Raw genomic sequence first — 115,343 nt, forward strand, 5'->3', positions numbered from 1 at the left:
GCGTTCCACGCGAGGGAGAAGCTGGTGTTGGTGGTCGCGGTGACCTGGAGGTTGCCCGGCACGCCCGGCGTGCCCGCGGGGGTCGTCGGCGTGGTGCCGCCGCCGCAGGAGGCGCCGTTGAGCGTGCAGTTGGTGGGGGTGCCGCTACCGGCGGCGATGAATCCGAAGCTGGCCGTGCCACCGGGGGCGATCGTGCCGTTCCAGGTGCTGGCGAAGCTCACGTGCCCGGAGTTGCCGGTGCGGGCCGAGTCCCACGACGAGCTGATCGAGGTGCCGCTGGGCAGGTCGAACGCGACCGTCCAGCCGTTGATCGTGCTGGTTGTGCCGTTGGTGATCGTGTACTTGGCCTCGTAACCGGAACCCCAGGTGGAGGTTTGGACGAAGGCCGCGGTGGCGGGCGCGGCCATAGCCGGCGTCGCGGCGACGATGACGGTGGCCGCGGCCGTTGCCAGGGCAGCCGCGATCACCCCGATTCGCAGTCTCATTGCAGACCTGCCTCGGACTCGAACGAGATGGGGGATGTAGGGCGCCCTAGCGCTGGACACTACGCGAAGGTTTGTTAACAGTAAAGATGTCGGTCGATTGGGTGGTTTTACCTCGCAGTTGATCAGTGCGGAGTGTCGTACCCGGCCACTACGCTCGGCACCGTGAACGGACAGACGCGGGCGACGCTCGTGCAGGAAGCCTCAAGACGGTGGCGCTCCCAGCTCATCGACCTGGGCGGGCGCAACACGCTGCTGTATTACAAGGACCTGCGCTCAGGCACGCTGGACCTGTCCGCGGCCGACCCGGTCGCGGTGGCGGCGCTGCTCGGCGGGCGCACCATGTCGCTCAGCCAGCTGTTCACCCGCTCCTCCGCGAAACGCGCCGGTGCGGTGCCCGTGCCTGCGGAGATTGCGCCGGATCTACCGGGCGTTGCGGAGCCCGACCCGACCGCGTCACGCCTGGTGGACTCGGGGCAGCCTGCCATCGGGCGGGCGAAGGTGCCCACAACCCCGGTCGAGCCGATCGAAGCAGCGGCCGAGCCGGCCGGCGAAGTGGTGGAGAGTGCCGAAGCCGCCGAGGTCCCTGAGCCTGACGAGGGGCCGGCGCTCACGCACGCCGCTGCCGTCAAGCGGGCGCGCACGATCCGGAACAAGGCGCGCGAGCTGGCCGAGGAGCGCGGCATCGAGACGTGCTTCGTGGCGATCGGCAGCGCGACCTGGACCCCGGCCGCCGGCAGCGGCGTGCCCGCCGCCCCGGTCCTGCTGCGCTCCGCCCAGCTGAGGGCCCGCGGCGCCGCCGAGGACGACTTCGAGCTGAGCGTCCACGGCGACACCGAGGTCAACCCGACGTTGCTGCAGCTGCTCGAGGAGGAGTTCGGCGTCCAGGTCGACGCCGACGAGCTCGAGGAGCTGATCGACTACACCGCCGGGTTCGACCCGCAGCCGCTGTATGAGCGCCTGGTCAAGGAGGCGTCCGGCCGGGTCCGCGGCTTCACCGTCGGCCCGCGGTGCGTCCTCGGCACGTTCTCCTACGCGAAGCTGCCGATGGTCAACGACCTGCGGGTCGCCGCCACCGCGCTGGAGGGCCACGAGATCATCGCCGCGATCGCCGGTGACGGCGAGGCACAGCAGCGGCTGCACGCGACCGGCGCGGTCCAGCCCGACGACCCCGACCTGATCGCCCCGGTCGACGAGTTCCTGGTGCTGGACGCGGACTCCTCGCAGAACTACGCGATCAACGCGGTCCTCTCCGGGCAGCACAGCGTGATCAAGGGTCCGCCCGGCACCGGCAAGAGCCAGACCATCGCCAACCTCATCGCATCGCTGGTCGCCCGCGGCAAGCGGGTCCTGTTCGTGGCGGAGAAGCGGGCCGCGATCACCGCCGTCACCGACCGGCTCGCCCGGCGCGGTCTCGGCAGCCTGGTCATGGACGTCCACGACGGCACCACCTCGCGGCGCCGGGTCGCCGCCGACCTCAAGGCCGCGTTCGACTCCGCCGCCAGGATCGCCCAGCCCGACCTCAGCGTCCTGCACGAGACCCTGACCACGAAGCGGGCCCAGCTCAACGGGCACGACGAGGCGCTGCACCAGGTCCGCGAGCCGTGGGGCGTCACGGCGTATCAGTCGCAGTGCGCCCTCGTCGCCCTGTCCGAGACGGTGCGGCCGATGACGCCGGTGCGGCTGCGCGGGCAGACCCTCGCCGCCCTCGACGCCGGCACCACCCGCCGGGTCCGCGAGCAGCTGCGTGACTTCGCCGCGCTCGGCGGGTTCACGCTGACCGCTCAGCAGTCGGGTTGGGTGGGCGCCGCTGTGCGTACCCCCGCCGACGCCGAAGCCGCATTCGACCTCGCCGAACGGCTCGCGGAGCGGACCCTGCCCGCGGCCCGTCCGGGGCTGCGGCACGTCCAGGAGCGGACCGGCCTGCGTGCCCCCGCCGACCTGGCCGGCTGGCGCAACCTGTTCGGCTTCCTCGACGGCGTCGCGGCGACACTGACCCAGTTCCACGAGGACGTGTTCCGGGTCGACCTCGCGACCCACATCGCCTCCGCCGCCGATGCCGCGTGGCGCAAGGAGCACGCCGGGCAGCCCGGCACCGACGCGGGCTGGCTCACCCGCCGCCGCATGCGCAAGCAGGCCGCCCAGCTGTGGCGCGGCCCCGGCAAGCCCAGCCGGCAGCAACTGTTCACCGGGCTGACGACCGCGCTCACCCAGCGGTCGCAGTGGACCCGCGCCACCGCTGACGGCGGTCCGCCCCGCCTGCCGGCCGAGCTCGGCCGGGCCAAGGCCGCCTTCGAGCAGCTGGACGGGCAGGTCGCGCAGCTGCAGCGGCACGTGCCGCACATCGCCCTTGCCGGCCTGGACCTCGACCGGCTGGCCGCGGTCCTGTCGGGCCTGGCCGCCGACGAGCGCACCCTGCGCAAGATCCCGCGGCTCAACGAACTCGGCGCCACGTTCACCGGCCTCGGCCTCGACCAGCTCGTCGCCGACCTGGCCGGCCGCCGCCCCGACGCCGACCTGGCCGCCGCCGTCTTCGACGCGTGCTGGCACGCCTCGATCCTGCAGCACCTCAACTTCACCGACCCCCGCATCGGCGCGTTCGACGGGCCGCTGCACACCCGCACCGTCGAGGAGTTCCGCGCAGCGGACCGGGCGCACATCGACGCGACCGCCAGCCGCGTCCTGCGGGCCGTCGCCGAGCACATCACCCGCACCCGCGACCAGTACCCGGACGAGAGCCGCCTGGTCGAGCACCAGGCCAACCTCAAGCGCCGGCACCTGCCGATCCGCCAGCTCTTCGCGACCGCCCCGCACATGCTGACCGCCCTGCGTCCCTGCTGGGCGATGAGCCCGCTGATCGTGTCGCAGCTGCTGCCCGCCGAGGCGGACCTGTTCGACGTCGTCGTCTTCGACGAGGCCAGCCAGGTCACGCCCGCCGACGCGGTCCCGGCGCTGCTGCGGGCCCGGCAGGTCGTCGTCGCCGGTGACGAGCACCAGCTGCCGCCGACGTCGTTCTTCACCGCCGCGGAGGACGGCGGGGGCGCCGACCCGCTCGGCGTCCGGGCCGACGGCTCGATCGACCTGTCGCTCACCTCCGGCTACGAGTCGGTGCTGGATGTGCTGACGGCGCTGTTGCCGGCGTACCTGCTGCGCTGGCACTACCGCAGCCAGGACGACCGCCTCATCGGCTTCTCCAACGCCCACATCTACGAGCGCTCGCTGGTCACGTTCCCGGGCACGGCCGGTGCCGGCTCGGTGCAGCACGTCCACGTCGCGCACGATCCCGCCAACACCGACACGGACAGCGTGACCGCGGAGGTCGACCGGGTCGTCGAGCTCGCGCTGCGGCACGCCCAGCTGCGTCCGAGCGAGTCCCTCGGCGTCATCACCATGGGCATCGTCCACGCCGACCGCGTCGACCTCGCCCTGCGCAAGGCGCTGTCGGCCCGCCCCGAGCTGCACGCGTTCTTCTCCGAGTCCGCCACCGAGCCGTTCTTCGTGAAGAACCTCGAACGCGTCCAGGGCGACGAGCGCGACGCGATCATCCTGTCCATCGGCTACGGCAAGAACGCCGCCGGCCAGCTGCCCTACCGCTTCGGCCCGCTCCTGCTGCCCGGCGGCGAGCGGCGGCTCAACGTCGCCGTCACCCGAGCCCGCCGCCGGATGACCCTGGTCAGCTCGTTCACCGCGGCCGACATGGACCCGGCCCGCAGCACGTCGGAAGGCGTGCGGCTGCTGCGCGCGTACCTCGAATACACGGAGTCCGGCGGCACCTCCCTCAGCGGCGCCGCGGCCGACCGCGTCCAGCCCGACGCCTTCGAGGCAGACGTCCTCGCCCGCCTCACCGCCGCTGGCATCCCCGTCACGGCCCGCTTCGGCGTCGCCGGCGCCTTCATCGACTTCGCCTGCGCCCACCCGTCCGACCCCGACGAGCTGGTCCTCGCCATCGAGACCGACGGCGCCACGTATCACTCCGCGAGCACCGCCCGCGACCGCGACCGCCTCCGGCAGGAGCAGCTCGAACGCCTCGGCTGGCGCTACCACCGCATCTGGTCCACCGACTGGTTCGCCGACCCGGCCGCGGAGACCGCCCGCACCCGCGCCGCCTATGACGAGGCGGTCGCCGCCGTCGACGCCCGCCGCACCAACGAGCCGACCATCGTGCTGCATGTGCCGCCGCCGTCCCCGCCGGCTGTTTCGTCGGACCGCGCCCTGCCCCGCCCCGACTTCACCCCGGGCCGGCCGATCGCCGAGTATCCGGCCGCGGTGCTGGTCGACCTGATCCGCTGGATCGAGTCGGACACGCTGCTGCGGACGGAGGAGCAGGTGCTGGAGGAAGCTCGGCGGGAGCTCGGCTTCAAGCGCGGCGGCGCTCGGATCAACGCGGCGCTTGCCGAGGCTCTCCGGTCGTCCCGTGCTTCTGCTGCTCCCGCTCCGGCCGCTGCTGCTCCCGCTCCGGCCGCTGCTCCGGCCGGCTCGCCGGATGCTGATCGGACGATGATGCTGGAGTTGCCGGCGGAGGAAGAGACCCGGTTCCTGCCGCAGCGGCCTGAGACGGATTGAGGGCTTCCGCTGGTTGCGGTTCGCGGTCCTTTGTCGTCCAGACCTTCAAATATTCGCCCAAATGGCGCGGGGACTTGATGGCACCGCCCGGCCTTCGGCCGTGCGACAGGGTTGCGTGGTCACCCTGGTAGCCGTCTTGCGGTGATGCCAAGCCAGGTCCGCACTCACATGAACCACCGCCGTCGAGGTCATCATTCGGTGCTACAACACCGTCTTCAGGCAAAAAACGAAAACCATCGATTGCTGGACTGGGTAGTACCAGCGCGTTTCTCATGATCCGGTAGAGCTTGTGCACTCCTGGGTGTCCAAGCTTTACCGGATCATGGGGAAGTTGCCTGAGTCGATAGACCAGGCGGTCTGTGGCCGGACGGCGATCTTGCGAAGGTTGTTGATCCCGGCGGCGGTGTGGCACCACCGAATGATGACCTCGACGGCGGTGGATCTTGCGAGGGCGGGCCTGGCATGGGATCACCGCACGACGGCACGGACCGGGACCACGCCACCCTGTCGCACGGACGCGCCAGCGGCCGGGCGGTGCCATGAAGTCCCCGCAACGTTGGGCGAATATTTGAAGGGCATGAGGACCGGAAAGGGCGGGCCCAAGTCGGGCCCGCCCTTCGCGGTGGAGCTGAAAACCAGGCCGACTACACCGGAGCAGTGAACGTGTAGGAGCCCGCCGGCACCAGGAACGTCGCCGACCCCGACGGCACGGCCTGGCCGGGAGCGGTGATCGAGCCGGGCTGCGAGGTGGGCACCTTCACCGTCGCCGAGGCGCCGGCCGGCACCGTCACCCGCAGTGTCAGCGTGCCGCCAGAGATCGACCAGTCGCTGACCGCGAGCCCGTACGGCGTCTCGTACGACGACTTCGCCGAGGTCAGGCCGCCGCCCGGCTGCGGCGCGACGAGCAGCGACGCGTAGCCGGGGGAGGCCGGGCCGAGACCGCCGACCTGGCGGTACAGGAAGTCGCCGACGGAGCCGAGCCCGTAGTGGTTGAAGGAGTTCATACCGGCGTCCTGGAAGGAACCGTCGGTGCGGATGCCGTCCCAGCGCTCCCAGATCGTGGTCGCGCCGCGGCTGTTCATGTACCCCCAGCCGGGGTAGCCGGGCTGGAGCAGGATCTGATAGGCCGTGTCCGCGTGGCCGGTGTTGGCGAGGACCGGCAGGAGGTTCTCGACGCCGAGGAAGCCGACGGACAGGTGCCCGCTGGTGGCGGCGACCTTGGCGACCAGCTTGTCCGCCAGTTGCGCATTGCGCGACGACGGCACGAGACCGAAGGCCAGGGCCAGGACGTAGCCGGTCTGGGTGTTGCCGGACACGGTCCCGTCGGCGGCGACGAAGCGCGCGGTGAACGCCGCGCCCACCTGGTCGGCGAGGGTGCCGTAGGAGGCGGCCTGGGCGGTGCGGCCGGTGGCCGCGGCCATGCGGGACACCAGGCGGGCCGACCAGGCGAAGAACGCCGTGGAGATGACGTCCTGCGCGGTGTTGTCGTTGACGTTGAGCCAGTCGCCGTAGGTGGGCTGGTTGCGGATCAGGTCGCTGCCCGAGGTGGCGCGCAGGTAGTCGACCCAGCGGGCCATCGCGTCGAAGTGCTCGTCGACGACGCGGATGTCGCCGTGGCGCTGCCAGAGGGTGTACGGGACGATGACGCCCGCGTCACCCCAGCCGGCGGTGCCGGCGCCGCAGCAGACGGCGGGTGCGACGTCGGTGAAGGCACCGTCGGCGCGCTGGGCGTCGACGAGGTCGTCGGCGAACTTGTCGAGGAAGCCCTGGACGTCGACGTTGAAGGTGGAGGTGCCGGCGAAGATCGCGATGTCGCCGGTCCAGCCGAGCCGCTCGTCGCGTTGCGGGCAGTCGGTGGGGATGGACAGCATGTTGGAGCGTTCGCCCCACAGGATGTTGTGCTGCAGCTGGTTGACCAGGGCGTTCGAGGTGGTGAGGGTGCCGAGCTGGGAGCCGGAGGTCCAGGCGGCCCGGCCGGTGACGGTGTCCGCGGTCGGGGTGAAGCCGGCCGGGAGACCGGTGAGCTCGACGTAGCGGTACCCGTGCACCGTGAAGCGTGGCTCGTAGGTCTCGGCGCTGCCGGTGCCCGCGAGCGTGAAGCGATCCGTGGCCTGGGCCGCGCGCAGGTTGGTCGTGTAGAGCTGCCCGCCGGTCAGGACCTCGGCGTGGCGGATCTGGACGGTGGTGCCGGCCGGGCCGGTGACCGAGATCCGGTTCCAGCCGGTGAAGTTCTGGCCCATGTCGAAGATCCACACGCCGGGCGAGGGCTGCGTGACCGACACGGGACGGAACTGCTGCTGGACGGAGACGCCGTTGTCGACCTGCGAGACCAGGTTGGGCTTGGCGCCGGTCTTCAGAGCGACGCCGGCCCAGGAGCTGTCGTCGAAGGCGGGGTCGTCCCAGTTGGCAATGGCCAGCCGGGCATCGTAGGTCTCGCCGTGGTAGAGGTCGTCGGCGCGGATCGGCCCGCTGGTGACCTTCCAGGTGTTGTCGGTGCGCACGGTCGAGGTGGTGCCGTCGGTGTAGACCAGCACCAGTTGCGCGGAGTACCACGGCTGGGTGCCGTACTTCTGGCTGCCGGCGAACCCGAGGCTGCCGGAGTACCAGCCGTTGCCCAGCCAGGCGCCCAGCGCGTTGGCGCCCTGGCGGATCTGGCCGGTGACGTCGTACACCTTGTACTGGACGCGCTTGTTGTAGTCGGTCCACCCGGGCGCGAGGACGTCGGTGCCGACGCGGGCGCCGTTGAGCCGGGTCTCGTGCAGGCCCAGCGCGGTGGTCAGCAGGCGCGCGGAGGCGACCGGCTTGCTCACCGTGAAGCCCTTGCGCAGCAGCGGCGCGGCCTTGGCGATGGAGACGTTGGCGCCCCAGGGGCCGGTGCCGTAGGTGGCCACGGCGCGGGCCGCGGGCCAGGAGGCGTCGTTGAAGCCGCCGGTGTTCCAGCCGGCGGGCGCGGTGGTGGAGGCCTTCCACGACGTGTCGGTCACCAGCGACGCGCCGGTCAGCTTGGCGATCATCCCGGCCGGGGACTGCGTGGTGTTCTCGGAGGCGATGGCGATGGTGTTGGCACCGGCAACGAGCCGGCTCCGGATGTCGATCGCGGTCGCCTGCTGCCATGACTGGTACACCCGCGGCGACGTGCTGACCTGGGTGCCGTTGACCCACACGTCGGCGGTGTCGTCGCCGGTGACGACCAGGGTCGCGGTGGCGGGCACGGAGGCGAGGGTGAACGTGCGGCGGAAGTACCGGGTCGCCGCCGGCACGCCCGCGGCGGGGTCGCCCTCCGGGTACCAGATCCAGGTGGCGCCGGACAGGTCGGCGGTGACGGTGGCCTGCCCGATGAAGTCGCCGGTCCACTCGGTCGCCGGCGCGCGCAGGCCGGTCTCGAAGGACCAGGTGGGGCTCCACGCGCTGACCCGGCCCTGGGTGTCCCAGACGCGGACCTTCCACGTGTACCGCTTCATGGACTGCAGCGCCGGGCCGGTGTAGACGACGTCGACCTGCTGCCCGGACGGGACCCGGCCGCTGTTCCAGACGCCGTCGACGGACAGCTCGTAGGCCGCCTGCCGCTGCTGGTCGACGGTCGAGGCGAGCTTCCAGCCGAAGCGGGGCTGGGCGGCGTCGACGCCGAGGGGGTTGGCGCGGTGCTCGACGGTGCCGCTCGCCACGCTCAGCGGCGACGGCGCGTTCGGGTCGGGCGCGACGACGCCTGCGTTCCACGGGCCGACGCCGTAGGCGCCGAGATCGGCGGCGGCGGGCCAGCCGCTGTCGGCGAACCCGGGCTGCTCCCAGCCGGACGGCACGGTCTGGAACGCCTTCCAGCTGCCGTCGGTGTTCATGTCGGTGGTGCCGCCGGCCGTGACGACGTGCACCTTGCCGATCAGGCCGGCCGGGCCGGCGGCCGTGTTGCGGGCCGCGATGGCCAGCGTGTTGGTGCCGCTGACCAGGGCGGACTGCAGGTCGACATAGACGGCGTTCTTCCAGGAGTCGGTGACCCGCGGGGACGCCGCGACGGGCTTGCCGTTGAGCCACACGTCGACGCTGTCGTCGCCGGTGACGACCAGCTGCGCCTCGGTGACTGCGCCGGCGGCGACGGTGAAGTTCTTGCGGAAGTATCGGTACGCCGCGGGCGCGCTGTTGGCCGGGTTGCCCTCCGGGTACCAGACCCAGTGCGCCCCGGAGAGGCTGACGGGCGTCGCGGCGGCGGCCGGCGTGGACGGTGCGGCGAGGAGTGCGGCAAGCAGAACGAGCGCGGTGGCGCCCGCGCGGCGTCTCTTCAGGCGCATGGCGGTGCTCCTGTCGGTATGTGTGAAACGTTTCATTAAAACGTTTCATTGAGTGGTGATGCACTGACTGTACGTAGACCCTGGTCCATAAGCAACGCCCTGTCCCGCGACGAACCGCAAGATGAGGGGAGTATGGAGGTGGGATGCCGGGAAAGCTGCTCGTCATCGGTGGTGCGGAGAGCCACGACGCTGGTGATGACGCCATCCTCGAACGGTTCGTGCTGCTCGCCGGCGGTGCCGAGGCGCACCTCGTGGTGATCGCGACCGCGAGCGAGAGCCCCGCGCAGCGCGAGAAGGAATACGCCGAGGTCTTCCACCGCCTCGGCGCCGGCCGCGTCACCCCGCTGCGCCTCGAGGACCGCGAGGACAGCAACAACGACCTGGCCGTCACCGCGATCGAGCACGCCACCGGGGTCTTCTTCACCGGCGGCGACCAGTTGCGCATCACCACCGTCGTCGGCGGCTCCAAGGTCGACACCGCGCTGCACGCCCGGCTCGCCGAGGGCATGATCCTCGCCGGCACCAGCGCCGGCGCCGCGATGATGTCCAGCACGATGATCCTCGGCGGCAGCATCGCGTCGGTGTCCACCGACAGCGTCCGCACCGGCCCTGGCATGGAGTTTCTGCCCGGCGTGCTCATCGACATGCACTTCGCCCAGCGCGGGCGGCTCAACCGGCTGCTCAGCGCCATCGCGATGTTTCCGCACGAGCTCGGGCTCGGCATCGACGAGAACACCGCGATCCTCGTCGACGGCGACGTGTTCGAGGTCCTCGGCGCCGGCACCGTCACCGTCATCGACGCCGGGCAGGCCCGCACGATCAGCGCCACGCTGTCCGACGTCGGCGGGCCGATCGCGCTGTGCGGCGCCCAGTTGCACGTGCTCCCGGCGGGCTGGCGGTTCAACCTCACCGAGCGGGCTGCCATCAAGAGATCGGAACGAGACCATGCGCATTGAGAGCAGTCGCCGGTTGCGCGGACCCAACCGGTACGTCGCCCGCCCGGTTCAGGTCACCCGGGTGCTGCTCGACGGGCTGACCGGACGCGAGAGCAGCGACTACCCCGGCTTCGCCGAACGGCTCGTGGCCGCGTTCCCCGGCCTCACCGAGCACCACTGCGCCTTCGGCGAGCCCGGCGGTTTCGTCAGGCGGCTCGTCGGCGGCACCTACTTCGGCCACACCGCCGAACACGTCGCCATCGAGCTGTCCCAGCGCATCGGCCGCCACGTCAACTTCGGCCGCACGGAGGGCACCGGCGTGCCCGGCGAATACGACGTCGTCACCGAGTGCCCGCTCGACGAGCCACCGGACTCCCGCCTCGCCGAGGCGCTGCTTTCCTTGGCGATCACCGGTGTACTGGCGGCGCTGCGCGGCGAACCGGTGCGCTGCGAGGATGAGCTTGCGGTCCTGCGCGGCACCTATGAGCGGGAGAAGAGCGGACCGAGCACGGCGGCCATCGCCGACGCCGCCCGCGAGCGCGGCATCCCGGTCGAGCGGGTCGGCGAGCTCAGCCTGCTGCGCCTCGGCTACGGCCGGCACCGCAGGCTGGTGTGGGCCGCGCTCACCGACCAGACCTCCGCCATCGGCGTCGACATCGCCTCCGACAAGGAACTCACCCGGCGCCTTCTCGACGAGGCCGGCGTCCCCGTGCCCAGCGGCGGCGCGGCGACCTCCCTCGCCGAGGCCCTGACCCTGTTCGGCGAGCTCGGCCCGCCCGTCGTGGTCAAACCGCGGCAGGGCCGCCAGGGGATGCACGTGTTCCTCGGCGTCGACACCCCCGACGCGCTGCGCGCCGCCTTCGAGGCCGCCACCGCCGGCGGGGACGACGCCGTCGTCGAACGCGAACTGACCGGTCGCGACTACCGCGTGCTCGTGGTCGGCGGCCAGGTCGTCGCCGCCGCCGAACGGGTCGCCGCGCACGTCGTCGGCGACGGCGCCACCGACGTGGCCGGCCTGATCGCCCGGGCCAACGAGGACCCGCGCCGCGGCGTCGGCCACGCCCGCGCGCTGACCCGGCTCACCGTCGACGACGTCGCGCGCACCCTGCTGCTGCGCCAGGGCCTCGACGTCGACGGCGTGCCCGCCGACGGCCAGGTGGTGCGGCTGCGCGAGAACGCCAACCTCTCCACCGGCGGCACCAGCGTCGACGTCACCGACCGCGTCCACCCGTCGGTCGCCGACCTGTGCCGGCGGGTCGCGGCGATCGTCGGCCTCGACATCGCCGGGCTCGATCTGCGCCTGCCGTCGATCGACGAGCCGCTGCCCCCGACCGGGCTCGCCACCGGCGGCGGGGTCATCGAGGTCAACGCCGCCCCGGGGCTGCGCATGCACCTCGACCCGAGCGACGGCACCGCCCGCGACGTCGGCGCGGCGGTCGTGGAGGCGCTGTACCCGGCCGGCACCCCGTCGCGGATCCCGATCGTCGCGATCACCGGCACCAACGGCAAGACCACCGTCGCCCGCCTCACCGCGCACCTGCTCGACGGCGCGGGCCTGCGGGTCGGCGTCACCACCACCGACGGCATCGCCATCGGCGGCCGGCTCGTCCAGCGCGCCGACGCCACCGGGCCGCGTTCGGCCCGCGTCGTGCTCAGCGACCCCACCGTCGACGCCGCGGTGCTCGAGACCGCCCGCGGCGGCCTGCTCCGCCAGGGGCTCGGCTACGACTGGAGCGACGTCGGGATCATCACCAACCTGACCGGCGACCACCTCGGCCAGGACGGCATCGAGAGCGTCGAGGACCTGGTCGCCCTCAAGTGCCTCATCGGCGAACGCGTCCGCGAGGGCGGCGCCGTCGTCCTCAACGCCGACGACCCACGCAGCCGCAGCCTCGCCGCGTACCCGGACGGCCGGTTCGCCAAGCGCGAGATCATCTGGTGCGGCCTCGACCCCCGCAACCCGCTCATCCGGCGGCACTGGGACACGGGCGGCCGGGCCTACCTGCTCGCCGACGGCTGGCTCGTCGAGCTCGCCGACCGCCGCTGGATCCCGCTGCTCGCCGTGCACGAGCTCGGCGGCGGCTTCGGCGGCGCCGCCCGGCACCTGGTCGCCAACGCCCTCGCCGCGACCGCCGCCGCCCGCGTCCTCGGCGTCGCCACCGCCCGCGTCGCCGAGCGCCTCCGCAGCTTCACCGACAACCCGGACGACAATCCGGGCAGGGGCATGCTGCTGCGCCTCGGCGGGACCGACATCCTCGTCGACTACGCGCACAACCCCGCCGCCATCGGCGCCGTCGGTGACCTCGTCGAACGCCTCTGGGGCGCGGCCCGCGCCGTCGCCGCCGTCACCCTGCCCGGCGACCGCCGCGACGACCTGCTGCGCGAGTCGGCCCGGGAGATCGGGCTGCGCTTCGACCGGGTCGTCCTCTACGAGGACAGCGACCGCCGGGGCCGCTCACCCGGCGAGGTGCCGGCCCTCCTGCACGAGGAGCTGCTCGCCACCTCCCCGTCGACGAAGTGTGCCGTGGTGCGCACCGTCGACGAGGCCGTCCCCGCCGCCCTGGCCATGGCCCGCCCCGGCGACGTGGTGCTGCTGCTGTACGAGAAGATCGAGCCCGTCCTGGCGCTGCTGCACACCCTCGGCGCCGAGGTCGTCCCCGATCAACGCGTGTCGTTTCCGCTCATCGGGGCAACTGTATGAGATGGAGCGCTACCGGCTGATCGAGCAACTGGGTGTGGGCGGCATGTCCGTCGTCTGGCGGGCCCACGACGAGGTGCTGGGCCGGCCCGTCGCCGTCAAACAGCTCGCGGCCGCCGCCGACCCGGCGTCCCACCGCCGCATCCAGGCCGAGGCCCGCGCCGCGGCCCTGCTCAGCCACCCCCACATCGCCGCCGTGTTCGACTTCGGCCACACCGCCGGCGGTGCGCCGTTCGTCGTCATGGAGCTGGTCGAGGGCGAGTCCCTCGAGGAGCGGCTGGACCGGTCCGGCGGGCCGCTGCAGGTCACCGAGGCGCTGCGGATCGCGGCCCAGCTCGGCTCCGCGCTCGCCGCCGTGCACGCCCGTGGCCTCGTGCACCACGACGTCAAACCCGCCAACGTCATGCTGACCGACGGCGGGGCGAAGCTCGTCGACTTCGGCATCTCCGCGATCGCCGGCAACGACACCGACCAGCTGCTCGGCACGCCGGCCTACCTCGCGCCGGAACGCGTCCGTGGCATCCCGCCCTCGGCCGCCACCGACGTGTACGCGCTCGGCGTCGTCCTCCACCGGATGCTCGCCGGCGCGCTGCCGTGGCCGGGCACCACCACCGAGGAACTGCTGCACGCGCACCGGAAGCTGGCCCCGGCGCCGCTGCCCGCGCCCGTGTCGGCGGCGTTGCCCGAGGGGGTGGCCGACGCGTTGCGCCGCTGCCTCGCCAAGGCACCCGGGAACCGGCCCTCGGCCGCGGACCTGGCGACGCTGTTCGCCGCGCTGCCCGCCACCCGGCGGATCGCCGTGCGGCTCGGATCACCGGCGCGGCGGCTCCGGGACGCCACCCTCGGCGGTTCGGCCAAGCGGCGGGGGACCGTCGCCGCGGCGGCGGTCCTCGTGCTCGGGCTGGGTGCCGCGGGTGCCGCCGCGCAGGACCGGGACCCGGTCGCCGCCTGGACCCCCGCCTCGACGCCCGCCTCGACGCCCGCCTCGTCGCCGGCCGGCCCGCAGACCGTGGCAGACCCCACGGACCCGGCCACCCAGGCGGTCACGGCACCGGCCGACGACCCGGCCGGGAACGCCGGCGGCCCGAAAAAGGGCAAGGGTAAAGGCAAGAGCAAGAAAAGTGGTGGCTGAACCTTTTCGTTGCTTATGGCGTGCAACCTTCCCGACTGGTACACAAGTCTGATCTCGGTGATGCCCTATGGTGTCCGGGTCGAGGGATCGGAGGGGCCGTGCGGTTCGAAGTCAGCCGGGTCATGGACACCATCGAGCAACGGCTGACGACGGACGTCACGCTGGCCCAGGCCGTGGTCGACCTGGCCGACGTCGCCCGGTTCGTGGCCCTCGACGGCGGCCGCCCGATCAACCTGCTGCGCCTCGGCATGGTCGTGGACGCGCTCAGCCGCTACCTCATCGACGCCGGCGCGATGCTGTATCCCGTGGTCGGCCGGGAGGCCCTGTCGGAGGCGGCGCTCACGTCGAAGGAGCGCATGGTGCTCGGCCGGTGGGCCGACGACGGCCTCATCGAGGTCACGCCGGTCGTCGCGGACCGGCCCGTCGAGATCGCCGACTTCACCGGCCTGCCGCTGATCGTCGTGCGGGACCAGCCGCAGTTCGCCGCCCGCTTCCCGTGGCTCGTCGACAGCCCCGAGCGGGTCCTGCGCCTCACGCCCCGCGCGGGCGGCGCCGTCCTGACTCCGGGCGGCGAGCCGACCCCGCCGAAGGACGGCAAGGAACGCCTGGTCGTGAAGGGCACCGCGACCCTGCCGATCATCCCCCTCGAACCCGCCGATGCCGACGCTCCCGCCGCGGAGGAGGCTTCCGAGCCCGCCGCTTCATCGGCCGCTCCGACCTCCGGCGCCCCGAGCGTCTCGGCCGCTCCTGCGTCCGGCGCCGCGGGCTCCTCGCCCGCTTCCTCGGGTTCTTCCACCTCCTCGGCTTCCACCGACTCCGCGGACATTTCCGAAATTTCGGAATCGTCGGAAAAGGCGGAAACCGAGGCGGCGCCCAAACCGTCGCCCCGCCCCTCTCCGGCGGCGTCCAAGCCTGCCGCCCCTGCCGCCGCGTCGCAGGGCGGGCGGCCCGACGGGGTGCAGACGTTCACCGCGCGGGGCTCGCAGCGGGCCGGCCGGACCCGCGTGATGCGGCGCCGGTTCACCCGGGCGGACCCCAGCGGCGTCGGCTCGGCCCTGATGGCCCGCGAGTGGCGCTGCAAGGAGCCCGACTGCCCCGCGTTCGGCCGCTTCCGGCGGATCGGCCAGCCGGTCCCACGGATGCGTGCAGGCGTCCCCGCCTGCCCCCGGCACGGCGAGGCGCTCAAGGACATCGGTCTGCGCCCGCCCGCGTTCGCCGTGTCCGTGGTCGTCGAGGACCTGGCCCGCCGCCGGTTCGTGGTCGGCGCCGATCGCGCCATGGTGGTCGGCCGCGAGCCCGCCGACCCCGACGACATCGCCGTCGGTCAGTGGCTGCACGAGGCCGCGGCCGCCTGGATCGCCAAGGAACACCTGAAGCTCGAGGTCCGCGACGGCCGGCCGGTCGTCACCGACACGAGTGAGAACGGCACGCTGATCTGGAAACGCTCGGCACCTGAAATCAAGGAGGAGACCGAGCGGATCTACCACAAGTCCTACCAGCTGACCGGCTGGGACTCCGTCGAGCTCTACACCGGCGTCGAGCTGATCGTGGGCGATCATCGCCTGCAGACGATCGTCGGCTCCGAACCCGCCTCGGTCCTGCTCGACGCGCCGACGGTCGCGCTCCGACTGGTCGACTGAGCGTGGCGCGCCATTGAGAGGATCTCCGGGTGGTGCCGGGTCCGTATATTGACGCTGTGGACGCGCGAGGTTACCGGCTAGGCATCGACTTCGGCACCTCGAACACCGCGGCGATGCTGGCCTGGCCTGACGGCCACGTCCGCCCACTGCTCTTCGACGGGTCGCCGACACTTCCGTCGTCGGTCTATGCCGACCCGCAGGCGGGCCTGCTCGTCGGCCGCGACGCGATGCACGCCGCCCGGGTCAGCCCGGAGCGGTTCGAGCCCAACCCCAAGCGCCGCATCGACGAGCCCGCCGTCCTGCTCGGCGATCACGAGATCGCGACCGTCGACCTGTTCGCGGCCGTGCTCGCCCGGGTCAACGGCGAGGCGCAGCGGGTCGCCGGTGGCCGGATCGGCCAGGTCACCATCACCTGCCCCGCCGCCTGGGCGCACACCCGGCGCGGGGTCCTCCTCGCCGCCGCCGAGCGGGCCGGCCTCGGGACCGTGAGCCTGGTGCCCGAGCCGGTCGCCGCCGCCGAGGTGTTCCGGGCCCTGGAGGGCACCGACAGCCGCCCCGGCTCGGCCTTCGTCGTCTACGACCTGGGCGCCGGCACCTTCGACGCCTCCGTCGTCCGCCACGGCCCGGGCACCTTCGAGGTGCTCGCCGCGGAGGGCCTCAGCACCAGCGGCGGCCTCGACATCGACGCCGCGATCGTCGGGTACCTCGGCGCGAGCCAGTCCTCCCGCGACCCGGCCTCGTGGAACCGGCTCGTCCACCCGACGACCAGCGCCGAACGCCGCGCCAACCGGCTGCTCTGGGACGACGTCCGCGCCGCCAAGGAGATGCTGTCCCGCACCTCCTCGACGATGATCCACATCCCGATGTACGACGAGGACGTCCCCCTCGGCCGCGACCAGTTCGAGCAGCTGGCCCGCCCGATCCTGGCCGCGACGGTCACCGCGACCCGGGCGGCCATCGCCGCGGCCCGGCTCACCCCGGCCGACATCGCCGGCGTGTTCCTCGTCGGCGGCGGCAGCCGGATCCCGCTCGTCGCAACGCTGCTGCACCAGGCTCTCGGCAAGGCGCCGACCGCGGTCGAGCAGCCCGAGATGGTCGTGGCGCAGGGCAGCCTCGGCGCGCCCACCCAGCCCGGCCCCGCCGGGCAGGTGGCGCCTCCGGTCTCGGGTCCGCCCGTGTCGGGTGTGCCGGTGTCGGGCCCGGTCTTCCCGACGTCGGCACCGCCGGCCTCGACGCCGAGGACGGTCTCCGGCTCGGTCTCCATGCCGGTCTCCGGAGTGCCCGCCTCAGGGGCGCCCGGCCCAGGGATTCCCGCGTCGGGAGTGCCGATCTCGGGCGTGCCGATGTCGGCGGCCCCGGTGTCACCCGGGTTCTCCGCGGCGCCGGTCTCCGGTCAGCCGTCGTCGCAGTTCGCCCAGGACGCCGGCTACACCCCGCCGTCCGGTTACGCGACCCCGCCGGCGCCGGCGCCGCAGTCACCCGCCCAGCCGTTCCCGGCCACGCCGCCGGTGAGCTACCCGCCGCAGGCCGCGCACCCCACGCCCGCCCCGTCGTCGCCCGCGTCCCCGCTGCCCCCTGGCCGGGCGTCCGTGCCGCCGGCCACGTACGGCGCCGCACCCGGCCCGCAAGCGACCACGCCGGCAGCGGGCGGGCAGCGCCGCACCGGGGTCCTGGCCGCGGTCGCCGTGGTCCTGCTCCTGGTCGTCGGCCTCGGCATCTACGGGCTGACCAAGCTCGGCGGCGACGACGACGGTGGCAGCGACAACTCCGCGAGCCAGACCCAGGACCCGGACGGCAGCGGCGAGACCACCGGCGACACCGAGACCAGCGAGGCGGCCGTCCAGGTCGACGTCGAGCGGGACGACAGCAACTGGAGCACCACCGCCAAGGAGTACGAGGGCTACGAGGGGAAGCTGGTCGCCTACACGTGCCCGAAGAACGGCAAGGCGGCCGACGTCTGGGGCGACGGGCCGTACACGACCGACTCGTCGGTCTGCACGGCCGCCGTGCACGCGGGGTACATCAACCTCGATACCGGCGGCCGGGTCGTCATCCAGATCCGTAAAGGCTCCGACTCGTACAAGAGCAGCACCCAGTTCGAGATCACGACCAAGAGCTGGGACGCCTACGACTGGGAGTTCACGATCGCCGGCTAGGCCGTCAGCGCAGGGCTCTGATCGCGGTCAGGGTCGTGTGCACGTTGAACTGCGCGCCGTCGTCGCTCTCCCAGCCGCCGTCGCTGCGCTGCGTCTCGTTGAGGCGCTTGCGGGCGGCGGTGAGCAGCCAGTCGTCCGGTGACATGCCGATCCGCCGCAGCGCCGCGAACAGCGACGCGGTGTCCGCCGGGGTCATCTGCGGCACCCGGTCGGCGAGCGCGACCTGGATCTGGGCCGACTCGTAGAACCAGCCGAGGTGGTAGAGCACAGCGCAGCCGAGCCAGCCCGCGACCAGGAACGACGGCCAGCTGCCGTCGGGACGCAGCGACGCCCGGAACGCCTCGGCGGCGCGGGCGACCCGGGTCGCGTGCTGGTCGTCGCCGTTGTTGGGACCGCCGACGACCATCCAGTAGGCGGCGTTGGTGGTCAGGTACAGCTTCGCCTCGTCGTCGCCGGGCTGCGCCCACGGCGGGGCGATCCCGGCCAGGGAGGCGTCCTCTTCCCACATGCCGTCGGGGAGCTGGCTGCGACCGAGCCACGCCAGGGCCCGGCGGGCCGCGGGCCGGTCGATCGCGCCGAGGTCGTCGAGCTCGCTCAGCCGGAAACAGGTCGCGTCGACGGAGGCCACGTCGGCGCCCCACAGCGCCGGCCAGCCGCCGTCGGGCGACTGGCCGATCTCGGCCTTCTCCAGCACGTCTGCCGGTGGAAACTGGCCCGTGCGCAGCCAGGCGAGGCGGGCGCGATCAACGGCGTCGCCGTGTGCGACGACATAGCCGATCGCGGCATCAAGGTCGACCATGGGCCGTACGCTACCGCCCGCCCGCTCCCTCCGTGTGGGTGACTAGTACACCGGCAGTGACGGATCGACGGTCTTCACCCACGAAACCACACCACCCTGCACGTGGACCGCGTCCTTGAAGCCGGCCGCCTTGACGGCTGCCAATGCCTCGGCGGAGCGGACGCCGCTCTTGCAGTACAGGACGATCTGGCGGTCCTGCGGCAGGTCGGCGAGGGCGTTGCCGTTGAGGAACTCGCCCTTGGGCACGAGCCGCGCCCCGGGGACCCGCACGATCTCCCACTCGGCCGGCTCGCGCACGTCGATCAGCTCGATCGGCTTGCCCGAGTCCTGCCAATCCTTGAGCTCGGTCGCGGTGATCGTCGAGCCGAGCGCCGCCGCCTGGGCCTCGTCGGAGACGGCGCCGCAGAAGTCGTCGTAGTCGATCAGGCCGGTGACCGTGGGGTTCTCGCCGCAGATGGCGCAGTTCGGGTCCTTGCGGAGCCGGATCTTGCGGTAGGACATCTCCAGCGCGTCGTAGACCATGAGGCTGCCCAGCAGCGAGTCGCCGACGCCGGTGAGCAGCTTGATCGCCTCGGTGACCTGGATCGCGCCGATCGACGCGCACAGCACGCCGAGGACGCCGCCCTCGGCGCAGGAGGGGACCATGCCGGGCGGCGGGGGCTCCGGGTAGAGGCAGCGGTAGCAGGGGCCGTGCTCGGCCCAGAACACCGACGCCTGACCGTCGAACCGGTAGATCGAGCCCCAGATGTAGGGCTTGCCGAGCAGCACCGCCGCGTCGTTGACCATGTAGCGGGTGGCGAAGTTGTCCGTGCCGTCCACGATCAGGTCATACTGCGCGAAGATCTCCATCACGTTGTCGTTGTCGAGGGCCTCGTTGTGCACCACGACGTTGACATACGGGTTGATCTCGCGGACCGAGTCGCGGGCCGACTCCGCCTTCGGGCGGCCGATGTCCGACTGGCCGTGGATGATCTGGCGCTGCAGGTTGGACTCGTCGACGGTGTCGAACTCGACGATGCCGAGCGTGCCGACGCCGGCCGCGGCCAGATACATCAGCGCCGGCGAACCGAGCCCTCCCGCGCCCACACACAGCACGCGCGCGTTCTTCAGGCGCTTCTGCCCGGCGGTGGCCACATCCGGGATGATCAGGTGCCGGGAGTAGCGGCGGACCTCGTCAATGGAGAGGTCGGCGGCGGGCTCGACCAGTGGAGGCAACGACATGGTTTTCATTCTGCCGCGCCCGACCGGCAAACCCACGTGACCTACGGCACTTTGGCTCCGCTGTACCGCTGACCGTCGACGAACGGCCAGGCATTGGCGACGCAGCCCTTCAGCCCGTAGGTCTGCTGCTGCATCACCGGCGCCGGTTTCCCGGGCCCCGGGCAGGCCTCGTGGCCGTTGCCGAGCTCGTGGCCGACCTCATGGTTGATGACGTAGCTCTGGTAGTCCGCGACCGGCGCGCCGTAGTCCGGCACCCCCGTCAGCCAGCGCGCCAGGTTGATGACGACCTTGCCGGTGATCCGGCACGAGCTGTAGCCGGCGGTGTGCAGGCCGGCCGTCGCGCAGATCTGCTCCGACGTGACCGGCGTGGCAAGGAAGATCGTGAAGTCCGCGGTGCCCTGCCCGGCGACCCGTTGCAGGCGCAGCTGCCCGGTCGCGGTCCAGCCCCGGGGGTCGGCGAACACCTGCTCGACCGCGGTGGCGAACGCGTCGACCTGCTGCCCGCTGCCGTTCTCCACCGCGACCCGGTACTTCTTGACCGCACCTGCCCCACCGGCGACCGGCCCGGCGCTGCCGGCGTAGGCGAACGTCCCGGCGGCGCTGGACGGCCCGGCCTCGGGCGGCTGGCTTGCGGGCAGGCTCGGCGGGTCGAGCATCGGGGCCGGCCCGCGGGTCGCGGCGACCGTCACCGGCGCCTCGTCCGAGCCGGCGAAGAACAGTTGCCGGCCCAGGCCGGCGGCGGCGATCACGAACGCGGCGAGCATCACGCCGATGACCACATGGCGGCGCCGGCGCAGCTGCTCATGCCGGCGACGCTGCTCAGCCCGGACGACCTCACGGGCCTGCCGCGGGTCACTCGGCAGTGGCACCGGCAGCTGCCGGCGGTCGCTGCTCAGCCGGCTCGCCATCGATTGGTCAGCTTGCCATGCGCACCTGCGGCGCGCGCTGCCGCACCCCGTCCCGCACCTGAGTTGCAACCTGCCGGGTGTCGTGCTGGTGCACGGCCTGCAGCTCGTCCAGCAGGCCCAGCACCGCCCGGGCCACGGTGCGTGGCACCTCCATCTGTGCCACGTGACCGACCCCCTCCAGCATCATCAGCCGGCTGTCCGGGACGAGGCGGGCGACCTGGGGCGCGGTGCGGATGTCCACCAGCTTGTCCTGCCGCCCGGCGATCACCAGCGTCGGCGCAGTGATCTTCGTGGCCAACCGCCACATCGAGCCTTCGCCCGGCAGGTACGCCCGCAGGAAGCTGCTCACCAGCCCGCGCAGGCTGCCCACGTACGCCTCGGCGTACCACGGCACCGAGTGCCGCAGGCGCGCCTCCTCGATCGCTTCGAGGCGCCGCTGCTCCGGGTAGCGGCTCGGGTCGGCGTAGCAGGACTCGATCACCATGGCGGCCAGGGCCTCCGGGTCCATCGAGGACATCCGCCGCGCCGCGAGCTTCGCCGCGTTGGGCAGGAGCAGCAGCGGCACGATCGGCCCCTGCAGCGAGCGGCGCGGGTCGAGGAACGGCATCGCCGGCGAGATCAGGGTCAGGCTGCGCACCAGGTCGGGCCGCAGTGCCGCGGCCACGACCGCCGCCGCGCCGCCCATCGAGTTGCCGAACAGGTGCACCGGGCCGCGGTCGCTGTGCTCGACCCACCGGATGATGTGCGCGGCCATCGCGGTCAGCGAGTAGCTGCGGGCCGGGGCGCTGTGCCCGAATCCGGGCAGGTCGATCGCCTGGCCGTCGAGCCGCCCGGAGAGCACACCCGCCAGGTCGGTCCAGTTGGTCGACGAGCCGCCGAGCCCGTGCACGTAGACCGCCGGCTCCGCGCCAGGTGCCGTGGCGGGCGTGTCCCGCACATACGCCTTCAGCCCATCGAGCTCCACCTCGCGCCCCGGCCACCGCTCCGGCAGCTTCTCAGGTGACGGAACGGTGAACTCCGGGACAAGGGAAGCTCTCTTCATGCTTACCAGTGTGCCCCAACGGGCCTACGGCAGCAGGGCCTCCAGGCGCCGGTTGACGGCCGCCAAGGTGGCCCGCACCACAGCCTGGCGTGGATCGCCGGCATTCACCGACGAGCCCGTCAGCTGCTCGACCCACCCGTCGTACAGCAGCAACAGCACCACCACGGCGACCTCGCACCCGCCGAGCTGCACCACCGCGGCGTGCTCGATGTAGCACCGGGCCCGCGCTGTCGCATCCACGTCGACCAGCAGCTGGTCCACGGCGGAGGCGGCGGCGGCCGCGGAGAGCCGCAGGATGTAGCCGTCGACCGCGGGGCCGCTGGCCACGCCGACCGCGGGGTGCCCGTCGGCGATCAGCCGCACCTCCACGACCGCGTCGACGCCCTGCGTGCTGACCTCGACCTGGTCGATGATGACGCGCGGCGACACGATCGAGCTGGACTGCGGCACCAGGGCCGGCGGCGAATCCCGGTTGACCGGGACCGGCGGCTGCGGGCCGAACACCGGGCCGGACGTCGCTGCGGGTGCCTGCCCGGGCAGCTGACCCGTCACCACGCCGGTCAGCGGGCCACCGGGCGGTTTCGGACCGGTTCCGGGCTCGACGGCCGGCGCGATCGAGGACGCCTGTGCCCCCGGTGCCGGCTCGGGGCTGGGGACGAGGCCCGGCCGGAGCTCGTCGAGGCCGGGACGGGAGGCCTCGGCCGGGCGGCGCACGCCGCTCACCGGGCGCCGGCGGCGGGCCTCGCGGCCGTAGCCGGGCAGCGCGCTGTGCGGTGCGTTGCCCCGGGCCGGCGGGCCGGCCGGGCGCTGCGACGGCGGGGTCAGGTCGGTGAGGTTCGGCTCGGCGGCCAGGCCCATCCGCTCGTTGAGCAGCCGCGCCACGGCCCGGCTGACCCGGCCCGGGTCGGCCTCGTCGAGCAGCTCGAGGCGGAGCGTGTGCAGGCCGTCGGCGTTCTTGCGCAGGGTCGCCTCGCGCACCCCGGCGACCCCCTGCACCGCGCGCAGCACCGCCGGGATGTCGAACCCGTCGGGGCGGTCGTCGAGGCTGGGCTCCTCGTCCTCGTCCTCGCGGTCCTCGCGCAGGAACGTCGCGATCCTTGCCAGCTCCGCCCCGCCGGCCGGCCCGGCCTCCGCGACGAGCGGCTCGACCTCCACCTCCGGCACCTGCGGCACGTCGGGGTGCGACGGCACGCGCTGCGGCAGCTCGGGGGCGTTGTAGTCGGCCTCCGTGGCGCCGAACTCCGGGTATGCGGGTGCCGCGAAGGCGGGCTGCGGGTAGGCCGGCTCAGCGTAAGCCGGCTCAGGGTAGGCCGGCTCGGCATACGCGGCTGCCGCCGGCACGTCCTGCGCGTAGGGCGGCTCGGACGCGAATGTCGGCATCGTCGGCTCGGCCGCGGACAGCGGGGTGGCGTTGCCGAGCAGCTCGGTGGGCAGCGGCCCGACGAGCGGGTCGTCCTCCGGCATCCGCTGGGTCGGCAGTTGCGGCACGGCCTGCGGGGCCGCGGCGGCCTGCGCCGGGTCGTGCTGCGGGACGGCGGCCCAGTCGAACTCGGGTCCGGCCGGCTGCTGCTCATAGGGCTGGTAGCCGTTGTCGGGCTGGGCATACGCCCCGTAGCCGTCCTGCGGGCGGTATGCGGTCTGGCCCTGATGCCCGTCCTGCTGCGGCTGGTATCCCTGGTGCCCGTCCTGCTGCGCCTGGTATCCCTGCTGTGGGTATTCCTGCGACGGGTAGGGCTGCGCCTGGTATCCCTGCTGCGGGTACTGCTCCTGCTGCGGGTACTGGCTGTCCTGGGCCGGGTACTGCTCCTGCGCCGGGTACTGGTCCTGGGCGGGGTACTGCTCCTGGGCCGGGTACTGCTCCTGGTAGCCGTCGGCGGGCGCGTCGAGGCGGGCCGCGCCGTTGCCCTGCTCCTGGTAGGCCCCGCTGCGCGGCCGGGTGTCGTAGCCCCAGGCGGAATCGGGGAAGGCGCCATACGGGGGCTGACCGCTGTCGCCGTGCACCCGGACGTTGGGGTCGACGGGCGCGGGCTGGGCACTGAGGCGGTCCAACGCCGAGGGCGGCGGGCCATAGCCGCCGGACGTGGGCTGCACCGCGTCGTCGCGTCCCTGCGCGGAGGCGGCGGCGCCGTAGACCGTGCCGCCGGAGGGCGCCGCGGGCTGGGCGCCGTTGATCAAGCCGCTGACCTGGCCACCGCTGACCTGGCCACCGCTGACCTGGCCGCCGTTGAACTGGCCACCGCTGACCTGGCCGCCGTTGATCGCGCCGCTGTCGTGCGGTGCGAGGGGCCCGGCGCCGAACCCTGCGCCGGTTCCGGCGCTGGTCCCGGTCGCGGGGAAGGACTGGCTGGTCTCGGGCTGGTTGACGGAGCTCGGCCAGCCCTGGCCGTCGGGCCCGTAGTGCCCGTAGTGCAGCGACGTGGTCGGCGGCTGCGCCGGTGGCGGGGCGGAGACCGGCGGGCTCATCGGGGCGAGCATGTCGGAATAGGCGTTGCGGACCTCAGCGCGGCCGCGCGGGCTGCCGTTGACCGATGCGCGCCCGGCGACGGCGCCGGTGGCAGGCTCGCGCCACGCGGAGACGATCGCCTCGAGCGCGTCATCGCTCGGCGTCGAACCGTCGCCGTGGGTGCCGTCCGGTGTCCTCTGCGGATCCGTGTGTCCTCCTCCGCGATATGGGCCTGCCCCGTGCGGGCTTCCGGCTTGCCCCGTTTCGTCCACCGCGCGCTCCTCCGTCGCCCCTAGGTGAGGCTACCGTGTGGGCGGAAAGGGGGTAAGTTGCAATCCCGACCCAAATCCGGATGGTGAACATGACCTCGGCGATGAGCGGCACCCAGTCGGCCGGACGGCCGGTGCGGCTGCCCCGGTCGGCGCGCCGCAAGCAACTGCTCGCCGCGGCGCAGCAGGTTTTCGTGGCGCAGGGTTATCACGCCGCCGCGATGGACGACATCGCCGAGCGGGCGGGCGTCTCCAAGCCGGTGCTCTATCAGCACTTCCCCGGCAAGCTCGAGCTCTATCTGGCGCTGCTCGACACGCACTGTGACGCGATGGTGTCCCGGATGCGTGCCGCGATGGAGGCGACCACGGACAACAAGGAGCGCGTCCGGGGCGCCATCCAGGCGTATTTCGACTTCATCGACCACGAGAGCGAGGCGTTCCGCCTGGTCTTCGAGTCGGACCTGCGCAACGACCCCGCGGTGCGTGAGCGGGTCGACCGGGTCGAGAGCGGCTGCATCGCCGCGATCACCGACACGATCATGGCGGACACCGACCTGAGCCGGGAACGTGCGGAGCTGCTCGCCTCCGGCCTGGTCGGCGCGGCGGAGGTCGCGGCCCGCTTCTGGGTCGCGGGTGGCCGCAAGGTCGCGAAGCCCGAAGCGGAGGCGCTGCTGACCGCGCTGTCGTGGCGCGGCATCGCGAGCTTCCCCCTGCACGGGGAACACGCCTGATCGCGTTAGTCTTCAACCACACTGGGTGTGCGCGCCGAGGCACGGACGCGCCGCAGCCCGATCAAGGAGGAAGACGTGGAGGTCAAGATCGGCGTGCAGTATGCGCCTCGGGAGCTGGTGCTGGAGAGCAACCAGTCATCCGCCGAGGTTGAAGCTGCGGTCACCGACGCGATCGACGGTGGCGATAAGGGTGTGCTGTCTCTCGTCGACGAGAAGGGTCGCCGGGTCATCGTCCCGGTCGGCAAGATCGCCTACGTGGAGATCGCCGAGTCGTCGCCGCGGCCGGTTGGATTCTCTTCCGCGCGTTGACGAAGCGTTGACGGGTAACGATCAGGCCCTGCCCCGTCCGGGTCAGGGCCTGAGTCAGTTGTTGAGTCCGACCGCGCCCATGCGGGTGGTATGTGCCGAGGTGAGGCGTTTGAGCAGCGCCTGGAAGTCGGTGCCGCCGCCGGCGAGCAGCTCGGCGAGCGACGGCCGCTCGGCCGCGACCCGCAGTGCCTGGGAGATGCCCTCGCCGACCAGCCGGCGCGACCACATCGACAGCCGGTTGGCGACCTTCGGGTCGGCGGCGATCGCGGCCCGCAGCTCGTCCGCGGCGAAGTCGGCGTGCCGGGAGTCGTGCAGGACGTCCAGGATCAGGTCCCGGTCCGGCCCGGTGAGCACCGCCGCGACCTCGCGGGTGAAGTCGTCGGCGATGCCGTCGCCGACATAGGCCTTGGCCAGGCCCTCCAGCCAGTCGGCCGGCTCGGTCTGCGTGTGGTAGTCCGACACCGCCTGCACGTAGGGCCGCATGGCCTGCTCGGGGTCGGCCCCCAGCTCGGTCAGGCGGTCGGCGAGGCGGCAGTAGTTGGTGATCTCGCGGCCGGCCATCTCGCTGAGCACCGCCCGGCGGCGCAGGTCGGGTGCGAGCCGCGCGTCGGCCGCCATCCGGTCGAAGGCGACCAGCTCGCCATACGCCAGCATGCCGAGCAGGTCGACCACTGCCGAGGCGGGCGGAGTGAGATCGGACACGACGGCACACTACATCGCCGGATCGCCCGGTGCGGTGTCACATCGCGATGCGGTGCGCGGAATGGCCCGCAAGCCGGTACAATGGCTCCAATAGCCGTGGACGGACCCTAGTCCCGGCGCTGGCGCTTGTAGCCCGCGACCTTGATCATTTCGGTTGCGTGTGGCCCGCGCCCTACCCATTTGAGCGCACCCGGCTTCACCAGGGGCGCTCCCGCGAGAGAGACACCCTGAGCACAACATGACGATCGACAACACTGAGGCCGCCGAAGCAGTGGCCCCGCGCGCACCCGTGCGCCCAGACGCACCCACCTTCGCCGACCTGGGCGCCCGGCCCGAGACCGTGGCCGCCCTCGAAGCCGTCGGCATCATTCACGCGTTCGCCATCCAGGAATACGCCGTGCCGATCGCCCTGCGCGGCACCGACCTCATCGGCCAGGCGCCGACCGGCACCGGCAAGACGCTGGGCTTCGGCGTCCCGCTGCTGGACCGGGTCACCGCCCCCGCCGAGGGCGCCGACGGCCTGCCACAAGCGCTCGTCGTGGTCCCGACCCGCGAGCTGGGCCTGCAGGTGGCCCGCGACATCGCCGCCGCCGGCAAGACCCGTGGCATCCGGGTCCTCCCGCTCTACGGCGGCGTCGCCTACGAGCCGCAGGTCGACGCCCTGCAGAAGGGCGTCGAGATCGTCGTCGGCACCCCGGGCCGGCTGCTGGACATGGCCAAGAGCAAGCACCTGCGCCTGCACGCCGTGCGGGCCCTGGTGCTCGACGAGGCCGACCGCATGCTGGACCTCGGGTTCCTCGACGACGTCGAGCGGATCCTGACCCTGCTGCCGGAGGACCGGCAGACGATGCTGTTCTCCGCGACGATGCCCGACCCGATCGTGACCCTGGCGCGGCGGTTCCTGCGCCACCCGATGACGATCCACGCGCACCACGACGCCAGCACCGGCGCGTCCCCGCTGACCAAGCAGGTCATCTACCGCACGCACCCGATGAACAAGATCGAGATCGTGGCGCGGATCCTGCAGTCGACCGACCGCGGCCTGACCATGATCTTCACGCGGACCAAGCGGGCCGCCGACCGGGTCGCCGAGGACCTCGACTTCCGTGGCTTCGCCGCCGCCGCCGTTCACGGCGACCTCGGTCAGGGTGCCCGGGAGCGGGCCCTGCGGGCGTTCCGGGCCGGCAAGATCGACGTGCTGGTCGCCACCGACGTCGCGGCCCGCGGGCTGGACGTCTCCGGCGTCACGCACGTCATCAACTACGACTGCCCGGAGGACCCGGACACCTACACCCACCGCATCGGCCGGACCGGCCGCGCGGGCGCGACGGGCGTCGCGGTGACGTTCGTCGACTGGGAGGACATGCCCCGCTGGCGGATCATCGACAAGACGCTGGGCATGGAGCTGCCGGAGCCGCCGGAGACCTACCACACCTCCGCGCACCTGCTGACCGACATCGGCATCCCCGAGGGCATCACCGGGTCCCTGCCGACCGCCGACCGCAAGCGGGCCGGCCTCGCCGCCGAGCAGCTCGAGGACATCGAGGGCAAGCCGCGTGGCCGGGGTGGCCGCACTCCGCGGGGTCGCGGCCGCGGTGAGCCGGCACCGTCGCCGGCCGCCGACCCGACCGGCGAGGCACGCCGCCCGCGGCGCCGCCGCCGGCGCGGCGAGGTCGACCCGGCCGAGCTGGCGCCCGCCGATGGCGCGGCCGTCGACGACGGCGGCATCGCCGGTGAGGGCGAGCTGCGCCCGGCCCGCACCCGCAACCGCCGGCGCCGGGTCGAGGGGGCGGACGCCCTGGAGACCGTGGACAGCGGTCCGGTCGTCACGGCCGAGGCCGGCGAGGAGGGCGAGGCCCGCACGGCCCGCGCCCGCACCCGCCGGCGCCGCCGGGGCGGTCGTGGCCGCGGTGGCAGCGACGCCGGCGAGGCCACCGAGGCCCCGGCCGAAGACTAAGGCGTGTTCGGTAGGTGGATGCCGGGCTGCGGCGGACCCAACGCCTCGCCCGGCCCAGCCCAGGCGCTGGACCCACGCCGGTCACACCCGGATACAACACCGGTATCCGGGCGCGCCCGGCGCGGCCCCGGCGACTCGCCCAGCCCGGCGCTGGACCTCGCCTCGCACCGACCCCACCTACCAGAAGCGCCTCAAGTCAGCGCACGTCGACGGTGAATTCAGCGCGGTGGACCTGTCCACCGCGCTGAAACTCGAAGTACAGGCGGTAGCGGCCGACGCTGGGCGCCGACAGCCAGAACTTGACCGCCCCGCCGACCAGCTGGTCCTCCGGGTGGACGTGCAGGTAGCCCAGGTCGCCGTCGCGCAGGACGACCAGGTGGCCGTATGCGCCGAGGTAGCGCTCCAGGTCGGTCACCGGCGTGCCGGACGCCAGGACCCGCAGTGACAGCGGCTGGGTGGCGTTGACCGCGGGCGTGCCCTCCAGGGCCACCGTCATCCCGCTCGTCTCGGCGGTCCTCACCGGCTCCGGCAGCGTGAGCGGCCGGTAGTCCCCGGCGACCGTGGCGTCGACGGCGAGCGTGATCGGCGCCTGCGCGCCCGCCGGGTCGAACGTGACGAAATCCGTGTAGATCCGCCAGATGCCGGGCGACGGGAGCGTCAGCGGCACCGACCAGGTGCCGTCCGGCGCCATCTGCGGGTGCAGGTGCTGGAAGCCGGACAGGTCGTGCCGCGCGACCACCAGGTGCATGAGCTTCTCGTGGTTGAGCACGAAACGGGTGACGGCCTTGCCGTCCGGGCCGAGCACGCGGAACGTGAACTGCTGACCCGTTCCGGCGCCGAACGTCGTGGTCGACGGGGCCAGGGTGAACCCGCCGGCGCTGAGTGACAGCCCGCCGAGGTCGCCCGCGACGGCGCCGCCGTGCGAGTGCGACGGGACGACAGTCGGGGCGGTGGCGGCCGGGGGAGCCGCCGGGTCAGCGGTCGACCTGGCGATCACGAAGCCCAGGAGCAGCGCCAACACGAGTCCACCGGCAACGAGCGGGCCCTTCATGCCCAAGACCGTAGCCGTCGCCTGGTCGTACCACTCCACCGGGGGACTTTTGGTGACTTTTGTCCAAAATGTGGCGTTAGTGAACCGTGGGGTCAATCCGGAACTCATGTTGCGCCGTTCTCGCCGCACTCGTTGCCGGCGTCCTTGCAGTGCCCGGGGCCGGGCACGCGGACCCGGTCACCGACCGGCAGCACCAGCTGGCGACCGCGTGGCAGGAACTCGAAGGTGTCATCGAACGGTTCAACGCCGTCCGGGACGACCTGCGCACCACCGACGCCCAGCTCGAACGGGTGACTGCCCGCACCGGCCCGCTGCAGGCCCGGGTCGACGCCGCGCAGCGCGACACCGACGAGGTCGCCGCCGCGCTCTACCGCAGCGGCGCCGTCACCAGCACCGCGGTGCTCATCAGTGCGCCGTCGCCCGCGTCGTTCATGGACCAGCTGGCCACGCTCGACCACCTGCAGCGCCGCCGCACCGACGCGCTGCGCCGGCTCAAGGCCGACCGGGACACGCTGACGAAGGAGCACGACGAGCTCGACGGGCTGAAGATCCGGCAGCGCACCCAGCAGCAGGAGCTCGGGCAGCGCAAGGCGACGATCGAGGCGCAGATCAAGCGGCTCGGCGGGGACCGGGCGGCGCGCGGCGCCCGGTCCCCCTCCGGTGCGCTGCACGACGGTTACGTGCCGGTCTTCACCGACGACGCCGCGGGTCGCGCGGTGCGCTATGCCTTCTCCCAGCTCGGCAAGGTGTACCGGTGGGGCGCCGACGGGCCCGACACGTTCGACTGCTCCGGGCTGACGATGGCCGCGTGGAAGGCGGCCGGCGTGGTCCTGCCGCACAACGCGGCCAGGCAGAAGAAGACCGTCACCCCGATCAAGCGCGAAGACCTGCGCCCGGGCGATCTCGTCTTCTATTACAAGGACGTCAGTCACGTCGGCATGTACATCGGCGACGGCCGCGTGGTCGAGGCGCCACGGGCCGGCGAACGCATCTCGATGCGGCTGCTCGACTACGCCCCGATCGTGGGGTACGGCCGCCCGGACTACGCCGCTGCATGAGCCCGTGGGGGAGCTGTCGGCACGGCACGTGATGGTCTGAACGCGAATTGCTGATCATCACCGTGCGGACAGGCTACGACGGTCATGTTTGTGTCCTAATGGACGAGGCGCGCCAGTCGGCTTGGCGACAGCATCGACCAGACAGTGGACATCTACTGACTGTTCCCCTAGCGCGTCCGTATTCAGGAGTGCTCCCATGAGGCGTCGTCGCCGCTCTCGTTTAACCCTGGGCCTCGTGCTCGCGCTCTGCGTCCCTGCCTCGGCGGCCTTCACTGTTCCACAGGCGGCCGGTGCGGCGACGACGCTGCCGAGCGGCTTCTCCGAACAGATCGTGCTGTCCGGCCTGAACCACCCGACCAAGCTGGTGTTCTCGCCCGACGGCCGGGTCTTCGTCGCGGAGAAGGGCGGCACGATCCAGGTTTACGACAGCCTGTCCGACCCGACGCCGACCCTGTTCGCCGACCTCAGCAGCCGGGTGCACGACAACGAGGACAAGGGCCTGCTCGGCCTGGCGCTGCCGCCGAACTTCCCGTCCAACCCGTCGGTGTACGTCACGTACACCGCGACCACCCCGATCGGTGGTGGCCTCGACATCGGCGACACCTGCCCGACCCCCGGCACCGGGTGCATCGTCAGCGGGCGGCTGTCGAAGCTCACCGCGAGCGGCAACACGTGGACCGGCACCGAACAGGTGCTCATCAACGACTGGTGCCAGCAGTTCGAGACCCACTCGATGGGCGACGTGCGGTTCGGCCCCGACGGCGCGCTCTACGTCAGCGGCGGCGAGGGCGCCAGCCCGGTCTTCACCGACTGGGGCCAGCAGGGCAACCCGGTCAACCCGTGCGGCGACCCGCCCGGCGGCGCCGGCGCGGCGCTGAGCCCGCCCAGCTCCGAGGGCGGCGCCCTGCGCTCCCAGGACGTGCGGACGCTGAGCGACCCGACCGGGCTGAGCGGCACCATCATCCGGGTCGACCCGGTGACCGGCGCGGCCAAGACCGACAACCCGCTCTACAACGCGACCACCGACCCCAACGCGCGGCGGATCGTGGCGTACGGCCTGCGCAACCCCTTCCGCTGGACCTTCAAGCCCGGCACCAGCGAGATCTGGATCGGCGACGTCGGCTGGCGGACCTGGGAGGAGATCAACCGGCTGCCCAACCCCCTGGCCACGCCCGTCACCAACTTCGGCTGGCCGTGCATGGAGGGCAACACGCAGCAGCCCGGCTACCGTGACGCGAACCTGAGCCTGTGCACGTCGCTGTACAACACCAACATCGCGACCGGGCCGGTGTACACGTACGGACACCACCAGCAGGTCAACGACAACGACGGCTGCCCGACCGGCGGCTCCAGCCCGACCGGTGTCGCGTTCTACCCGACGTCCGGCGGCAGCTACCCCGCCCAGTACCAGGGCGCGCTCTTCTGGGGCGACTACGCCCGCCGGTGCATCTACGCGATGCTGCCGACCAACGGCACCCCGGACCCGAGCAAGATCCAGACGTTCGCACCCGGCGCGGCCGGCCCCGTCGACCTGGAGATCGGCCCCGGCGGCGACCTGTACTACGTCGACATCGACGGCGGCACGGTGCGGCGGATCAACTACAGCGCCGGCAACCAGCCCCCGGCGGCCGTGATCGGCGCCAACCAGACCTCCGGTGCGCCGCCGCTGGCGGTGCAGTTCAACTCCGCCGGCACCAGCGACCCGAACGCCGGTGACGTCCTCACGTACCAGTGGGACTTCACCAACAACGGCACCTACGACGCGACCGGCCCGACGGCGAGCTACACGTACACCACCGCCGGGAACTACACAGCCAAGCTGCGCGTCACGGACGCGGGCGGGCTGTCCGACACCAAGACACTGCAGATCCTCGTCGGCTCCGACGCGCCGGTGCCGGTGATCGACACGCCCGCGGCCGGGTTCACCTGGGCCACGAACGACACGGTCAACTTCACCGGCCACGCCACCGACGCCCAGGACGGCACGATCCCGGCGGCGAACCTGCACTGGCAGCTGATCCTGCAGCACTGCGCCACCCCCGACAACTGCCACCAGCACTACATCAGTGAGGTCGACGGCGCGTCCGGCTCGTTCATCGGGCCCGACCACGAGTACCCGTCCTATGTGGAGCTGCGGCTCACCGCGACGGACAGCAGCGGGCTCAGCACGACGGTCAGCCGGCGCCTGGACCCGAAGACCGTGACCATGACGTTCAACTCGGTCCCGAGCGGCCTCGGCATCACCGTCGGCTCGGTCTCCGGGGTCACCCCGTTCACCTCGACCGTCATCCAGAAGTCGACGCAGACCGTGTCCGCGCCGACGCCGCAGACGCTCAACGGCACCCAGTACACGTTCGGGTCGTGGAGCCAGGGCGGCGCCGCCACGCAGATGATCACCGCACCGACCACGGCCGCGACCTACACCGCCACCTACGCGGCGACCGGCGGCGGCACGTGCTCCGACAGCTTCGGCTACGTCTGCTCCACCGCGACCAGGGCGTTCGTCAACGCCGACACGACGGTGCTGGCCCTGACCGGCGACGACGCCGTGCAGCAGATCACGCTGCCGTTCGCCGTCAAGCTGTACGGCCAGACGTACACCACCGCCTGGGTCGACACGAACGGCCTGGTGAGCATGGTCAACCCCAACGGGTTCAAGTGGGACAACACGACCCTGCCGAACCCGGCGCTGGCCAACGCGGCCGTCTACGCCTTCCACGACGACCTCGTCATGGACTCCAGCGCGTCGGTGCGCACGACCACGGTCGGCAGCGCACCCAACCGGCAGTTCGTCGTGGAGTGGCGCAACGGCTACATCTACGGCAGCACCAGCCGGCGCATCACGTTCGAGGCGATCCTGTCCGAGAACGGCGACGTGATCACCAACTACGCGAGCCTCGACAGCGACATCGAGAAGGGCAACGCGGCGACCGTCGGCATCGAGAACGCCGACGGCTCGGTGGGCCTCGCCTACTCGGTCAACACCCCGAAGCTCCAGTCCGGCCGGGCGGTCATCTTCACCGCACCCGGCGGGACGACCCCGCCGCCTCCGCCGCCGCCCCCGTCCACCGGGACGGTCAGCGGCACGGTGACGGTCGCGGGTGGTGGCGCCGTCGCCGGGGCCACCGTGACCCTCACGGCCGGCGTGACGACCACCACGAACGCCTCGGGCGGCTACAGCTTCTCCGACGTGGCTTTCGGGTCATACACCGTGAACGCCACCGCGAACGGCCAGTCGACGTCCGCCGCGGTGACCGTCGACGGCGCCGAGACGGTGAACCTCACGCTGCCGGCACCGCCGCCGCCCGCCGGGAACTACGGGATCACGACGGTCGCCGCGCCGCTCGTCCCCGCCGACGCGACGGTGCTCACCCTCACCGGGGACGACAACATCCAGCAGGTCACGCTGCCGGCACCGGTGACGTTGTACGGCGTCACGTATTCGACCGCCTGGGTCGACACCAACGGCAAGGTCTCGTTCGTCAACCCGGGCGGCGCCTACGTGGAGCACTCCGCGCTGCCGTCGACCGCGGCGCCGAACGCGACGGTCTATGCCTTCTGGGACGACCTCGTTGTCGACGGTTCCGCGTCGGTACGGACGGCGCTGGTCAACGGCTCGGTGGTGATCGAGTGGCGTAACCCGTACATCTACGGCAACGGGGTGCACAACCGGGTGACGTTCTCGGTGGCGTTCGCTCCTGACGGTGTCATCACCTGTTACTACTCCGGGCTGGACAACGACGTGGAGAAGGGCAACGGCGCCACGGTCGGGGTCGAGAACGCGGCCGGCACGGTGGCGGCGCAGTACCTGTTCAACCAGCCGCTGCTGGTCTCCGGCACCTCCGTTCGGTTCACGCCCTGATTTGTGTCATACCTGGTTGCTAGGTTCGTGAGGTGCTGACCGAGGCAACCGCTGTTCTGAAGAAGCTCGCTGGTCCTTCCGCCGAACTGCGGGAGGACCAGTGGGCCGCCATCTCCGCGCTCGTCGCCGAGCACCGCCGGGTGCTGTGCGTGCAGCGCACCGGCTGGGGCAAGTCCGCGGTCTACTTCATCGCCACGGCGCTGCTGCGCGCCCGCGGCGCCGGCCCGACGGTCATCGTGTCGCCGCTGCTCGCCCTCATGCGCAACCAGGTCGATGCCGCCGCCCGCGCCGGCATCACCGCCCGCACGATCAACTCCGCCAACCTGGAGGAGTGGGACCAGATCACCGCCGAGATCGCCGCCGGCGGCGTCGACGTCCTGCTCGTCTCGCCCGAGCGGCTCAACAACCCCGACTTCCGCGACAACGTGCTGCCCAAGCTCGCCGCGACCACCGGCCTGCTCGTCGTCGACGAGGCGCACTGCGTCTCCGACTGGGGCCACGACTTCCGCCCCGACTACCGGCGGCTGCGCACCCTCCTGCTCGACCTCGCCCCCGACACCCCCGTCCTCGCGACCACCGCCACCGCGAACGCCCGCGTCACCGCTGACGTCGCCGAGCAGCTCGGCGACGCCCTCGTCCTGCGCGGGTCCCTGGACCGGGAGTCGCTGCGCCTCGGCTCGCTGACCCTGCCGTCGGCCCCGCACCGGCTGGCCTGGCTCGGCGAGCACCTCGGCACGTTCACCGGCTCCGGGATCATCTACACGCTGACCGTCGCCGCCGCCCACGAGACCGCGGCCTACCTGCGCGCCTGCGGCTACGAGGTCGCCGCCTACACCGGCCAGAGCGAGGGCGCCGACCGCCTCGCCGCGGAGGACGACCTCCTCGCCAACCGGATCAAGGCCCTCGTCGCCACGTCCGCGCTCGGCATGGGCTTCGACAAGCCCGACCTCGGCTTCGTCGTCCACCTCGGCGCGCCGTCCTCCCCGATCGCCTATTACCAGCAGGTCGGCCGCGCCGGCCGGGCCGTGGAGAAGGCCGACGTGCTGCTCCTGCCCGGCACCGAGGACCTCGCCATCTGGCGCTACTTCGCGTCCCTGGCCTTCCCGCCCGAGCCGCAGGTCCGCGCCGTCCTCGACACCCTCGCCTCGTCCGACCGCCCACTGTCCACCGCCACCCTCGAGACCCGCGTCGAGCTGCGCCGCACCCGGCTCGAGCTGATGCTCAAGGTCCTCGACGTCGACGGCGCCGTCCATCGCGTCCGCGGCGGCTGGGAGTCCACCGGCGTGCCGTGGCGCCACGACACCGAGCGCTATGACCGCATCGCCGCCGCCCGCGCCGCCGAGCAGGACTCGATGCGCGAATACGCGGGTCTGACGACGTGCCGCCTCGAGTTCCTGCGCCGGACCCTCGACGACCCTGGCGCCGCTCCCTGCGGACGCTGCGACAACTGCGCCAGCACCTGGTATCCCGAGGCCGTCTCGCCGGCCGCCCTCGCCTCGGCCCGCTCCCACCTCGGCCGCACCGGCGTCGAGATCACCCCACGCAAGATGTGGCCCACCGGCCTCCCCGCCATCGGCATCCCGCTCACCGGCAAGATCTCGCCCGCCGAGCAGACCCTCCCCGGCCGCGCCATCGGCCGCCTCAGCGACCTCGGCTGGGGCGACAAGCTCCGCAAGCTCCTCGCCGCCCCCGACGCACCGCTCCCCGACGACATCTTCACCGGCGTCGTGGCCACCCTCACCGAATGGGCGAAGGGCGACGACCCCTGGCCAACCCGCCCATCCGGCGTCGTCATCCTCGGCTCCCAGAGCACCCCCACCCTCCTGCACTCCCTCGGCACCCGCATCGCCGAGGTCGGCCGCTTGCCCCTGCTCGGCGCCATCGAGCCCACCCACGCCGCGGACGCCGCCTCGCGCACCAACAGCGCCCAGCGGGTCCGGGCCCTGCACGACGCCTTCACGGTCCCGCCGGCGCTCGCGGCCCAGCTCCCGACCCTGACCGGCCCCGTCCTCCTCGTCGACGACCTGGTGGACAGCGGGTGGACCATGGCGATCGCCGCACGGCTGCTGCGGCGCGCGGGCGCTTCGGGGGTGCTGCCGTTCGCATTGGCGCTGTCAGCCTGACCCGGCCCGGGCGGTCACTTCTTCGCCCTGCCTGCTGTCCCACCCTGCCTGCTGTCCCGCCCTGTCTGCCGTTTCGCCCTGTCTGCCGTTCCGCCGTGCCGCCGGTGTTGTCCGCTGGCCGCCTGTCGGTCGCGGGTGTCGTTCGGCGGCCCGCGTGTTTCGCCTGCCGCTCGCGTTCGCCCCGTTCGCCGCCGTTGCCACTCGCCTCGCTTGCCTGCGGCTTGTCGATCGTGTGGCTGGTTGTCGGCCCAGTTGCTCGACTTCCGTGATCACGAACCGCGCCGCGTGTTGCCCTCCTCGGTTGGCGGGCCGCGGGGTTGTGGTCGGCGGCGGTGATCCGGGTGATCGGCGGTCGCGTGCCTCGCCGCCCCGCTCCGGACGCCGCCAGGGGTGGCGTTGCGTCCCTTTTCGTCGGGCCTGTTCTGGTGCCGTGTCCCCGTGTCGTTGATCGAAGTCGCGGACGGCCAGCGACTTCGATCACCGGGGAGATCTCCTGGGGCAGCGAGGCTGATCCGAGCATCGGCAGTGCCGGATTGGGCGGCGGGCACGCGGCGTCGTTGCCGGGTTCCCCACAAGCCGGAGGATTCCCGGGGAGATCCGGTGCTGGAGCGGAAACGCGGCGGCTCGGGCTGATTGGCCCCGGTCGCCGGCACGATCAGGGCAACCGCGCGTCAGACGGGTCGAGAGGGGTGGGGTCGTCCTCGGGCCACCAGGCCGCTCTGCGCATGTCTACTTTATCCGACTTGAGCGGAGTGCCCTCCAGCCTGTGGCGGCGCAAGGCTTCCTGCTCGTGGCCTGGGACCAGGCGGCCGTTGGCGGCCACGACGCGGTGCCAGGGGACGCCGCCGCCGTAGTGGGACATCACCGCTCCCACCTGGCGGGGGCCGCCGCGGCCCAGGTACTCCGCGATCGCGCCGTAGGACATGACGCGCCCCGGAGGGATGCGTTCCACCACGGTGAGGACCAGTTCGGCATAGTCGTCGTCGGCCACGATATGGGAACCTACCGCGAGCGGACGGTGGCGACGCGGCAAGATAGGCGGCGTGCGGGAACAGGTCACCGAGGCTCGACGGATCGTGGTCAAGGTCGGGTCGTCGTCGTTGACCACCGCGGCCGGCGGGCTCGATGCGCAGCGGGTCGATGCGCTCGTCGATGCGCTCGCCAGATGCTCCGCGGAGGTCGTGCTCGTGTCGTCGGGGGCGATCGCGGCGGGGCTGGCGCCGCTGGGGTTGTCGCGGCGGCCGCGGGATCTCGCGACGCAGCAGGCCGCGGCGAGTGTCGGGCAGGGGCTGCTCATGCGGGCGTACAACGACGCGTTCGCACAGCACCAGCGGGTGGTGGGGCAGGTGCTGCTGACCGTCGACGACGTGACGCGGCGGGTGCACTACCGCAATGCGTACCGGACCCTGCGGCGGCTGCTGGACCTGCGGGCCATCCCGGTCGTCAACGAGAACGACACCGTCGCCACGGAGGAGATCCGGTTCGGTGACAACGACCGGCTGGCGGCGCTGGTCGCCTCGCTGGTGCACGCCGACCTGCTGGTGCTGCTGTCGGACGTCGACGGCCTGTACACCGGCGATCCCTCGCTGCCGACCTCGACCGCGGTGACGGACGTGCGGTCGCCGGACGACCTGCGGCACATCAACGTCAAACGGCCCGGCAAGGCCGGCGTCGGCACCGGTGGGATGGTGACGAAGGTCGAGGCGGCCAGGATCGCGACGACCAGCGGCATCCCGGTGGTGCTGACGTCAGCACCCAACGCGAAGGCCGCCCTGGCCGGCGAGCCGGTCGGCACGCTGTTCCACCGGCAGCGGGAGCGGCCGCAGGCGCGGCTGTTCTGGCTCGCGCACGCGACCAGCCCGCGCGGCCGGCTGCACCTGGACGCCGGGGCGGTGCAGGCCGTCATCCAGCGGCACGCGTCGCTGCTGCCGGCCGGGATCACGGCGGTCGACGGGCGGTTCGCCGCAGGGGATCCGGTGGACCTGGTCGACGTCGGCGGCGTGCCGGTGGCGCGGGGGCTCGTCAACTACGACGCCACGGAGCTGCCGCCGCTGCTGGGCCGGTCGACGGGGGAGCTGGCCAAGGCGCTGGGCCCCGCATACGAGCGGGAGGTCGTCCACCGCGACGACCTGGTCCTGCTCTGAGCAGAAGGCCGGCTGTGAGAAAAGGCCAGCAGTGAGAAAAAGGCTAGTCCTGTTGTGACAACAGGCGACCCACGCCGCCGCGGCGTGGATCGCCGCCCGCGCCGGCCAGCCCGACCGCGCTCACGCCGCCGAAGTAGTGGTCGAGGCGATCCCACTGCTGCACCGAATAGCCGGCGGCGGCGAACGGTGCCGGGTCGGCGCCGGGCTCCACGTGCACCAGGCGCCCGCCGTCCACCGACACCGGGTGGAAGCGGGGGCGCCGGATCGCGGTCGTGATGTCGTCGCCGTGGACCAGGACGTTGGTGAGCGTCTGGATCAGCGCGGTCCGGATTCGGGTCGCGCCGGCGGAGCCGATCGCCATGACGAGACGGCCGGTGGGATCCAGGACGACGGTCGGGCACATGCACGACGCCATCCGCTCGCCCGGCAATGTGCCCGGCCGGATGAGGTCGCCCTCGCCGAGCATCGAGTTCAGGTGGACGCCGAGGCCGGGCAGCCACACGCCGGCGCCGATACCCAGCGTCATGGTGATCACGCAGGCGTTGCCGGACTCGTCGACGACCGAGATGTTCGTGGTGTCACCGAGGCGTTGTGAGCCGTACACCAGGAGCGCGTCGGCCAGGTCCAGCGGAGCGAACCCGACTGGCAGCGCGGCAATTGTTCGAATTGTTTCGTTCAGGTCCGTTCGCGCAAGCACCCGATACGGTCCGAACGGGGCGGCGGTCACCGGCACCTGCAGCACCCGGTATGAGGCAAGGTCCCGCGCGTTCAGTACCCCACCGCCCGCCCGGACCTGCGAGAGCATCAGCTGACCCACCCGCCCGGTGTAGAAGGCGGCCGGGCCCTCCGCTGACAGGATCCCGAACGCGGCGTCCAACCCGGGGTGATGCAGCAGCTCGCCGCCCTCCAGGAGGCGGCCCTCCGGTGCGTACACCGCCGACCCGAACCCGGGCAGCATCGCCGGCGCCAGCGACACGAGGGTGCGCGCGTGCGGCCCCGGCAGCAGGACGCCGCTGCGGGCCAGGTTCAGCGCGGGGGCGACGACCCGCTGCCACGACAGGCGGCCCCACCGGCGGTGGATCTCACCGGCCCCGGCCGGGACGCCGGGCACCCCTACGCTCGACGCGCCGATCTCGTACCGCTGCGGAACACCGCCGAACGAGATCTTGATCGGAACCATCGGCGCCGCGGGGGTGGTGCTGCCCAGGCCGGGGACGGCGCAGAAGAAGTCGAGGCACGTGGTGGCGCCGGTGGCGGCGTCGAAGTAGGTGGCGAACCCGCCGCCGGCCAGACCGGTCAGGACGCTCTCCGCGGCGCAACCGGCGAGCATCGCGGCCACGGCGGCGTCGGCCGCGGACCCTCCGGCCGCAAGGACCCGCAACCCGACCTCGGTCGTGGCGGGGTGCCCGGCGGCGACCCCGGCCGGGACCGTTGACCGGGAGCGCGAGTGAGCCTGCAGCAGGGCGGTCGACAGCGGAGGTTCCTTTCCGAGACAGTGATCGCTAGCATTCGTGGACCATGGCCCCAGTCGTGCAAACCCAGGTCCTGCCGGGACGTGTGCGGGCGGGCTATGCGCTCGGTTCGCTGGTCACCGGCGCCTTCGGCACAGTGCCTGGCCTGCTCCTGCTGCCATACCTGACGGACACACTCGGCGTCGCTGCCGGGATCGCCGGGCTCCTGGTGCTGGCGCCGAAGGCGTGGGACGTGCTGATCAACCCGGTTGCCGGGCGGATCTCCGATCGTACCCGCACCTCGATGGGGGCCAGGCGGCCGTTTCTGCTCTTCGGCGGCCTTGCGCTCGCGGTGCTGTTCGCCGGGATCTTCGCCGCGCCGTTTGAGCGCAATGCCGCTTACGCAGCGGTGATGTTCCTGCTCGCGGCGACCGCGTTCGCGTTCTACCAGGTGCCCTACGTGGCGATGCCGGCCGAGATGACCGACGACTACGCCGAGCGGACCCGGCTGATGAGCTGGCGGGTCGCGATCCTCGCGGTCGCCATCCTGGTGTCCGGGGCGCTGTCGCCGATGGTGACGAAGCAGTTCGGCGGCGGCATTCCCGGGCACCGCGCGATGGGCGTCTTCGTCGCCGTGCTGATCCTCGTCGGCACGTTCGGCTCGTTCTTCGGCACCCGCAGCGCACCGGTCGGCAAGGTCCTGCCGAGCGAGCCGTCCTTCGCCGCGCAGCTGCGGGTCGTGCGGGCCAACCGGCCGTTCCGGCTGCTGCTGATCTGCTGGATCGTGCAGGCCGCGGGCATCGCCACCATGCTGGCCGGGGTCAGCTACTTCGCCACCCAGATCCTCGAGTCCCCGGACACCGGCGCGACGCTGCTGTTCGCGTGCTTCGTCGGCCCGGCGCTGCTGGTCATGCCGCTGTGGACCCGGGTCGGCCGGCGGGTCGGCAAGTTGCGCGCCTACGTGTACGCGTCGGTGCTGTTCGCGGCCGCCGCCGCGGCGCTGGCCCTCGCCCCGTTCCTGCCGGCCGCCGTCGTCTACGTCCTGACCGGGCTCGTCGGCAGCGGGTACGCCGGCCAGCAGGTCTTCGGCCTGGCCATGCTGCCGGACTGCATCGCCTTCGACGCCCAGCGCACCGGCCGCCGCCAGGCGGGCGTCTTCACCGGGCTGTGGACGGCGGGCGAGACGTTCGGCCTGGCGCTCGGCCCCGGCGTCTTCGCGGTGCTCCTGGCGATCTTCGGCTACGTGTCCAGCTCCTCCGGCGAGGCCGCGGCCCAGTCCGGCACCGCCAAGATCGGCGTCCTCATCGGGTTCACCCTCGTGCCCGCCCTCGTGGTCGCATCGGCGCTCATCGGTCTGCGAGGCTACGACCTGGACGAGCGGCGTCTCACCGAGGGGGTTTCGTGAAAGGCATTCCGGCGGAGCAGGTCCTGGCCGAGCTCGCCGAGCTGCGGAAAGGGGACCTGCCGACGCACGGCGGACGGTTGTTCGCCTACGTCTACGACCCCGCCGTGCCCGGCCTCGACGAGCTCGCGGCGGCGGCGTACGCGTCCTCGGCGCACGTCAACGGCCTCGACCCGACCGCGTTCCCGTCGCTGCTGCGGATGGAGAACGACCTCGTCGGCATGGCCGCGGCCGTCCTGGGCGGCGGACCGGACACGGTCGGCAGCGTCACCAGCGGTGGCACCGAGTCGCTGATCCTCGCCGTGAAGGCGGCCCGCGACGGCGCCCCGCACATCGCCGAGCCTCGCCTGGTGATGCCGGTGACCGCGCACGCGGCGCTTGCGAAGGCCGCGTCCTACCTGCGTGTCGCTTTGGATGTGGTGCCGGTGGGCGCCGACCTCCGGGTCGATCCTGCCGAGGTCGCCGCCGCGATCGGGCCGTCCACGGTCCTGGTGGCCTGTTCGGCGCCGTCCTACGCGCACGGCCTCATCGACCCCGTCGAGCCGATCGCGGCGGCGGCGCTCGCTGCCGGGGTCCGCTGCCACGTCGACGCCTGCTTCGGTGGGTGGACGCTGCCGTTCCTGCGCCGCCTCGGCGAGCCGGTCCCGGCGTTCGACCTGTCCGTCCCCGGGGTCACCAGCATCTCCGTCGACCTGCACAAGTACGCGTACGCGCCGAAGGGCGTCTCCGTCCTGCTGCACCGCGACGAGGCGCTGCGGCTGCCGCAGTACTTCGGCTACGCCGACTGGCCCGGGTACACGATGGTCAATCCCGTCATCTCCTCCACCCGCTCCGGCGGGCCGATCGCGGCGGCCTGGGCGACGCTGCGGCACCTCGGTGACGACGGCTACCTGGCTCTGGCCTCGACGACCCGCGCCGCGGTGCGTGGCCTCGCGGCCGCGGTCTCGGCCGTCGACGGTCTCGTGCTGCTGCCGGTCGAGTCGACGGTCGTGGCGTTCCAGTCCGCTGACGTCGACCTGTTCGTGCTGGCCGACGAGCTGACGGCCCGCGGGTGGCACACGCAGCCGCAGTTCCAGCACGGGGACATCGCGCCGTCGGTGCACCTGACCGTGACGGCAGCCGTCGAGCCCCGGGTCTCCGAGTTCGCCGCCGACCTGGCCGCGTCGGTGGCCGCTGCCCGTGCGCATGGTCCGGTTGAACTGCCGGCCGACATCTTCTCGCTGGTCGGGGACGTCTCGTCGCTGGCTGCGGCGCTCGGCGTCGGGTCCGGTTCGTCAGTGCTGCCCGCCCGCATGGCGGTGATCAACACCCTGTTGAACGCGGCGCCACCTGCCGTGCGCGAGCAGTTACTGGTGGCATTCCTCAGTCTGTTGCAGCGGCCGACAAGCGTAGGCTGACGCATATGGGGAGTGTCGTGGGCGACCCGATCAAGTTCGTGCTCAACTGGGGACGCCGCTATTCGTTGTGGGTGTTCAACTTCGGTCTCGCCTGCTGCGCGATCGAGTTCATCGCCACGTCCATGGGGCGGCACGACTTCATGCGCCTCGGCGTCATCCCGTTCGCCCACGGGCCGCGCCAGGCCGACCTCATGGTCGTCTCCGGCACCGTCACCGACAAGATGGCGCCCGCGGTCAAGCGGCTCTATGACCAGATGCCCGAGCCGAAGTACGTGATCAGCTTCGGTGCGTGCAGCAACTGCGGCGGGCCCTACTGGGACTCGTACTCGGTGACCAAGGGCGTCGACCAGCTCATCCCGGTCGACGTCTACATCCCCGGCTGCCCACCGCGGCCCGAGGCGCTGCTGCACGGCATCATGAAACTCCAGGACAAGATCGCGGGGGAGCAGTCCGGCCTCGGCGGGGTCAACCGCACCGACGTCAAGGCGCTGACCGCCCCGCCGGTGCGGAGGCCCTGACGTGGAGCTTGAGGAGCTCGGCGCGCTGTTCGGCGACGGCGCCACCGTCGGCGAGTCCGCCGGCGGCGGCCGCTTCGCCCGGCCGACGGTCGACGTGCCGCTCTCGTCGTGGCACGACGCGTTGCTGACCGCCCGTGATGACCTTGCCTGCGACTTCTTCGACTGGCTGTCAGCCGTCGACGAGCTGCCCGACGGCTTCACCGTGATCGCCCACGTCTACTCGACGTCGTTGCTGCACGGGTTGCTGCTGCGGGTGTCGTTGCCGCGGCTTTCGCCGGCGGTGTCCACGGTCGTTCCGGTGTATCCGGGCGCCGCCTGGCACGAGCGTGAGACGCACGAGATGTTCGGCATCGACTTCACCGGTAACGACGCGCTGACGCCGCTGCTGCTCCCGCCGGAGTTCGAGGGCCATCCGTTGCGCAAGGAGTTCGTTCTTGCCTCCCGGGTCGCGAAGCCGTGGCCGGGGGCGAAGGAGCCCGGCGAGAGCGAGCACACCGTGAGCAAGCGCGCCCCCATGCGGCCGCCGGGGGTACCCGATCCGAGCGAATGGCCGGGAGGCCGGGTCTGATGCCGATCTGGTTGGAGCTGGCGCTGCGGGTGCTCGTCGTCGTCGGCGCGTTCCTCACCCTGCCGCTCATCGTCGGTCAGGCCGAGCACAAGGTGATGGCGCACATGCAGGGCCGCCTCGGCCCCATGTATGCCGGCGCCTTCCACGGCTGGGCCCAGCTGGTCGCCGACGGGGTCAAGTTCGTGCAGAAGGAGGACATCACCCCGCGCGCCGCCGACCGGCAGGTCTTCCGGCTCGCTCCGGTCGTGGCGCTCCTGCCGTATCTGGCCGTCCTGCTGGTCATTCCCCTCGGGCCGCACGGCCTGGTCGCCCAGCCGCTCGACGTCGGGCTGTTCTTCGTCCTCGCGGTCGTCGGCATCGGCGTGATCGCCGTGCTCATGGCCGCCTGGTCGTCGGCCAACAAGTATTCGCTGCTCGGCGGGCTGCGGGCGGCCGCGCAGCTGCTCGGCTACGAGCTGCCCTTCGTGCTGTCGGCGGCGTCGGTGGCGATGGCCGCCGGCACGCTGTCGCTGTCCGGCATCGTCGAGGCGTGGCGCCCCTGGTGGCTGCTGTGGCAGCTGCCGGCGATGCTCATCTTCTTCACCGCCGGGCTCGCCGAGATCCGCCGCCCGCCGTTCGACATGCCGATCGCCGACTCGGAGCTGGTCTTCGGCTACCTGACCGAATACACGGGCCTGCGCTTCGCGTTCTTCCTGCTGGCCGAATACGTCGGCATCGTCGTCATCGCCGCCCTCACCACCGTGCTGTTCCTCGGCGGCTGGAAGGGCCCGTTCGACGATCAGCTCGGCTGGCTGTGGACGCTGGTGAAGGTCTTCGCCGTCGCGTTCGTGGTGATCTGGCTGCGGGTCGCGTATCCCCGCCTGCGCGAGGACCAGTTGCAACGGCTCTGCTGGCTGGTCCTCGTCCCGCTCGCGTTGTTGCAGCTCGTCCTGACCGCCGCGGTGAAGGTTCTGACATGAGGAGGGTGTTCGGTGGAAATCCCCGGTAAAGGGCTCGTCAAGGGCCTCGCCGTAACGCTCGGCACGCTGACCAACCGCTCCACCACCCAGCAGTATCCCGACGTCGAGCCGGACCTGCCGCCGCGCACCCGCGGCGTCATCGCGCTCATCGAGGAGAACTGCACGGTCTGCATGCTGTGCGCCCGGGAGTGCCCCGACTGGTGCATCTACATCGACTCCCACAAGGAGGAGGTCGTCGTCCCCGGCGCGGCGCGGGCCCGGCAGCGCAACGTGCTCGACCGGTTCGCGATCGACTTCTCGCTCTGCATGTACTGCGGGATCTGCATCGAGGTGTGCCCCTTCGACGCGCTGCACTGGACGCCGGAGTTCGAGTACGCCGAACACGACATCCGTGACCTGCTGCACGAGAAGGAGCGGCTCGAGGAGTGGGTCGCCACCGTCCCCGCGCCGCCCGCGCACGACCATCGGGGTGAACCGGCCAAAGAGCAGACCGCCGCCGCAAAACGCTCAGGTCAGAGCGCGGTCTGACCGATTCGAGTGGTGAGTCGCGCCCGCTGGTCGCGGCCGACTGCTCGGAGGTGGCGGCATGTCCCGGCTGGGAATCTCGCAGAAGCTCTTCATCGGCTTTCTGCTCGTCTCGGTGGTGACGGTGGTGGTCGGCGTCTATGGCATCACCCGGCTGAGGGTGCTCAACCAGCACACCAACGACGTCTACGCCACGGCCGGCGCGCCGGGGTACAACGCGCAGAAGATGCAGAACCACTGGACCGAGACGCAGCTGCTCATGTACGCCGCCGCCATGAGCCCGGCGGCGAACCTGGAGCAGATCGTCACCGGGTACATCAAGCCCGTCGACGCGAGCTTCGACGCGGCGTACGCCGCCTACCTCGGCAGCCGGCACACCGCCGAGGGCAAGAAGCTCGCCGACGAACTCGTCCGGCAGATGGCCACCGTCCGCAAGATCCGCGACGAGCAGGTCCTGACCGCCGCCCGCCAGGGCAACCTGCCCGCCGCCATGCAGGCCCTCTTCAACCCGGAGATGGGCGCGATCCTGGAGGCGCAGCAGAACGTCGGCAGCAAGATCGCCGACATCGAGCAGGCCAACGCGAAACAGATCTCCAACGACGCCGGCGACACCTACGACGCCGCCCGCACCAGCCTGATCGTCATGCTGGTGCTCGGCATCATCCTGTCGATGGGGCTCGCCGGGCTCGTCGCCCGGTCGATCGTGCGCTCGGTGCGCCGCGCCAAGTCCGTCCTGGACGAGGTCGCCGGCGGTGACCTGACCTCACGCATGGACGTGACCAGCGGCGACGAGGTCGGCCAGATGGGCCGGGCGCTCAACGAGAGCCTCGACCGGATCGCCGAGATGGTGCGCCTCGTCGGCACCTCGGCGACCTCCCTGGCCAGCTCCTCGACCCGGCTCACCGGCGTGGCCCGCACCATCGCCTCGGGCGTCGACGACGCCGCCGAGCAGGCCACCGCCGTCAGCGGCGCGGCCGGCGAGGTGTCCCGCAACGTGCAGACCGTCGCCGTCGGCACCGACGAGATGAACGAGAGCATCCGGGAGATCGCACAGAACGCCACGGAAGCGGTGCGGGTGGCGAACGAGGCCATGGAGGCCGCCAACGAGACGACCCGCACGATGGCGAAGCTGGGCGAGTCCAGCGCCGAGATCGGCAACGTCATCAACGTGATCACCGGCATCGCCGCGCAGACCAACCTGCTTGCGTTGAACGCGACGATCGAGGCCGCCCGCGCCGGCGAGGCCGGCAAGGGCTTCGCCGTCGTCGCGAACGAGGTGAAGGACCTCGCGCAGGAGACGGCGAAGGCGACCGAGGACATCAGCCAGCGGATCTCGGCGATCCAGGCCGACGCGGCGAGCGCCGTGGCCGCGATCAGCCGCATCAGCGACGTCATCGAGAGCGTCAACGGATACCAGACGACGATCGCCTCCGCGGTGGAGGAGCAGACCGCGACCACGAACGAGATGGGGCGCAACGCGGCGAACGCGGCAAACGGGAGCACCGAGATCGCGTCCAGTATCGACCGGGTGGCGCGGGCGGCGCAGTCCACGAGTGTCGGGGTGCAGGAGACGGAGTCGGCGGCGGCGGAGCTGGCCGGGATGTCGCAGGAGTTGAGCCGGGTCGTGGCGCGCTTCCGCGCGTAGTCCCCTTCTTTTGTTCCTCATTTGCCGCCCGGCGGTCGATTCCTGTCGGACCCTGATGGCAGGATGTCCGCCATGAGGGCATCGGGATGACTGCGGCGGACGTGCTGCTCGCCGCGCTCGGCGCCGTTGCGCTGGGTGCCGGCCTGCTGGTCGTGACGACCCGGCACGTGGTCCGGGCCGGGCTGTGGCTGGTCGTCACGCTGGGCGCGGTCGCCGGGCTCTATCTCGTGCTGTCCGCGGAGCTGCTCGCGTGGGTCCAGGTGCTGCTCTATGTCGGCGCCGTGGTGGTCCTGCTGCTCTTCGCCGTGATGCTGACCCGGGCGCCGATCGGCGCCAGCGACGACCTCGACCGGGTCCGCTGGCCCGGCGCACTCATCGGGGCCGGCGCCGGCGCCGGCCTGGTGGCACTCTTCGCCGACGCGTTCCACTGGAGCCGGGTCGGGCTGCCCGCGCCCGGCACCGCGGAGGCGATCGGCGGGGCCGTGTTCCGGACCTGGGTGCTGCCGTTCGAGCTGGTCTCGGTGCTGCTGCTGGCCGCGCTGGTCGGCGCGATCGTGGTGTCCCGCCCCGACGTCAGCGCCGGGCCCCGCACCGGCTCCCGCCCCGATCCGCGGGGGCGCTGATGCATCCGGTCCTGCCGTTCACGATCGCGGCGCTGCTGTTCGGCATCGGTGTCTACGGTGTCATCGTCCGGCGCAACGCGGTGCTGCTGCTGATGGCGGTCGAGCTGCTGCTCAACGCGGTGAACCTGGTCCTGGTCACCGCCGACGCGACGATCCGGTCGGCCGTGCCGCACAGCGGGCAGTCGTTCACCCTGTTCATCATCGTGCTCGCCGCCGCCGAGATCGGGGTGGGTCTCGCGCTGATCCTCCAGCTCTACCGGCTGCGCCGGTCCGTCGACGTCGAGGACCTCCCGCTCACCGAGTCCTCTCCCGACCGGGATGCGGAGGTCGCGCGGTGAAGGTCGACCTGCTCGGGCTCGCGCTGCCCCTGGTCCCGCTGGCCGCCGGCCTCGCCGGGCTGCTCCTGCGGTATCGGCGCCGCGGGATCGCCGCCGGGCTCGGCGTCGGCGCCGCGGCCGTCGCCCTGATCTGCGCGGTCGCTGTCGCCCTGCGAGGGGCACGGGAGGCCGACGCCGGGATCCTCGTCGCCGACTTCGGGCGGCTCTCCGTCACCTTCGGCACCTGGCTCGACGGCCCGGCCGGGCTCGTCGCGGTCGCCGTCGGCGTGGTCGCGCTGTGCGTGCAGATCTACTCCGTGGCCTATCTGCACGACGATGACCGCTACGCACCCTATGCCGCGCAGGTCAGCCTGTTCACCGGCGCGATGCTGCTGGTGGTGGTCTCCGGTGACCTGATCGCCCTGCTGGTCGGCTGGGAGGTCATGGGCATCTGCTCCTATCTGCTGATCGGCCACGACCGGCGGCTGCCGGAGGCGCCCCGCGCCGCGGTCAAGGCGTTCCTCGTGACCCGCGTCGGTGACGTCGGCTTCCTGATCGGCATCGTGCTGCTCGGGCTGCACGCCGGCACCTTCCGCATCGCCGACGTGGTCCACGCGGACCTGCCGGCCGGCACCGTCACCGCCGCCTGCGTGCTGCTGCTGGCCGGCGTGGCGGGCAAGAGCGCCCAGTTCCCGCTGCACACCTGGCTGCCCGACGCGATGGCCGGCCCGACCCCGATCTCCGCCCTGATCCACGCCGCGACGATGGTGGCCGCCGGTGTCTATGTGGTGGCCCGGCTCTACCCGCTGTTCGAGCGTTCCGGCGCGGCGCTCACCGTGCTCGCCGTGATGGCGTCGATCACGATGCTCCTGGGTGCCCTCGCCGCGCTCGGCCAGGACGACATCAAACGGGTGCTGGCCTGGTCGACGGTCAGCCAACTGGGGTACATGACCGGCGGCCTCGCCGTCGGCGCGCCCGACGCGGCACTGTTCCACCTGCTGACCCACGCCGCGTTCAAGGCGCTGCTGTTCCTCGCCGCGGGCGCGGTGATCCACGCCGTCGGCACCAACCTGATGGCCGCCATGGGCGGGCTGCGCAGCCGCATGCCGGTGACGTTCTGGACGATGACGGCCGGCCTCGCCGCCCTCGCCGGTGTCCCGCCGCTGGCCGGCTTCTTCAGCAAGGACTCGATCATCGAGGCCGCCTGGCACGCGGCGCGCGGCGAGTCGCTGTCCTTCCCCGGGAGTGTGCCCCTCGTCCCGATCGCGGTGCACCCGGCGGTGGCCTGGCTCGTGTTCCTCGCCACCACGCTCACCGTGCTGCTCACCGCGGCCTATGTCGTGCGCCTCTGGCGCCGCACGTTCCTCGGCGAGCCCCGCAGTGCCGCCGCCCGCGCAGGACACGAGCCGCCGTGGGCGATGCGCGGCCCGCTGCTCGTCCTCGCCGTGCCGACCGTCCTGCTCGGGTTCGTGGGCCTGTCGGCCGCATTCGCCAAGCGGCTCGGCGGCGTTCAGCCCATCGCGGAGATCGGCGCGTTCACGCTGGGGCCGCTGGTGCCGCTCGTGCTGCTGCTCGCCGGTGCCGGGCTGGCCTGGCGCCGCGACCCCGCCGCCGACCTGCCCGACACCGCGCTCACCCGGCTCCTCGCCAACGCGTTCTACCTCGATGCCGTCCAGGACGCGCTGGTCACCCGGCCCGTGACGGCCCTGGCGCGGCTCGCCCGGCGCGCCGACGAGACCGTCGTCGACGGCGCGGTCGACGCGACCGGCACCGGGGCCACCGGCGCCGGTGCGCTCCTCGCCCGCGCGCACACCGCCGGGTTGCCCCGCGCCACCGGCGCCGTCCTCGGCGGCGCGGTCGTCATCGCCGCCGCCATCGCACTGGTCGTGGGGGTGTCCTGGTGAGCACCGGTCAGACCCTGCTCCTCGCGCTGCTGATCCTGCCCGCGATCGGCGCGCTGTTCGCCGCCGCCATGCCGGCCCGGCTCGACCGCGCAGCCCGGGTCGGCGGCACCGCGTTCGCCGCCGCCACCTTCGGCACCGCCCTGTTCTTCCTGCCCGGCGCCACCACGTCCGGCACGGCCGCCATCATTCCGTGGGCGGAGATCGACGTGCCGTGGGCGCCCGACCTCAGCCTGCGCTTCCACCTCGGCGTCGACGGCATCTCCTATCCGCTCGTCGCGCTCACCAGTGCCCTGACGATGCTCTGTTGCGCGTATTGCCTCTGGCGGGTTCCGGACCCGGGCCGCGGCCGGCTCCTCGTGGCCCTGCTGCTCGTCCTCGAGGTCGGCATCATCGGCGTGTTCCTCGCCCTCGACCTGGTGCTGTTCTTCGTCTTCTTCGAGGTCGTCCTGCTGCCGATGTATGCGGTCATCGCGGTCTGGGGCGGCGCCGACCGCCGCCGCGCGGCCCGCAAGTTCGTGCTCTACACGCTCTTCGGCTCCGTGCTGCTCCTCGTCGGCGTCTTCACCGTCGTCTCCGCCGCCGGCACCGCCGACCTGGTCGCCCTCACCGACCCGGCGACCCGTCCGATGAGCAGCGGCCTGCAGCTGTTCGCGTTCGTGCTGCTCGCCGTCGCCTTCGCGGTCAAGAGCCCGCTCTGGCCGTTGCACACCTGGCTGCCCGCCGCGCACACGGAGGCCCCGACCGTCGGCTCCGTCATCCTGGCCGGCGTCCTGCTGAAGATGGGCACCTATGGTCTGCTCCGGGTCGCTGTCGGCGTCGCGCCCGAAGCCGCCGCCCGCAGCGCCCCGGTCCTCGGGATCCTGGCCACCGCGGCCATCATCGTCGGCGGCCTGGTCTGCCTCGCCCAGACGGAGCTCAAGCGCCTCATCGCCTATTCGTCCGTCGGCCACATGGGCTTCGTCCTGCTCGGCGTCGCCACGCTCACCACCACCGGCTTCCAGGCCGCCCTCATCGGCAACATCGCCCACGGCATCGTCACCGGCCTGCTGTTCTTCGTCGCGGGCGGGATCAAGGACCGCGCGCACACCGGCGACCTCGCCCAGCTCGGCGGCCTCCGCGAGACCGCACCCGCACTCAGTGGCGTCCTCGCCTTCGCCGCCATCGCCTCCCTGGGTCTGCCCGGCCTCGCCGGCTTCTGGGGCGAGGCCTTCGCCGTCTTCGCCGCCTTCGAACGCGGCGGCCCGCTCTGGATCACGCTCGGCGTCCTCGCCGCCGCCGGTGCCGCCCTCGCCGCCGCGTATTTCCTGCGCCTGCTGCGCCGGGTCACCCACGGCGCCGCGACCCCGCCGGTCGCCGCCCTCACCGCGGAGGGGCGCCTGGGCCCGGGCGAGCTGGTCGCGTGGTCCCCGCTGGTCGTGCTCACCCTCGCGGTCGGCATCGTCCCGGCCCTGGTCCTCGGCTACTCCGCCGACCCGGTCGCCGCCCTGGCGGAAGTGATCACCCGATGACCTTTTCCACATCGCCGCCGCCGGTCCCGTCGGCCCGTCCGGTGTCGTTCATGCGTGCTGCCGGCCAGTTGGTCGGCTCCGGGCCGGCTGGGGAGGTCGGGCGATGAGGATCGACCAGGTCGCGCTCCTGCCGACGTATGTCGCCGCGGCCACCGCCGTGCTCGCCCTGCTCGTCGACCTGCTCGTGCCCGGCAGGCGCGGCGCCGTCGTCGGGGCGACCGCGTTCGGCCTGGCCGCGACCGCGGCCACCGCGATCGGCGTCGGTCTCGGCCTCGGCGAGGCCGGGCGGCGCACCGCGTTCTGCGTCGGGCCCGACCAGTGCTCGCTGGTCTCGGACCCGGCAGCGGCCGCCGTGGGTGCCGCCTTCGCGGTCCTCGCCCTCGGCGCCCTCGCCCTGTCGGTGCCGCTGCTGCGCACCGGCGAGGTGCCCGTCGGCGAATACTGCTTCCTGCTCGCCTGCTCGCTGACCGGCGCGGTGGTCCTCGGCGGCGCCCGCGACCTGATCACGCTGATCGTGGCGCTCGAGACGCTGACCCTGCCGCTGTATCTGCTGGTCGGCATCAGGCGCGGCGCGGCCGCGGGTGCGTCCGCCGCCGTCACGTTCTTCGTGGTCAGCGTCGTGTCGACGGCCGTGGCCCTGCTCGGTGCCGGGCTCGTCTACACCGCGACCGGCGGCGTGCACCTCGCCGACATCGCCCACGCCGGCGCGAGCGCGCCCGAGCTGCGCCCACTGCTCAAGGTCGGCATGGTCCTGCTCCTGGCCGGCCTGGCGTTCAAGGTCGCCGCCGTCCCCGCGCACGCCTGGGCGCCGGCCACCTATGACGGCGCCCCGCTGCCGGTCGCCGCCTACCTGTCGACCGCCTCGAAGCTCGGCGGCGTCGTCGCCCTCCTCCTTGTCGGCGTGGTCGCCGGCGGCCCGGTCCTCGCCACGTCAGGACTGACCCTCGCGATCCTCGCCGTGCTCAGCATGACCGTCGGCAACCTCGTCGCCCTCCGGCAGCGGCGCATGGTCCGCCTGCTCGCCTGGTCGTCCGTGGCCCAGGCCGGTTATCTGCTCGCCCCGCTCGGCGCGCTCCTGGCGTCAGGTGGCCGCACCCCCGAAGCGATCGGGCTCGTCGTCGCGGCGACCGTCGCCTATGCCCTCTTCTACGTCGTCCTGGAGTTCGCCGCCTTCGCCGCCGTGGTCGCCGTCCGGGGCAGCACCGACGGCGGCGACGTCACCGACTACCGCGGCCTGGCCCGCCGCTCGCCGTGGGTGGCGGCGGTCCTGGTGGTCGCGTTGACCGGGCTCGCCGGCCTGCCTCCTGGCCTGGCCGGGCTGTTCGCCAAGGTGGCCGTGGTCCGCGCCCTGCTCGGCGGCGACGCGGCCTGGCTGGCGGTCGTGGTCGCGCTCAACGCGGTCATCGGCCTCGCGTATTACGTCCGCGTCGTCGCCATCCTGTTCGCCGCTCCCGCCGCCGCGCCGCTTCCGCCGGATTCCGCTGTTTCGGCTTCCGCGGGTGCGCAGGTGCGGGTCGGGTGGCCGGTCGGGGTGGCTGTCGGGGTGGCCGCGGTCCTCACGGTGCTGCTCGGAGTCGCCCCGCAGGGAGTCCTCGAGCTCGCCGCGTTCTTCCGCTGATCCCCGCCCGCCGTTTCCGTGGACCGGCCTTCGGGCTGCTGGTTGCGGTCCGCGGTTGTGGTCGTCATGACCTTCAAATATTCGCCCAAACGGCGCGGGGACTTGTGGTTCCGCCCGGCCTGGCGGCCGGGCGACAGGTTGCGTGGTCCCGGTCCGTGCCGTAGTTGCGGTGATGCCAAGCCAGGTCCGAACTCGCATGATCCAGCGCCGTTGAGGTCATCATTCGGTGGTTCTACACCGTCGTTGGATCAAGAGCCTCGGACAAATCACCTGGATCGGGGCGCGGGCATGGCCTGGTACCCGATCTTTCGATCTTGCGCGCTTGGTCGAAGGATGTGGGTGGTCGTCGGGACTACCGCGTTCAGGCAGCTCACAGCTGGCTTGGGGAAGGGGCACGGCGGCCCGCGGTGTTGTAGGAGATATGCAGCACAGGCATCTCAACGGTCTCAAGACGGCGGCCCTCCTGGGGCTGCTGACCTCGCTGATCCTGCTTGTCGGCTATTGGCTCGGCGGTAGCACCGGTCTGGTCATCGCCGTGTTCCTGTCGCTCGGCATGAATGCGTTCAGCTACTTCTACTCCGACAAGCTCGCCCTGCGCGCGATGAACGCCCAACCGGTCACCGAGGCGCAGGTGCCCGAGCTCTACGCGATGGTGCGGGAGCTGGCCACATCCGCCGGGCAGCCCATGCCCCGGCTGTACGTGAGCCCGACCATGCAGCCCAACGCCTTCGCCACCGGCCGCAACCCGAAACACGCGGCCGTCGCCGTCACGCAGGGCATCCTCGGCATCCTGACCCCGCGCGAGCTGCGCGGCGTCATCGGCCATGAGCTGTCCCACGTGTACAACCGCGACATCCTCATCTCCAGCGTCGCCGGGGCGCTCGGCGGCATGATCACGATGCTCGCGCAGCTGGCCATCTTCCTGCCGATCGGCGGATCGTCGCAGGACGACGACGGCCCTGGCATCGGCGGGCTGCTGCTGATGCTCATCCTCGGTCCGCTCGCCGCGACCGTGATCCAGCTGGCCATCAGCCGCAGCCGCGAATATCAGGCCGACGAGTCCGGCGCGCGGCTGACGGCCGACCCGCTCGCCCTGGCCAGCGCGTTGCGCAAGATTCATCGCGGCACCCAGGCGCTGCCGCTGCCGGCCGACGGCCAGCTCGCCAGCCAGGCCCACCTCATGATCGACAACCCGCTCCGGAGCGGTGGGATCGCCTCGCTGTTCTCGACCCACCCGCCGATGGAGGAGCGGGTGTCCAGGTTGGAGCAGATGGCGGGAGTCACGCACCGCTGACGCGGAAAATCTGATCGGTTGACGGGAGCCTGCCGTTAGGATCGGCAGGCTCTTCACCCGTTACCGAGATCGAGATGAGGCACGGCGTTGCGGCAGTACGCGGCGGTATGGCGGCTTCCCGGTGCGCCCGTTCTGCTGATCGTCGGGGTGCTCGCCCGGCTCGGCATCGGCATGGTCTCGTTGTCGCTGCTGTTGCTCCTGCAGCAGACCACCGGCCGATACGCGCAGGCCGCCGCCGCATGCGCCGTCTACGCGCTCGCCGGTGCGGCCGCCAGCCCGGTCGCCGGACGGCTCGCGGACCGGGTCGGCCCGGCCCCGGTGCTGATCGTCACCGGCGTCGCCCACCCGCTCGCGCTCGGGCTGCTGATCTTCGTCGCGCTGCGGGAGGCGCCGCTGCCCGTGATCGTCGGCGCGGCCGTCGTGGCCGGCGCCACGTTCCCGCCGCTGACCGCCGCAGTGCGGGGCACCTGGAACGCGCTGACCGCCGACCTGCCACACGTGCGGGTGACGGCGCTCGCGGCCGAGACGGCGCTGTTCGAGATCGTCTTCGTGGCCGGCCCGATGCTGGTCGCGCTGTGCGTCGTGCTGTGGCAGCCCGCGGTCGCGCTCGGCGCCGCCGCCGGCATCACCCTGCTCGGCACGCTGGTCGTCGCCCGTGGCCGGGCCATCCGGTCGTGGCGTCGGCACGCGGACCACACGAACGCCAGGGGCCTCGGCCCGCTGCGCGTCCCCGGCTTCGCGCCGCTGCTGGTGACCGCGCTCGCCCTCGGGTTCGCGTTCGGTGGCATGGGGGTCGCCGTGCCCGCGTACGCCACCGCGTACGTCGAACACGACCCCGAAAGCGTCGGCGGGCTGCTGCTCGGCGTGTGGGGCATCGGCAGCGCCGTCAGCGGCATCTACTTCGGCACCCGCCCGCCGGGACGCCTCGGCTGGCTGCTCGGCGGGGTGGCCGCCAGCATCCTGGTGCTCGCCGCGATGCCCAGTGCGCTGGCGCTCGGCATCGCTCTCGTCGTCGGCGGCGCCACGATCGCGCCGGCGCTCACCGTGCAGAACTCCCTCGTCGGGCAGATCGTGCCGGGTTCGATGCTCAACGAGGCCTACACCTGGCTGGTGACCGTCTCGGTGGCCTCCAGCGCGGCCGGCGTCGCCGCCATGGGCCTCGTGGTCGACCGCCCGGGCGGCGTCGTCTGGGCGTTCCTGGTGGCGGGCACCGCCGTCGGGTTCGGCGCCCTGGTGGCGGCCAACCCGCGCGGTGCGATCGCGCGGGCCGCCACGCAGGCGTCACCCATCTGAGCCCGCCACTTGCCGGTGCGGGCCCGCCACGCAGGCATCACTCAGATGAGTGATGCCGACGGCACGTCCGTGTAGGGTCACGCCTCATGGCATTGCCGATCCACGCCGTGCTGGCAGACCCCGATCACCGGGAAGTGCCCGACACCGAGATCTGTGACACCGACAGTTTCGTGCTGATCCGCGCCGAGGAGACCCCCGAGCGTCCCGAGCGGCGCCCACCGGCCCGCCGGGACTGACGCGTCACCGGTAGTTGGTGAACTGCAGCGCGATCCCGAAGTCCTCGCCCTTGAGCAGCGTGATGACCGCCTGCAGGTCGTCCTTCTTCTTGCCGGTCACGCGCAGCTGATCGCCCTGGATCTGCGCCTGGATGCCCTTCGGCCCCTCGTCGCGGATCTTCTTGGAGATCTCCTTCGCCTTGTCCGACTCGATGCCCTGGACGATCTTGGCGTCGATCTTGTACGTCTTGCCGGACGCGCGCGGCTCGCCCGCGTCGAGTGACTTGAGCGAGATGTTGCGCTTGACCAGCTTCTCCTTGAAGACCTCGAGCGCTGCGACCACGCGCTCCTCGGTCTCCGCCTGGAGGCTGACCGTCTCCTCCCCGGCCCACTTGATCTCAGCGCCGGTGCCGCGGAAGTCGAACCGCTGCCCCAGCTCCTTGTCGGCCTGGTTGAGCGCGTTGTCGACCTCCTGCCGGTCGACCTTGCTGACGATGTCGAACGAGGGTGCCGAAGCCATGGCAGATGCTCCTGAGATGCGGTCGGTTGGCGGTTGCGGGCGTGCCGAGGGTACCCGTTTGCGTTGCCCCCGGGGCGTACCGCTATTCTGGCTTCCGCCAGGCGGGTTGCCCGAGCGGCCAATGGGAGCGGACTGTAAATCCGTCGCGAAAGCTACAGAGGTTCGAATCCTCTACCCGCCACAACCTGGCAAAACAGCCCCCCACCAGGGAGAACCCGGTGGGGGGCTGTCCTGTTGCGGTCCAGTCATGTCCAGCCGTAGCCAGCCGTCCACGGCCACGTGCGGAGAATACGCGGAGAAATTTCGCGCAAGATCAGGCCGCGTCGTCCCTGCTCACGTCCCGTTCGTCCCCGCCCATTGCGTCCTCGATGCGGCGCCGCGCAGAGGCACCCTGCCCCACGATGCACTTCGCGTACACCCGCAGCAGCACAGCCACGCTGTGGCCCGCCCACTCGGCGACCTGCGGCGCCGGAACACCCGCGTTCAGCCAGGTCGACACTGCGGCGTGTCGGAGGTCGCACGGCACGCCCGGTCTCGACCCGTGGCCAAGGACGGCCACTGCGACACCGAGGGCCGCGACTACGACACGATCGTCAAGACCGCGCTCATCATCCGGCCGGCCCTCGTCGACCCGGACGCCTGGCTGCGTGATGTCGAGGCGTACGGCCGGCTTGGCATCACCGAGGTCATGACGATGCCGGACCGGCACCCGGTCGAGTTCGCCAACGGCATCGCCAAGGAGATTCTTCCCCGGTTGCCGTGAGGGTCTATCGGGCGGCGCGCAGTCATCGCCGTCGCTATTCTGACCCCGTCCGTCCCGGGAGATCCGGGGCGGTAACGGGGAGGAAGACAATTGCATCGCATCAGAAGGGCGCTGCCGTACGTGGCAGCGCTGTCGATCGGGCTCGCCACCGCAGTGGTGGCCGGAGCCCAGCCCGCATCCGCCGTCCAGACGATGATCACGCCTGCGACCTGGGCCTACACCGAGGCTCAACAGCCGAGGACCGCGTTCGTCAACCCGGCGGGCGACCTGCCGATCGGCACGACCACCGACGCCGGCGGCGTCACCCACACCCGGCGCTCCTACTTCACCTATGACCTCACACGCTTCAAGGGCAACAGCCTCAGCAACGCCGACCTGTCGGCACTCATCACGCCCGACGCCGCCTGCACGACGTCGGTGCAGCTCGAGCTGTGGCGCACCGGGAAGCTCAACCAAACGCCCACCTGGCGCAACGCGCCGACGGAGTTGGAGCTTGTCCGGCAGTGGCCGCGCGGCTGCGACGGCTGGTTCGTGGACACGAGCCTGACCGACGTCGTGACCGCCGCGAGGGCACGCGGCGATCGGACGCTCACCTTCGAACTGCGCGTGGCGCAGGCCGACGAGGCGGTGGCCGGATCCGGGTTCCTCATCACGAAGCCGGAAACCCTTGTCACCCACAACGCCATTCCGGTCGTGCGCAATCCTGGCCTGGAGCGCGACGGCCGCTGCGGCACACTCGAGCGCCCCCGGCCGGCCAACCGCGGTGCCCAGGTCGGCGTGACCGTGACCGACGCCGACCCCCCGACCGCCATGGTCGTCACGTTCGCCTGGTGGCCGGTCGCCGCGCCGGACCAGCGACACGAGACGAGAGAGGGCGGTGCGCAGGGCTATGCGCGGACCTACCTCATGTTCGGTGACCTCGCCGAGGGCACCGTGGTCGCCTGGGCCGCGCGGGCCTACGACGGCACCGACACCTCGGCCTGGTCGAAGACCTGCTATCTGGTGATCGACCTGACCCCGCCGACGACCACGGCGCTGATCAGTTCGACCGACTACCCGCAGGACGGCGAGCCGCACGGCGGGATGGGCGAGCCGGGCACATTCACCCTCGACGCGCGGGGCGACCGGGACGTCATCGGGTTCATGTACTTCAACAGTTCCGGCGACCGGCGGTGGGTCTATCTCGACCAGCCGGGCGGCACCACGACGGTCACGTATGTCCCGCAGGATCCCACCCCGGCGTTCGAGGTGGCGACGATCGACCTGGCGGGCAACGAGGGCGTCTCGACGTTCTACGAGTTCCTGGTCAACTTCTAGGAGTGTCCCCGGTGTCCCCCGAGTCCCCGAACAGGCCGTGGGCAGGGAAAATGCAACATCATCTCGGGGACACCTCGGGGATACCTATCTCTGTCGTGTCCCCGGGAGAGTAAATCCGTCGCGAAAGCTACAGAGGTTCGAATCCTCTACCCGCCACTGGCACGACAAAGAGGGCCGTTACCAGGGGAAACCCCGGTAGCGGCCCTCTCGTGTCGGTCCCACTCGGTCTCACCTGGACCAGCCGAAGCTCGCCCGTCGCGGCGAATGCGCGGCAAAGTTTCGCCCCGATCAGCCCTCGGCCGGCGGGTCGGCCTCGTCGGCGTCGTCCTGGACCTCGGCATCACGTCGTCCTGGTCCTCGCCGTCACTGAGGGACGGTGTAGCCGTCCACTGGCGCCGGGTCGTCCGCGGGTCGTGGATCGGCCGCCGTCCAGGGCTGCCAACCCTGATACGGGGGGTGGCTGGCCGGTCGCAGGAACCGCTCGCTGCGCGGGTCGGCCAGCCCGGCGAACCCGCCGAGGGTCGCCGTGATGCCGGCCACGGCGGTCACGAGCATCAGCGTGCCGATCAGCTTGAGGTCACTGCCGATGAAGAAGTCGTGGCGCAGGCCGGCGGCGGTGGTACGGGTGGCCTGGTACAGGGACAACATCTGCAGGATCAGCAGCAGCACCCCGGCGATCCGGGCGATGTGCGTCCAGTTCGGCCAGCCGTGCCCGGCGACCCACGCCGCGAGGCACGCGCCGGCGGCCGCGACAGCGATCGCGCCGGTGCCGGCCAGGATGATGAGGCCGGCAACGCTGGCGAAGTCCGCCAGGCCGCCGGTCGCCAGGCCGTCGCTGATCAGGATGACGGGCCCGGCAAGACCGAGCACGCCGGCCATCGCGAACCGTGATACGCCGGCCCGCAACGGTGCTGGCGGCCCGGTCCGGCCCGCCGGCTCGATGCCGGCCCGGTCGGTGCCGGTCGCCGCGAACGCCTGGCGGGCGGCCGGAACGCCGAGGCTGACCGCCGCCCCGGTCAGCGCGATCATGGCCACCAGCACGCCGAGCACACCGACCCACGCCGGCAGGCCGATCCGCACGACGAAGTCCCACCCGCCCAGCAGGCGCCCGCGATTGACGTACAGCACCAGGGTCACGACGGACCCGACGCCGCACAGCCACACCAGCGCGGCGCGCCCGGCGTCCCGGCCCGCCAGCGCCAGCCCCGCGCACACCAGCAATCCCGCCACCAGCAGGGTCGCCGGCAGCATGGCCTCGAGCGTGCTGGCGGCGAGTAAGGCATTGACCTCGTCGGCGGGGAGATCGGGGTCGAGGTCCTGGACCATGTATGCGTGGGTGTCCCGGGCGCCGATGTAGGTGCCGTAGAGCAGGACCGCCAGGCCGAGGACGGCGAGCCCAACCGCGGTCAGCCCGAGGGCGACCGGGGTGTGAGATGTGCGGGACATCCGCGCACGGTACAACCCGCGAGGGTGCCTGCTGTCCCGGCATATGTCGCCACGCTACCGGTTGAGTCCCGCCCCGAGGTCCCCGAAATTGTCGTACACCCGTTCTAAGATGTACTCATGAATGAGCGGCAGTGGTGGAACGGGCGGTGGTCCCGGCTCGTGCGGCGGGACGTCTTCGTGCGCAACGCGGCCGACGGCCGGTGGCAGGTGGAGCTCCGGCGCGGGGGGCCCGAGGGGCGGCTGCGGGTGCGGTCGTTCGGCTCCGAGCAGGACGCGATCGGTTGGATCGAGTCGGCCGTGGTCGACCCGGAGGCCGGCTGGCGCGAGATCCGCGAGGCGACGATCCTGTCCGTCAGGAAGCGTCGAGCGTCCAGATCTGACGCCTCGCGCCGCAGAAAAGTTGCGCAAGACCTGGATCGGGCGGGCTGATATAGCCGGACCGCCACTGTCGGAATCGGCCGAAAGGTCGATTCTTACGCACGCGCGCGTCATCCTCGCCGCCGCACTGTTGGTTGCTGCGTTGACTGTGGCAGGATCGTGGGTATCCATACGGGACCCTGATGTCACTGCGATCGCATGGGAGCGACAGATGCGAGACACGACGCTTGGTCGGTGGATGACGCGCTTGGCGGTGACGGTCGGCGTGGCAGTCGCAGCCCTCGGCTTGTCGGCCACCGTGGCCCAGGCAAGCGTCACAGACAGTGAGGCGTCCCCGGTGAAGCTGGCCAGCGTCGTTCGCGGGTTCCAGGTGAGCACCGAGCCCGTCTACGTCACCGAAAGCTGGGACTGGAACTAGTCAGGATCGAATCTCCGCTGCCGCGCAGCAGTGATTCATCAGGCTCCATGCCCGAAGAATAGGGGAATGGGTGCCGGCTCCAAAGGTTCCAGTCAGCCGCTCTGACAGCCACTCCTGGCTGATCACTGGCCCATTGTTCCTGCTGGGCGCGCTGCTGTCGTTGCCGATCCTGCTCTCCGACCGGACGTATCTCGTCGGCCATCACCTCGGGTATGCGCTGGCGTTGCTGGCGCTGGCGACGCTCGCCACGCCGATGGAACTGCGCTTCGACATCCGGCGACAGGCGCTGGTGACCCGGATGAACGACATCCCGGTCGTCCTGGCGCTGTTCTACCTGTCGCCCTGGCTCGCCATCGTCGTGCGGGTCGCCGCCGGACTCCTGTGGAACATCTTCGGCGCGCACCTCAGTGGTCACAAACTGGCGTTCAACGCGGCCAGCCATTTCGCGGGCATCGCGACCGCCAACCTCATCGTCTTCGAGTTCGGGCTGCACGGCGGCGGCTCGCCGCTGACGTGGCTGGTCCTCGCCGCAGCCGTGCTCGCCGGCAACATGGTCACGTTGGCGGCCATCGCGGGCGTCATGGTGCTGCTGCAGGGCGTTGCGCAGCTCCCGCAGTTCCTGAAGTCCTCGGTGCCGGGCTTCGCCGTGATGGGCGTCAACATCGTGCTGGGCCTGGTCATGCTCCTGACGCTGGTGGCCAGCCAATGGGGTGCGCTCCTGCTGGTCGCGTTGGCGATCGTGCTCTTCATCCTCTACCGCTCGTATGCGCAGTTCTTCCGCCAGCACCGCAACCTCACCGAGATGTACGCGCTGACCCGGGACATCGCCGCGACCAACCACGACGGCACGCTGCCCGACGTGCTGCTCGGCCGGGTGCGGGCGCTGCTGACCGCGGACTCGGCGACCCTGTGGCTGCCCGAGCACGGCCGTCACCATGAGGTCATGTTGTCGTCCCGGTTCGACTATCCGGGGCTGTTGGACAGCGCCACGACACCCGACCTGTTCCGTCAGCTGGCGATGCGCACCGGGCAGACCGTCGTCGCCGGGCCCAGAGCCGGGGCGCCGGAGCTGCAGTCGGCATTGCAGGAAGCCCGGGTCAAGGACGTCGTCGTGGTGCCGCTGCGGTCCAGTGGCGTCGCGATCGGCACCCTGGAGGTCGCCGGGCGCCTCGGGGACAAGGTCGTGTTCGGCAAGGAGGACGTGCAGCTGCTCGAGACGGTGTCCGTTCAGGTCGGCGCGGCGGTCGAGAACAGCCGGTTGGTCGATCGGCTCCAGTTCGACGCCAATCACGACGCGCTCACCGGCCTGGCGAACCGGCGGCGGATGCTCACCGCGCTCGGCGAGGCGATGTCCGGCCGGGGCCCGCGCGAGGTCGTCGCCGTGCTCCTGTTCGACGTCGTCGCGTTGCAAGAGGTCAATGAGTCGCTGGGGCACGATGCCGGCGACCAGGTGCTGATCCAGGTCGCGAAACGGCTGCGAGGGCTGGCACCGCAGGGTGCGCTGGTGGCCCGGGTCGGCGGGGACGAGTTCGCGGTCGAGCTGCGCACCGCCAGCGCCGAGGCCGCCGCCGCGGTTGCGGATACGCTGCGGGCGGGCCTGCGTGACCGTATGGTCATCGACTCGCTCACCATCGATGTCGACACCAACGTCGGTGTGGCGATCTACCCCGACCACGGCACGGAGCCCGAGGTGCTGCTGCAGCGGGCCGTCGTGGCTACCTCGGTGGCGAAGTCCCGGGGCATCGTCCAGATGTTCAACGCGGGCCTGCAGTCGCGGTCGGTCCGCCGGGTCGGGCTGGCCGCCGATCTTGAGGCTGCGCTCAACACCGGCGAGCTCGAGGTGTATTTCCAGCCCAAGGTCGCACTCAAGGACCGCCGGCTGGTCGGCGTCGAATGCCTGGCCCGCTGGGAGCATCCGGTGCACGGGCAGGTCGCTCCGCCGGACTTCGTCTCCGTTGCCGAGCACACAGGTCAGCTGTCCCGGCTCAACGGCGTGGTGCTCCGCGAAGGTATCCGCCGGGCCCGTGAATGGGCCGATGCCGGGCGTTCGCTCACCGTCGCGGTCAACATCTCGGTCCGCACGCTCAACGACGCCGACTTCCCGTTACAGGTGTCGGAGCTGCTGCAGGAGCACGGGGTGCCGGCCGACCGGATCATCCTGGAGCTGTCCGAGGAGGAACTGCTCGCCAGCGGGCGTGGCATCCCCGCGCTGAAGCGTCTCCGTGATCTCGGTGTGCGGCTCTCCGTCGACGACTTCGGCGCGGGCCGGTCCTCGTTCGCCGACCTCAGCCGCCTGCCGGTGCAAGAGGTCAAGATCGATCGGACCTTCGTGCAGGGGATGGCCACCGCGCCGAGTGATCTCGCGATCGTGCGGACCGTCGTGGACATGGCCCGCCACTTCGGCCTCGCCGTTGTCGCCGAGGGCGTTGAGAGCGAACTCACACTCGGCCTGCTCGAAGACATGCACTGCGACATGGGTCAGGGCTTCCTGTTCAGCCGTGCGCTGCCCTACGAGCGCTTCGAGTCGTGGCTGCAGATCCAGGCCGACGCTGACCCCACCGTCGCCCCTGCGGGTGAAGTTCGTTGGCTGCGCGCCGTGCCGTAAAACGGCCTCAAGCATTCCGTGCCAACGATCCCAGACGGACGCCGCCTGCGTCCCAGCGACGCTGCTGACGCCGCCGCGAGGGCGCGCTCAGAGGCTTCCGAGGCCGGCGCGACGCCCAAGCCCGGCTCCGAAGGAAGGCAGCCGGAGCGCGGCGATCACGACCCAAGCGGCGCCGCAAGGCAGTCGCCGCAAGGCAGGCGCCGCCGGCCAGGCCATCCGGCGACACGCCCGGAACGGGCTCATGAGCTGGGCGGACACCACTTCGGGGAAGTCGATTTCGTGCCACGGCGAGGGCCGTGTACGCTTAGCGAGCGCATGTGCGGGATCGCACTTGATGCGCCCCCTTAGCTCAGTCGGCAGAGCGTCTCCATGGTAAGGAGAAGGTCTACGGTTCGATTCCGTAAGGGGGCTCGAGAGACCGGGCTTGAGTCATCGAGTCCGCCGCGGCGGTGTAGCTCAGATGGTAGAGCAAGCGGCTCATAATCGCTGTGTCGCCGGTTCAAGTCCGGCCACCGCTACAGAAGCACCACAGAGATCGCCGATTCGGCGACTGCCAGTGTGAGCCGCTATGCTCGTTCGCTGGACCTGAACCCCGCTCTGAAGGAAGGCACTTCGCCATGGCCAAGGCGACCGACGTTCGTCCGAAGATCACGCTGGCGTGCACGGAGTGTAAAGAGCGTAACTACATCACGAAGAAGAACCGCCGCAACGACCCGGACCGCATCGAGCTGAAGAAGTTCTGCCCCCGGGACGGCAAGCACACCGTGCACCGCGAGACGCGGTAATCACACCACAGCCTCACACGAAGCCCCGGCCCAGCAGCCGGGGCTTCGTCGTTGAAACGGTAAGTTGCACAGCATGCCGTTGGATCAGTCGTTCATGGGTCGGGTGTATCCGCCGACCCCGCCCTATGAGGTCGGCCGGGAGAAGATCCGGGAGTTCGCCGACGCCGTCAGCGCCAGCGATCCCGTGCACCGGGATCTCGCTGAGGCGCGCGCCAAGGGCTACAAGGACGTGATCGCCCCGCCGACGTTCGCGATCATCCTGAGTCAGAACGCCGGGCAGCAGCTGGTCGAGGACCAGACGTTCGGGCTGGACTACAGCCGGGTGGTGCACGGCGGGCAGACGTTCCGCTACGTGCGGCCGATCGTCGCCGGCGACCACCTGGTCACCGTGATGGCCGTGGAGGAGATCAGCAGCCGGGCCGGGCACGCGTTCCTGACGACGCGGCACGAGGTGTCGACCGTCGAGGGTGAGCTCGTCGTGACGATCTGGACCCGGCTCGTGGTCCGTGGGGAGGGCTGAGATGCAGGTCGGCACCGTGTTCCCGCCGCAGACGTTCCAGGTGACCCGCGCCGATCTGGTGCGGTATGCAGGGGCCTCCGGCGACTTCAACCCGATCCACTGGAGCGACCGCGTCGCGACGTCGGTCGGTCTGCCGGGTGTCATCGCGCACGGGATGCTGACGATGGCCCTGGCGGGTCAGGCGGTTGCCTGTTGGGTGGGTGGCACCGCGGCGATCGTCGAGTACTCCACCCGCTTCGCCAATCCGGTGGTGGTCCCCGACGACGACAAAGGCACCGAGATCGTGGTGAGCGGGGTCGTGAAGCGGGTAGGTGAGGATGGTGTTACTCAGGTCGACATCACCGCCACGTGTAACGGGGACAAGATTCTCGGCGCCGCGAAAGCCCTGGTCAGGGCATAGGAGGCGGCGCAGTGGAGGGGGGTGGTTGGGATATCCCACCCGAACCCGTACACTGGTCGCCCGTGGGGTGAGCAACCTCTCGGTGCCCTTGAACAGGGGTCCGGGAGGCGCGATCACCACGAAGGGGTGTGGCTCAATTGGCAGAGCAGCGGTCTCCAAAACCGCAGGTTGCAGGTTCAAGTCCTGTCACCCCTGCGCCGAAGGCCTGACCTGGGTCTGGGGTGCCCGATCCGCCGATCGGGTCGCAACCTCCAGCGGTCACGGGTTGGTCCCGCCGAGTGCCGCCGGCTCTTCGCCGGTGGCCTGGTTGGGCGGATCCGCGGGCCACTCATCGGACCGAGCACTCGCGAGATCACGGAAGAGGGCGAAAGTGGCCGAACGCAGGCGACGCGGGACCAACCCCGCCGACGATCGCCGTGACGAGGAGCTCACCGCCGAGGACGCGGCCATCGAGGAAGAGTTCGCTGACGAGCTCGATGAGCTCGACGACGACCTCGACGATGACGTGGACGCCGATGAGGACGTGGACGACGACGGCAAGCCGGTCCTGACGAAGTCCAAGGACGCGAAGTCGAAGTCCAAGGACGTCAAAGAGTCGGACAAGAAGAAGACCAAGGTCAAAGAGGGCAGCTCGAACAACATCTTCGCGCGGCTCATCAACTTCGTCCGCGAGGTTGTCGCCGAACTGCGTAAGGTGATCTGGCCGACCCGCAAGGAGCTGACCACTTACACGGTCGTTGTCGTCGTGTTCGTGATCGTGATGCTGACGATCGTGGGTGGCCTCGACTACCTGTTCGCCAAGGGCGTCCTCTGGGCCTTCGGTAACAAGACGGAGTAGTCCGCATCGGACCGGCCGCAGACGCGAAGAGTTGACAGACGGAAGTGAGCAGCGTGCAGGAATTCGACGAGACCGCCGGGACCGACGACGAGCAGCACGAGGAAACGTCGACGGTGATGACGGCCGCCACGCCGAGCACGGCCCCCGAGCCGGCGGCGGCGGCGACCGACGCCGAGGACCCCGTCGCCGAGCTGCGTGCCGCACTGCGCTTCGCGCCCGGTGACTGGTACGTGGTGCACTCCTACGCCGGTTACGAGAACAAGGTCAAGACGAATCTCGAGACCCGCATCACGAGTCTCGACATGGAAGAGTTCATCTACCAGGTCGAGGTCCCGACCCGTGAAGAGGTCGAGATCAAGAACGGCAAGCGCACCCAGGTGCAGAACAAGGTCTTCCCCGGCTACATCCTCGTCCGGATGGAGCTGACGGCGGAGTCCTACTCGTGCGTGCGCAACACGCCAGGTGTCACCGGTTTCGTCGGCGCGACGGACCGGGCGGACCGCCCGGCGCCGCTGTCGCTCGACGAGGTCCTCAAGTGGCTCGCCCCAGTGGTGCAGCAGGAGGGCAAGAAGGCCGGCAAGCCCGAGGTCAAGGTCCTCGACTTCGAGGTCGGCGACTCGGTCACCGTCACCGACGGCGCCTTCGCCTCGCTGCAGGCCACGATCAGCGAGATCAACGCCGATCAGCAGAAGCTCAAGGTCCTGGTTTCGATCTTCGGCCGGGAGACCCCGGTGGAGCTCAACTTCAACCAGGTCACGAAGATCTAATTCGTCTGCGGTACGCTTGAGCGTCCGGCCAAGTGCCGGGCGCTCAGTCGTGCGCAGCGGCAATCGCCGGCCCCGGGCATCGACATGTCCGGTAAGCACGAATCATTCCAGCCCAGGAAGACGAAAGCAGCCATGCCTCCGAAGAAGAAGCTCGTCAAGACCTTCACGCTTCAGTTGCCGGGCGGCCAGGCCACTCCGGCGCCGCCGGTCGGCCCCGCGCTCGGTCAGCACGGTGTGAACATCATGGAGTTCGTCAAGGCGTACAACGCCCAGACGGAGTCCCAGCGCGGCGACATCATCCCCGCGCAGATCAGCGTCTACGAGGACCGGACGTTCACGTTCATCCTCAAGACCCCGCCCGCCGCCCGTCTGCTGCTCAAGGCCGCCGGCGTGCCGAAGGGCTCCGGCGTTCCGCAGAAGGACAAGGTGGGCTCGATCACCAAGGCCCAGCTGCGTGAGGTCGCCGAGAAGAAGATGTCGGACCTGAACGCCAACGACATCGAGCAGGCCGAGAAGATCATCGCCGGCACCGCCCGTTCCATGGGCATCGTCGTCAAGGACTGACCAAGCCGCTCGCAACACCAATCAAGAACTCAAAACACGTGGGAGGGCGTAGCCAAACGCCCGCACGATCACCACAGGAGTAAAGCGACATGTCGCAGCACGGCAAGAACTACCGCAAGGTCTCGGACCTTGTCGACCGCAACGCGTTGTACAGCCCCATCGCCGCGGTGAAGCTGGCCAAGCAGACCACCACCGTGAAGTTCGACCCCACCGTCGAGGTGGCCATGCGGCTGGGTGTCGACCCCCGCAAGGCCGACCAGATGGTCCGTGGCACGGTCAACCTGCCGCACGGCACCGGTAAGACCGCCCGCGTCATCGTCTTCGCGCAGGGCGCGAAGGCCGCCGAGGCCGAGGCTGCCGGCGCCGACGCGGTGGGCACGGACGAGCTCGTCGCCCGGATCCAGGAAGGCTGGCTGGACTTCGACGCGGCGATCGCGACCCCCGACCAGATGGCCAAGATCGGCCGGATCGCGCGGATCCTGGGCCCGCGCGGCCTGATGCCGAACCCGAAGACGGGCACGGTCACGATGGACGTCACCAAGGCGGTCAACGAGATCAAGGGCGGCAAGATCACCTACCGGGTGGACAAGCACTCCAACCTGCACCTGATCATCGGCAAGGCGAGCTTCTCCGAGCAGCAGCTGGTGGAGAACTACGCGGCGGTCCTCGACGAGGTCAACCGGGCCAAGCCGAGCGCGGCCAAGGGCAAGTACCTGAAGAAGATCTTCATCACCACCACCATGGGCCCCGGCATCCCGGTCGACCCGAACCGCACGCGCAACCTCCTCGAGGACGACGCGAACGCGGAGGCGTAAGCAGCAGCACCACGACGGCGGGTCCCCGGTGGGGACCCGCCGTCGTCTATGTTCGGGGACGTGCACCTGCGCGAGGTCTGGTTCCGGTACGCCCGCAAGGCGGCGTGGACGTTGCACGACGTGGACCTCGAGCTCGGGCCCGGTGAGACCGCCGTCGTGCTCGGCCCCAACGGCTCGGGCAAGTCGACCCTGCTGCAGCTCGCCGCCGGCGTGCTCCGGCCCGGCAGAGGCATCGTGACGGGCCGTCCGGACGTCGTGGGCTGGGTCCCCGAGCGGTTCCCAGCCGACCAGCCGTTCACCGCCCGGGCCTACCTCACCCACATGGCCGCCGTCCGGGGCGCCGACTGGGACGCCATCGACGAATGGGCCGACCGCCTCGATTTCGCCGGATTCCTGGACGTGCGCCTCAGCTGCCTCTCCAAGGGCTCCGCCCAGAAGGTCGGCCTCGTGCAGGCACTGCTGAGCCCGCCCGGACTGCTCGTCCTCGACGAGCCGTGGGAAGGGCTCGACGCCGCCACCCGCAAGCAGGTGCCGGCCATCGTCGCGGACGTCGTGGGTCGCGGCGGGCGGGTCCTGATCAGCGATCACCTGGGCGAGGTGTCGAGGCTGCCGGCGGCCCGCCGCTGGCACGTCCGCGACGGCCGGGTCACCGAGGGGGAGCGCCCCATGGCGAGGCGGAGCATCATCGAGCTCGCGGTCGCGGCCGGGCACGCCGACCGCGCGGTGGCGAGGCTGCGCGCCGACGGGTTCGACGTCCTCGGCATCAGGGAGGAGCGGTGACAGCACTGGTCAGGATGCGGCTCGCGGGGTTCCTGCAGACAGGCCGGGCCGCCGCGCCGTTGCTGGCCGCTCTCGTCGTGCTGTCGATCCTGTACGGCGGGGGACAGGCCCAGGCCGGCGAGGCCTACGGGGTGTCCGCCGCGATCCTGTTCGCGGTCCTGGCCTGGCAGACCAAGATCCTGCTGGACGTGGAGCCGGACGTGCAGCGCCGGCTCGGCCGGGTCGCCGTCGGCGCGACCCGCGAGACCGCCGCCGGGCTCGTCGCGGCGCTGCTCGCCGGCCTGCCCGTGATCCTGGTCGCGCTGATCCTGCCGTGGCTGGTGGGCGGCGTGACCACGCCCGGTCCCGAGGACCCGCCGCTGACCGAGGGTGTCGCGCTGGGCGTCTGGGCGCACCTGCTGCTGCTCCTGCCCGCGGTCGGCCTCGGCGCGCTCGCCAGCCGGGCGGTGTCCGGTCAGGCGGCCCGTGGCCTGGCGATCCTCGTCGGTGGCGTGGTCATGGCGATCGTGCTGGGCCTGAAGAGCTTCCCGGTGCCGTGGTTGGCCCCGCCGCTGATGACCGCGGCCCGCGACACGGTCGGCGGCACGGACCTGGCGCACGTGCTCGTCACCACCGCCTGGGGCGTCCTCTGGGCCGTGGCCGCCGTCGCCGGGTACGCCCACCTGCGCCGCGACCGGCCGTGATTTGGTGACACACGACGCGTCAAGTACAGTTCCAATCGAAACCCGAAGACCGCTGGTCATATCCGCGTGAGCGGATGTCGAAGGCTCTGCGACAACGCAGGCGACCCGCGCAGGGCCGGACAAGCGCTGCCGACTGATGTCGCTCCGCCCCGTGCGCCCCTGCGCCGGGGCGTTTTTCGTTGCAGCGGGCAGGCCCGAGAGCGTGGCCAGCACCGTAGCAAGAGAGAGGAGGGACATGGCGGACAAGCCGGTTCGAGATGACAAGGCCACCGCGGTCGCGGAGCTCACCGAGAACTTCCGGGGCTCGACGGCCACCGTGCTGACCGAGTACCGCGGCCTGACCGTGGCGCAGCTCAAGACCCTGCGCCGCAACCTGGGCCGCGAGACCACGTACGCCGTCGCGAAGAACACGCTCGCGAAGCGTGCCGCGACGGACGCGGGCATCAGCGGGCTCGACGATTTGTTCTCCGGTCCTACCGCGCTCGCTTTCGTCTCCGGCGACCCTGTCGAGGCGGCGAAGAGCCTCCGCGAGTTCGCGAAGGCACACCCGCTGCTCGTCATCAAGGGCGGCGTTTTCGAGGGCAAGGCCATCAGCGCGGACGAGGTCCGTCGCCTGGCCGACCTGGAGTCCCGTGAGGTCCTGCTGGCCAAGCTGGCCGGCGCGATGAAGGGCAGCCTCAGCAAGGCGGCCGCGCTGTTCCAGGCGCCGCTGTCGAAGGCCGTCCGCACCGTCCAGGCCCTCGCCGACAAGCAGGAATCCGGCAGCGCGCAGGAGTCCGGCAGCGCGGCCGAATAAGGCCCGCGCTCCACATCACTTTTCGAAAGGAACGCCAACATGGCGAAGCTGAGCACCACGGAACTCCTGGACGCGTTCAAGGAGATGACCCTGATCGAGCTCTCCGAGTTCGTGAAGGAGTTCGAGACCACCTTCGACGTCACCGCTGCCGTCGCCGTCGCGGCCGCCGGCCCCGCCGCCGGTCCCGCGGTGGAGGAGAAGGAAGAGCAGTCGGAGTTCGACGTCGTCCTTGAGGGTGACGGCGGCAAGAAGATCCAGGTCATCAAGGTCGTGCGTGAGCTCACCGGCCTGGGCCTGAAGGAGGCGAAGGACCTCGTCGAGGCCGCGCCGAAGGCCGTCATCGAGAAGGCCAACAAGGAGACCGCGGACAAGGCCAAGGCCAAGCTCGAGGCCGAGGGCGCCAAGGTTACCCTTAAGTAACTTTTGCTCCGAAGCGAGGGGCGGCCGCCGGGTGTCCGGCAGCCGCCCTTCGTCGTGCCAGATGTAAGGACCCAAGATCTAGGGGTGGGCACCACAACACCTTGTGATCAGAGTGCGAGATATCCGTCACGGTTGCCCGACGCGCGTGGGAACCCTTGACGCGATGACCAGCGGGCAGGCACGCTAATCAGGCACTGCCTTTCCGCGGACGCGGCGGCCGGTGGCCCGACAGATGTGCCCCGATCCTTCTTGGGTCTGGTTCAGCGCACATCGCCCGGTGAGCCCCAGGCCACGACCGACGCGAGCGGCTCGGCCGGTGGAACAGCGATCTTCCAAAAAGATCGTTGAAACATCGTGCACGGGGCCGCTCGACAGCGGTTAGCCTTTCGGCTACACTGCTAGTTTGCGCTGTCTTCTGACTTCACCTCTGGCGTGGAGTGCCTCTTCGTGGGCACTTTGCATCGGGGGTTGTCAGGCTGCACGCGAAACGGCCTGTCTGCACCACCGGTCCTCGGAAGGACGCATCTTGGCAGCTTCCCGCCCTGCGAAGACCAGTTCGAGCGCATACGCTCCCCGCCGGGTCTCCTTCGGCAGGATCACCGAACACCTTGAGGTTCCCAACCTCCTTGCCATCCAAACCGACTCGTTCGACTGGTTGGTTGGCAACGAGAAGTGGCAGAGCCGCTCGGCCGGTGATCCGCACGCCCGTTCCGGGCTCGCGGAGATCCTCGATGAAATCAGTCCCATTGAGGACTTCTCCGGCACGATGTCCCTGTCGTTCTCCGCGCCCCGCTTCGACGAGGTCAAGGCTCCCATGGAGGAGTGCAAGGAGAAGGACCTCACCTACTGCGCGCCGCTGTTCGTGACGGCGGAGTTCACCAACCACACCACTGGCGAGATCAAGAGCCAGACGGTGTTCATGGGTGACTTCCCGATGATGACGCCCAAGGGCACGTTCATCATCAACGGCACCGAGCGCGTCGTGGTGAGCCAGCTCGTCCGGTCGCCGGGCGTGTATTTCGACAAGCAGCCGGACAAGACCTCCGATCGCGACCTCACCAGCGTGAAGGTCATCCCGAGTCGGGGTGCCTGGCTGGAGTTCGACATCGACAAGCGCGACACCGTCGGTGTCCGCATCGACCGCAAGCGCCGGCAGGCGGTCTCCGTCCTGCTCAAGGCCATCGGTTGGTCCGCCGAGCGCATCCGTGAGAAGTTCGGCTGGTCCGAGCTCATGATGACGACGCTCGAGAAGGACCACATCGCCGGCCAGGACGAGGCGCTGCTCGACATCTACCGCAAGCTCCGCCCCGGCGAGCCGCCGACGCGTGAGAATGCGCAGACCCTGCTCGACAACCTCTTCTTCAACCCGAAGCGATACGACGTCGCCAAGGTCGGTCGATACAAGTTCAACAAGAAGCTCGAGTTGGACCTCCCGATCAACCAGGGTGTGCTGACCGAAGAGGACGTCGTCGCCACGGTCGAGTATCTCTGCCGCCTGCACACGGGCGAAGAGGGCTACGAGGCCGACGACATCGACCACTTCGGCAACCGGCGCCTGCGCACGGTCGGCGAGCTCATCCAGAACCAGGTCCGCGTGGGCCTGTCCCGGATGGAGCGCGTCGTCCGCGAGCGGATGACCACCCAGGACGTCGAGGCGATCACGCCGCAGACCCTGATCAACATCCGTCCCGTCGTGGCGGCGATCAAGGAGTTCTTCGGCACGTCGCAGCTGTCCCAGTTCATGGACCAGACCAACCCTCTGGCGGGTCTTACCCACCGGCGCCGGCTGAGCGCGCTCGGCCCGGGTGGTCTGTCGCGTGAGCGGGCCGGCTTCGAGGTCCGCGACGTTCACCCGTCGCACTACGGCCGCATGTGCCCGATCGAGACCCCTGAGGGTCCCAACATCGGTCTCATCGGCGCGCTGTCGACGTTCGCGCGGGTCAACCCGTTCGGCTTCGTCGAGACGCCCTACCGCAAGGTCGTCGACGGCCGGGTCACCGACCAGATCGACTACCTGACCGCGGACGAAGAGGACCGCTACGTCAAGGCGCAGGCCAACGCTCCGCTCAAGAGCGACGGCAACTTCGCCGAGGACCGCATCCTCGTCCGACGCAAGGGCGGTGAGGTCGACAACGTCCCCGCGGACCAGGTCGACTACATGGACGTGTCGCCGCGGCAGATGACCTCGGTCGCCACCGCGATGATCCCGTTCCTCGAGCACGACGACGCCAACCGTGCACTCATGGGCGCCAACATGCAGCGCCAGGCGGTGCCGCTGGTCAAGGCCGAGGCTCCGCTCGTCGGCACCGGCATGGAATACCGTGCCGCCGTCGACGCCGGTGACGTGGTCGTGGCCGAGGTCGCCGGCGTGGTCGAGGACATGTGCGCCGACTACATCACGATCCACCAGGACGACGGCCACCGTCGAACCTACCTGCTGCACAAGTTCCGCCGCTCCAACTCCGGCTCCTGTGTCAACCAGAAGCCGGTGATCTTCGAGGGCGACCGGGTCGAGCAGGGGCAGGTCATCGCCGACGGCCCGTGCACCGACGAGGGCGAGATGGCGCTCGGGCGAAACCTGCTCGTGGCCTTCATGCCCTGGGAGGGTCACAACTACGAAGACGCCATCATCCTGTCCCAGAAGCTGGTGCAGAACGACGTCCTCACCTCGATCCACATCGAGGAGCACGAGGTCGACGCGCGCGACACCAAGCTGGGGCCGGAGGAGATCACCCGCGACATCCCGAACGTCAGCGAGGAGATGCTCGCCGACCTCGACGAGCGGGGGATCATCCGGATCGGCGCCGAGGTCGTGACCGGCGACATCCTGGTCGGCAAGGTCACCCCCAAGGGTGAGACCGAGCTGACCCCGGAGGAGCGTCTGCTCCGCGCGATCTTCGGTGAGAAGGCCCGCGAGGTGCGCGACACCAGCCTCAAGGTGCCGCACGGCGAGACCGGCACGGTCATCGGCGTGCGCACGTTCAGCCGGGAGGACGGCGACGAGCTTTCCCCCGGTGTCAACGAGCTGGTGCGCGTCTACGTGGCCCAGAAGCGGAAGATCCAGGACGGCGACAAGCTCGCCGGCCGCCACGGCAACAAGGGTGTCATCTCGAAGATCCTCCCGGTCGAGGACATGCCGTTCCTCGAGGACGGCACCCCGGTCGACATCGTGCTCAACCCGCTCGGCGTGCCGAGCCGGATGAACATCGGCCAGGTCCTGGAGACCCACCTGGGGTGGGTGGCCAAGACCGGCTGGAAGATCGACGGTGACGACACCGAGTGGAAGAGGGCGCTGAAGTCCATCAACGCGGGGGAGTCCGAGCCGGACACCAACGTGGCGACCCCGGTCTTCGACGGCGCCAAGGAGGAGGAGATCGCGGGTCTGATGAGCAGCACGCTGCCCAACCGGGACGGCAACCAGCTCATCGGTGCCAGCGGCAAGGCGCGGCTGTTCGACGGCCGCTCCGGTGAGCCGCTGCCGGACCCGATCGCGGTCGGCTACATCTACATCCTCAAGCTCAACCACCTGGTCGACGACAAGATCCACGCCCGCTCCACCGGTCCGTACTCGATGATCACGCAGCAGCCGCTGGGTGGTAAGGCGCAGTTCGGTGGTCAGCGCTTCGGTGAGATGGAGTGCTGGGCGATGCAGGCCTACGGCGCGGCTTACGCGCTGCAGGAGCTGCTGACGATCAAGTCCGACGACGTCCTCGGACGCGTCAAGGTCTACGAGGCGATCGTCAAGGGCGAGAACATCCCGGAGCCGGGCATCCCGGAGTCCTTCAAGGTGCTGCTCAAGGAGCTGCAGTCGCTGTGCCTGAACGTCGAGGTGCTCTCCAGCGACGGTGTGGCCCTGGAGATGCGCGAGACGGACGACGAGGTGTTCCGCGCCGCCGAGGAACTCGGCATCGACCTCTCCCGGCGTGAGCCGAGCAGCGTCGAGGAAGTTTGATTTCGTGGCGGGCGCCGTCAGGCGCCCGCCCACGACCCAGCAATTACCCGAGCAACTGAATCGTGAGGACATAGACGAAGTGCTCGACGTCAACTACTTCGACGAACTGCGCATCGGTCTGGCCACTGCTGACGACATCCGCCAGTGGTCGCACGGCGAGGTCAAGAAGCCCGAGACGATCAACTACCGCACCTTGAAGCCGGAGAAGGACGGGCTCTTCTGCGAGAAGATCTTCGGTCCGACCCGGGACTGGGAGTGCTACTGCGGCAAGTACAAGCGGGTCCGGTTCAAGGGCATCATCTGTGAGCGCTGCGGCGTCGAGGTGACCCGGGCCAAGGTCCGCCGTGAGCGCATGGGTCACATCGAGCTCGCCGCTCCGGTCACGCACATCTGGTACTTCAAGGGTGTGCCCAGCCGGCTCGGCTACCTGCTCGACCTGGCGCCCAAGGACCTTGAGAAGATCATCTACTTCGCGTCGTACGTGATCACCAGCGTCGACAAGGAGGCCCGCCACCGCGACCTCGCCACCCTTGAGAACGAGGTCTCGGCGGAGAAGCGGCAGGCGGAGAACGCCCGCGACTCGGAGATCGAGAAGCGCGCCGCGAAGCTGGAGCAGGACCTCGCCGAGCTTGAGGCCGAGGGCGCGAAGGCCGACGTGCGCCGCAAGGTCAAGGAGTCCGGCGAGCGCGAGATGCGTCAGATGCGGGACCGCGCGCAGCGTGAGATCGACCGTCTCGACGAGGTCATGGACACGTTCCGCAAGCTGGACCGCAAGAACCTCATCACCGACGAGCTGCTCTACCGCGAGCTGCGCGACCGGTTCGGTGAGTACTTCACCGGCGCCATGGGTGCCGAGGCGATCAAGGCGCTGCTGGAGAACCTGGACCTGGACGACGAGGCCGAGTCACTGCGCGAGACCATCCGCAGCGGCAAGGGCCAGCGCAAGATTCGGGCGCTCAAGCGTCTCAAGGTCGTCGCGGCGTTCCTCAACACCGCCAACTCGCCGCTGGGCATGGTCCTGGACTGCGTCCCGGTCATCCCGCCGGACCTGCGTCCGATGGTGCAGCTCGACGGTGGCCGGTTCGCCACCAGCGACCTCAACGACCTGTACCGGCGCGTGATCAACCGCAACAACCGGCTCAAGCGCCTGATCGACCTGGGTGCCCCGGAGATCATCGTCAACAACGAGAAGCGGATGCTGCAGGAGGCCGTCGACGCGCTGTTCGACAACGGCCGCCGTGGTCGTCCGGTCACCGGCCCGGGCAACCGGCCGCTGAAGTCGCTGTCCGACATGCTCAAGGGCAAGCAGGGCCGCTTCCGGCAGAACCTGCTCGGCAAGCGCGTCGACTACTCCGGCCGTTCGGTCATCGTCGTCGGCCCGCAGCTCAAGCTGCACCAGTGCGGCCTGCCGAAGCAGATGGCGCTGGAGCTGTTCAAGCCGTTCGTGATGAAGCGCCTGGTGGACCTCAACCACGCGCAGAACATCAAGTCGGCCAAGCGCATGGTCGAGCGTCAGCGTCCGGTCGTGTGGGACGTGCTGGAGGAGGTCATCGCGGAGCACCCCGTGCTGCTCAACCGCGCGCCGACCCTGCACCGCCTGGGCATCCAGGCCTTCGAACCGCAGCTGGTCGAGGGCAAGGCGATCCAGATCCACCCGCTCGTCTGCACCGCCTTCAACGCCGACTTCGACGGCGACCAGATGGCCGTGCACGTGCCGCTGTCCGCGGAGGCGCAGGCCGAGGCCCGCATCCTCATGCTGTCCAGCAACAACATCCTCAAGCCGGCCGACGGCAAGCCGGTCACCATGCCCACCCAGGACATGGTCATCGGCCTGTATCACCTGACGCACATCCAGAAGGGCCTGCTCGGCGAGGGGCGCACCTTCAGCTCCGACGCTGAGGCCCGGATGGCGTTCGACAACGGCGAGCTGCACCTGCAGGCCCTGGTGAAGATCCGGCTCAAGGACATCATCGGCGTCGACAACGGTGCCGCGGGTCCGCAGTGGGAGGCCCCGGAGGGCTGGCAGTCCGGCGACACCGTCACGGTCGAGACCACGCTGGGCCGGGTCCTGTTCAACGAGACCCTCCCGGTGGGCTACCGCTTCGTCAACTACGAGATCCGCAAGGGTCAGCTGTCGGCGATCGTCAACGACCTGGCCGAGCGCTTCCCGAAGGTCTCCCTCGCGGCGACCCTGGACGCGCTCAAGCTGGCCGGCTTCCACTGGGCCACCTGGTCCGGCGTCACCATCGGCATGGAGGACGTCATCCAGCCGCCTCGCAAGCGCGAGATCCTCGAGCGCTACGAGAAGGAGGCCGAGCGGATCGACAAGCAGTACCAGCGCGGTCTCATGACGGCCGAGGAGCGCCGCGGCGAGCTCATCGAGATCTGGACCAAGGCGACCGGTGAGGTTGCCAAGGAGATGGAAAGCGCGCTGCCGCAGGAGAACCCGCTGTGGAAGATGATCAACTCGGGCGCCCGCGGTAACCTGCTCCAGCTCCGCCAGATCGCCGCGATCCGTGGCCTGGTGGCCAACCCGAAGGGCGAGATCATCCCGCGGCCGATCAAGGCCAGCTACCGGGAGGGTCTGTCCGTGCTGGAGTACTTCATCTCCACGCACGGTGCCCGGAAGGGTCTGGCCGACACCGCGCTGCGGACCGCCGACTCGGGTTACCTGACCCGTCGTCTGGTCGACGTGTCGCAGGACGTCATCATCCGCGAGGAGGACTGCGGCACCGACCGCGCCATCCCGATGACGGTCGGCGAGCTGCACGACGGCGTGATGCGCATCCACCAGCACGCGGAGACGGGCGTGCACGCCCGTACCCTCGCCGACGACGTCCGCGACAAGGACGGCAAGATCGTCGCCGAGCGCGGCACGGACATCAACTCGATCACGGTCGACCTGCTGGTCGCCGCCGGGACCGAGATCGTCCGGGTCCGCAGCGTGCTCACCTGCGAGTCGAAGCTGGGCGTCTGTGGCGCCTGCTACGGCCGGTCGCTGCCCACGGGCAAGACCGTCGACGTCGGCGAGGCGGTCGGCATCATCGCCGCCCAGTCGATCGGTGAGCCGGGCACGCAGCTGACGATGCGTACCTTCCACACCGGTGGCGTCGCGGGTGAGGACATCACCCAGGGTCTGCCCCGTGTGCAGGAGATCTTCGAGGCCCGCGTGCCGAAGGGTAAGGCGCCCATCGCCGACACCCCCGGTCGCGTGCGCATCGAGGACGGCGAGCGGATGCGGAAGATCATCATCGTGCCGGACGACGGCAGCGAGGAGATCGTCCACGACAAGCTCAGCCGCCGCGTCAAGCTGCGCTACCAGGACGGCGAGCACGTCGAGGTCGGCGAGAAGCTCACCGAGGGCACCATCGACCCGCACGAGCTGCTGCGCATCATGGGCCCCCGGGCGGTTCAGGTCCACCTGACCTCCGAGGTCCAGGAGGTGTACCGCTCGCAGGGCGTGCTCATCCACGACAAGCACATCGAGATCATCATCCGGCAGATGCTCAAGCGGGTCACGGTCATCGACTCCGGCTCGACCGAGTTCCTGCCCGGCGTGCTGGTCGACCGTGCGCTGTTCGAGGCGGAGAACCGCCGTGTCGTCGCCGAGGGCGGCGAGCCGGCGGCCGGCCGTCCCGTGCTGATGGGCATCACCAAGGCGTCCCTGGCGACGGAGTCGTGGCTGTCCGCGGCCTCGTTCCAGGAGACGACCCGGGTGCTGACCGACGCGGCGATCCACGCGCGCAGCGACTCGCTGATCGGTCTGAAGGAGAACGTCATCATCGGCAAGCTCATCCCGGCGGGTACTGGCATCAGCAAGTACCGCAGCATCCGGGTCGAGCCCACCGAGGAGGCGAAGGCGAAGGTCTACTCGATGACCGGCTACCCGGAGGCCGACTACGGCTTCGGCCCGGCCAGCGGGCAGGCGGTCCCCCTGGACGACTTCGACCTGGGCTCCTTCCGCTAAACCGCATGACCGCACAGAGGGCGGGGACCCACCGGGTTCCCGCCCTCTGGCGTGCCCGGACGACGGGCGCACCAGCCGCCGCTGAGAGCCCCGCACCGGATATGGTCGTGTGGTGACCTCCTCGACCCGCCACCCGCTCGATCCCGACCCGGTCCGCGCCAGCAAGGCATCGGCCGTGTTCGGGCTCGGCCTGCTGTCGGTGGTGACCGGGCCGTTCCTGGGTGGGGCGATCCCGGCGACCCTGGCGCTGCTGATGGCCCGGGAGTCCCACCGTGAGCTGGTGGCCGCGGAAGGCTTCCTGCTGGGCGCCAGGAGGCTCCGCAACGGCGTGCGGCTCGCGTGGACCGGCATCGTCCTGTCGATCGCCACGCTCGTCGTGCTGGCGATCCTGGGCCTGCTCGCCTATGCCCGTGGTCGCGGCACCGACTTCGACCCGTTGGTGAACTGACGTGACCTACCCCTATCAGCACCAGCCGCCACCCTCACACGCCCCGCAGCCGGGGATGAGGATCGACCTCGTCCAGGGGACCCCGTTCGGGGTCGCCTATCCGTTGGTCCAGGGGACCCCCAGCGGCCCGGCGATCGGCAGCCTCGTCGCCGGCATCGCCTCGATCTTCGTGGGCCTGACGGTGAGCTGCCTCGGGCTGGCCGGCGCCGGGGAGGGCTGGGGACCGATCGCCGGCGGTGCGTTCACGGTCCTCGCGGCGTTCCTCGGACTGGGCGCGATCGGCCTCGGCGTCTTCGCGATGCGGCAGGTCCGCAGGGCGGGGCGGCTGGTGACCGGGCGGGGGATGGCGGTCGCCGGCCTCGTGCTCGGCTCGGTCGGGGGCAGCATCGGCGTGCTGTCGCTCCTGCTCGCGTTGGTCATTGCCGCCGCGGCCTAGCCGCCGCGACGGCCCGGCCCCCAGCTCCGGTCCAGCCGCCGCCGACCTGGCTGCCACCTGCGGGAACACCGATGATGCGACCCCGGCGATGCAGCGGACGGACACCAGGTACTCTTGGTGTGAAGAGTGTTCCGTCATGGGGCCGAGCCGGTGATTTTGACCAGCGTCCTCACGGTGGGTACTCTTTCCCCTCGTGCCCGACTTTGTCGGGCAACTCGTGCGTGCGTCCACAACGGCCCGCCTTCGCGGGTTCAGGGTGGATGCAAACCGCGAAACCCGGTTGGCACTTCTCGGGCCGGGTTCGCGCGGCGGGCGACACGCCCGACCGCGGGTGCCGGTCACGCCGTGGAGACAGCGAAGAAGAAGACGTGCGGCCGCGAGGCCGAAGGGAGTAAGGCCCAGTGCCTACGATCCAGCAGCTGGTCCGCAAGGGCCGCCAGGCGAAGCTGAGCAAGACCAAGACGCCGGCGCTCAAGGGCAGCCCGCAGCGGCGTGGCGTCTGCACGCGTGTGTACACCACCACGCCGAAGAAGCCGAACTCGGCGCTGCGCAAGGTGGCCCGCGTGCGACTGAGCAACGGTATCGAGGTGACGGCCTACATCCCCGGTGTCGGTCACAACCTTCAGGAGCACTCGATCGTGCTGGTCCGTGGTGGCCGTGTGAAGGACCTCCCCGGCGTCCGGTACAAGATCATCCGTGGTTCGCTGGACACCCAGGGTGTCCGCAACCGCAAGCAGGCTCGCAGCCGGTACGGCGCGAAGAAGGAGAAGAGCTGACATGCCGCGTAAAGGCCCCGCGCCGCGCCGGCCCCTGGTGGCGGACCCGGTCTACAACTCCCTGCTCGTCACCCAGCTGATCAACAAGATCCTGGTTGAGGGCAAGCGTCAGCTCGCCGAGCGCGTTGTCTACAGCGCCCTCGAAGGCTGCCGGGAGAAGTCAGGAACGGACCCCGTCGTCACGCTGAAGCGCGCGATGGACAACGTCAAGCCGACCCTCGAGGTCCGCAGCCGCCGCGTCGGTGGCGCGACCTACCAGGTGCCGGTCGAGGTCCGCCCTCCCCGGGCGACGACGCTGGGCCTGCGCTGGCTGGTCACCTACTCCCGCGCCCGTCGTGAGAAGACCATGGTGGAGCGGCTCATGAACGAGCTGCTCGACGCCAGCAACGGGCTCGGTGCTTCGGTGAAGCGCCGCGAGGACACCCACAAGATGGCGGAGTCCAACAAGGCCTTCGCGCACTACCGCTGGTAAGCGATCGCTTGCCCAGCAATCTGATCTCAGCAATCCGACGAGAGACGAAGTAGGGATTCGAAGTGGCTGCCTCAGACGCTGCCCTCGCCAAGGTCCGGAACATCGGCATCATGGCGCACATCGACGCCGGTAAGACGACGACGACTGAGCGCATCCTGTTCTACACCGGCATCACGTACAAGATCGGTGAGGTCCACGAGGGCGCCGCCGTCATGGACTGGATGGAGCAGGAGCAGGAGCGGGGCATCACCATCACCTCCGCCGCAACGAAGTGCGAGTGGAAGGGCCATGTCATCCAGATCATCGACACGCCCGGCCACGTCGACTTCACGGTCGAGGTCGAGCGGTCGCTGCGGGTCCTGGACGGCGCGGTTGCGGTCTACGACGGCGTTGCCGGCGTGGAGCCCCAGACCGAGAACGTCTGGCGCCAGGCTGACAAGTACAACGTCCCGCGTATGTGCTTCGTCAACAAGCTGGACCGCACCGGCGCCGACTTCTTCCGCTGCGTGCAGATGATGATCGACCGGCTCAACGCGACCCCGCTGGTCCTGCAGATCCCGATCGGGCTCGAGGGCGACCACATCGGCGTCGTCGACCTTCTGGAGATGCGCGCGCTCACCTGGCGTGGTGAGACCCAGAAGGGTGAGGACTACGCGATCGAGGAGATCCCCGCGGATCTCGTCGAGCAGGCCAACGAGTGGCGCGACAAGCTGCTCGAGACCCTGTCGGAGACCGACGACGACATCATGGTCCGCTACCTCGACGGCGACACGTTCGACGTCAAGGAGCTCAAGGCCGCGATCCGCCGGGCGACCATCGCCGGCAAGCTCAACCCGGTCGTCTGCGGCTCGGCGTTCAAGAACAAGGGCGTCCAGCCCATGCTCGACGCCGTCGTGGAGTTCCTCCCGTCGCCGCTGGACATCCCCGCCGTCGAGGGCATCGCCATCGACGGGGAGACCCCGCTGCTGCGCAAGCCCGACAACAGCGAGCCGTTCTCGTCCCTGGCCTTCAAGATCCAGACGGACAAGCACCTCGGCAAGCTCACGTATGTGCGCATCTACTCCGGCACGCTCGAGTCCGGCGCCCAGGTGGTCAACTCCACCAAGGAGCGCAAGGAGCGGATCGGCAAGATCTACCAGATGCACGCCAACAAGCGTGAGGAGCGGCCGAGTGCCCAGGCGGGTGACATCATCGCCGTGCAGGGTCTCAAGCAGACCACGACCGGTGACACCCTCTGCGACCCGGCCAACCAGGTCATCCTGGAGTCGATGACGTTCCCGGAGCCGGTCATCCAGGTCGCGATCGAGCCGAAGAGCAAGGCCGACCAGGAGAAGCTGGGCACCGCCATCCAGCGCCTGGCCGAGGAGGACCCGACCTTCCGCGTCAAGAACGACGAGGAGACCGGGCAGACCATCATCGCCGGCATGGGCGAGTTGCACCTCGACATCCTGGTCGACCGGATGCGCCGCGAGTTCAGCGTCGAGGCCAACATCGGCAAGCCGCAGGTGGCCTACCGCGAGACCATCAAGGGCACCGTCGACAAGATCGACTACGTGCACAAGAAGCAGACCGGTGGCTCGGGTCAGTACGCGAAGGTCATCGTCAAGCTCGAGCCGCTCGAGATGACGGCGGACGGTCCGACCTACGAGTTCGTCAACGCGGTCTCGGGCGGTCGCATCCCGAAGGAGTTCATCCCTTCGGTCGACGCCGGCGCCCAGGACGCGATGCAGTACGGCGTGCTCGCGGGCTACCCGATGGTGGGCGTCAAGCTGACGCTGCTCGACGGGCAGTACCACGAGGTTGACTCGTCGGAAATGGCGTTCAAGATCGCTGGTTCGATGGTGATGAAGGAGGCGGCCCGCAGGGCTACTCCCACCCTCCTCGAGCCGTTGATGGCCGTCGAGGTCACCACCCCGGAAGAGAACATGGGTGACGTGATCGGCGACCTCAACTCCCGGCGTGGCACCATCCAGGCCATGGAGGAGCGCGGCGGTGCCCGTGTCGTCCGTGCCACGGTGCCGTTGTCGGAGATGTTCGGCTACGTCGGCGACCTGCGGTCGAAGACCCAGGGCCGGGCGAGCTACTCGATGCAGTTCGACTCCTACGCCGAGGTTCCCGCGAACGTCGCCAAGGAGATCATCGCGAAGGCGACCGGGGAGTAGTTCCCGGTCCGCGGCCGCGAGGCTGCATCAGCGGGCCTGAGGCTTCAGCCGCCAGACCCAAGTCGACAGGGTGTGTTGACGCTTCAGGCGTCAACACACCGCGAACCAGAAGTCCACAGGAGGACACCAGTGGCGAAGGCGAAGTTCGAGCGGACTAAGCCGCACGTCAACATCGGCACCATCGGTCACATCGACCACGGGAAGACGACGCTGACGGCGGCCATTACCAAGGTGCTCCACGACCGGATGCCGGACGTGAACCCCTACACCCCGTTCGACGAGATCGACAAGGCGCCGGAGGAGAAGGCCCGCGGCATCACGATCTCGATCGCGCACGTCGAGTACCAGACCGAAGCCCGGCACTACGCCCACGTTGACTGCCCGGGCCACGCCGACTACATCAAGAACATGATCACCGGTGCCGCGCAGATGGACGGCGCGATCCTGGTGGTTGCGGCGACCGACGGCCCCATGCCGCAGACCCGCGAGCACGTGCTGCTGGCCCGCCAGGTCGGCGTCCCCTACATCGTGGTGGCGCTGAACAAGAGCGACATGGTCGAGGACGAGGAGCTCCTGGAGCTCGTCGAGCTCGAGGTCCGTGAGCTCCTGTCGAGCCAGGAGTTCCCGGGCGACGACGCTCCGGTCGTGCGCGTCTCGGCCCTGAAGGCCCTTGAGGGCGACCCGAAGTGGTCGGACGCTCTCATGGAGCTCATGGGCGCCGTGGACAGCGCGATCCCGCAGCCCGAGCGCGAGACCGAGAAGCCGTTCCTCATGCCCGTCGAGGACGTCTTCACGATCACCGGTCGTGGCACGGTCGTCACCGGTCGTGTCGAGCGTGGCATCCTCAAGCCGAACGAGGAGGTCGAGATCGTTGGCATCCGTGCCAAGTCGATGAAGACCACCTGCACGGCGATCGAGATGTTCCGCAAGATCCTCGACGAGGCGCGTGCCGGCGAGAACGTCGGTCTGCTCCTGCGTGGTATCAAGCGCGAGGACGTCGAGCGCGGCATGGTCGTGGTGAAGCCGGGTAGCAACACCCCGCACACCGAGTTCGAGGCGACCGTCTACATCCTCTCCAAGGAGGAGGGTGGCCGGCACACCCCGTTCTTCCAGAACTACCGTCCGCAGTTCTACTTCCGCACCACGGACGTCACCGGCGTCGTCACGCTGCCCGAGGGCACCGAGATGGTCATGCCCGGCGACAACACCGGCATGACCGTGCAGCTCATCCAGCCGATCGCCATGGAGGAAAACCTCCGCTTCGCGATCCGCGAGGGTGGCCGCACCGTCGGCGCCGGCCGTGTGACGAAGATCCTCAAGTAACGACCTGAGGCACCCCGATTTCACTTTGTCGCACTTCGTGCGGCATAATGGTCGGGTTGCGTCGCGGGGCGGTCGAGACTGCTCAATGAGAGGTCTCGACCGCTTCCGCGCGGCGTCGGTTCTATGACTGGCGCTCACCTCCGTGTTTTGGGCGTGGCACGCCCTGGGGTAGGTCTCCTGAGCCACCGGCGGTCCTGAGAGGGACGTAGGCGGCGGAGCCTGGCCCTTGGCCGCGACACGCCCGACCGCGGGGGTCGGACAGACCAAATAGGCGGCACCGGACCCTTCGGGGTTCCGCGAGGTCGAGAGACCTCGCATGAGAGAGGGAACTGAAGCCACCATGGCGGGACAGAAGATCCGCATCCGGCTCAAGGCCTACGACCACGAGGTCGTCGACTCCTCGGCGCGGAAGATCGTCGAGACGGTCACGCGCACCGGGGCTCAGGTCGCTGGGCCGGTGCCGCTGCCCACTGAGATCAACCGCTACTGCGTGATCCGCTCGCCGCACAAGTACAAGGACTCGCGCGAGCACTTCGAGATGCGCACGCACAAGCGTCTGATCGACATCATCGACCCGACCCCGAAGACGGTTGACTCGCTCATGCGGCTCGACCTGCCGGCTGGTGTCGACATCGAGATCAAGCTGTAGGGACCGGACTTATGGACAGGCAAGTCAAGGGCATCCTGGGTGAGAAGCTCGGCATGACCCAGATCTGGGACAACGGCAAGGTCGTCCCGGTGACTGTGGTGCAGGCCGGCCCGTGCGTCGTGACCCAGGTGCGCACGGCTGACAACGACGGTTACTCCGCGGTTCAGCTCGCGTGGGGCCAGATCGACCCGCGGAAGGTCAACAAGCCGCGGTCGGGTCACTTCGCCAAGGCGGACGTCGCCCCCCGTCGCCACATCGTGGAGCTGCGGACCACCGACGCCGGCGAGTACTCGCTCGGCCAGGAGATCACCGCTGAGACCTTCACCGCTGGCCAGCGCATCGACGTGACCGGCCGCACCAAGGGCAAGGGCTACGCCGGTGTCATGAAGCGGCACGGCTTCCACGGCCTGCGCGCCAGCCACGGTGTCGAGCGCAAGCACCGTTCGCCCGGCTCCATCGGCGCCTGCGCGACCCCGGGTCGCGTCTTCAAGGGCGTCAAGATGGCCGGCCGCATGGGTGGGGTGCGCTTCACCGTGCAGAACCTCACCGTCCAGGCGGTCGAGCTGGAGCAGGGTCTGATCCTGATCAGGGGTGCGGTCCCCGGCCCGAAGGGCAGCCTCGTGCTGCTGCGCAGCGCCGCCAAGACCGACCTGAAGTCGCAGAAGGGTGGGATCACCAAGTGACCACCGTTGACATCAAGACGGTCGACGGCGCCACGAACGGCACCGTCGAGCTGCCGGACGACATCTTCGACGCGCAGGCCAGCATCCCGCTGCTGCACCAGGTCGTCGTCGCGCAGCTGGCTGCGGCCCGTCAGGGCACGCACAAGGTCAAGACGCGGGGCGAGGTGTCCGGCGGCGGTAGGAAGCCCTACAAGCAGAAGGGCACCGGCCGCGCCCGCCAGGGCTCGATCCGCGCGCCGCAGTTCACCGGCGGTGGCATCACGCACGGCCCCGTGCCGCGTGACTACACCCAGCGGGTGAACAAGAAGATGAAGGCCGCCGCCCTGCGCGGTGCCCTCTCCGACCGGGCCCGCGAGGGTCGCATCCACGTCGTGGAGAGCTTCATCGACGGCGACACCCCGAAGACCAAGGACGCCCTGAAGGTGCTGCGCGGGATCACCGACGCGCGCCGGGTGCTCGTGGTCCTCCCGCGCGACGACGAGGCCAACTGGCTGAGCCTGCGCAACGAGCAGTCGGTGCACCTCCTGGTCGCCGACCAGCTCAACACGCACGACGTGCTCGTCGCCGACCAGGTCATCTTCACGACCGCGGCGCTCAACGAGTTCCTCGGCGTGCCGGCGGAGACCAGCACCGACGAGACCACTGAGGAGGCCTGATCATGGCGACGATCGCCGATCCACGCGACGTGATCATCCAGCCGGTGGTCTCTGAGAAGAGCTACAGCGAGCTCAACCGCAACTGGTACACGTTCCTGGTGCACCCGGACGCGAACAAGACCGAGATCAAGATCGCTATCCAGCAGATCTTCAACGTCCGCGTTCTGTCGGTCAACACCATCAACCGCGAAGGCAAGCGCAAGCGGACCCGCACGGGTTGGGGCAAGCGCAAGGACACGAAGCGGGCGATGGTCAAGCTCGCCGAGGGTGACCGGATCGAAGCCTTCGGCGGACCGGTCAGCTGAGGGGTATAGACGATGGCTATCCGTAAATACAAGCCGACGACCCCGGGTCGTCGCGGTTCGAGCGTTGCCGACTTCGCCGAGATCACCCGATCGACGCCCGAGAAGTCGCTCCTCGTCCCGCTGCCCAACAAGGGCGGACGCAACGTCCACGGCCGCGTCACCGCGCGCCACCAGGGCGGCGGCCACAAGCGCCAGTACCGGTTGATCGACTTCCGTCGCGCGGACAAGGACGGCATCCCCGCCAAGGTCGCGCACATCGAGTACGACCCCAACCGGACCGCGCGGATCGCGCTGCTGCATTACGCCGACGGCGAGAAGCGGTACATCATCGCGCCGAAGGACCTCAAGCAGGGTGACCGGGTCGAGGCCGGAGTCGGCGCCGACATCAAGCCGGGCAACAACCTGCCGCTGCGCAACATCCCGGTCGGCACCACCGTTCACGCGGTGGAGCTGCGCCCGGGCGGCGGCGCGAAGCTGGCCCGCTCGGCCGGCGTCGGCGTCCAGCTGCTCGGCCGTGAGGGCACCTACGCGACACTGCGTATGCCGTCCGGCGAGATCCGGCGCGTCGAGGTCACCTGCCGGGCGACCATCGGCGAGATCGGCAACGCCGACCAGTCGAACATCAACTGGGGCAAGGCCGGCCGCATGCGCTGGAAGGGCAAGCGCCCGACCGTCCGTGGTGTCGCGATGAACCCCATCGACCACCCGCACGGTGGTGGTGAGGGTAAGACCTCGGGTGGTCGTCACCCGGTCAACCCGAAGGGCAAGCCGGAGGGCCGCACGCGGCGCAAGGGCCAGCCGAGCGACCGACTCATCGTCCGTAGGCGTTACGCCACCCGGAAGCGCGGCTAAGGAGCCTGAGCAATGCCTCGCAGCCTCAAGAAGGGCCCGTTCGTCGACGACCACCTCATCAAGAAGGTGGAAGTCCAGAACGCCAAGAACTCCAAGAACGTCATCAAGACCTGGTCGCGCCGGTCGACGATCATCCCCGACATGCTCGGGCACACGATCGCCGTCCACGACGGGCGTAAGCACGTGCCCGTGTTCGTGACGGAGGCGATGGTCGGGCACAAGCTCGGCGAGTTCGCGCTGACCCGCACGTTCAAGGGTCACGAGAAGGACGACCGGAAGAGCCGCCGCCGCTAAGGCAGCCAACTAAAGGGGATTTCCCAATGCCAACAAAAGCAGCGGCGGCGCTGCCCGGTGCCCGGGCGATCGCGCGCCATGTGCGCGTGTCGCCCATGAAGGCGCGCCGTGTGGTGAACCTCGTTCGCGGGTTGCCCGCGCGCGACGCACTCACGGTGCTGCAGTTCGCCCCGCAGTCCGCGAGCGAGCCGGTCTACAAGGTGCTCGCAAGCGCCATCGCCAACGCAGAGAACAACGAGCGGCTTGACCCGGACTCGCTCCTGGTCGCCGAGGCATACGTGGACGAGGGCCCGACGCTCAAGCGGTTCCGGCCGCGGGCGCAGGGTCGCGCGTACCGGATCCGCAAGCGGACCAGCCACATCACCATCGTGGTCGAGAGTGTCCCGGCGTCCCAGGCCCGTGCGGCCAAGGCCGGCGTGGCCAAGGCGACCAAGGCGGCCAAGGCCGTGACGCCGGAGACGGACGAGGCCGACGAGGTCACGACGCCGGCGGCGAAGAAGGCCGCCCCGGCGAAGAAGGCCACGAAGGCGACGCCGAAGGCTGACGCCGAGGAAGGGACCGAGTAATGGGTCAGAAGGTTCACCCGCACGGGTTCCGGCTCGGCATCAGCACCGACTGGAAGTCCCGCTGGTACGCCGACAAGCTCTACAAGGACTACATCGCCGAGGATGTCAAGATCCGTCGGATGATGTCGAAGGGCCTGGAGCGCGCCGGCATCGCCAAGGTCGACATCGAGCGCACCCGCGACCGGGTCCGTGTGGACATCCACACGGCCCGCCCGGGCATCGTCATCGGCCGTAAGGGCGCTGAGGCCGACCGCATCCGCGCCGAGCTGGAGAAGCTCACCGGCAAGCAGGTGCAGCTCAACATCCTCGAGGTGAAGAGCCCCGAGTCGGACGCACAGCTCGTCGCGCAGGGCGTGGCCGAGCAGCTGTCCAGCCGGGTCAGCTTCCGCCGTGCCATGCGCAAGGCGATGCAGTCCGCGATGAAGAACCCGCTGGTCAAGGGCATCCGGGTGCAGGTCTCCGGCCGCCTCGGCGGCGCCGAGATGAGCCGCACGGAGTTCTACCGTGAGGGTCGCGTGCCGCTGCACTCGCTGCGGGCCAACATCGAGTACGGGTTCTTCGAGGCCCGCACCACCTTCGGCCGCATCGGCGTGAAGGTCTGGATCTACAAGGGCGACGCCGTTCCGGGTCGCGAGGCGCCGGCTGAGGCCGCCGCACCGCGTGGTGGCCGTCGCGAGCGCACCGACCGGCCCGAGCGGCCGCGTCGCGGGCGTTCCGGTTCCTCCGGCACGACCGCCGGTGGCACCGAGGCCGGTCGGGCCGCAGCCGCGGCCCAGGCCGCCGAGGTGACCCCCGAGGCCGCCCCGGTGGAGCAGGCACCGGCAGAGACGCCTCAGGAGGGCTGACGAATGCTGATCCCTCGTAAGCCCCCGAAGGGCTTCCGCAAGCCGCACCACCCGGACCGGCACGGCCCGGCCAAGGGCGGCACCCGCGTGGTCTTCGGCGAGTTCGGTATCCAGGCTCTCGAGCCGGCGTACATCACGAACCGTCAGATCGAGGCAGCCCGTATCGCCATGACCCGGCACATCCGGCGTGGCGGCAAGGTCTGGATCACGATCTTCCCGGACCGCTCCATCACCAAGAAGCCGGCCGAGACCCGCATGGGTTCCGGCAAGGGTTCCCCCGAGTGGTGGGTGGCCAACATCAAGCCGGGCCGGATCCTGTTCGAGATGTCGTTCCCGAACGAGCAGATCGCCCGCGAGGCAATGCGCCGCGCGATCCACAAGCTTCCGCTGAAGTGCCGGATCGTCACGCGTGAAGGGGCTGATGTCTGATGGCCGCCGGAATCAAGGCGACCGACCTGCGCGAGCTGTCCGACGAGAGCCTGGTCGAGAAGCTTCGGGAAGCGAAGGCGGAGCTGTTCAACCTCCGCGTCCAGTCGGCCACCGGTCAGCTGGACAACCACGGGCGGTTGCAGGTCATCCGCAAGGACATCGCCCGGATCTACACGATCATGCGTGAGCGCGAGCTGGGTCTCTCAGCGGCGCCCGACGCTGTGGCTGAGGTGGCATGAGCATGAGCGAGCAGACGACCGAGAGCACCGAGGTGCGCGGCCGCCGCAAGGTCCGCGAGGGCCTGGTGGTCAGCGACAAGATGAACAAGACCGTCGTCGTGGCGGTCGAGGACCAGGTCAAGCACCCGCTGTACGGCAAGGTCATGCGCCGCACCAACAAGCTCAAGGCGCACGACGAGCAGAACGCGTGCGGTATCGGCGACCGGGTGCTGCTCATGGAGACCCGGCCGCTGTCCGCCACCAAGCGTTGGCGGGTCGTGGAGATCCTCGAAAAGGCCAAGTAAGGCCGTCGTTCCGCCAAGCTCGGCACCGGCCGTTGCTGAAACACCGACCGGTGCCGAGAACTGGCAGACATTAGGAGACAAGCGTGATTCAGCAGGAGTCGCGGCTGCGCGTCGCCGACAACACGGGTGCCCGGGAGATCCTGTGCATCCGTGTGCTCGGTGGCTCGGGTCGCCGCTATGCAGGCATCGGCGACATCATCGTGGCCACCGTGAAGGACGCCATCCCGGGCGCCGGCGTGAAGAAGGGCGATGTGGTCAAGGCCGTCATCGTCCGGACCACCAAGGAACGGCGCCGGCCGGACGGGTCCTACATCCGGTTCGACGAGAACGCCGCCGTGATCATCAAGGATGGCGGTGACCCCCGTGGTACCCGCATCTTCGGCCCGGTCGGGCGTGAGCTCCGGGACAAGCGTTTCATGAAGATCATCTCGCTCGCGCCGGAGGTGTTGTAACCATGAAGGTCAAAAAGGGCGACACCGTCCTGGTCATCGCAGGCAAGGACAAGGGCACCCGGGGCAAGGTCCTCACCGCCCTCCCGCGCGAGGACAAGGTCATCGTCGAGGGCGTCAACCGCGTCAAGAAGCACACCCGCATCCGCACCACCCAGCGTGGTTCGAAGACCGGTGGCATCGTGACCCAGGAAGCCGCCATCCACGTCTCGAACGTGATGGTGATCGACTCGGACAACAAGCCGACCCGCGTCGGTGCCCGCATCGACGAGGACGGCGTCAAGACCCGCACGTCGCGTCGCTCCGGTAAGGATCTGTGATGACGACGGTCGACAAGGTGAACCCGCGCCTCAAGCAGCGCTACCGCGACGAGATCGCGGGCGCGCTGCAGGAGCAGTTCAAGTACACCAACGTGATGCAGATCCCCGGCGTCGTCAAGGTCGTCGTCAACATGGGCGTCGGCGAAGCGGCCCGCGACTCGAAGCTGATCGACGGCGCGGTCCGTGACCTCGCCACGATCACCGGCCAGAAGCCGCAGATCCGCAAGGCGACCAAGTCCATCGCGCAGTTCAAGCTGCGTGAGGGCATGCCGATCGGCGCGAAGGTCACCCTCCGCAACGACCGCATGTGGGAGTTCCTCGACCGGCTGCTGTCGATCGCACTGCCGCGTATCCGCGACTTCCGCGGTCTGGACGGGCGCAAGCTCGACGGCAACGGCAACTACACCTTCGGTCTCACCGAGCAGTCGGTGTTCCACGAGATCGACCAGGACCGCATCGACCGGCCGCGAGGGATGGACATCACCGTGGTCACCACCGCTTCCACGGACGAGGAAGGTCGCGCGCTGCTGAAGCTGCTCGGCTTCCCGTTCCGTGAGAACTAGGAGAACTGACCAATGGCGAAGAAGGCCCTAGTCCTCAAGGCCGCCGCGAAGCCCAAGTTCGCGGTCCGCGCTTACACCCGCTGCCAGCGCTGCGGCCGGCCCAAGGCCGTGTACCGGAAGTTCGGGCTGTGCCGCGTGTGCATCCGTGAGATGGCGCACCGCGGCGAGCTGCCCGGCGTTTCCAAGGCCTCCTGGTAAACCTCCTTCGCCGTAGGCCCGCCCACAGCGGCGAGGAACCGCGGCGAGAAAGGCTGACAAAGCAATGACCATGACCGACCCGATCGCAGACATGCTGACGCGTCTGCGCAACGCCAACCAGGCGTACCACGACCGGGTGTCGATGCCCTATTCGAAGATCAAGGCGAACATCGCCGAGGTGCTCAAGTCCGAGGGCTACGTGTCCTCGTGGCAGGTTCAGGAGCCGGAAGAGGGCAAGGTCGGCAAGACGCTGATCGTTGAACTCAAGTACGGCCAGAGCCGCGAGCGCAGCCTCGCCGGCATCCGCCGGGTCTCGAAGCCCGGCCTGCGGGTGTACGCGAAGTCGGTGGAGATGCCGCGCGTGCTCGGTGGCCTCGGTGTGGCCATCATCTCGACGTCCCAAGGGCTGCTCACCGACCGGCAGGCCCGCAAGCGAGGGGTGGGCGGGGAAGTCCTCGCCTACGTCTGGTAAGGGAGAGCCTTCAATGTCTCGAATCGGACGTAAGCCCATCGCGGTGCCCACCGGCGTCGACCTGAAGGTCGACGGCCAGGTCGTCACCGTCAAGGGACCCAAGGGCGAGCTGAGCCACACCCTCGCCGAGCCCATCACGTTGGAGAAGGCCGAGGACGGCACCTTCAACGTCGTGCGCCCCAACGACGAGCGCAAGGCGAAGGAGCTGCACGGCCTGTCCCGCACGCTCATCGCCAACATGGTCATCGGCGTCACCGAGGGCTACCGCAAGAGCCTCGAGATCGCCGGCACCGGTTACCGCGTGACCGCGAAGGGCAGCGACCTGGAGTTCGCGCTCGGGTTCTCCCACCCCGTGGTCGTGACGCCCCCTCCGGGCATCACGTTCACCGTCGAGCGGCCGACGCTGTTCCACATCGCCGGCATCGACAAGCAGCAGGTGGGCGAGGTCGCCGCCAACATTCGCAAGATCCGCCCGCCGGAGCCGTACAAGGGCAAGGGCGTGAAGTACCAGGGCGAGGTCATCCGCCGTAAGGCTGGAAAGGCAGGCAAGAAGTGAGCGCCACGCTGCTCAAGCGCCGCAACTCCGGCGGCGCCGCCGCGGCGCGCCGCACCGGGCGTGCACGCCGGCACTTCCGCATCCGCAAGCACGTCAGTGGCACCGCCGAGCGTCCCCGCCTGGTCGTCACCCGCTCGCTGCGGAACATCACCGCGCAGATCGTCGACGACCTCAAGGGCCACACGCTGGCCTCGGCCTCGACGCTCGACACGAGCATCCGTGGCACCGACGGCGACAAGAAGGCGCTGGCCGGCAAGGTCGGCACCCTCCTCGCCGAGCGGGCGAAGGCCGCAGGTGTCGGCAAGGTCGTCTTCGACCGTGGCGGAAACCGTTACGCCGGCCGCATCGCGGCCCTGGCTGACGCCGCCCGCGAAGCCGGACTCGAATTCTAGGAAAGGGAACGTTCATGCCTGGTCCTCAGCGCAGGGGCGGCGGGTCCGGTGGGAACACCGAAGGTGGCGGCCGTCGCGAGAATCGTCGCGACGGAGGCGGCCGCGGTAACGCGCCCGCCGAGAAGACCCCCCACCTCGAGCGGGTCGTCGCGATCAACCGTGTCGCCAAGGTCGTCAAGGGTGGTCGGCGCTTCAGCTTCACCGCCCTCGTCATCGTCGGTGACGGCGACGGCACCGTCGGCGTCGGTTACGGAAAGGCCAAGGAGGTGCCCGCGGCCATCGCCAAGGGTGTCGAGGAGGCCAAGAAGCACTTCTTCAAGGTGCCGCGGATCGCTGCGTCGATTCCGCACCCGGTGATCGGCGAGGACGCCGCCGGCGTCGTGCTGCTCAAGCCGGCCTCCGCCGGTACCGGTGTCATCGCCGGTGGCCCCGTGCGTGCCGTCCTGGAGTGCGCGGGCATCCACGATGTCCTCTCCAAGAGCCTCGGGTCCTCCAACGCGATCAACATCGTCCACGCGACGGTGGCGGCGCTGAAGAAGCTCGAGTCGCCGGAAGCTGTGGCCTCGCGCCGTGGCCTGCCGGTCGAAGACGTCGCGCCGGCCGCAATGCTGGCCCAGCGTGCCGGGGCGGGTGCATAGTCATGGCTCGCCTGAAGGTCACCCAGATCCGGTCCCAGATCGGCACCAAGCAGAACCAGCGCGACACGCTGCGTTCGCTCGGCCTGAAGCGGATCCGCGACGTCGTCGTCAAGGAAGACCGTCCGGAGATCCGCGGCATGATCCACACCGTGACGCACCTGGTCACCGTGGAAGAGGTGGAGTAATCCGATGACGATCAAGCTGCACCACCTGCGGCCCGCCCCGGGCGCCAAGACCGCGAAGACCCGTGTGGGTCGCGGTGAGGGCTCCAAGGGCAAGACCGCCGGTCGTGGCACCAAGGGCTCCAAGGCCCGTAAGAACATCTCGGCGGCGTTCGAGGGCGGGCAGATGCCCCTCCACATGCGCCTGCCGAAGCTCAAGGGCTTCAAGAACCGCAACCGGATCGAGTTCCAGGTTGTCAACCTGGCCCGGCTCGCGGAGCTCTTCCCGAAGGGCGGCACGATCGGGGTCGACGAGCTCGTCGACGCCGGTGCGGTCCGCAAGGGCGAGCTCGTCAAGGTCCTCGGCGACGGGGAGCTCGGCGGAGTGAAGCTGCAGGTCAGCGCGCACAAGTTCAGCGCGTCGGCCCGTGAGAAGCTCGAAGCGGCGGGCGGCTCCGCCACGCTGCTCGGCGGCTCCGCAGCTGAGTAGGCAACGCGCTACCGTGGCGTCCACCGGAGCACATCGGGTGGGCGCCACGTGGCGCCTCAGTACCACCTGAAAAGCCGAGGGATCGCCAGGGCGTGATGTGCTGCGGGCATGCTGTTAGAGTCCGTTGCGCAGTAACACGCTCGTCATCCGCTCAGCCGTAACACCAGCACCACCAGGACCCCACCTCGTCGGCCACCCGGCCGCCTTGCGCAGGAGGAAGAACGTTGCTCTCCGCCTTTGCCAGCGCGTTTCGCACGCCTGACCTGCGCAACAAAATTCTGTTCACATTGCTCATGATCGCGCTGTACCGGGTCGGGGCCACGCTCCCCAGCCCCGGCGTGTCGTTCGGCAATGTGCAGAAGTGCCTCGACATCGTCGAGAGCGGCGCCGACAACCAGGTCTTCACTCTGCTGAACCTGTTCTCCGGTGGCGCGCTGCTGCAACTTTCAGTCTTCGCGCTGGGCATCATGCCCTACATCACCGCGAGCATCATCCTGCAGCTGCTGACGGTCGTGATCCCGCGGCTGGAGCAGCTCCGCAAGGAGGGCCAGTCCGGCCAGGCGAAGATCACCCAGTACACGCGCTACCTCACCCTCGGGCTCGGCGTCCTGCAGGCCTCGGCGTTCGTCGCCCTGGCGCGGTCCGGCCAGCTCTTCGGTGGCGCCTGCGACCAGACCCAGTTCCCGGTCATCCCGGACACCGGCAAGATCCCCCTGTGGCTCACCCTCACCGCGCTGGTCATCACGATGACCGCCGGCACGGGCATGGTCATGTGGTTCGGTGAGCTCGTCACCGACCGCGGCGTCGGCAACGGCATGTCCGTCCTGATCTTCACCTCGATCGCCGCCCGCCTCCCCAACGAGGGCATCACGATCTGGCAGGACGACAAGACCACCTTCTTCGTGGTGGTCGGCCTGGCCGTCGTCGTCATCGCCTTCGTGGTCTTCCTGGAGCAGGCCCAGCGGCGCATCCCGGTGCAATACGCGAAGCGCATGATCGGCCGCCGCATGTACGGCGGGACCTCGACCTACATCCCGCTGAAGGTCAACCAGGCGGGTGTCATCCCGGTCATCTTCGCGTCCTCGCTGCTCTACCTGCCGCAGCTGGCGACCTCGTTCGCCGGTCAGGACACGACCAACCGGACCATCCTCTGGATCAACCGGAACATCGTCGCCCAGGACAAGCCGGCGCACATCATCCTCTACTTCATGTTGATCATCTTCTTCACGTACTTCTACGTGTCGATCACGTTCAACCCCACTGAGGTCGCGGACAACATGCGCAAGTACGGCGGCTTCGTCCCCGGTATCCGCCCCGGCAAGCCGACCGCCGAGTATCTTGACTTCATCCTCAGCCGCATCACCCTCCCCGGCGCGCTCTACCTGGGCATCATCTCGATCCTGCCCAACCTGCTCATCGGGATCGTCGGTGGCGGACAGGCTCTGCAAAACTTCCCGTTCGGCGGCACCGCAGTGCTCATTATTGTTGGTGTGGGCCTCGAGACGGTAAAGCAGATCGAGAGCCAGCTCATGCAGCGCAACTACGAAGGGTTCCTCCGGTAGTGAGGCTGGTGCTGGTAGGTCCCCCCGGGGCGGGCAAGGGGACCCAGGCCGAGTTCATCGCCGCGCACCTCGCCGTGCCCAAAATCTCCACCGGCGACATCTTCCGCGCCAACGTCGGGCAGGGCACCCCGCTCGGCGTCGAGGCCAAGCGCTACATGGACGCAGGCCAGCTCGTGCCCGACGAGGTCACCATCAACATGGTGTCCGACCGGCTGGCCGAGGGGGACGCCGCCGACGGCTTCCTCCTCGACGGCTTCCCCCGCACCGTCCCGCAGGCCAACGCCCTCGACAAGCTCCTCGCCGACCTCGGCACCGGACTCGATCTGGTCCTGGAGCTCGTCGTGGAGAACGAAGAGGTCATCCGGCGGCTCTCCGGCCGCCGGACCTGCCGCGGCTGCGGCAAGATCTGGCACGTCGAGTTCGACGCACCCGTCCACGAGGGCGTGTGCGACCGCTGCGGCGGCGAGCTCTTCCAGCGCGACGACGACAAGGCCGAGACGATCGCCGAGCGCCTGAAGGTCTACGCCCGCGACACGTCCCCCCTCGTCGACTACTTCGGCGCGCAGGGCAAGCTGGTGGGCATCGACGCCACCGGGCCGGTCGAAGACGTGACGGTCCGCGCGATCGACGCCCTGCGCTCCTACGGCGGCTGACCGGTGGCGCACCAGGTCGAGATCGAGCTCAAGACCCCCGAAGAGATCGGCCGGATGCGCCGCGCCGGTCTCGTCGTGGCCGACGCCCTCGCCCGCATGCGGGCCGCCGTCGCGCCCGGCGTCTCCACCGCCGACCTCGACGCGATCGCCGAGGAGACCATCCGGGCCGCCGGCGCCATCCCCTCCTTCAAGGGCTACCACGGCTACCCGGCCTCGATCTGCTCCTCCGTCAACGACCAGGTCGTGCACGCCATCCCCAGCCACCGCCAGGTCCTGCGCGCCGGCGATCTCATCTCGATCGACTGCGGCGCCGAGCTGGACGGCTGGCACGGCGACGCCGCCATCACCGTCGGCGTCGGCGACATCAGCAACGACCTGCGCCGCCTCGTGACCGTCGCCGAGGACGCCATGTGGGCCGGCGTCGCGGCCGCCGCCCGCGGTGTCCGCTCCGGCAAGGGCCGCCTCACCGACATCTCCTTCGCGATCCAGTCCGCGGTGCGCAAGGCGGGCCGCTACGGCATCGTCGACGGCTACGGCGGCCACGGCATCGGCAGCGCCATGCACCAGGACCCCTTCGTCGAGAACTCCGGCCGCCCCGGCAAGGGCCCGGCGCTGCGCCCCGGCATGGCCCTCGCCATCGAGCCGATGATCACCAAGGGCAAGCCGAAGGTCGCCGAGCTCGACGACGGCTGGACCGTGGTCACCGTCGACGGCTCGGTCGCCGCCCACGTCGAACACACCATGGCCATCTGCGACGACGGCGTCTGGGTCCTCACCGCCCCGGACGGCGGCCGGGCCCGGCTGGGTGAGCTCGTCACCGCGCGGCAGCAGGTCAGCGCGTAGATCATCCGTGCGGGCTCCGGTCCGTCGGGCTCAAGGTCCGCTGCTCCCGTCAGCCACCGGTCGGCCGCGGACGGCCTCCCTGCCAGGTCCGCGGACAGTTGCGCAGCCGCGACCTGCCGGCCGCGACAAGCCCCGCGACCTGCCGGCCGGCCCGCATCCGCGGCCCGTCCGCCTCGGCCACGACGCGACCGTCCCGGCCGCGACCGTTCAGGGCCGCCCGGGTACCCACCGCCCCGTGCCTCCGCCCACAACGACCGCACGCCCTCACCCATGACTCGCCGGCCCGCCGGCCGCCGTGTGATCGAAGTCGTGCACGGGCTGTGCGGACAGCCAGCTGGCGACTTCGATCACGGGGAAGGTCCACTCTCGGCGCAGAACAAGCCGACAAAGAGGCCGATCCGGACATCGGCAGCGCCGGACCGGGCGCCGGGCACGCGGCATCGCCGCAGGATTCCCACAAGCCGAAGGATCCCCGGGTGCCTGGAGCCTGTTGCGTTTGGCGGAAAACCGCCTCGTCGTCGGCCGCCGCGACCCTCGATGGCCGCGACCGGCCCGCACAGCCGTGCTTCTCTCAGCGCGGAACGTGAGCCGCCCATTTCGCAACATGCTCCCTGACCCCGGAGATCCTTCGGCTTGTCGCACCACCACCCACCTGACGGGACCTTCCACAGATCGAAGTCGTGCGCTGGTCACCCGAGCGACCGCAGGACGACTTCGATCTTGGAGCCAGCGGCGGGGGGCGGCGTTTCGCCGTGGGTGTGGGGGTGTTGTGGTCTGGGGTTGGTGATCGAAGTCGTGTGGTGGTCGTCCGGGTGGCCGTGGGACGGCTTCGATCACGGGGTGGGCGGCGGGGGTGGACTTTCGGCGCGGGGTCCGGGGCGGTGGCGGCAGGCGGGGGCCGGGGCGGTGGCGGCAGGCGGGGGCCGGGGAATGGGCTACGGAGGCAGGCCGTTGTCCCAGGGGCGTTCAGCCGGCAAACCGGCCACGGTGGTCACGGCGGCGGGCGGTGGTCGCGCCATGGCGGCTTTTGCAGCGGTGGGGTGGAAGAGCGGCGTGCGCGGATGGGATGCTTCTCTTGCGGGAACGTGACTCGGGGAGGGTGGCAATGGCGGTGGCGGACCGGCGGGAGAACCTGCGCGCAGCCGACGTCGACCGGCAGTTCGTGGCCGAGCGCCTCAAGGCCGCGGTCGACGAGGGGCGGTTGTCGCTCGGCGAGTATGACGACCGGCTCAAAGAGACCTATGCCGCCCGGACGTATGGCGACCTCGACGTGATCCTCAGCGACCTGCCCGGCTTCCGCCCCGTCGACAGCGCCGCGCTCGCGCCGGCCAGTGGCTATGCGGCCGCGCCGACGAGTCCGGCGCCCGACGCCGGCGGCCGGGGTCAGTTCGGCCGTCAGCCGCACTGGCTGCTCGGCATCTGGAGCGGCTGGCTGATCGCCGTCACCGTCAACGTCGTGATCTGGGCCCTGGTCAGCATCTCCAACGGCGAGGCGGTCTACTTCTGGCCGATGTGGGTCGCCGGGCCGCTCGGCGCGGTGCTCCTCGCGACGTCGGTGAGCACCTATCTGGCCGGTGGGCCGGACGCCGCCCGGGAGCTCAAGCGGGAGCGCAGGCGGCAGCGCCGGGAGCGTTGAGACCCCGATTTGGTGCAACGCGTTCACCGCGCGTAGACTCGGCGATTGGCGCAAAGCGTCCACTCAGGCATGCCCCCACGCGCTTCTAGTGGCAGACCTGAGCCGCGGCTGGCGCGGACCCCCCGTGGGGTCCGTGAAAAGGATGCGAGCGTCAACACCCAAACCGATCGTCAGGTAGCGGAGGACATGCCGAAGAAAGACGGGGCCATCGAGATCGAGGGCCGAGTGATCGAGCCACTCCCGAACGCAATGTTCCGGGTGGAGCTCGCCAATGGCCACAAGGTCTTGGCGCACATCAGCGGGAAGATGCGGCAGCACTACATCCGCATCCTGCCCGAGGACCGAGTGGTCGTCGAGCTGTCGCCTTATGACCTGACTCGCGGGCGCATCGTCTACCGCTACAAGTAAATCGGTGTCGGTTCCCAGGAAAACGGTCGGGACTGTCGCTCCCATGTAGGGGTGCGCAGCGAGAGTTAGGCAAACCGTGAAGGTCAAGCCGAGCGTCAAGCGGATCTGCAACAACTGCCGGATCATCCGGCGGCACGGCCGGGTCATGGTCATCTGCAGCACTGACCCGCGCCACAAGCAGCGCCAGGGCTGAAGCCCCGGCGGCGGATCCACCTAGCACCACCCAGTTTTAGCCCGTTCCAGCCCCGGGCCACCGCGCGTGACGCGTGCGGAGCGCGTGGGCTGCACCCCCGGTCGGAGGCCGGGGCCCGTCTGTGGGCAGACGGGAGTGGAGCGGGCTCAGACCTCCGCACACGCAAGGAGCACGCCCACCTATGGCACGTCTCGTTGGTGTTGATCTCCCGCGCGAGAAGCGCACGGAGATCGCACTCACCTACATCTATGGCATCGGTCGCACCCGATCCATCGAGCTTCTGGCCGCTACCGGCATCGACCCCAACAAGCGGGCTCGTGACCTGACCGATGAAGAGATCGTGCAGCTGCGCGACTACATCGAGGCCAACTTCAAGGTTGAAGGCGACCTGCGCCGCGAGGTCGCCGCGGACATCCGCCGCAAGGTTGAGATCGGCTGCTACCAGGGCATCCGGCACCGCAAGGGCCTGCCCGTGCGCGGTCAGCGCACCCGGACCAACGCCCGCACCCGCAAGGGTCCGAAGCGCACGGTCGCCGGCAAGAAGAAGCCGGGCAAGAAGTAGTAGTCGGTCGGGTAGAGAAAACAATCTAGGAGCGCATAGAGAATGCCGCCGAAGGCTCGCGCCGGCGCGACCGCTGTCAAGAAGGTCCGGCGCAAGGAACGCAAGAACGTCGCCCACGGGCAGGCGCACATCAAGAGCACCTTCAACAACACCATCGTGTCGATCACCGACCCGACCGGTGCTGTCATCTCCTGGGCCTCGGCCGGCCAGGTGGGCTTCAAGGGCTCGCGCAAGTCGACTCCGTTCGCCGCGCAGCTGGCCGCCGAGGCCGCTGCTCGCCGCGCGATGGAGCACGGCATGCGCAAGGTCGACGTGTTCGTCAAGGGTCCGGGCTCCGGCCGGGAAACCGCGATCCGCTCGCTCCAGGCCGTCGGCCTCGAGGTCGGGCAGATCAGTGACGTCACGCCGCAGCCGCACAACGGCTGCCGTCCGCCGAAGCGCAGAAGGGTCTGACGAGATGGCTCGTTACACCGGTGCCGACTGCCGCCGTTGCCGTCGCGAGAAGATGAAGCTGTTCCTCAAGGGCAGCAAGTGCGACGGGCCGAAGTGCCCGTTCGAGTCGCGCCCCTTCCCGCCCGGCCAGCACGGCCGTGGCCGGCCGAAAGAGACCGAGTACCTCCTGCAGCTGCGCGAGAAGCAGAAGGCCCGCCGCATCTACGGCGTCCTCGAGCGTCAGTTCGCCGGCTACTTCGACGAGGCTGTCGCCAAGCCGGGCAAGACCGGTGAGGAGCTGCTCAAGATCCTTGAGTCGCGCCTCGACAACGTGGTCTACCGGGCCGGCCTCGCCACCTCGCGTGACGCGGCCCGCCAGCTGGTGAGCCACGGCCACATCCAGGTCAACGGCAAGAAGGTCGACATCCCGTCGTACCGGCTGCGCGAGCACGACATCGTGCAGGTGCGGCAGAAGTCGCGGGAGCTCACGCCGTTCCAGATCGCACAGGGTCTCGCGGGCAGCAAGACCGTCCCCGCGTGGCTGGAGTTCATCCCCAGCGAGCTCAAGGTCCTGGTGCACAGCCTGCCCGCGCGGCAGGTCATCGACACCCAGGTCCAGGAGCAGCTGATCGTCGAGCTCTACAGCAAGTAGCACGGCTTTACGGAGGCGGGGCGATCATGCTCCGCCTCCTCGTCGGAGCGCGTCAAATAGTGGGCGCGCAACGAACTGGAGGAACCGCAAGTGCTTATCTCACAGCGTCCGAGCCTCGCCGAAGAGTCCATCAGCGAGACCCGGTCAAAGTTCACCATCGAGCCGCTCGAGCCGGGCTTCGGCTACACCCTCGGCAACTCGCTGCGTCGCACCCTGCTCAGCTCGATCCCGGGCGCGGCCGTGACCAGCATCAAGATCGACGGGGTGCTGCACGAGTTCACCACGATCCCCGGTGTCAAGGAGGACGTGGTCGAGCTCGTCATGAACGTCAAGGAGCTGTGCGTCAGCTCCGAGCACGACGAGCCGGTCTCGATGTACCTGCGCAAGCAGGGCCCCGGTGACGTCACGGCGGGCGACATCCAGCCCCCGGCCGGCGTCTCCGTGCACAACCCCGACCTGAAGCTGGCCACGCTCAACGGCAAGGGCCGGCTCGACATGGAGCTGACCGTCGAGCGTGGTCGCGGCTACGTGACCGCGAACCAGAACAAGCAGCAGGGCCAGGAGATCGGTCGGATTCCGATCGACTCGATCTACTCCCCGGTGCTCAAGGTCACCTACCGCGTCGAGGCCACCCGCGTCGAGCAGCGCACCGACTTCGACCGGCTCATCATCGACGTCGAGACCAAGGCGTCGCTGACCCCCCGGACCGCGCTGGCCTCCGCCGGCATGACGCTCGTCGAGCTGTTCGGCCTGGCCCGTGAGCTCGACGAGACCGCAGAAGGCATCGACATCGGCCCGTCGCCGCAGGACGCGCAGCTCGCTGCCGACCTGGCACTGCCGATCGAGGAGCTCGACCTCACCGTCCGCTCGTACAACTGCCTCAAGCGCGAGGGCATCAACTCCGTCGGGGAGCTGATCAGCCGCACGGAAGCAGACCTCCTCGATATAAGGAATTTCGGTCAGAAGTCGATCGACGAGGTCAAGATGAAGCTCGCCGGGATGGGTCTGGGTCTCAAGGACTCCGCCCCGACGTTCGACCCGGCACACGTCGTGGACTCGTTCGCCGATGTTTCCTACGACGACACCGACGACTACCGCGAGACCGAGCAGCTCTAACCGGCTGCTGTTCGATTTGAGGAGCCCCAATGCCCACGCCCACCAAGGGTCCCCGCCTCGGCGGCAGCCCCGCGCATGAAAAGCTGATGCTGGCGAACCTCGCCACCTCGCTGTTCAAGCACGGACGCATCAAGACCACCGAGACCAAGGCCAAGCGGCTGCGCCCGCTCGCCGAGCAGCTCATCACCAAGGCCAAGCGCGGAGACCTGCACGCGCGCCGTCAAGCGCTCGCCGTGGTGCGCGACAAGGACGTGGTGTTCCAGCTGTTCGACCAGATCGCGCCGCGGTTCGCCACCCGGCCGGGTGGCTACACCCGCATCGTGAAGACCGGCCCGCGCAAGGGTGACGCCGCTCCCATGGCGATCATCGAGCTGGTCGAGGAGCTCGAGGTCGCCGTCGCGCCGGCGCCGCGCAAGGCCGCCGCTCGCAAGGCCGCCAAGGCCGACTCGATCGCGGTCCTCGCCGGTGAGGACGAAGACGCTCCGGCCGCTGCCGCGGCGTCTGCGTCCGACGACGCTGCGGAGTCGGCCGACGCCGCCGCGGACGAGGACGACGAGAAGAAGGCCTGATCACAGGCCTGAAGTCGACGGCCCGGCACCCTGCGTCACTGGGGTGCCGGGCTTCTTCATTGGCGGGGTGCCCCGCCGCGCGGGTGCCACGCTGCGCGGGCGACCGGCCGACTGTTTCGAAGGGTGAACGTTGAGCATCCGTGTCCGCCTCGACGTGGCGTATGACGGGACCGACTTTTCCGGCTGGGCGATCCAGCCGGACCGCCGCACCGTCGCCGGTGAGCTGACCACCGTCCTGACCCGCCTGTTCGGCACCGTGGAAGGCCTGACCGTCGCCGGCCGCACCGACGCCGGCGTCCACGCCACCGGCCAGGTCTGCCACGTCGACGTCCCCGCGGACCGCTGGGAGGCCATCTCCGGCGCGCTGCTGCGCAAACTCGCTGGCCTGCTGCCCCTGGACGTCCGCGTGCTCGCCGCGGCAGAGGTCCCGCCGGAGTTCGACGCCAGGTTCTCGGCCCTGTCACGGCGCTACGAGTACCGCGTCACCGACGCCGTGCACGGCGCCCTGCCGCTGCGCCGCCACGACACGGTCGCCTGGCCCCGCCCGCTCGACCTGGACGCCCTCAACGCCGCTGCGGAGGGCCTGGTGGGGGAGCACGACTACGCCGCCTTCTGCCGCCGCAAGGAGCACGCCACGACGATCCGCGCCGTCAACCGCCTGGACTGGCGCCGCGACCCGGACGGCATCCTCGTGGCGACCGTGCAGGCCGACGCGTTCTGCCAGCAGATGGTCCGCAGCCTCGTCGGCGCCCAGCTCTTCGTCGGCGACGGCCGGCGCGCCGTGTCGTGGCCCGCGGGGCTGCTCAGCCGGCGGGTCCGGGCCGACGAGGTGACCGTGGCGCCGGCGCACGGGCTCTCGCTGGTGGAGGTCCGGTACCCGGAGGATCCGGCGGACCTGCGCAGCCGTTCGGAACTGACCCGCCGCCGCCGCGACGCGGACTGAGCTAGCTGGTCTGGACGGCGGGCAGGGACGCGGCCGGGGTCGCCTCCGGCTGGATGATCGCGCGGTTGCCGATGATGCCGTTCTCCAGATACGTCTCGACGATGTCGTAGGTGATCTGGTTCGGATACGGGTCGTCGGGCGCGAAGTCCTTCCCGTCCACCCTGGCGATGACCACGAAGGCGATGAAGTGCCCCCGGTAGTTCCAGCCGAGCTGGGTTGGGGCGCGGACGATCGCGTCGGTGCCGGTGCCCGCGCCGACACTCATCCCGGCGAAGCGGCCCTTCTGCCCGTCGACGATCGGCTTGACGCCGTCGAAGGCGGTCGCGGCGGCCTTCTCGGTGTCGAGGTTGAAGATCCCAGCCGTGATCAGGTACTCCTCGCTGGGGTTCTTCATCGTCGCCCGGACGACCTCCGAGCAGCCGGCGCCGGCCAGCAGGGTGGCGAGCTCGTCGGTGGCGGCGGTCTTGCAGTCGGGGGACGCCTGCGTCTTGAGGATCAGGTACGGCGGCTCGTCCGCAACCGCGACGATGCTGTTCTGCGGGAAGACCTCGGCCTCGGTGAGCGGGTTGGGGTCGACCTGGCGGCTGCTGATGTCGCGCTTCTTCGGGCCCGCGGCGGTGCTGGAGCGGGCCGACTCGGGCCCGTTCTTCTCGTCCTTGAAGATGAACCAGGAGCCCAGGCCGCACGCGGCGAGCAGGACGACCACGCCGATGACGCTCAACGCGGCGATCCAGCGGTGCGGCCGGTGCTCGACGGGGTCGGCGACGATCGTGCGCGGTGCGCCGGGCCGGCGGCTGTCGGGGCGACCCGCGGGCCGCTTGCCCGCCGGCTCCCGCAGCGCCCGCTGGGTGCCGGTGCCGGTGTACTCCCCGGTGCCGCGTCCACGGCCGCCGCGCCGACCGGCGCCGGCCGGCTCGTCGAACGGCAGCCCGTCGTCGAGGGGGCGCCGCTGGTGGGGCGCCTCGTCAGCCACGGGACGCCGCCGGGTGGCGGTGCCGCTCGCCTCGAACGCCGCACTCGGCGGCTCATAACCCGGCCCCGCCCGGTCAAGCCCGGCCCGGTCCATTCCGCCGGGCTCGAACCCGACGGGCTCGAAACCGTCCCGTCGGCGCCGCGCCGTGCCCGTGTCGTCGCGGCGCGCGGGGGCCTCGTCGAAGCCGCCCCGCCCCCGCCGCCCGGCGCCGGTGTCGTCCCGGCGCAGGCCGGCGGTGTCGTCAGGGGCGCCGGTGTAGAAGCCGCCGCGCGGACCGGATCCCGTGGCAGGGCCGAAGCCGGACCCCGTGGCGGGCCCGCCGGTGAACGGCGGGCCGGAGCGTTGCCGCCCCACGCCGCTGTCCGGACCGACAGGTTCGAAGCCGCCGCGCCGGGACATGCCGGTGTCGTCGCGCCGGAACGCGGCCGGGTCCTCGGCGGCGCGGGATCGGCGGCCGGTGGTGCTGTCCGTTCCCGCCGCGGGAGATGTACCCCCATCGAACGCCCGCCGTCCCACCGGCGTGTCCGGCCCCCGCCGCCCGGAGGTCGGGCTCTCCCGGCCGCTGTCGGTGTCGGGACGGGCCCGGCGCCCAGCGGGCGGGGCGGGCTCGTCGAACCGCCGGCGGGCACCCGTCGACGTCGTGTCGGCCTCCTCCGCCTCGCGGCGGGCCCGGCGGCCGGTCGCGCCGCCGCTGGTCGGGCTGCTCTCGGGACGCATCGTCGGGAAGATCGGCACGAGCGGCGGCGGCTCGGTCGCGGGCCGGGGCGGCGTGGAGTCGTCGAGCGGCTTGATGATGGGGACCAGGGCGGGGCCGTGTTCGTACGATTGCGAAGGGCGACCGTCCGGACCCCGCCTGGCCGGCTCGTCCTCGGCGCGGGCCCGTCGGCGGCCGCCACGCGATTCCGTGGTGTCGACCGGGGGTGGCGGCTCGATCGCGGCGCGTGCCGGCGGCGGCGGCGATGCTGACCGGGCGAAGACCCCGCTCGGCGAGTCGCCGCGCCCGGCCCGGGGACCGGCGGGCTCGTCGCGGACGGGCCGGAACGCCCCGCCGGCGGCGTCGTCCCGCAACGGCCGGAAGGTGCCACTGGACGAATCGTCACGAGGGGAGCGAGGCGGTGCACGGAAGGACCCACTCGGCGACTCGTCGCGAGGTGCCCGGAAGGAACCACTGGGGGAGTCCTCCCGAGGTCCCCGGAACACACCGCTCGGCGAGTCGTCGCGAGGAGCGCGGAAGGAACCACTGGGGGAGTCGTCGCGAGGTGCCCGGAACGACCCGCTCGGCGGGTCCTCTCCCCGGGGCCTGCGCCGCCCACCAGCGGGCCCCTCGGGCCCACGGGGATCAACCGGCGGCGGCCCGGCCCGGAAGGACCCGCTCGGCGACTCCCCGCGGGGGCCCCGGGACGACCCGCTCGGCGAATCGTCCCGCGGCAGCCGGCCGTACACACCGCTCGGCGAGTCGTCAGGACGCGAACGACCAGGCCGCCCGCCATGCGGCCCGTCGTCGAAGCCGGGCTCGTCGAACGACGGCGGCGGCGCCGAGAACGGGTCCGGTCCGCTGCCCCGGAGCCCGGCCAACCAGTTGTCGGCCTCGTCCGCCTCGTCCCGGCGGAACGAGTCGGAACGCCGCTTGCGGCGCTGCTCGTTCCCAGAAGTCATGTCGCACAGGGTAGCCGACCGTCCTGGGTGATGGCGTGTCGGCGATGTTTCGCGCAATCCGAACGAGTGGGGCGCAAGCAGGGCCGTTCACCTGCTTGGGGACAATGCGTTGCGGCATCGGTCAAGGGAGGCGCATCGTGTCCGGCGAGCACTATTTCACCGCGGAGCCGGCGGCGGCCGAAATCCGGCACGACGTCGTGTTCACCATCGACGACCAGGAGTTCCGGCTCAAGGCGGCGGGCGGGGTGTTCTCGGCGAGCCGGCTGGATCCGGGCACGTCGGTGCTGCTGCAGCGGGCGCCGCTGCCGGGCGCCGCGACGACCGGGTTCCTGCTGGACCTCGGCTGCGGCTACGGCCCGATCGCCGCGGTCCTCGCCGCGAACGCGCCCCAGGCGACGATCTACGCCGTGGACGTCAACCAGCGGGCCCTCGACCTCGCAGGTGAGAACACCGGCCCGAACGTGATCACCGCGCTGCCGGACGAGGTGCCGGAGACTGTCGGGTTCGCGCAGATCTGGTCCAACCCGCCGATCCGGATCGGCAAGCCGGAGCTGCACGCGCTGCTGCTGCGCTGGCTGCCGCGGCTGACCCCGGACGGCACCGCGTGGCTGGTCGTGGCCAAGAACCTGGGCGCGGACTCGCTCCAGCGGTGGCTGGTCGAGCAGGGGTTCAGCGCCGAGCGGCACGCCAACCACAAGGGCTTCCGGATCTTCGAAGTCCGAAAAGCGGGCGACGTGCGACCGGCAGCGGCGCAGAATTCCTGACTCGTGGGATACGTGGACGTGGCAGGGGTCGGGCACACCCTCGCAGATGGTCGTGAGCTGTTCGCCGAGGTGTCGTTCCGGGTCGGTGAGGGCGCCAAGGTCGCGCTCGTCGGGCCCAACGGCGCCGGGAAGACGACGCTGCTGAAGATGGTGGCCGGTGACCTGCCGGTGCGGGAGGGCGTGATCGCGCGGTCCGGCGGGCTGGGCGTGATGCGCCAGTTCATCGGCATGATCGGCGACGATCGCACGCTGTACGACCTGGCGCTGCAGCTCGCCCCAGCCGGCCTGCAGAAGGCGGGGGAGCGGCTGCACGCCGCGGAGCTGGCGATGCACGCGGAGGGCACCGAGAAGGCGCAGCTGCGCTACGCGAACGCCCTGGCGGCGTGGGGGGAGGCCGGCGGGTACGACGCCGAGGTCCTCTTCGACACGGTGAGTGTCGCCGCGCTCAACAAGCCGTGGGACGAGACCCGGGACCGGCCGGTCCGGACCCTGTCGGGCGGGCAGCAGAAACGGTTCGCCCTCGAGCTGCTGCTGCGCGGGGACGACGAGGTGCTGCTGCTCGACGAGCCGGACAACTTCCTGGACGTGCCCGGGAAGCGCTGGCTGGAGGAGCGGCTGCGCGAATCGTCGAAGTCGGTGCTCTACGTGTCGCACGACCGCGAACTGCTCGCCAGATCGGCGGACCGGGTCGTGGCGGTCGAGGGCGGCTCGGCGTGGGTGCATCCGGGCGGGTTCGCCTCCTGGCACGAGGCGCGGGTCGCGCGGCACGAGCGCCTCGACGAGCTGCGCCGCCGCTGGGACGAGGAGCATCAGAAGCTCAAGGACCTCGTCCTCATGTACAAGACGAAGGCCGCCTACAACGACGGGCTGGCGTCGCGGTACCAGGCGGCCCAGACGCGGCTGAAGAAGTTCGAGGAGGCGGGCCCGCCGCCGACCCCGCCGAAGGACCAGGACATCCGGATGCGGCTGGCCGGTGGGCGGACCGGCAAGCGGGCCGTCATGTGCGAGCAACTGGAGCTGGACGGGTTGACGTACCCGTTCGACCTGGAGATCTGGTACGGCGACCGGGTCGCGGTCCTCGGCGGCAACGGCACCGGCAAGTCGCACTTCCTGCGGCTGCTGGCCCGTGGCGGCACCGACCCGGACCCGACGCAGACGCCGATCGGGGTGCAGATCGCGCCGGTGGCGCACGGCGGGCAGGTCCGGCTCGGCGCGCGGGTGCGGCCCGGGCACTTCTCGCAGACGCATGACCGCCCTGAGCTGCTGGACAAGACCCTGGTGGAGATCCTCTGGCGCGGTGACGACTGGCGCAGCGGGCTGCCCAGGCCGCAGGCGATGCCGGCGCTGTCGCGCTACGAGCTGGCGGCGCAGGCCGATCAACGCTTCGGCACCCTGTCCGGCGGGCAGCAGGCCAGGTTCCTGGTGCTGCTGCTGGAGCTGTCCGGGGCGACGCTGCTGCTGCTCGACGAGCCCACGGACAACCTGGACCTGGCCAGCGCCGAGGCCCTGGAGGAGGGGCTGCGCAGCTTCGACGGGACCGTCATCGCGGTGACGCATGACCGCTGGTTCAGCCGGTCTTTCGACCGTTTCGTGCTGTTCCGTGCCGATGGCGAGGTCGTGGAGGTGCCGGAGCCGGTGTGGGAGGGGCGCGGCTGACGGACGCCCTGTCCGTGGCGGTGCGTCACCACGTGCTCACATTGGCCCGGTGGATCCCTCAGTTGTGCTCACCGTCGGCGCGTCCGACTCGTCCGGTGGTTCCGGAATACAGGCTGACCTGCGCACCCTCGCCGCGATGCGGATGCACGGGGCGTCGGTCGTGACGGCGGTGGTGTCGCGGAACACACGGGGCACCACCGACGTGTACGCGCAGCCGACGACCGTCGTGTCCGGGCAGCTCGGCAGCGTCCTGGAGGACCTGCCGGTGGCCGCGGTCAAGACCGGCATGTTCCCCAACGCGGAGACGGCGATCGCGGTCGCCGCGCGGGCCCGGTCCGGGGCACTGCCGAACCTCGTCGTCGACCCCGTGCTGGAGACCGCCGGCGGCAACCGGAGGGGTCTCGCGGCGGCCCTGGAGCGGCTCCTGCCGCACGCGCTCGTCGCCACCCCCAACCGGGAGGAGGCGTCACTGCTGGTCGGCTGGGAGGTCGTCACCCCCGACGACATGGCCAAGGCGGCCGCGGAGCTGTCGGCGGGCGGTCCCCGCTACGTGGTGGTCACGGGCGGCGACTTGGTCGCCGGCGACAACGCGATCGACGTGGTCTGGGCGGACGGCGCCGCCCGGCTGCTGCACAGCCCCAGGGTGAGCAGCCGCAACACCGACGGCAGCGGCGCCACGTTCGCAACCGCGGTCGCGGCCCGGCTCACCCTCGGCGACGACCCGGCGGAGGCGATCGCCTGGTCGAAGGGGTTCGTCGGACGGGCGATCAGCGACGCCGCGGACTGGCGGATCGGCGCCGGCACCGGCCCGATCGATCAGTTCGGCTGGTCGGCCCTCACCCTGCGGTAGTGGTACGGCCAACAGGCATGATGCACGTATGGACGAGAAGACGTTGATCCACCAGATCTCCACGCTCGTGGACGACGAGCACAAACTGCGGACCCAGCTGCAGGCCGGGAAGATCACCGAGGAGCATGAGCGCGAGCTGCTCGGCGACATCGAGGCGCAGCTCGACCAGCTGTGGGACCTGCTGCGCCGCCGGCGCGCCGCGAAGCTGCAGGGCATCTCGCCCGACGAGGTCCAGGCACACACCCTCGACGAGGTCGAGCACTACCTGCAGTAGGTCGAGCACTCCCGCGGTGGGAAGCCCCCTAGTCCACTCGCAGCCGATAGCCGCGCTTCACCACCGTCTGCACGAACGCGGGGCCGCCGAGCGCGGCCCGCAGCCGGGCCACGGCCATCTCGACCGCGTGCTCGTCGGCGCCGCGGGGCAGCTCGCGCAGCAGCGCCGCCCGGGACAGCACCCGTCCGGGCGACGCTGCGAGCGCGCGCAGCACCGCCATCGGGCCCGGGGCGAGCGGCTTGAGCGTGCCGTCGATGATCGCTGCGTGGCCACGCAGCGTGACCGCGGCGCCCGCGACGTGCAGGGTGGGCGCGCGTTTGGGCAGCTCGTCGACGAGGATCCGCACGAGCGCGCCCAGGCGGGCCCGCTGCGGCGCCGCCACGGGCACGCCCAGCCGCTTCAGGGGCGCGGCGGTCACCGGACCCACACAGGCGGCCAGAACGTCCGTCCGCAGGGCCTCCAGGACGTCCGGCGCCTCCGACCCGGCGACGCGCAGCAGCGAGCTGACCGCCGGCGCCGACGTGAACGTGACCGAGTCGACCAGCCGCGAGCAGATCAGGTCGACGAGCCGTCGCAGCGGTGCCGGGTCGACGGGCGGGGCCCACCGGTACACCGGGATCTCCACGACGATCGCACCGGCGTCCCGCAGGGCGGTGGTGAATTCCGGATGCGGCTCGCCGTGCAGCTGCAGGGCGATCCTGCGGCCCGCGATCCCGCCCGGGAACCCGCCGCCGAGGAGGAAGTCGAGGACCTCGTCGCAGCTCTCCGTGTCCGGCGACCAGGCCTCGATCATGCCGGCGGCGCGGACCGCGCCCTTCGCCTTCGGGCCGCGGGCGATCAGGTACGCGTCGCTGAGCCGGGACCGCAGTGCCTCGCCGAGGCCCCACCCCTCGGCCGCCTCGATCCAGCCGCGCAGGCCGATGCCGGTCGTCGCGATCACGATCTCCGGCGGCACGTCGACGCACGAGACGGTCGCGGCCTTCAGCTCGGTGTCGTCGGCGACCGGCACGATGCGCAGCGCCGGCGCGAGCACCACCCGGGCGCCGCGCCGTTCGAGCAGTGCGCTGAGCTCGTCACGGCGCCGGTCGGCGGTGACCGCCACGGTGAACCCGGCCAGCGGCAGGTCCTCACCGGAGGTCGGCCGGGCTTCGAGCGTGCTGCTTGCACTCACGCCGCCACCTCCGCTGCGCTCCGGCGCCGGCCTGAGGCTGCACCGAGCTCCTGGTTCGCGGCTCCTCCGCTGCGCTGCGGCCTGCTCATGCCGCCACCTCCGCTGCGCTCCGGCGCCGGCCTGAGGCTGCACCGAGCTCCTGGTTCGCGGCTCCTCCGCTGCGCTGCGGCCTGCTCATGCCGCCACCTCCGGTGCGCTCCGGCGCCGGCCTGAGCCCCGCGCTGAGCTCCTGGTTCGCGGCTCCTCCGCTGCGCTGCGGCCCGCTCACGTGACCACCTCGGCCGGCACCTGCGCGGGGGTCGCCACTTCGACGAGGCCCTCGCGGACCCGCACCGGGTACACCGGCACCCGCACGCCGGGCTGGTCCAGGCACTCGCCGCTGCGCAGGTCGAACACCTGCTTGTGCATCGGCGACGCGACCGTCGGCACGTCGCCCCGGCTGCCGACGATGCCGCGGGACAGCACCGCCGCGCCGCTGATCGGGTCGAGGTTGCCGAGGGCGTACACCTCGCCGTCGTACACGCGGAACAGTGCCACCTGTGCCCCGTCGACCAGGGCGGCGACGCCGCGCTCCGGCTCCAGGCGGGGATACGGGCAGACCACGGTCCACTTCATGAGCGCACTCCAAGGACGACGGGAACAGGCTGTCCGCGTTCGGATGCGAACGTGATCGTCGGGTCCGGGGTGTCCGGCGCGTTGACGAACGAGACGAACCGGGAGAGGCGCTCCGGGTCGTTGATCGTCGCCCGCCACTCGTCGACGTAGGAGCCGACGTGGTGGGCCATCATGGCGTCGAGCTCGTCGGCGATGCCGAGGGAGTCCTCGACGATGACGGCCCGCAGGTAGTCCAGGCCGCCCTCCATCGCCTCGATCCAGGCCGAGGTGCGCTGCAACCGGTCCGCGGTGCGGATGTAGAACATCAGGAACCGGTCGACGAGCGTGATGAGCTCCTCGGTGGTGAGGTCGCTGGCCAGCAGGTCGGCGTGGCGCGGCCGGAAGCCGCCGTTGCCGCCGACGTAGAGGTTCCAGCCGTTGTCGGTGGCGATGATGCCGAAGTCCTTGCCCTTGGCCTCGGCGCACTCCCGGGCGCAGCCGGACACGGCCGACTTGAGCTTGTGCGGTGCGCGCAGCCCGCGGTATCGCAGCTCCAGCTCGACGGCGAGCCCGACGGAGTCCTGCACGCCGTAGCGGCACCAGGTCGACCCGACGCACGACTTCACGGTGCGCAGTGCCTTGCCGTAGGCGTGCCCCGACTCGAACCCGGCCTCGACCAGCCGGTGCCAGATCGCCGGCAGCTGCTCGACCCGGGCGCCGAGCAGGTCGATGCGCTGCCCGCCGGTGATCTTCGTGTACAGGTTGAAGTCGCGGGCGACCTCACCGATGACGATCAGCTTGTCGGGGGTGATCTCGCCGCCGGGGATCCGGGGGATCACCGAGTAGGTGCCGTTGCGCTGGATGTTGGCCAGGAAGTGGTCGTTGGTGTCCTGCAGCGCGGCCTGCTCGCCGTCCAGGACGTAGTCGTTGTGCAGCGACGCGAGGATCGAGGCCACCGTCGGCTTGCAGATGTCGCAGCCGCGGCCCGTGCCGTGCTCGGCGACCAGCTGCGAGAACGTGCGGATGTCGCGGACCCGGATGATGTCGAACAGCTCCGCGCGCGACTGGGTGAAGTGCTCGCACAGCGCCTTGCTGGCCACGACGCCGCCCTCGGCGAGCAGCTGCTTGAGCAGCGGCACGCACGAGCCGCAGCTGGTGCCGGCCCGGGTGCACGCCTTCAACGCCGGCACGTCGGCGCAGCCCTGCTCGTGGATCGCCGCGGTGATCTGGCCCTTGGTGACCGCGTTGCAGGAGCAGATCTGGGCGTCCTCGGACAGTGCGGCCCGGGGCGCGTCGCCGGCGAGCAGCGCGAGGGGCGAGGCCGGCAGCGGCCCGCCGACGCTGGCCCGCAGCGCCGGGTAGGAGCTGGCGTCGCCGACCAGGATGCCGCCGAGCAGGGTCTGCGCGTCGTCGGAGAGGACCAGCTTGGCGTAGGTGCCGCTGGCCGGGTCGAGGTAGACGACGTCGAGCAGGTCGGTGCGCAGCGCGTCGCCGAAGCTGGCGACGTCGACGCCGAGGAGCTTCAGCTTCGTGGACGTGTCCGCGCCGGGGAACGACGCGTCGCCGCCGAGGAGCCGGTCGGCGACGATCTCCGCCATCGCGTAGCCGGGCGCCACGAGGCCGTAGCAGCGGCCGTCGATCTCGGCGCACTCGCCGATCGCGTAGACGGCCGGGTCGTCGGTGCGGCACCCGGCGTCGACGACCACCCCACCGCGCGCCCCCGTAGCGAGACCCATCGTGCGGGCCAGCTCGTCGCGCGGTCGGATGCCGGCGGCCACCACGACGATGTCGGCCGGGATGTGCGCGCCGTCGGAGAGGGTCAGCGCCAGGGTGGCGTTGACGGACTGGCTCGGGCGGATGGCGGTGGTCGCGGCGCCGAGGTGGACCCGGACGCCGAGGTCCTCGACGTACTTGCGCAGGACCGCGCCGCCGGCCTCGTCGACCTGCACCGGCATCAGCCGTGGTGCGAACTCGATCACGTGGGTGCGCAGGCCCAGCAGGCGCAGCGCGTTGGCCGCCTCCAGGCCGAGCAGGCCGCCGCCGATGACCGCACCGACCTCCCGGCCCGCGGCGTGCGCCCGGATCGCCTCCAGGTCGTCCAGCGTGCGGTAGACGAACACGCCCGCCTGGTCGACGCCGCTGATCGGCGGCACGAACGCGGACGAGCCGGTGGCCAGGACCAGGGCGTCGTACTCGTACATGCCGTGGGCGGTGGTGACCTTCCGGGCGGCCCGGTCGATCGTCAGCGCCGGCTCGCCGAGGTGCAGGTCGACCCCGTCCGGCACGTCGTAGGTGAGGTCCTGCGCGGACGCGCCGTCGAAGAACGCCGACAGCCGCACCCGGTCGTACGCCGAGCGGCTCTCCTCGGCCAGGACGGTGATCTCCCACTGGTCGGTGGTGTCGCGGGCACGCAGCGCCTCCACGAACCGGTGACCGACCATGCCATGGCCGACGACGACAACCTTCACCGGCCACCATCCAGATCGATGCTGGTCGTTGCAACGCTGGGTGCCCTCAGGTAACGCGGGCATGGCGGCACGGTTTCGGCGTTGTTACCGGCGGCAGCCGGCGGGACACCGGGCTGCGAGCTGGGGATGGCGACCGCTTCGGACATGGCCAAAAGGCTGCCGCCGGGCGGTTTCGCTCCAGCGTCCCGAATGTTTCGCGCCTGCTAAGAGCGCCTCACACGACCCTTGAGCAGGAAGTTACCGCAGGTGCCCCCGGCGGCGTCGATGAACGTCGATGCAGTGCGGTCCGGTGAAGGGTGTGCCAGATCCTCCCACGATAGGGTTCAGCGATCTGCTCGTGGGGGTAGACAGAAACGGACCCCGATATGAGGAGGAACCTGATGCGCTCGACCGCCAAGGTCACCCTGGTGGCCGTCACGGCGCTGGGCGTCGGACTCGCCGGCTGCAGCAACGGCGCCGGCACCCCGAGCGCCGGCAGCAGCGGCAAGACGTCGGCCGGCGCCTCCGCGGCGACGTCGTCCGGTGCTTCGTCCGGCGCCCCGGCCGGCGCGACCGGGACCGGCGCCGCGGCGCCGTGCCTGATCGGCACCTGGAAGGCCACCGGCCTCTCCGGCAAGCTCAGCGGCCCGGTCACGGGCACCTTCACCGGTGGTGGCGGCACTTTGCTGACCATCGACGGCGCCGGCAAGGCCCAGGTCGACTTCGGTGCGATGCAGCCGGTCACCTTCGCGTTCACCGTCTCCGGCGGCGACGTCAAGGGCAGCTTCGGTTACGGCGGCAAGGTCAACGGCACCATCAAGACGGCCACGGCCGCCACCGGCACGTGGGAGCCCGCCGGCACCGTCGACTTCAGCACGCTCACCGTCACCGTCGATCTGACCAGCCCCGCCGCGGTCCGGGTCGCGGACAAGGCCTCGATCGCCGACTTCGCCGGCACCGGCACCGCCGACACCGGCGGCGCGGTGGACGCCCAGCCCGTCCTCAAGAAGAGCAGCTACGACTGCTCCGGCGGCACGACGCTGAAGCTGGGTCCCCCGGCCGGCGGCCCCGACACCGGCACCTGGACCTTCACCAAGGCATAGAGCGAATCCCCACGGCGGCCGGTTCTCACAATCGTCGAACCGCCGCCGTGGGGGAAACGTTTCGGCGAGGATAAGAAGGGTGCGCGCGATGGAAATCCGGCATCCATACGGTCCCCACCATGACTCTCGCCGTGGAAACCGTCGAACCG

107 protein-coding genes, 4 tRNA genes and 2 pseudogenes (1 of these 113 running past the window's edge) are annotated in these 115,343 nt (G+C 70.6%); 95 read left to right on the forward strand and 18 right to left on the reverse strand.

What is annotated here, in order from left to right; genetic code table 11:
* The coding region (locus ACFPIJ_RS48980; RefSeq protein WP_380126383.1) for a cellulose binding domain-containing protein at positions 1–485 on the reverse strand (485 nt) is incomplete at its 3' end.
* Between the two features lie 162 nt (positions 486–647).
* Here ACFPIJ_RS48980 and ACFPIJ_RS48985 point away from each other — a divergent pair.
* The gene (locus ACFPIJ_RS48985) at positions 648–5,045 is read left to right on the forward strand and encodes an AAA domain-containing protein (protein ID WP_380126384.1); all 4,398 of its coding nucleotides are present in this window, start codon (positions 648–650) and stop codon (positions 5,043–5,045) included.
* A 644-nt stretch (positions 5,046–5,689) separates the two neighbouring features.
* Here ACFPIJ_RS48985 and ACFPIJ_RS48990 read toward each other — a convergent pair.
* Positions 5,690–9,328, reverse strand: coding sequence for a family 78 glycoside hydrolase catalytic domain (locus ACFPIJ_RS48990; protein ID WP_380126385.1), 3,639 nt, complete (start codon positions 9,326–9,328; stop codon positions 5,690–5,692).
* A 143-nt stretch (positions 9,329–9,471) separates the two neighbouring features.
* Between ACFPIJ_RS48990 and ACFPIJ_RS48995 the strand changes: the two genes are divergently transcribed.
* From ACFPIJ_RS48995 to ACFPIJ_RS49015, 5 genes are all read left to right on the forward strand, one after another.
* On the forward strand, positions 9,472–10,284 hold the full coding sequence (locus tag ACFPIJ_RS48995) for a cyanophycinase (protein WP_380126386.1): 813 nt from the start codon (positions 9,472–9,474) through the stop codon (positions 10,282–10,284).
* Between the two features lie 13 nt (positions 10,285–10,297).
* On the forward strand, positions 10,298–12,964 hold the full coding sequence (gene cphA, locus ACFPIJ_RS49000; protein ID WP_380126387.1) for a cyanophycin synthetase: 2,667 nt from the start codon (positions 10,298–10,300) through the stop codon (positions 12,962–12,964).
* Between the two features lies 1 nt (position 12,965).
* A complete protein-coding gene (locus ACFPIJ_RS49005; protein WP_380126388.1) occupies positions 12,966–14,093 on the forward strand; it encodes a serine/threonine-protein kinase in 1,128 nt (375 codons plus the stop codon).
* 98 nt (positions 14,094–14,191) lie between these two features.
* The gene (locus tag ACFPIJ_RS49010) at positions 14,192–15,733 is read left to right on the forward strand and encodes a hypothetical protein (RefSeq protein ID WP_380126389.1); all 1,542 of its coding nucleotides are present in this window, start codon (positions 14,192–14,194) and stop codon (positions 15,731–15,733) included.
* 56 nt (positions 15,734–15,789) lie between these two features.
* Positions 15,790–17,889: an Hsp70 family protein gene (locus tag ACFPIJ_RS49015; RefSeq protein WP_380126390.1), complete on the forward strand. Its 2,100-nt coding sequence runs from the start codon at positions 15,790–15,792 to the stop codon at positions 17,887–17,889.
* 4 nt (positions 17,890–17,893) lie between these two features.
* On the opposite strand, the gene ACFPIJ_RS49020 is transcribed toward ACFPIJ_RS49015, so the two are convergent.
* Genes ACFPIJ_RS49020 through ACFPIJ_RS49040 form a run of 5 tightly spaced genes read right to left on the reverse strand, consistent with a single transcriptional unit; the run spans position 17,894 to position 24,574 of the window.
* A complete protein-coding gene (locus tag ACFPIJ_RS49020) occupies positions 17,894–18,688 on the reverse strand; it encodes a prenyltransferase/squalene oxidase repeat-containing protein (RefSeq protein ID WP_380126391.1) in 795 nt (264 codons plus the stop codon).
* A 42-nt stretch (positions 18,689–18,730) separates the two neighbouring features.
* Complete coding sequence (gene moeZ / locus ACFPIJ_RS49025) at positions 18,731–19,909, reverse strand: adenylyltransferase/sulfurtransferase MoeZ (protein ID WP_380126392.1); 1,179 nt, start codon at positions 19,907–19,909, stop codon at positions 18,731–18,733.
* Positions 19,910–19,950: 41 nt separating this feature from the next.
* Positions 19,951–20,817 carry a DUF3152 domain-containing protein gene (locus ACFPIJ_RS49030; protein ID WP_380126393.1) on the reverse strand — a complete coding sequence of 289 codons (867 nt, stop codon included), beginning with the start codon at positions 20,815–20,817 and terminating at the stop codon, positions 19,951–19,953.
* Positions 20,818–20,824: 7 nt separating this feature from the next.
* Positions 20,825–21,859 (reverse strand): alpha/beta fold hydrolase, encoded by a 1,035-nt coding sequence (locus tag ACFPIJ_RS49035; protein WP_380126394.1) that lies wholly within the window; start codon positions 21,857–21,859, stop codon positions 20,825–20,827.
* Between the two features lie 24 nt (positions 21,860–21,883).
* Positions 21,884–24,574, reverse strand: coding sequence for a hypothetical protein (locus tag ACFPIJ_RS49040; RefSeq protein ID WP_380126395.1), 2,691 nt, complete (start codon positions 24,572–24,574; stop codon positions 21,884–21,886).
* Between the two features lie 89 nt (positions 24,575–24,663).
* Here ACFPIJ_RS49040 and ACFPIJ_RS49045 point away from each other — a divergent pair, with 89 nt between their 5' ends.
* Both ACFPIJ_RS49045 and ACFPIJ_RS49050 read left to right on the forward strand, forming a co-directional pair.
* Complete coding sequence (locus ACFPIJ_RS49045) at positions 24,664–25,302, forward strand: TetR/AcrR family transcriptional regulator (protein ID WP_203845146.1); 639 nt, start codon at positions 24,664–24,666, stop codon at positions 25,300–25,302.
* A gap of 75 nt (positions 25,303–25,377) precedes the next feature.
* The gene (locus tag ACFPIJ_RS49050; RefSeq protein ID WP_203845037.1) at positions 25,378–25,611 is read left to right on the forward strand and encodes a DUF3107 domain-containing protein; all 234 of its coding nucleotides are present in this window, start codon (positions 25,378–25,380) and stop codon (positions 25,609–25,611) included.
* Between the two features lie 54 nt (positions 25,612–25,665).
* Here the strand turns inward: ACFPIJ_RS49050 and ACFPIJ_RS49055 are convergent, their stop codons facing one another.
* Positions 25,666–26,313 carry a ferritin-like fold-containing protein gene (locus tag ACFPIJ_RS49055; protein WP_380126396.1) on the reverse strand — a complete coding sequence of 216 codons (648 nt, stop codon included), beginning with the start codon at positions 26,311–26,313 and terminating at the stop codon, positions 25,666–25,668.
* A 238-nt stretch (positions 26,314–26,551) separates the two neighbouring features.
* On the opposite strand from ACFPIJ_RS49055, the gene ACFPIJ_RS49060 reads away from it, so the two are divergent.
* A complete protein-coding gene (locus tag ACFPIJ_RS49060; RefSeq protein WP_380126397.1) occupies positions 26,552–28,270 on the forward strand; it encodes a DEAD/DEAH box helicase in 1,719 nt (572 codons plus the stop codon).
* Between the two features lie 196 nt (positions 28,271–28,466).
* Here ACFPIJ_RS49060 and ACFPIJ_RS49065 read toward each other — a convergent pair whose 3' ends face one another.
* On the reverse strand, positions 28,467–29,321 hold the full coding sequence (locus ACFPIJ_RS49065; protein WP_380126398.1) for a hypothetical protein: 855 nt from the start codon (positions 29,319–29,321) through the stop codon (positions 28,467–28,469).
* 149 nt (positions 29,322–29,470) lie between these two features.
* Between ACFPIJ_RS49065 and ACFPIJ_RS49070 the strand changes: the two genes are divergently transcribed.
* The 3 genes from ACFPIJ_RS49070 to ACFPIJ_RS49080 all read left to right on the forward strand — a co-directional run bounded on the left by ACFPIJ_RS49070 (position 29,471) and on the right by ACFPIJ_RS49080 (position 36,364).
* Positions 29,471–30,379, forward strand: coding sequence for a C40 family peptidase (locus ACFPIJ_RS49070; RefSeq protein ID WP_380126399.1), 909 nt, complete (start codon positions 29,471–29,473; stop codon positions 30,377–30,379).
* Between the two features lie 235 nt (positions 30,380–30,614).
* Positions 30,615–34,241, forward strand: a complete 3,627-nt coding sequence (locus ACFPIJ_RS49075; RefSeq protein WP_380126400.1) for a PQQ-dependent sugar dehydrogenase — start codon at positions 30,615–30,617, stop codon at positions 34,239–34,241.
* Positions 34,242–34,273: 32 nt separating this feature from the next.
* On the forward strand, positions 34,274–36,364 hold the full coding sequence (locus ACFPIJ_RS49080; RefSeq protein WP_380126401.1) for a RecQ family ATP-dependent DNA helicase: 2,091 nt from the start codon (positions 34,274–34,276) through the stop codon (positions 36,362–36,364).
* A 655-nt stretch (positions 36,365–37,019) separates the two neighbouring features.
* Here ACFPIJ_RS49080 and ACFPIJ_RS49085 read toward each other — a convergent pair.
* The gene (locus ACFPIJ_RS49085) at positions 37,020–37,355 is read right to left on the reverse strand and encodes an MGMT family protein (protein WP_380126402.1); all 336 of its coding nucleotides are present in this window, start codon (positions 37,353–37,355) and stop codon (positions 37,020–37,022) included.
* A gap of 52 nt (positions 37,356–37,407) precedes the next feature.
* On the opposite strand from ACFPIJ_RS49085, the gene proB reads away from it, so the two are divergent.
* On the forward strand, positions 37,408–38,508 hold the full coding sequence (proB, locus tag ACFPIJ_RS49090; RefSeq protein ID WP_380126403.1) for a glutamate 5-kinase: 1,101 nt from the start codon (positions 37,408–37,410) through the stop codon (positions 38,506–38,508).
* A gap of 43 nt (positions 38,509–38,551) precedes the next feature.
* On the opposite strand, the gene ACFPIJ_RS49095 is transcribed toward proB, so the two are convergent.
* Positions 38,552–39,889 carry a gamma-glutamyltransferase gene (locus tag ACFPIJ_RS49095; protein WP_380126404.1) on the reverse strand — a complete coding sequence of 446 codons (1,338 nt, stop codon included), beginning with the start codon at positions 39,887–39,889 and terminating at the stop codon, positions 38,552–38,554.
* 137 nt (positions 39,890–40,026) lie between these two features.
* Between ACFPIJ_RS49095 and ACFPIJ_RS49100 the strand changes: the two genes are divergently transcribed.
* From ACFPIJ_RS49100 to ACFPIJ_RS49170, 15 genes are all read left to right on the forward strand, one after another.
* Entirely contained in the window at positions 40,027–41,364 is a 1,338-nt protein-coding gene (locus tag ACFPIJ_RS49100) for an MFS transporter (RefSeq protein WP_380126405.1), read from the forward strand.
* Positions 41,361–42,758, forward strand: a complete 1,398-nt coding sequence (locus tag ACFPIJ_RS49105) for a pyridoxal phosphate-dependent decarboxylase family protein (RefSeq protein WP_380126406.1) — start codon at positions 41,361–41,363, stop codon at positions 42,756–42,758. Before ACFPIJ_RS49100 ends, ACFPIJ_RS49105 begins: the two co-directional genes overlap by 4 nt.
* Positions 42,759–42,763: 5 nt before the next feature.
* Positions 42,764–43,276, forward strand: a complete 513-nt coding sequence (locus ACFPIJ_RS49110; RefSeq protein WP_203845048.1) for an NADH-quinone oxidoreductase subunit B — start codon at positions 42,764–42,766, stop codon at positions 43,274–43,276.
* Position 43,277: 1 nt separating this feature from the next.
* On the forward strand, positions 43,278–43,844 hold the full coding sequence (locus tag ACFPIJ_RS49115; RefSeq protein ID WP_380126407.1) for an NADH-quinone oxidoreductase subunit C: 567 nt from the start codon (positions 43,278–43,280) through the stop codon (positions 43,842–43,844).
* Positions 43,844–44,803 (forward strand): NADH-quinone oxidoreductase subunit NuoH, encoded by a 960-nt coding sequence (gene nuoH / locus ACFPIJ_RS49120; protein WP_380126408.1) that lies wholly within the window; start codon positions 43,844–43,846, stop codon positions 44,801–44,803. The genes ACFPIJ_RS49115 and nuoH overlap by 1 nt, the downstream gene beginning before the upstream one ends.
* A 12-nt stretch (positions 44,804–44,815) precedes the next feature.
* On the forward strand, positions 44,816–45,331 hold the full coding sequence (locus ACFPIJ_RS49125; protein ID WP_380126409.1) for a NuoI/complex I 23 kDa subunit family protein: 516 nt from the start codon (positions 44,816–44,818) through the stop codon (positions 45,329–45,331).
* Positions 45,332–45,389: 58 nt separating this feature from the next.
* Complete coding sequence (locus tag ACFPIJ_RS49130) at positions 45,390–46,973, forward strand: methyl-accepting chemotaxis protein (RefSeq protein ID WP_380126410.1); 1,584 nt, start codon at positions 45,390–45,392, stop codon at positions 46,971–46,973.
* 86 nt (positions 46,974–47,059) lie between these two features.
* The gene (locus ACFPIJ_RS49135) at positions 47,060–47,596 is read left to right on the forward strand and encodes an NADH-quinone oxidoreductase subunit J family protein (protein ID WP_380126411.1); all 537 of its coding nucleotides are present in this window, start codon (positions 47,060–47,062) and stop codon (positions 47,594–47,596) included.
* On the forward strand, positions 47,596–47,934 hold the full coding sequence (nuoK, locus tag ACFPIJ_RS49140; protein WP_203845054.1) for an NADH-quinone oxidoreductase subunit NuoK: 339 nt from the start codon (positions 47,596–47,598) through the stop codon (positions 47,932–47,934). Before ACFPIJ_RS49135 ends, nuoK begins: the two co-directional genes overlap by 1 nt.
* Complete coding sequence (locus ACFPIJ_RS49145; protein ID WP_380126412.1) at positions 47,931–49,817, forward strand: NADH-quinone oxidoreductase subunit 5 family protein; 1,887 nt, start codon at positions 47,931–47,933, stop codon at positions 49,815–49,817. The genes nuoK and ACFPIJ_RS49145 overlap by 4 nt, the downstream gene beginning before the upstream one ends.
* Positions 49,814–51,325: a complex I subunit 4 family protein gene (locus ACFPIJ_RS49150; RefSeq protein WP_380126413.1), complete on the forward strand. Its 1,512-nt coding sequence runs from the start codon at positions 49,814–49,816 to the stop codon at positions 51,323–51,325. Before ACFPIJ_RS49145 ends, ACFPIJ_RS49150 begins: the two co-directional genes overlap by 4 nt.
* Before the next feature lie 103 nt (positions 51,326–51,428).
* Entirely contained in the window at positions 51,429–52,943 is a 1,515-nt protein-coding gene (locus ACFPIJ_RS49155; RefSeq protein WP_380126414.1) for an NADH-quinone oxidoreductase subunit N, read from the forward strand.
* 421 nt (positions 52,944–53,364) lie between these two features.
* Entirely contained in the window at positions 53,365–54,237 is an 873-nt protein-coding gene (gene htpX, locus ACFPIJ_RS49160) for a zinc metalloprotease HtpX (RefSeq protein WP_380126415.1), read from the forward strand.
* Between the two features lie 87 nt (positions 54,238–54,324).
* Complete coding sequence (locus ACFPIJ_RS49165; RefSeq protein ID WP_380126416.1) at positions 54,325–55,530, forward strand: MFS transporter; 1,206 nt, start codon at positions 54,325–54,327, stop codon at positions 55,528–55,530.
* Between the two features lie 86 nt (positions 55,531–55,616).
* On the forward strand, positions 55,617–55,766 hold the full coding sequence (locus ACFPIJ_RS49170) for a hypothetical protein (RefSeq protein WP_380126417.1): 150 nt from the start codon (positions 55,617–55,619) through the stop codon (positions 55,764–55,766).
* A gap of 4 nt (positions 55,767–55,770) precedes the next feature.
* Here ACFPIJ_RS49170 and ACFPIJ_RS49175 read toward each other — a convergent pair whose 3' ends face one another.
* The gene (locus tag ACFPIJ_RS49175; RefSeq protein WP_203845059.1) at positions 55,771–56,265 is read right to left on the reverse strand and encodes a YajQ family cyclic di-GMP-binding protein; all 495 of its coding nucleotides are present in this window, start codon (positions 56,263–56,265) and stop codon (positions 55,771–55,773) included.
* Positions 56,266–56,365: 100 nt separating this feature from the next.
* On the opposite strand from ACFPIJ_RS49175, the gene ACFPIJ_RS49180 reads away from it, so the two are divergent.
* A tRNA-Tyr gene (locus ACFPIJ_RS49180) sits at positions 56,366–56,446 on the forward strand.
* 132 nt (positions 56,447–56,578) lie between these two features.
* Here ACFPIJ_RS49180 and ACFPIJ_RS49185 read toward each other — a convergent pair.
* Positions 56,579–56,788 (reverse strand): annotated as a pseudogene (locus tag ACFPIJ_RS49185) (hypothetical protein); the annotation flags it as partial.
* A gap of 18 nt (positions 56,789–56,806) precedes the next feature.
* On the opposite strand from ACFPIJ_RS49185, the gene ACFPIJ_RS49190 reads away from it, so the two are divergent.
* Together ACFPIJ_RS49190 and ACFPIJ_RS49195 are read left to right on the forward strand one after the other, a co-directional pair.
* On the forward strand, positions 56,807–57,028 hold the full coding sequence (locus ACFPIJ_RS49190) for a hypothetical protein (RefSeq protein ID WP_380126418.1): 222 nt from the start codon (positions 56,807–56,809) through the stop codon (positions 57,026–57,028).
* A gap of 90 nt (positions 57,029–57,118) precedes the next feature.
* Positions 57,119–58,345 carry a hypothetical protein gene (locus tag ACFPIJ_RS49195; RefSeq protein ID WP_380126419.1) on the forward strand — a complete coding sequence of 409 codons (1,227 nt, stop codon included), beginning with the start codon at positions 57,119–57,121 and terminating at the stop codon, positions 58,343–58,345.
* Between the two features lie 363 nt (positions 58,346–58,708).
* Here ACFPIJ_RS49195 and ACFPIJ_RS49200 read toward each other — a convergent pair whose 3' ends face one another.
* Complete coding sequence (locus tag ACFPIJ_RS49200) at positions 58,709–59,791, reverse strand: hypothetical protein (RefSeq protein WP_380126420.1); 1,083 nt, start codon at positions 59,789–59,791, stop codon at positions 58,709–58,711.
* A gap of 117 nt (positions 59,792–59,908) precedes the next feature.
* Here ACFPIJ_RS49200 and ACFPIJ_RS49205 point away from each other — a divergent pair, with 117 nt between their 5' ends.
* The 58 genes and pseudogenes from ACFPIJ_RS49205 (at position 59,909) to truA (ending at position 103,706) form a co-directional block, all read left to right on the forward strand.
* A complete protein-coding gene (locus ACFPIJ_RS49205; protein WP_380126421.1) occupies positions 59,909–60,220 on the forward strand; it encodes a hypothetical protein in 312 nt (103 codons plus the stop codon).
* 160 nt (positions 60,221–60,380) lie between these two features.
* A complete protein-coding gene (locus ACFPIJ_RS49210; protein WP_380126422.1) occupies positions 60,381–60,587 on the forward strand; it encodes a hypothetical protein in 207 nt (68 codons plus the stop codon).
* Positions 60,588–60,657: 70 nt separating this feature from the next.
* Positions 60,658–63,192, forward strand: coding sequence for a putative bifunctional diguanylate cyclase/phosphodiesterase (locus ACFPIJ_RS49215; RefSeq protein ID WP_380126423.1), 2,535 nt, complete (start codon positions 60,658–60,660; stop codon positions 63,190–63,192).
* A 338-nt stretch (positions 63,193–63,530) separates the two neighbouring features.
* A tRNA-Thr gene (locus ACFPIJ_RS49220) sits at positions 63,531–63,603 on the forward strand.
* A gap of 34 nt (positions 63,604–63,637) precedes the next feature.
* A tRNA-Met gene (locus tag ACFPIJ_RS49225) sits at positions 63,638–63,710 on the forward strand.
* 99 nt (positions 63,711–63,809) lie between these two features.
* Positions 63,810–63,977: a 50S ribosomal protein L33 gene (gene rpmG, locus ACFPIJ_RS49230; protein WP_033357682.1), complete on the forward strand. Its 168-nt coding sequence runs from the start codon at positions 63,810–63,812 to the stop codon at positions 63,975–63,977.
* A gap of 73 nt (positions 63,978–64,050) precedes the next feature.
* Positions 64,051–64,497 (forward strand): FAS1-like dehydratase domain-containing protein, encoded by a 447-nt coding sequence (locus tag ACFPIJ_RS49235; RefSeq protein WP_203845061.1) that lies wholly within the window; start codon positions 64,051–64,053, stop codon positions 64,495–64,497.
* Position 64,498: 1 nt separating this feature from the next.
* Entirely contained in the window at positions 64,499–64,897 is a 399-nt protein-coding gene (locus ACFPIJ_RS49240) for a MaoC family dehydratase (RefSeq protein ID WP_203845062.1), read from the forward strand.
* 122 nt (positions 64,898–65,019) lie between these two features.
* Positions 65,020–65,092: transfer RNA gene (locus ACFPIJ_RS49245), tRNA-Trp, on the forward strand.
* Between the two features lie 175 nt (positions 65,093–65,267).
* On the forward strand, positions 65,268–65,735 hold the full coding sequence (gene secE, locus ACFPIJ_RS49250; protein WP_380126424.1) for a preprotein translocase subunit SecE: 468 nt from the start codon (positions 65,268–65,270) through the stop codon (positions 65,733–65,735).
* Positions 65,736–65,788: 53 nt separating this feature from the next.
* A complete protein-coding gene (gene nusG / locus ACFPIJ_RS49255; protein WP_033357759.1) occupies positions 65,789–66,502 on the forward strand; it encodes a transcription termination/antitermination protein NusG in 714 nt (237 codons plus the stop codon).
* 132 nt (positions 66,503–66,634) lie between these two features.
* Positions 66,635–67,066 carry a 50S ribosomal protein L11 gene (rplK, locus tag ACFPIJ_RS49260; protein ID WP_203845065.1) on the forward strand — a complete coding sequence of 144 codons (432 nt, stop codon included), beginning with the start codon at positions 66,635–66,637 and terminating at the stop codon, positions 67,064–67,066.
* A gap of 89 nt (positions 67,067–67,155) precedes the next feature.
* A complete protein-coding gene (gene rplA / locus ACFPIJ_RS49265) occupies positions 67,156–67,881 on the forward strand; it encodes a 50S ribosomal protein L1 (protein WP_380126425.1) in 726 nt (241 codons plus the stop codon).
* 60 nt (positions 67,882–67,941) lie between these two features.
* On the forward strand, positions 67,942–68,661 hold the full coding sequence (locus ACFPIJ_RS49270; protein ID WP_380126426.1) for an ATP-binding cassette domain-containing protein: 720 nt from the start codon (positions 67,942–67,944) through the stop codon (positions 68,659–68,661).
* Positions 68,658–69,344, forward strand: a complete 687-nt coding sequence (locus tag ACFPIJ_RS49275; protein WP_380126427.1) for a hypothetical protein — start codon at positions 68,658–68,660, stop codon at positions 69,342–69,344. Before ACFPIJ_RS49270 ends, ACFPIJ_RS49275 begins: the two co-directional genes overlap by 4 nt.
* A 235-nt stretch (positions 69,345–69,579) precedes the next feature.
* A complete protein-coding gene (gene rplJ, locus ACFPIJ_RS49280) occupies positions 69,580–70,140 on the forward strand; it encodes a 50S ribosomal protein L10 (protein WP_380126428.1) in 561 nt (186 codons plus the stop codon).
* Positions 70,141–70,179: 39 nt separating this feature from the next.
* On the forward strand, positions 70,180–70,560 hold the full coding sequence (gene rplL, locus ACFPIJ_RS49285; protein WP_203845070.1) for a 50S ribosomal protein L7/L12: 381 nt from the start codon (positions 70,180–70,182) through the stop codon (positions 70,558–70,560).
* 526 nt (positions 70,561–71,086) lie between these two features.
* Positions 71,087–74,512 carry a DNA-directed RNA polymerase subunit beta gene (gene rpoB / locus ACFPIJ_RS49290; RefSeq protein WP_380126429.1) on the forward strand — a complete coding sequence of 1,142 codons (3,426 nt, stop codon included), beginning with the start codon at positions 71,087–71,089 and terminating at the stop codon, positions 74,510–74,512.
* Positions 74,513–74,591: 79 nt separating this feature from the next.
* Entirely contained in the window at positions 74,592–78,479 is a 3,888-nt protein-coding gene (locus tag ACFPIJ_RS49295) for a DNA-directed RNA polymerase subunit beta' (protein WP_380126430.1), read from the forward strand.
* 112 nt (positions 78,480–78,591) lie between these two features.
* Positions 78,592–78,927 carry a hypothetical protein gene (locus ACFPIJ_RS49300; RefSeq protein WP_363530842.1) on the forward strand — a complete coding sequence of 112 codons (336 nt, stop codon included), beginning with the start codon at positions 78,592–78,594 and terminating at the stop codon, positions 78,925–78,927.
* Between the two features lies 1 nt (position 78,928).
* Positions 78,929–79,363, forward strand: a complete 435-nt coding sequence (locus tag ACFPIJ_RS49305) for a DUF4190 domain-containing protein (protein ID WP_380126431.1) — start codon at positions 78,929–78,931, stop codon at positions 79,361–79,363.
* Between the two features lie 401 nt (positions 79,364–79,764).
* A complete protein-coding gene (gene rpsL / locus ACFPIJ_RS49310; RefSeq protein WP_033357671.1) occupies positions 79,765–80,139 on the forward strand; it encodes a 30S ribosomal protein S12 in 375 nt (124 codons plus the stop codon).
* A gap of 1 nt (position 80,140) precedes the next feature.
* Positions 80,141–80,611 carry a 30S ribosomal protein S7 gene (gene rpsG / locus ACFPIJ_RS49315; RefSeq protein ID WP_033357670.1) on the forward strand — a complete coding sequence of 157 codons (471 nt, stop codon included), beginning with the start codon at positions 80,141–80,143 and terminating at the stop codon, positions 80,609–80,611.
* A 62-nt stretch (positions 80,612–80,673) separates the two neighbouring features.
* Positions 80,674–82,773 carry an elongation factor G gene (gene fusA, locus ACFPIJ_RS49320; protein WP_380126432.1) on the forward strand — a complete coding sequence of 700 codons (2,100 nt, stop codon included), beginning with the start codon at positions 80,674–80,676 and terminating at the stop codon, positions 82,771–82,773.
* A gap of 129 nt (positions 82,774–82,902) precedes the next feature.
* Positions 82,903–84,096 (forward strand): elongation factor Tu, encoded by a 1,194-nt coding sequence (gene tuf, locus ACFPIJ_RS49325; protein ID WP_380126433.1) that lies wholly within the window; start codon positions 82,903–82,905, stop codon positions 84,094–84,096.
* 340 nt (positions 84,097–84,436) lie between these two features.
* Positions 84,437–84,745: a 30S ribosomal protein S10 gene (gene rpsJ, locus ACFPIJ_RS49330; RefSeq protein ID WP_018347762.1), complete on the forward strand. Its 309-nt coding sequence runs from the start codon at positions 84,437–84,439 to the stop codon at positions 84,743–84,745.
* An 11-nt stretch (positions 84,746–84,756) separates the two neighbouring features.
* Positions 84,757–85,428, forward strand: coding sequence for a 50S ribosomal protein L3 (gene rplC, locus ACFPIJ_RS49335; RefSeq protein ID WP_380126434.1), 672 nt, complete (start codon positions 84,757–84,759; stop codon positions 85,426–85,428).
* Positions 85,425–86,084, forward strand: a complete 660-nt coding sequence (gene rplD, locus ACFPIJ_RS49340) for a 50S ribosomal protein L4 (protein WP_380126435.1) — start codon at positions 85,425–85,427, stop codon at positions 86,082–86,084. The genes rplC and rplD overlap by 4 nt, the downstream gene beginning before the upstream one ends.
* Positions 86,085–86,086: 2 nt before the next feature.
* Positions 86,087–86,389, forward strand: coding sequence for a 50S ribosomal protein L23 (gene rplW / locus ACFPIJ_RS49345; protein ID WP_033357665.1), 303 nt, complete (start codon positions 86,087–86,089; stop codon positions 86,387–86,389).
* Between the two features lie 12 nt (positions 86,390–86,401).
* Entirely contained in the window at positions 86,402–87,241 is an 840-nt protein-coding gene (gene rplB, locus ACFPIJ_RS49350) for a 50S ribosomal protein L2 (protein ID WP_203845080.1), read from the forward strand.
* Positions 87,242–87,253: 12 nt separating this feature from the next.
* Entirely contained in the window at positions 87,254–87,535 is a 282-nt protein-coding gene (gene rpsS, locus ACFPIJ_RS49355; protein WP_203845081.1) for a 30S ribosomal protein S19, read from the forward strand.
* A gap of 26 nt (positions 87,536–87,561) precedes the next feature.
* Positions 87,562–88,011, forward strand: a pseudogene (rplV, locus tag ACFPIJ_RS49360) (50S ribosomal protein L22); the annotation flags it as partial.
* A gap of 89 nt (positions 88,012–88,100) precedes the next feature.
* On the forward strand, positions 88,101–88,946 hold the full coding sequence (gene rpsC / locus ACFPIJ_RS49365; protein WP_380126436.1) for a 30S ribosomal protein S3: 846 nt from the start codon (positions 88,101–88,103) through the stop codon (positions 88,944–88,946).
* A gap of 3 nt (positions 88,947–88,949) precedes the next feature.
* Positions 88,950–89,375 (forward strand): 50S ribosomal protein L16, encoded by a 426-nt coding sequence (rplP, locus tag ACFPIJ_RS49370; protein WP_190249381.1) that lies wholly within the window; start codon positions 88,950–88,952, stop codon positions 89,373–89,375.
* Complete coding sequence (rpmC, locus tag ACFPIJ_RS49375; protein ID WP_203845085.1) at positions 89,375–89,614, forward strand: 50S ribosomal protein L29; 240 nt, start codon at positions 89,375–89,377, stop codon at positions 89,612–89,614. The genes rplP and rpmC overlap by 1 nt, the downstream gene beginning before the upstream one ends.
* 2 nt (positions 89,615–89,616) lie before the next feature.
* Complete coding sequence (rpsQ, locus tag ACFPIJ_RS49380; RefSeq protein ID WP_033357658.1) at positions 89,617–89,898, forward strand: 30S ribosomal protein S17; 282 nt, start codon at positions 89,617–89,619, stop codon at positions 89,896–89,898.
* Between the two features lie 83 nt (positions 89,899–89,981).
* Positions 89,982–90,350, forward strand: coding sequence for a 50S ribosomal protein L14 (rplN, locus tag ACFPIJ_RS49385; RefSeq protein WP_203845087.1), 369 nt, complete (start codon positions 89,982–89,984; stop codon positions 90,348–90,350).
* Positions 90,351–90,352: 2 nt separating this feature from the next.
* Positions 90,353–90,667: a 50S ribosomal protein L24 gene (gene rplX, locus ACFPIJ_RS49390; RefSeq protein ID WP_033357656.1), complete on the forward strand. Its 315-nt coding sequence runs from the start codon at positions 90,353–90,355 to the stop codon at positions 90,665–90,667.
* On the forward strand, positions 90,667–91,230 hold the full coding sequence (rplE, locus tag ACFPIJ_RS49395) for a 50S ribosomal protein L5 (protein ID WP_380126437.1): 564 nt from the start codon (positions 90,667–90,669) through the stop codon (positions 91,228–91,230). Before rplX ends, rplE begins: the two co-directional genes overlap by 1 nt.
* 12 nt (positions 91,231–91,242) lie before the next feature.
* Positions 91,243–91,428 carry a type Z 30S ribosomal protein S14 gene (locus ACFPIJ_RS49400; protein ID WP_190249376.1) on the forward strand — a complete coding sequence of 62 codons (186 nt, stop codon included), beginning with the start codon at positions 91,243–91,245 and terminating at the stop codon, positions 91,426–91,428.
* Positions 91,429–91,492: 64 nt separating this feature from the next.
* Positions 91,493–91,900 (forward strand): 30S ribosomal protein S8, encoded by a 408-nt coding sequence (rpsH, locus tag ACFPIJ_RS49405; protein WP_033357654.1) that lies wholly within the window; start codon positions 91,493–91,495, stop codon positions 91,898–91,900.
* Positions 91,901–91,913: 13 nt separating this feature from the next.
* Positions 91,914–92,456, forward strand: a complete 543-nt coding sequence (gene rplF, locus ACFPIJ_RS49410) for a 50S ribosomal protein L6 (protein WP_380126438.1) — start codon at positions 91,914–91,916, stop codon at positions 92,454–92,456.
* On the forward strand, positions 92,453–92,848 hold the full coding sequence (gene rplR, locus ACFPIJ_RS49415; RefSeq protein ID WP_460494012.1) for a 50S ribosomal protein L18: 396 nt from the start codon (positions 92,453–92,455) through the stop codon (positions 92,846–92,848). The genes rplF and rplR overlap by 4 nt, the downstream gene beginning before the upstream one ends.
* Before the next feature lie 14 nt (positions 92,849–92,862).
* Positions 92,863–93,486: a 30S ribosomal protein S5 gene (gene rpsE, locus ACFPIJ_RS49420; RefSeq protein WP_380126439.1), complete on the forward strand. Its 624-nt coding sequence runs from the start codon at positions 92,863–92,865 to the stop codon at positions 93,484–93,486.
* Between the two features lie 2 nt (positions 93,487–93,488).
* Positions 93,489–93,671, forward strand: coding sequence for a 50S ribosomal protein L30 (rpmD, locus tag ACFPIJ_RS49425; protein ID WP_203845092.1), 183 nt, complete (start codon positions 93,489–93,491; stop codon positions 93,669–93,671).
* Between the two features lie 4 nt (positions 93,672–93,675).
* The gene (rplO, locus tag ACFPIJ_RS49430) at positions 93,676–94,137 is read left to right on the forward strand and encodes a 50S ribosomal protein L15 (protein ID WP_203845093.1); all 462 of its coding nucleotides are present in this window, start codon (positions 93,676–93,678) and stop codon (positions 94,135–94,137) included.
* 224 nt (positions 94,138–94,361) lie between these two features.
* Positions 94,362–95,699 (forward strand): preprotein translocase subunit SecY, encoded by a 1,338-nt coding sequence (gene secY, locus ACFPIJ_RS49435; RefSeq protein ID WP_203845094.1) that lies wholly within the window; start codon positions 94,362–94,364, stop codon positions 95,697–95,699.
* Positions 95,699–96,352, forward strand: coding sequence for an adenylate kinase (locus ACFPIJ_RS49440; protein ID WP_203845095.1), 654 nt, complete (start codon positions 95,699–95,701; stop codon positions 96,350–96,352). The genes secY and ACFPIJ_RS49440 overlap by 1 nt, the downstream gene beginning before the upstream one ends.
* A 3-nt stretch (positions 96,353–96,355) precedes the next feature.
* Positions 96,356–97,195 carry a type I methionyl aminopeptidase gene (gene map / locus ACFPIJ_RS49445; RefSeq protein ID WP_380126440.1) on the forward strand — a complete coding sequence of 280 codons (840 nt, stop codon included), beginning with the start codon at positions 96,356–96,358 and terminating at the stop codon, positions 97,193–97,195.
* Positions 97,196–98,300: 1,105 nt separating this feature from the next.
* Positions 98,301–98,831: a DUF1707 SHOCT-like domain-containing protein gene (locus tag ACFPIJ_RS49450; RefSeq protein WP_380126441.1), complete on the forward strand. Its 531-nt coding sequence runs from the start codon at positions 98,301–98,303 to the stop codon at positions 98,829–98,831.
* 186 nt (positions 98,832–99,017) lie between these two features.
* A complete protein-coding gene (gene infA, locus ACFPIJ_RS49455) occupies positions 99,018–99,239 on the forward strand; it encodes a translation initiation factor IF-1 (protein WP_007073013.1) in 222 nt (73 codons plus the stop codon).
* Between the two features lie 76 nt (positions 99,240–99,315).
* Positions 99,316–99,432: a 50S ribosomal protein L36 gene (rpmJ, locus tag ACFPIJ_RS49460; RefSeq protein WP_014687778.1), complete on the forward strand. Its 117-nt coding sequence runs from the start codon at positions 99,316–99,318 to the stop codon at positions 99,430–99,432.
* A 181-nt stretch (positions 99,433–99,613) separates the two neighbouring features.
* Positions 99,614–99,994 (forward strand): 30S ribosomal protein S13, encoded by a 381-nt coding sequence (gene rpsM, locus ACFPIJ_RS49465; protein WP_203845098.1) that lies wholly within the window; start codon positions 99,614–99,616, stop codon positions 99,992–99,994.
* 42 nt (positions 99,995–100,036) lie between these two features.
* Entirely contained in the window at positions 100,037–100,447 is a 411-nt protein-coding gene (gene rpsK / locus ACFPIJ_RS49470; RefSeq protein WP_033357646.1) for a 30S ribosomal protein S11, read from the forward strand.
* A gap of 4 nt (positions 100,448–100,451) precedes the next feature.
* Positions 100,452–101,078: a 30S ribosomal protein S4 gene (rpsD, locus tag ACFPIJ_RS49475; RefSeq protein WP_033357645.1), complete on the forward strand. Its 627-nt coding sequence runs from the start codon at positions 100,452–100,454 to the stop codon at positions 101,076–101,078.
* Between the two features lie 90 nt (positions 101,079–101,168).
* A complete protein-coding gene (locus ACFPIJ_RS49480) occupies positions 101,169–102,194 on the forward strand; it encodes a DNA-directed RNA polymerase subunit alpha (RefSeq protein WP_203845101.1) in 1,026 nt (341 codons plus the stop codon).
* 29 nt (positions 102,195–102,223) lie between these two features.
* On the forward strand, positions 102,224–102,763 hold the full coding sequence (rplQ, locus tag ACFPIJ_RS49485; protein ID WP_380126442.1) for a 50S ribosomal protein L17: 540 nt from the start codon (positions 102,224–102,226) through the stop codon (positions 102,761–102,763).
* Positions 102,764–102,893: 130 nt separating this feature from the next.
* Entirely contained in the window at positions 102,894–103,706 is an 813-nt protein-coding gene (truA, locus tag ACFPIJ_RS49490) for a tRNA pseudouridine(38-40) synthase TruA (RefSeq protein ID WP_380126443.1), read from the forward strand.
* A gap of 1 nt (position 103,707) precedes the next feature.
* Here the strand turns inward: truA and ACFPIJ_RS49495 are convergent, their stop codons facing one another.
* The gene (locus ACFPIJ_RS49495) at positions 103,708–105,747 is read right to left on the reverse strand and encodes a hypothetical protein (RefSeq protein WP_380126444.1); all 2,040 of its coding nucleotides are present in this window, start codon (positions 105,745–105,747) and stop codon (positions 103,708–103,710) included.
* A 725-nt stretch (positions 105,748–106,472) separates the two neighbouring features.
* Between ACFPIJ_RS49495 and ACFPIJ_RS49500 the strand changes: the two genes are divergently transcribed.
* The 4 genes from ACFPIJ_RS49500 to ACFPIJ_RS49515 are packed head-to-tail and all read left to right on the forward strand — an operon-like array spanning position 106,473 to position 109,879.
* On the forward strand, positions 106,473–107,099 hold the full coding sequence (locus tag ACFPIJ_RS49500; RefSeq protein WP_380126445.1) for a class I SAM-dependent methyltransferase: 627 nt from the start codon (positions 106,473–106,475) through the stop codon (positions 107,097–107,099).
* Positions 107,100–107,102: 3 nt separating this feature from the next.
* Complete coding sequence (locus tag ACFPIJ_RS49505; RefSeq protein WP_380126446.1) at positions 107,103–108,755, forward strand: ABC-F family ATP-binding cassette domain-containing protein; 1,653 nt, start codon at positions 107,103–107,105, stop codon at positions 108,753–108,755.
* Between the two features lie 49 nt (positions 108,756–108,804).
* Positions 108,805–109,605 carry a bifunctional hydroxymethylpyrimidine kinase/phosphomethylpyrimidine kinase gene (gene thiD, locus ACFPIJ_RS49510; RefSeq protein ID WP_380126447.1) on the forward strand — a complete coding sequence of 267 codons (801 nt, stop codon included), beginning with the start codon at positions 108,805–108,807 and terminating at the stop codon, positions 109,603–109,605.
* A 28-nt stretch (positions 109,606–109,633) separates the two neighbouring features.
* The gene (locus ACFPIJ_RS49515) at positions 109,634–109,879 is read left to right on the forward strand and encodes a DUF2630 family protein (protein ID WP_380126448.1); all 246 of its coding nucleotides are present in this window, start codon (positions 109,634–109,636) and stop codon (positions 109,877–109,879) included.
* Positions 109,880–109,907: 28 nt separating this feature from the next.
* Here the strand turns inward: ACFPIJ_RS49515 and ACFPIJ_RS49520 are convergent, their stop codons facing one another.
* The 3 genes from ACFPIJ_RS49520 to nirB form a co-directional block, all read right to left on the reverse strand.
* Positions 109,908–111,002: a uroporphyrinogen-III synthase gene (locus ACFPIJ_RS49520; RefSeq protein ID WP_380126582.1), complete on the reverse strand. Its 1,095-nt coding sequence runs from the start codon at positions 111,000–111,002 to the stop codon at positions 109,908–109,910.
* 312 nt (positions 111,003–111,314) lie between these two features.
* Positions 111,315–111,665: a nitrite reductase small subunit NirD gene (nirD, locus tag ACFPIJ_RS49525; protein ID WP_380126449.1), complete on the reverse strand. Its 351-nt coding sequence runs from the start codon at positions 111,663–111,665 to the stop codon at positions 111,315–111,317.
* Entirely contained in the window at positions 111,662–114,112 is a 2,451-nt protein-coding gene (gene nirB, locus ACFPIJ_RS49530) for a nitrite reductase large subunit NirB (RefSeq protein ID WP_380126450.1), read from the reverse strand. Before nirB ends, nirD begins: the two co-directional genes overlap by 4 nt.
* Before the next feature lie 380 nt (positions 114,113–114,492).
* On the opposite strand from nirB, the gene ACFPIJ_RS49535 reads away from it, so the two are divergent.
* Entirely contained in the window at positions 114,493–115,194 is a 702-nt protein-coding gene (locus tag ACFPIJ_RS49535) for a hypothetical protein (RefSeq protein ID WP_380126451.1), read from the forward strand.
* 119 nt (positions 115,195–115,313) lie between these two features.
* Positions 115,314–115,343, forward strand: the 5' portion of a protein-coding gene (locus ACFPIJ_RS49540) for a nitrate/nitrite transporter (protein WP_380126452.1). It continues 1,320 nt past the right edge of the window; only the first 30 of its 1,350 coding nucleotides appear in the window; it begins with the start codon at positions 115,314–115,316; its stop codon lies off the right edge, out of view.

The sequence above is a fragment of the Dactylosporangium cerinum genome, assembly GCF_042653625.1.
Lineage (GTDB): Bacteria > Actinomycetota > Actinomycetes > Mycobacteriales > Micromonosporaceae > Dactylosporangium > Dactylosporangium cerinum.

What these genes read in the sequence shown, in the direction of transcription:
- ACFPIJ_RS48990 (WP_380126385.1), bottom strand. Translation starts at nt 9,328, where the DNA reads ATGCGCCTGAAGAGACGCCGCGCGGGCGCCACCGCGCTCGTTCTGCTT.
- ACFPIJ_RS48995 (WP_380126386.1), top strand. Translation starts at nt 9,472, where the DNA reads ATGCCGGGAAAGCTGCTCGTCATCGGTGGTGCGGAGAGCCACGACGCT.
- ACFPIJ_RS49005 (WP_380126388.1), top strand. Translation starts at nt 12,966, where the DNA reads ATGGAGCGCTACCGGCTGATCGAGCAACTGGGTGTGGGCGGCATGTCC.
- ACFPIJ_RS49020 (WP_380126391.1), bottom strand. Translation starts at nt 18,688, where the DNA reads ATGGTCGACCTTGATGCCGCGATCGGCTATGTCGTCGCACACGGCGAC.
- moeZ (WP_380126392.1), bottom strand. Translation starts at nt 19,909, where the DNA reads ATGTCGTTGCCTCCACTGGTCGAGCCCGCCGCCGACCTCTCCATTGAC.
- ACFPIJ_RS49030 (WP_380126393.1), bottom strand. Translation starts at nt 20,817, where the DNA reads ATGGCGAGCCGGCTGAGCAGCGACCGCCGGCAGCTGCCGGTGCCACTG.
- ACFPIJ_RS49035 (WP_380126394.1), bottom strand. Translation starts at nt 21,859, where the DNA reads ATGAAGAGAGCTTCCCTTGTCCCGGAGTTCACCGTTCCGTCACCTGAG.
- ACFPIJ_RS49045 (WP_203845146.1), top strand. Translation starts at nt 24,664, where the DNA reads ATGACCTCGGCGATGAGCGGCACCCAGTCGGCCGGACGGCCGGTGCGG.
- ACFPIJ_RS49060 (WP_380126397.1), top strand. Translation starts at nt 26,552, where the DNA reads ATGACGATCGACAACACTGAGGCCGCCGAAGCAGTGGCCCCGCGCGCA.
- ACFPIJ_RS49065 (WP_380126398.1), bottom strand. Translation starts at nt 29,321, where the DNA reads ATGAAGGGCCCGCTCGTTGCCGGTGGACTCGTGTTGGCGCTGCTCCTG.
- ACFPIJ_RS49100 (WP_380126405.1), top strand. Translation starts at nt 40,027, where the DNA reads ATGGCCCCAGTCGTGCAAACCCAGGTCCTGCCGGGACGTGTGCGGGCG.
- ACFPIJ_RS49110 (WP_203845048.1), top strand. Translation starts at nt 42,764, where the DNA reads ATGGGGAGTGTCGTGGGCGACCCGATCAAGTTCGTGCTCAACTGGGGA.
- nuoH (WP_380126408.1), top strand. Translation starts at nt 43,844, where the DNA reads ATGCCGATCTGGTTGGAGCTGGCGCTGCGGGTGCTCGTCGTCGTCGGC.
- ACFPIJ_RS49130 (WP_380126410.1), top strand. Translation starts at nt 45,390, where the DNA reads ATGTCCCGGCTGGGAATCTCGCAGAAGCTCTTCATCGGCTTTCTGCTC.
- ACFPIJ_RS49135 (WP_380126411.1), top strand. Translation starts at nt 47,060, where the DNA reads ATGACTGCGGCGGACGTGCTGCTCGCCGCGCTCGGCGCCGTTGCGCTG.
- nuoK (WP_203845054.1), top strand. Translation starts at nt 47,596, where the DNA reads ATGCATCCGGTCCTGCCGTTCACGATCGCGGCGCTGCTGTTCGGCATC.
- ACFPIJ_RS49155 (WP_380126414.1), top strand. Translation starts at nt 51,429, where the DNA reads ATGAGGATCGACCAGGTCGCGCTCCTGCCGACGTATGTCGCCGCGGCC.
- htpX (WP_380126415.1), top strand. Translation starts at nt 53,365, where the DNA reads ATGCAGCACAGGCATCTCAACGGTCTCAAGACGGCGGCCCTCCTGGGG.
- ACFPIJ_RS49170 (WP_380126417.1), top strand. Translation starts at nt 55,617, where the DNA reads ATGGCATTGCCGATCCACGCCGTGCTGGCAGACCCCGATCACCGGGAA.
- ACFPIJ_RS49175 (WP_203845059.1), bottom strand. Translation starts at nt 56,265, where the DNA reads ATGGCTTCGGCACCCTCGTTCGACATCGTCAGCAAGGTCGACCGGCAG.
- ACFPIJ_RS49200 (WP_380126420.1), bottom strand. Translation starts at nt 59,791, where the DNA reads ATGTCCCGCACATCTCACACCCCGGTCGCCCTCGGGCTGACCGCGGTT.
- ACFPIJ_RS49205 (WP_380126421.1), top strand. Translation starts at nt 59,909, where the DNA reads ATGAATGAGCGGCAGTGGTGGAACGGGCGGTGGTCCCGGCTCGTGCGG.
- ACFPIJ_RS49210 (WP_380126422.1), top strand. Translation starts at nt 60,381, where the DNA reads ATGCGAGACACGACGCTTGGTCGGTGGATGACGCGCTTGGCGGTGACG.
- rpmG (WP_033357682.1), top strand. Translation starts at nt 63,810, where the DNA reads ATGGCCAAGGCGACCGACGTTCGTCCGAAGATCACGCTGGCGTGCACG.
- ACFPIJ_RS49235 (WP_203845061.1), top strand. Translation starts at nt 64,051, where the DNA reads ATGCCGTTGGATCAGTCGTTCATGGGTCGGGTGTATCCGCCGACCCCG.
- ACFPIJ_RS49240 (WP_203845062.1), top strand. Translation starts at nt 64,499, where the DNA reads ATGCAGGTCGGCACCGTGTTCCCGCCGCAGACGTTCCAGGTGACCCGC.
- rplK (WP_203845065.1), top strand. Translation starts at nt 66,635, where the DNA reads ATGCCTCCGAAGAAGAAGCTCGTCAAGACCTTCACGCTTCAGTTGCCG.
- rplA (WP_380126425.1), top strand. Translation starts at nt 67,156, where the DNA reads ATGTCGCAGCACGGCAAGAACTACCGCAAGGTCTCGGACCTTGTCGAC.
- rplJ (WP_380126428.1), top strand. Translation starts at nt 69,580, where the DNA reads ATGGCGGACAAGCCGGTTCGAGATGACAAGGCCACCGCGGTCGCGGAG.
- rplL (WP_203845070.1), top strand. Translation starts at nt 70,180, where the DNA reads ATGGCGAAGCTGAGCACCACGGAACTCCTGGACGCGTTCAAGGAGATG.
- rpsG (WP_033357670.1), top strand. Translation starts at nt 80,141, where the DNA reads ATGCCGCGTAAAGGCCCCGCGCCGCGCCGGCCCCTGGTGGCGGACCCG.
- rpsJ (WP_018347762.1), top strand. Translation starts at nt 84,437, where the DNA reads ATGGCGGGACAGAAGATCCGCATCCGGCTCAAGGCCTACGACCACGAG.
- rplC (WP_380126434.1), top strand. Translation starts at nt 84,757, where the DNA reads ATGGACAGGCAAGTCAAGGGCATCCTGGGTGAGAAGCTCGGCATGACC.
- rplW (WP_033357665.1), top strand. Translation starts at nt 86,087, where the DNA reads ATGGCGACGATCGCCGATCCACGCGACGTGATCATCCAGCCGGTGGTC.
- rplB (WP_203845080.1), top strand. Translation starts at nt 86,402, where the DNA reads ATGGCTATCCGTAAATACAAGCCGACGACCCCGGGTCGTCGCGGTTCG.
- rpsS (WP_203845081.1), top strand. Translation starts at nt 87,254, where the DNA reads ATGCCTCGCAGCCTCAAGAAGGGCCCGTTCGTCGACGACCACCTCATC.
- rpsC (WP_380126436.1), top strand. Translation starts at nt 88,101, where the DNA reads ATGGGTCAGAAGGTTCACCCGCACGGGTTCCGGCTCGGCATCAGCACC.
- rplP (WP_190249381.1), top strand. Translation starts at nt 88,950, where the DNA reads ATGCTGATCCCTCGTAAGCCCCCGAAGGGCTTCCGCAAGCCGCACCAC.
- rpmC (WP_203845085.1), top strand. Translation starts at nt 89,375, where the DNA reads ATGGCCGCCGGAATCAAGGCGACCGACCTGCGCGAGCTGTCCGACGAG.
- rpsQ (WP_033357658.1), top strand. Translation starts at nt 89,617, where the DNA reads ATGAGCGAGCAGACGACCGAGAGCACCGAGGTGCGCGGCCGCCGCAAG.
- rplX (WP_033357656.1), top strand. Translation starts at nt 90,353, where the DNA reads ATGAAGGTCAAAAAGGGCGACACCGTCCTGGTCATCGCAGGCAAGGAC.
- rplE (WP_380126437.1), top strand. Translation starts at nt 90,667, where the DNA reads ATGACGACGGTCGACAAGGTGAACCCGCGCCTCAAGCAGCGCTACCGC.
- ACFPIJ_RS49400 (WP_190249376.1), top strand. Translation starts at nt 91,243, where the DNA reads ATGGCGAAGAAGGCCCTAGTCCTCAAGGCCGCCGCGAAGCCCAAGTTC.
- rpsH (WP_033357654.1), top strand. Translation starts at nt 91,493, where the DNA reads ATGACCATGACCGACCCGATCGCAGACATGCTGACGCGTCTGCGCAAC.
- rplF (WP_380126438.1), top strand. Translation starts at nt 91,914, where the DNA reads ATGTCTCGAATCGGACGTAAGCCCATCGCGGTGCCCACCGGCGTCGAC.
- rpsE (WP_380126439.1), top strand. Translation starts at nt 92,863, where the DNA reads ATGCCTGGTCCTCAGCGCAGGGGCGGCGGGTCCGGTGGGAACACCGAA.
- rpmD (WP_203845092.1), top strand. Translation starts at nt 93,489, where the DNA reads ATGGCTCGCCTGAAGGTCACCCAGATCCGGTCCCAGATCGGCACCAAG.
- rplO (WP_203845093.1), top strand. Translation starts at nt 93,676, where the DNA reads ATGACGATCAAGCTGCACCACCTGCGGCCCGCCCCGGGCGCCAAGACC.
- ACFPIJ_RS49450 (WP_380126441.1), top strand. Translation starts at nt 98,301, where the DNA reads ATGGCGGTGGCGGACCGGCGGGAGAACCTGCGCGCAGCCGACGTCGAC.
- infA (WP_007073013.1), top strand. Translation starts at nt 99,018, where the DNA reads ATGCCGAAGAAAGACGGGGCCATCGAGATCGAGGGCCGAGTGATCGAG.
- rpsM (WP_203845098.1), top strand. Translation starts at nt 99,614, where the DNA reads ATGGCACGTCTCGTTGGTGTTGATCTCCCGCGCGAGAAGCGCACGGAG.
- rpsK (WP_033357646.1), top strand. Translation starts at nt 100,037, where the DNA reads ATGCCGCCGAAGGCTCGCGCCGGCGCGACCGCTGTCAAGAAGGTCCGG.
- rpsD (WP_033357645.1), top strand. Translation starts at nt 100,452, where the DNA reads ATGGCTCGTTACACCGGTGCCGACTGCCGCCGTTGCCGTCGCGAGAAG.
- rplQ (WP_380126442.1), top strand. Translation starts at nt 102,224, where the DNA reads ATGCCCACGCCCACCAAGGGTCCCCGCCTCGGCGGCAGCCCCGCGCAT.
- ACFPIJ_RS49515 (WP_380126448.1), top strand. Translation starts at nt 109,634, where the DNA reads ATGGACGAGAAGACGTTGATCCACCAGATCTCCACGCTCGTGGACGAC.
- nirD (WP_380126449.1), bottom strand. Translation starts at nt 111,665, where the DNA reads ATGAAGTGGACCGTGGTCTGCCCGTATCCCCGCCTGGAGCCGGAGCGC.
- ACFPIJ_RS49535 (WP_380126451.1), top strand. Translation starts at nt 114,493, where the DNA reads ATGCGCTCGACCGCCAAGGTCACCCTGGTGGCCGTCACGGCGCTGGGC.